The following is a 115,343-nucleotide window of genomic DNA, read 5'->3' as shown; positions in this document are numbered from 1 at the left end:
TAACGCCCTTCCTCCTGCTCATTTAAGGGCTGAGGAAAAGCATTATTATTGATATACGAGACTAGTAAAGTAACTCCCTTAAGAACGGAAAGTGCAATACTGACAAAAAAGAGTTCAGCGATCATCTTCTCCACCCCTTTCGCCTGGTATTTTAATACCTATGCTCAGAAGCAGAGAATTTTGCTTATCCATTAAGAAAATAATAAATCACACAACCAATACTAGGCCGCGACCGCTAATTGAGTTAATGTATGCAAATAGTTTGCTACTATATGGACTCTAATTAATTGCGTCAAGATTTAGGCGACCTTTACAATGCCCCTTTACTTCCTCCCAAGTCATGTAAATCCTAGTTATATCTTCTTCAATCAGCTGCCTTCCCGATTGAACTTCAATAAACTCTAAATCAGTGCTTGCCCATATTCCATGTCTGACTCCAATTGGAATACGGAACACATCTCCTGGCTTGACTCTAAAAATTGCATCATCAAGAGCCAATTCTCCTTCTCCATTTGTGATACTCCATATTTCACTTCGTTTGTAATGAACTTGATAACTTAGATTTTTACCCGCCGTTATTCCTATTCGTTTAGTCAAAACCTCTTGTCCATTTTCATATTTCACATAATCCAGCACCCGATACCAACCCCAGCGCCGTTCCTCAAACATTGGCCTCTGAATAGTTTCCTTAAGCAGATCCTTTACTTTTGGACTTGTTTCTTTATCCGATACCAAAATACCGTCCGGACTTGCAGCAACAATCGTATTCGACAAGCCAAGAACAATAATCGGAATACCCAACTCATTTATTAGATGGGTTCCCTCACAGTCTCCGCTTAAGACACCATTTCCGATAACTGGTGCCGAAATTTCATCTGATAAGGTCTTCCATGTACCTATGTCTTTCCATTCTCCTTCATAGCGCAGTGCAATTACCTTCCTGGCCTTTTCAACAACTTCATAATCAAAACTTATCTTAGGCAAGGCAGAATACTCGTCTTTCAGGCTTTTGTAATCCACAGGTAGATTATGCTTCTCGAGCTTTGAAATAACATAGCCTAATTTAAAGGCAAATACCCCACAATTCCACAGAGCTCCCTCCGCGATCAGTTTTAGCGCTTGTTCTCTCGTCGGCTTTTCTCTAAAAGAGCCAACCTTGACAAGCCTATGCTCTTGGTTTGATTCAGGAACAATATAGCCATGCCTTTCGGAAGGGTAAGTGGGCATAACACCTACAAGGGCAAGATTAGCTTCCGTTGCTGTAAGCGCATCTTCCAGTTCCTTGACCAGATCAAAAAAGCGGCTGTTCACATAGGAATCCACCGGAACTACAACAACCACTTCATTCAGGCCAACTTGTTTAACAGACGCTAAATATGCTGCAGCCAGAGCAATCGCCGGATAAGTATCCCTTCGTTCTGGTTCGACGATCATCTCAACGGATTCGCCCAGCTGACTTTGAATAATATTAACTTGAGATTTATTGGTAGAAATAATAGTAGACTTAGCTAAATCCCTAACTTTCAATTGACCCCACACTCGCTGAATCATAGATTCGCGTCCACCATGATCGTTTTTTAGGAGTTTCAAAAATTGTTTTGAACGAAAATTATTTGATAACGGCCATAGTCGTTTTCCTGAACCACCAGAGAGCAAAATCAGTTTCATTAATCAAACTCCTTATTTCCATTATCCAATGGCCTAACTATAGGTCGACGTTATTCTCGGTATCTCTAAAAGTCCACCTTCGATTCATCAAAAAGTTACTCACAGGAACCACTACTACTACCATACATTGACCAAATAGATAGTTCCATCTTAGAACATAAACATCTATGAACATGATAGCACTATTAAGACCGAGTCCAATAAGAGATACTATCGTGTAATAGAAGAATTGTCGCGAACCTCCATTTTTTATACGGAATGTCCATTTTTGGTTTAAATAATAAGAAATTAATAGAACCAATACAAATCCCGTGGCGGAACTTATAACCGGATCAAGATGAGTTAATTCGACTAATGCTATAACACTGGAAAAATGGATGAGTGTGCCTAATAATCCTACCAAACCATATCGAATGATCACAGAAATTTGAGTAGTTGACTCCTTTAAAGTGTCCATTCTTCTTCATTTCACATCCTTTTAATCTGGGCACTGGCGTCAATATTATCATTAGACCCGGAAAAAATGTTCTCAGTGACATTTTCTGCTAATCCATGAACTGTCTTTTCCCAGTAAAAAGGCTTGAAAATCAATTGCCACGCCGCCTTATAGGCTGCTACACTCATTAACATCCAGTATAGCGGGGTCAAGAGCGCGTACTTAATAATTCTAAAAGAAAGGGCATAATCACTTTTGGCGTGGAGTTCCCCGATAACCCTATAAACACCAGCGACATTGCTAAAAACAAACAGAAAATTACCTATAATCAGTTCAACTGCAGCAATATAATAAATTGGCCCAGGGAACATCATAGGAATCATGTGGTTATGGGTTAAATACCACAATAAGATTAACGTCCATAAGAAAGGATTGATTAGCGGAAGAAGCGGAGTTGCTAAAACGATTACTTGCAAACCAATCATTCCCCGGGTTCCAATTTGACGCCATAATCGAAATGGAAACCTCATATGAACGAACCAAGTCAACATATACCCCTTTATCCAACGTGATCTCTGTCTTATCCAGTTTCCAACGCGGCTATTCGCTTCCTCCCAAGTCCTCGAGTCAACAATGCCCGTTGTAAAACCTTCTCCGTATAACCGTATCCCGAGATCTGCATCCTCTGTGACATTATAAGGGTCCCAAGCATTCAGCTTTTTTAAAATCTCAGTTTTAAAATGATTTGAAGTGCCGCCAAGGGGGATGGGAATGTCCAATTGCATAAGCCCAGGCAACAATAGATCGAACCACATGCTGTATTCCTGGGTAAACCACCGAGTTAGCAGATTCTGTTCACTATTAAAATAATTCAGCTTGGCCTGAATACAACAACACGAATCAGGACTCCGATTAAATGCCAGGTGCACTTTCTTAAGCTGATCAGGTTCAGGCCTATCTTCAGCATCATAGATAACTACATATTTCCCTCTCGCATGAATTAATCCATAATTGCAAGCCTTCGGCTTTGTCTTCGGCTTAGAATGAGGTACAACAATACTCGTATAGTAGTATGGTAAGTCCATAGAGTTAAGGAGCTCCTGCGCCTCCACATCATCTTCCTCAATCAAAAGACGTATATCCAGCTTAACTTTGGGATAATCAAGCCGCTCAAGATTCTCTACTAATTTTCGAATTACACTGCTCTCTTTATACATAGGTACTAATATAGTATAGACCGGAAGATCACGTTCATCTATGGCAGCAAGCTCTTCATCCGAAAATCTTATTTGAGAGGTAGGACGGGTGCCACGAAAAATCATTAAGAACTTTAAGACCGATACGACGAAATAGGCAATTTGAATAATTATATTAATCGTTAAAAAAGTTTTAAATATATCTAAAAACATACCGATTATCACAACTATAACAATAATAACCAAACCAAGGGTTTGTCGTTTTGTGAGTACTGTCTGTGCTGATTGACCAGGGCTATCAATCGCTAATTTCTTAGTACTAATGTCCATCAGCTCACTCGAATATGCCTGTCTCCAAAGAGATTCCAGTTCCGTATGTGTTGCCAGTACTTGTTCTACATTATAGCCTAGCATTGATTCTAAAGAGTTGATTTGATCTTTGGTCAAAACTTTTTCTACGGCAACTACCACTTGATTAAGGCTTGTGTGCACAACAATTGCTTTATATTCACGTGCGATTTCTTCCGGGATTTTTGAGGAATAGATTGCAAACTGAGATCCAATCCGCCCAATACCCTGCTGAGATGCGATAACTCTGAACAACGTATGTGCTTCCACCAAACCTAATGAGAGAATAATATCACCTAGTAGACCGCCGCTTTTCCGTTGATACTCTAGGGCTAAACTCAGTTGTGCTTCAGTTAATATACCTTGATTAACCAGCATCTCGCCAAGCTTTAATTTCTGCGGAATTAGTTGAGATACTTCCTTAATTACACTCTCCTCTATCCAACCAAAATCAATCAAAATATTTCCCAGTCGGCCGCCATAAGTTTTTTGATGATTTAAGGCCTTTTTTAGCTTCTCTTCTGAGATTAAACCCTTTTGAACTAGTATATCTCCTAGACGAAGAGGGCTTTGACTGTTCATTTAACACCACCTAAATTTTAGAAAGTATAATTATTTTGTCCCAAAGAGGCATAAATGTTTGGGGTGGTATTCACTTTATTCGTCTCCTCACAATGCGCAAGGCCCTCATCAATGGACTGTGCCCATGTTCTTTGGCTAACTACATATCTCGGTCGGCCTTTGACCTCATCATAAATCGCCGCAATATACTCTCCCAGGATACCGATGCTCAGCATGATCATACTATTCATACATAGTAACAAAAGAATCACTGTTGTAAAGCCAGTTACCGCTATACCCACAAATTTCATATAGAGGGTTTGGATACCAAGCAAAACTGCACCTACAAAAGAAAGCATCCCTAATATTGTAACAAGGCGTAAAGGCCAGGATGTAAAGGCTACAACAGCATGGAGGGCTAAATTAACAAGAGTAATATGACTCCAACTTGTCTTGCCGTCGATTCGAGGAGCCACATCAAATTCTAGTTCAACTCGCGGGAAACCCAACCAGGCCGTCATACCGCGAAAAAACGTGATACGTTCCGGCATCTTAGCCCAAGCTTCAACAACAACTCGGTCCAAAAGCTTAAAATCGCTGGCTCCATGCAAGTCTTGCCTTGCTAACTTTTTAATAAGTCCATAAAATATCTTTGTACCAAGCCGATAACCTATAGATTCCTTACTACGTGACTTCTTTACGCATTCAATAATTTTTACGCCCTTTGTCCGCCATTGGTCAATCATTTGAGGAATAAGGTCCGGCGGATGTTGAAGATCCCCGTCCATAACGATAACAGCCAGTCCTCTCGCATGCTCCAAACCGGCGCATAAGGCCCGCTCCTTACCAAAATTCCTGCTTAAGCGGATACCTTCTAACTCTGGAATCTCGTCACGAGCAAGAGTAATTATTTTCCACGTATCATCAGTCGAACCGTCATCTACGACAATTAATTCAAAGCAACAATTAGCCTTTTGAATAAATGTAACGATGGTTTTAAGAGACTGACTCAAATGTTTAGCTTCATTCCAGACAGGGATAACTACAGATACTTCAACACCTGAAGGATTCATTCGACTTCGCCTCCTGTACTTTTGGTGACTTTATATAGTCTCCAGTTTCCTCCAAAGTCTTTGACAAGTTCCGCCCAGTCAACTCCGTGATAAAATAAGTTTGGATAAGTATTATTGATAGCGCTTATTACAGCCTCAGACCCGGGTTTTGGAATCAAGATATAATTTACTCCAAATTTTCTAGGGTCTGCGATAGCATCTTTAAAATAATAATCGCTAGTAATATAAAAACGCTTAGGAAAATGACTTTGCAGAATAATAAAAAATGCTGAAAATGAATCCGTTAGAATGATACTCTGAGGGTACTCTTTATCTAAATACTCAGCAACTTCAATATAATGTTTCCAATCATAGTAAGTCTGACTACGTTTTCCAAATGAGTTCTGCAGAAACGTATTTTCATCAGGAGCGATTGACGGCTGGGTAATAGCATATGAAAGAATACCGTAATTCACTATCATTGCAGCTAAGGGAATCATTATTTGCCATTTACGTTTAAGCTTACTCAGCTCATAAGGCAGCCAAGCAACCGAAACAGGCAACACATACATAAAATATCTCAGCCAGCCTAACGTCATACCTGCCATTAACATTACGATTTGCAACATCGGAATGGACATAAATAACCCAAGCAAAATCAGTGTGTCCCACTTAAAAAGTCTACGATTAAAAAGCCTAAGAATTAATATGGCTATTAATGGGGTGGAAAACACAGCAATTTTTTTAAGCGCGAAGTAACCTGCATTTATTGGATTATGAACCATAGATGCATACATGGGGCTGCTTAAATGTCCTTCAATCTGAGCTGTATTTGTGTATTCTCCGTTCAAAAAATTCAGAGGATTATCCATAATGATCCAGTTTAGCAAAACCCAAACGATCATTGAATAGCAAAGTGGTGGTGCTAATACCGACAGCATTCCTTCTGTTCTTGACCATTTATAGCGAAAAGGTCCTTCATCAGGAGGAGGCGGGTTTTTATGAAAAAACATCGTAGCAATCATACAAGCGAGAAACATACTAAATCCAAAAGGTACTGCTTCGTACCTGCACCAGAAAGAAAATGCCAGTGCAAAACTTGCTGTCACTAAGTCTCCCAGCCGATTATTATCAAGCCAATTTAAAAAACACACAATACTTGAGATTAGAAAGAATATAAAGGGTGCATCGCTCAAACCATTAAAGCCGAACAAAAAAATCATTGGGTTTAAAGAAAACAGCAAAGGAAAAACAACAGCACTCCAGCGCGGAAGACCTCGTTGGATAAAGGCATATGCTAAAACACTTGCAGTTAACGAAGCAAATATGGCGCTCATTAATAAACCTGAAATTCCCTTTGTAGCCATGGCTGGAATCCAAGGATAGAGCAATAAAAAAATCATATCCACCATACTTGGGAGAGGGTTCCACACAAATCCAATGGCTCCAAGATGAGGATCTCTACTATATAGTACATAGAAGGCATTTGCGACTCGACTAATTCCATCTCCATGATAATATCCAACATAAACGTTATAGTAATAACCTGCTAAGCATTCAAGCATAAACACAGTAATTCCTGTCAGCCATATTAGCTTTTTGTCTAAACGTTGGATTTCAATATCATGAAGATTTTTTTGCATGCCTTTTACCTCTATTGCAAGTTTCATTGGGATTCTCTGAGCAGTTTTTTGAATTACTGCTCAATTATTTTCTCATCCGTTAAACTTATAAGGTCTTGATGGCTTATCTTCTAGGACTCACTTATATTATCGATAACCTTATACAATCTCCATCTTGTTCCAAATTCCTTGGCAAGCTCTAACCAATCAGAGCCGTGATCATATAAATTAGGATACGCGTCATTGATAGCGCTAATAACGGATGAAGAACCAGGCTTAGGGACAAGAATATAGCTGACATTATATGCCTCGGGATCAGAAATGGCATTTTTAAAGTCATAATCACTAGTTATGAAAAAGCGCTTTGGATAGTTGCTATTCAATATAATCAAATATGCTGAAAATGAATCAACCAGAATATTACTAGAAGGATAGTTCTCATCTAAATAATTCGCGATCTCCATATCTTGTCTCTGGTCATAATAAGTCTGATTATGCCGCCCTAGAGAATTTTGTAAAAAAGTGTTCTCATCAGGGGCTATTGAAGGTTGTGTAATTGCGTAAGAGAGAATACAAAAATTTGCGATCATTGCAATTAGCGGGATCAAAACCTGCCATTTTTTCTTTAATTTACTTAATTCGTATGGCAACCAGGCAAATGATACTGGTAAAACATATAGAAAATACCTTAACCACCCTAACGAAGTACCCTTTATTAACATTATTACCTGCAGGATTGGAATAGAAATTATCGTTCCGATCAGAATTAGTGTATCCCACTGTAAGAAACGGCGATTAATTAATCTCAGAAGCACGATTGATAGAAATGGAGCCGAAAATACTAATACCTTTTGAATAGCAAAGACGCCAGCATTTATAGGATTATTAAGCATAGCCGCATATATCGGATTATTTAAATGACCTTCTATCTGGGCAGTATTGGTATATTCTCCATTTAAAAAGTTTAAAGGGTTATCCATAATAACTGCATTCAGCAAGACCCATAAACCTATTGAATAGAAAAGGGGTGTCACTATTACGGCAAGTGTTCCTTCCGTACGCGACCAGTTATAGTGAAAGCGTCCTTCATCAAGAGGTTTTGCACTTTTATATATCAGCATTGTAGCAATAACACTGCCTATTACTATACTGAATCCGAAGGGTACTGCTTCGTATCGGCACCAGAAAGCCGTAGCAAGTGCAAAGCTTGAGACAGCTATGTCCCCCAAATCATGTGAGTCAAGCCAATTTAAAAAAGATATTATACATAGGATCGTAAAAAATATAAATGGTGCATCACTAAGACCATTAAAGCCCGCTAAAAAGATCATGGGATTTAAGGCGAATAATAGAGTAAAAATTATGGCGCAGCCACATGAAAGCCCGCGTTGAATAAAAGCCTTGACTAAAATTCCCACTGTCAACGATGCGAACAAAGCACTCATCAGCAAACCAGCAATCCCTTTAGTCGCCATTTCCGGTATCCAGGGATAGAGCAGCAAAAATACCAAGTCTACCATACTGGGAAGAGGGTTCCATACAAACCCAATAGCGCCCAAGTGAGGGTCCCGGCTATATAATACATAGAACGCATTCGCAACTCGACTGATTCCGTCACTGTGGTAATAGCCAACATAAATATTGTAATAATATCCTGCTGCACACTCCAGCAAAAATACAATAATCCCGGTCAACCAAATTGCCATTTTATTTATACTTTGAGTTCGGTCATTTTCTTTAATTGGGAAAGCCATATTTGATACCTCAATTTGAGCTTTGAATTTGATTAATCCTTTTTAATATAAACTATTGTCCCATTTCCTTCCCTTTATTTTAAATTAAGCGATCCCTCGAAAGGCCTAGTTGAATAAGACTTTAGACCTATTGACTATGACCGTATATTGTATTTACAGTATCGTATAAATGAAGATATCAGTCAATAGGTAAAATCAAACTGTAGCTATGAAGTGCTAGTTATAGGAGTCACCTGACATCACCATTGACGAACATGATATTACTCTCTTTTCAGATTTTAGTAAAGAGGAATTAAATCATTTTTGAAGCTTTCATAGGTTTCAAGCATCTGGCATAATTATAGAAACATTTCTTCGCTTAGAGCTGTTCTTTAGTACTTAAGTTAAGTGGAGCAAATTTTTATGTCAAAATTAACAGAATAGTGGTATTGTTATATTAAATAAATTTGGCTTTAACAAGGAGGATATGGAAATGGCTGATCATGTATCCTATCAAGGAACTGACGATTACATAGTTTCGAATGATCTACGCAACAGTGTCAATATTTCCGTTGCCTTAAAACGACCTCTCTTGATCAAAGGGGAACCCGGAACCGGTAAAACCGTCTTAGCAGAAAGCATCGCCCGTTCTCTAGGTCTGCGCTTAATCATCTGGAATATCAAGTCAACCACCAAAGCCCAAGACGGCCTCTACGTCTATGACACGGTCCAGCGGCTTTACGACAGTCAATTCGGAGAACAGAATGTCTCTGATATCAAACGCTACATTAAATTAGGCAAACTCGGTGAGGCCTTCGAATCCACCGAACGAGTTGTTCTCCTGATCGATGAAATCGACAAAGCTGACTTAGAATTTCCCAATGATCTGCTCTGGGAATTAGATGTCATGAACTTCTACATCCCGGAAACCGGGGAAACCATTACTGCGCGGAATCGACCGATAGTGATCATCACCAGCAACGCGGAAAAAGAACTCCCTGATGCTTTCCTGCGGCGCTGCATTTTCCATTATATCGACTTCCCCGACCAAGCAATGATGGAAGAAATCGTTCAGGTTCATTTTCCTGATTTAAAAGACAAACTGCTTGCGGAAGCTTTAAAGTCGTTCTATTGGCTGCGCGGTGTCAACGGGCTGCAGAAAAAGCCCAGTACCAGCGAACTTTTGGATTGGGTACAAGCCTTAACCATCGGAGGGATCACGCCGGATAAAATCTCTAAGGAAATCCCTTTCTTAGGCGCGTTGTTAAAGAAAAATCAGGATTTTGATCTAGCCTTAAGACAGCTTCACATGCGCGGGACAGATAATTCATCACGCACCACGAGTCGTGGCTGGTAGGGCAGATTATGTATACAAACTTTTTTTATCAATTACGACGCGAAGGGGTTCCTGTTTCGATCACAGAATGGATGACCTTAATGGAGGCTCTTTCTGCAGGCTTGGCTGAATCAAGCCTTTCAGGGTTTTACTATCTTGCCAGAGCCGTCCTAGTCAAAAGTGAAAGTCACTTTGATCAATATGACCTGGCCTTTCAAAGGTATTTTCAGGGGATCGAGACTCCTGAACAATTATTAGATCAGGTGTCGAAATGGATGGAAAATCCGCTGCCTCCCAAAATGTTTTCTGAAGAAGAGCGCAACGAACTGCTGAAAAAATTAGGTTTACCTGATTGGGAGAGTTTAAAAGCCGCTTTGGAAGAACGTCTACGCAAACAAGACAGCCCTCATCACGGCGGGAACACATGGATCGGAACCGGGGGGACTTCCTCTTTTGGCCACTCCGGTTTCCACCCCGGGGGAATAAGAATCGGTGGACAGTCACACGGTCAATCCGCGGTAAAGGTGGCCGGCGAACGAAATTACCGGGAGTATCGCAAAGATAAAACCTTAGGCGTGCGCCAGTTTGAAGTTGCTTTACGCCGCTTGCGCCAATTTAGTACCCGAGTTGATGGAGCAAAGGATCAGCTTGACCTGGAAAATACCGTCGATGAAACTTGTAAAAATGCCGGACAGCTGAAGCTGGTTTGGACAAGGCCGCGCAAAAACACAGTAAAGCTGATTGTCCTGATGGATGCTGGCGGGTCCATGGCCCCTTATGCCAAAATCTGCAGTCAGCTCTTCTCTGCCGTGCACAAGTCAACTCATTTTAAGGATTTAAAATTTTATTACTTTCACAACTGCATCTATGATCTGCTCTATTTAGACGCCAGCTGCAGTCCCAGAAGGGCTGTCAAAACCACGGATACTATAAATTTGCTTGGTACAGATTATAAGGTCATTATCATAGGGGATGCTGCTATGGCACCCAGCGAACTTACCATGATCGATGGCAATATCTTTTGGGATGTAGGCAACGACGAACCCGGCATTACTTGGCTGCAGCGCTTAGCTAGGAAATTCCCGTATAATGTTTGGCTCAACCCCATACCTGAGAAGTACTGGGAACGGGTTCACGGGTATCAAACCCTAAGCTTGGTCCGCAGCGTCTTTCCCATGTATGAATTGACTTTAGAAGGGCTTGACCTGGCCATTAAAAAACTGATGGTACGGAAATAGGAGAGGAACCGCAAAGGGTTCCTCTCCTATTTCATACAAATTCAATTTCCAACGGCATTCTCTCAACGATTTCCTTTAACTCAGGCCAACAATGCCTTGTCGTTTGAATCATGACTTCACCCAATTCTTTGTTCGTGGTGGTCACAACTCCTAAATGCCCCAGACCCTCAACAAGCTTGCAGAGCAGTTGGATTTGTGATCGATCTATGCGCGCTTTAACGATGAGGTCAATATCCGAAAGCTGAGCGCTTGCTTGTTCTGAAAAATTCATCGGCTCGTCCCCTAATTCTTCGTATTTCTTAAATGAACTCTATCTCAAAAGGCATCTGCTCTATAGCCTTCTTTAAATCCGGCCAACAATATTTTGTCGATTGAATCATGACTTCTCCTAAGGCTTTGTTTGTTGTAGTGACGATGCCCAAATGCCCCAATCCCTCGACAAGTTTATCCAGCATTTGCATTTCTGCCCGTGCTAAACGCGCTTTAACGACAACATCAGAATCTGAAAACAGAAGGCCGGATTGCTCTGCAGGGTTATTGCTCATAGCTTGTCTCCTAATATTAATTCTACATAGAGATTTCCGAATAATGCTATTCATACTTACCTAAGCCAATTAACTATCTAACGGCAATACCTAAAATACACCTGACGGTATAACCATCCGGTTCGGCCTAATCATTCTGCCTGTATACGGGCATCCATATACCTACTTTTTCTCACGTTTCGCCCGTCTCAAAATACTATAGGGCAGAATTTTTTGGGGTACCGTCAATCTTATCTTCTGTTGTGCATGACGAGCCACGTCTAGTGGGTTTCCTTCTATGTCCCACATCTCCTTAATTTCAAAGGACCAACAGGCACCCTGGGGAGTCAGGACTTCTAAGACCTCTCCCTGCTTAAAATTGTTCCGCTGCTCGATCCAAGCCGTGTTTGGATCGTCGGAGTCTGGGAGAGGAGCTTCGATTTCAGTATCATCCAACCGAACTCCTACGAAATCATAGTCCCGAACATAATGAGAGGATACCAAATTATGTGATTTTGCGCCGGGTTTGCCGAAGAGAAAACCGGCTGAATAATCCCGGTGGCTGACTTTATCCATCTCTTCTAACCATTGGGGGAGCTTTGCCTGAAAGGCTTCCTCTCCTTGATCCCAAAGAGTGTCGATAGCCTCCCGGTAGACCTTGACTGTGCTGGCAACGTATTGAACACTTTTCATTCGCCCTTCAATCTTATAGCTATCAAGATTAAGCGGTTTTAACAAGGGAAGATGCGGCAAAAGGCATAAATCGTGGGAGTTAAAAACATAAGTCCCCCGCTCATCTTCCTCAATCGGAAAGACCTCCCCAGGTCGCTTTTCCTCCACAAGGGCGTATCCCCATCGACAGGGCTGAGAGCACTCCCCACGATTAGCATCCCGTCCGGTCAAATAGTTGCTTAGCAAGCAGCGGCCGGAATAAGACATGCACATCGCTCCATGGATAAAAATCTCCAGTCCCCCATCCACTTTAGCCCGTACAGCCTTTATCTCCTCCAGAGTCAGCTCCCGAGCGAGAACAACCCTCTCTATCCCTTGCTTCAGCCAAAAACGAACGGAAAAAGAATTTGTGTTATTAGCCTGGGTACTTAAATGAAGAGAGAGCCGGGGTGCCACTTCCCCTGCCAGCTCGATAACGCCCGGATCTGAGACAATCACCCCATCTACACCCAGTTTTTCTAATTGCTTAAGGTAAGCTGGAAGTTCCTCAAAATCCGGCTCATGGGCAAAGATATTCACTGTAACATAAAGCTTCTTTTCAAAACCATGGGTCCAATTTACGGCTCGCTCCATTTCTTCAAAACTGAAATTTCCGGCATAAGCCCGCAGGCCAAAGGCCTGACCACCCATATAAACCGCATCCGCTCCATAGGCCAGAGCATATTTTAGCTTTTCCCAATCTCCCGCAGGAGCTAATAGTTCAGGTTTATTCACGAAGATCTCCTAACTTTCAACATCTTTTTCATAACACCCCTTGACGAGGTGCCTTCTGACATATTACAATACAGAAAATCATCATGCAAGACAATGACGAGAATTAGTAAGTCTTTGAGGAATGTTTTAGCGAGTCAGAGACGGTGAGAGTCTGATACACTTCCCGTAAACCGAATGGATCTCAGAGTCGTAATCTGAACACGTTTATGCGTTAGTAGGTGACACCGGGGGTTTCCCGTTACAGAGACACGGATATCGAAAGGGCGACTCTCCGCATCTGCTTATTTTCTCATGAGGCGCATCCTGCTCCGTATCTAAGCTTGAAATTTGGGTATTTTACTATTGTAATTTCCCATAACAAAAGGTGGCATAATGGAAATCAACTTTCTGTCCTTTTCAGGATAGAAAGTTTTTTATTTTTTAATAAGAAATAGGAGGTTCATTTATCATGGAAAGAGGTTATTTTGGTGACTATGGCGGAAGTTTTGTCCCGCCCCAATTAGAAAACGCGCTGACTCAATTAGACGAGGCTTTTGAAAGGTATAAAGATGATCCCGACTTTAATAAGGAACTTGACTATTATCTGCGTCAGTATGTCGGACGCCCCAATCCCCTCTACTATGCAGAAAAGCTCTCTAAACAATTAGGTGGTGCTAAAGTCTACCTCAAACGTGAGGATCTTAACCACACCGGAGCCCACAAAATCAACAATGTCCTCGGACAAGCCCTGCTTGCTAAACGCATGGGAGCTAAACGTATCATTGCTGAAACCGGAGCCGGACAACACGGTGTAGCTACAGCAACTGCCTGTGCTCTCTTTGATATGGAATGCGTAATCTATATGGGCGAAGAAGACACAAAGCGTCAATCCCTGAATGTCTTCCGCATGGAACTTTTAGGGGCCAAAGTCGTCTCTGTTACATCAGGCACACGTACTCTGAAAGATGCCGTGGATGCAGCTTTAGAGGACTTCGCAACAAACTATGAAAATACGTTTTATATGTTAGGTTCTGCCGTGGGGCCGCATCCCTTCCCCTCCATCGTCAAACACTTCCAGGCCATTATCTCAAGGGAAGCACGTCAACAAATACTTGAAGCGGAAGGTAAACTTCCGGATGCCGTTATGGCCTGCGTCGGCGGCGGCAGTAATGCCATTGGCATGTTTGCCAACTTTATCAGCGATGCATCCGTTAAACTGATTGGGATCGAGCCGGCCGGTTTGGGCCTGGAAACAGGTAAACACGCCGCCCCTCTCTCCGCCGGAGCCCCTGGAATCGTACACGGCTTTAAATGTTACGTCATGGCCGACGAAAATGGCGAACCCCTTGCCACCCACTCCATTTCCGCAGGCCTCGACTATCCCGGTGTCGGACCCGAGCACAGCTACCTTAAAGACATCGGCCGTGCAGAATATGTCAGCATTACCGACGATGAAGCTCTCCAAGCCTTCCATCAGCTTTCCCGCACAGAAGGCATCATCCCGGCTCTGGAGAGTGCCCATGCTGTCGCTTATGCCTTAAAACTTGCTCCTACTATGAATCCCGACCAAATCCTGATCGTGAATATTTCAGGCCGCGGAGACAAAGACGTCGAGCAAATCTTCCAGCTAACTCAGAAGTCCCGATAACGAGGCACTGAATCAATAGAAACGACAAGAAGGATACCTCCCCCTAGCCTAAACCTGAGATGGATTTTGCAAAGCATCCCGTTAAACCATAGCGGGTGCAAGCGCAAAATCCATTTTGCTTTCATCACACTCACTGATACAATTCCACATTCTTTAAATGCTCGGCATAGGTTTCAGCAAAGGCATGATAACCATCATCCTTCGCTACATAATAGCGGTAATTTGTTTGGGCAGGGTTCAACACTGCCTGCAGAGAAGCATGTCCGGGATTAGCAATCGGCCCCGGCGGAAACCCTCTGTGGAGATAAGTATTATAGGGAGAAGGAATCTGAAGATCTTCATAGGTCAGCTTTGGTTTAGGAGTCTCAAGCAAGAACTGGATGGTGGCATCAATCTGCAGGGGCTGGTTAATCTTTAAGCGATTCATTAAGACCGAAGCAATTAAAGGACGGTCCTCTGCTTTCATCGCCTCTTTTTCAATCAGAGAACCTAAGGTAACCCATTGGGCAACGGTAAGCTTCATAGTATCGAGTTGCGTCTGCACGTCTGGAGTTAGTTCTTTCGCAAACTGCCGCAGCAGTAAATCAATAGCTTCATACGGAGTTGTATTAACATAGATATTATATGTATTAGGGAATAAATAACCCTCTAAACGATGAATTCCCTTTGGAGCATCCTTTAAAAAGGGGTATGGAAACTCCCCTTCCGTAACAAGTTTCGTGTACTCTTCTTTGGTACCAATTCCTTTCTGGACAAGAAGTTCGATAATTTGTTGTGTAGTATACCCTTCTGGAATAGTGATCCTATCGGTATCCGGGGAATCAGAACGACTGATTAAACGATTGATTATTTCGCTGGGAGGCATAGTAGGTGCCAATTGGTAATCACCAACATATAACTTGAAATCTTCCTGACGTTCGCGAGCTAAAAATCTAAACATCAAAGCGCTGCGTATAAGTTGACGCTCTTGTAACTCCTCGGCTAATTGCCCTGCGGTCGCTCCGGGAGAAATCGTGATTTTTACGCTATTGCCTGAAGTGGAGTAGGGTTTAATCGCCCAACTCCACCAGGCCAAAAATCCGAAGCCCCCGACAAAGCAAAGAAGTACAATCCACCTGACTAGGCCCATCTTCTTCTTTTTTCTGGCCATTGCTCACTCTCTCTTTCGACAATTTATCTGATCCTTAAGTCCCTACGCGTAAAATACGATTTGTTGGAGCATACCAATCACGACCCAGAAACTTCTTGGTCTCATTGCCATTTCCATCACGGACGATCTGCCAAGTATTGACCACCATTCCCTTGACACCTTTTTGCTCCTGAACAACTCGACCAATGGGCAGCTTGGGATCAAATCGTTTTTCTGTCTTATAGGCTAGTTCTTTCTCAACTTGTCGTTCAATCCGTACGGAATTCCCAGTCTTCTTACCCCAGATTTGAATCGTCAAAACCCCTTGCTTAACATCTGATCGCAAATAGACTAAGCTAGGGGTATTATTTTTAAACTTAAAATCAATGTTCGGATAATTCACCGTCGCATCCTGACCGGGCGGAATATAACCTACGACAACAGCATGAGGCATCCGTTCCGTTATTTCTAAATTACTCAGTAAAACGGCATTATACAGAGTCGAGGATACTTGACATACCCCTCCTCCGGTACCCTTAACATACTCCCCATTAATAATTACGTAGGCGTCTTTATACCCAGTTTCAGGCTCTCTGGGACCTACTGTCTCGTTAAAAGAGAGAGTTTCTCCCGGGCGCAGGACTTTGCCGTCCAAAGCTTTAGCCGCCGCAGTCAGATTAACCGAGCGATTTTTCTCTTTAACTGAAAAGTTCGTGGAAAACTCCCCAATGACAGTATCAAAGGCCAAGGCTTGAATAGACTCGGTTGTAACGGATGCCGGAACTTCCGCCACTGGAATATCGATTCGTGCCGGCACCTCACTCAGAGAAATGCTTTGAATCTGACTAACCAGCTGCTCAACATTAACCGTTAGTCCGCTCTGCGCCGGATCGATGACAACCTTATGGTTTTCGATTTTATAAGAAGCATCTTTGGCGGGTCTGGCGAACTTATTTAATTTCTCATGGAGCTCTTGACTTGCTAGTACAGAATCAACTTTTAATGCGCCGGGCAAACTTACTCCGGGATGCAGCCGAATCTCTTCTATGATCTTCGCAGTATCCATCCCAATTCCTATCTCGCTTAAGGCCACCGGAATCTCTGTATCATTGTACAACAGGACACGCTTTTCTTCCAGCTTGTCCTTTGCCCAGCTTTCTATTTTGTTAGATGCTTCGGAAACTGGAGTACCGCTTAAATCTAAATCGTCAACTTTGGTGCCCTCAGGAAGGACCGTATTATTAGTGACCTTTCGTTCAGCCTGCTCTGCAACAGACGTATCACCAGTCTCCGGAGTCAGGCTTGCAGGATTACAGCCTGCCGAAACGATCAGGCAAAGAAAAACTCCCGCAAGAAAACAATTTTTGAATCTTACTTTTCCTAAAGTTGTTATAATCCTACACCTCCTTTTCCTCAACTTTAGTATTTCCTTAGAGTATGTTGTTAATCTTAAAATCCTCTTTTTTAAGCTGCAGATCTATTAACAATTATTTCAAACACAAAAAATAAAAGAACCCGCACTTCTCAGCGAGTTCTTTGTATTCCCCACACACGAGTTATGGGGTATTCTTATTCATCATCTTCTGCTTCAACTAGGTTCTCCCAAGCATCAGCTACTTTTTCCCACTCTTCATCGTCTTCGATGTCAAGCAGCATTTCGCCCCCCTCAGCATCTTTGCCGAGTTTAAGGATAATAGCCTCATCCTCTTCAGATTCGTCCTCAGAGATAGGCATCAAGACAAAGTATGTAGAACCGTCTAGTTCCAAAGTGTCCAGATGAAGAAACTCATGGTCATTTCCCTCATCATCTGTGAGAATAACAGTGTCAAACTCTTCTACATCATGCTCATCATGGTTATGGGGATGGTCAGTCATATGATTCACCTCAATATCAAAGAATATTGTCATTGTACTATTGTGGGTAATGATTGTCAAATTTTACCCTCAAATATTTTTTGGCCTGCTATCCAAATAACCTTGAAGAATAAACACCGCTGCCATTTTGTCGATAACATTTTTGCGTTTGGCACGTGAGACATCCGCTTGAATAAGAGACCGTTGGGCCGCGACGGTACTTAAACGCTCATCCCATAATTTCACCTCAAGTCCGAACTCCGAACGAAGCACCTCCGCGAACTCTTCAGTCAAAGCACAACGAGGCCCCAGGGTTCCATTCATATTCTTAGGATAGCCAATAATAATCTCCATTACCTCATACTCGCGAATGAGTTCACGCAGTTCGTCAATTTCCTTCTTGGAACGTCTAATCGTCTTAACTCCCTGAGCCGTCCAAAATAGGGAATCACTCATCGCCACCCCAATCGTCTTCGACCCGAAATCCAAACCCATAATCCGCACATGATTTCCTCCCAACCGCCCGGTTTTGATATTTATGCCCCTTAGTTCCGGTTGTGCCAATATTCCTGCTGCAACCACCAATACTAAATAAGTTCAACCCGTAATTTTCCCTTAAATTCTCCTTAATCTTAATTTTTTATAACTTTTAACACTGAATAGACTAATAATAAGGAAAGACTAACCCCTAGGGAATAATCAAAATAATTCTTAAATAAGGCAATCTGCCAATTATCTTCTCCAATAATCCAATAAGCTAAAAAATTATGAATCCCTATTCCATCATTAAGGCTAGGAATCGCGGCAGCAACATAGTTCATGCCGAGACTAAGCGAAGTGATAATGCTAAATATAACTAACGATAACAATGAATCGGAAAATCTAAACTTATCCTGTAATCGTTTCTTCATAACAAACGCGTATATTCCCCAAATCAGAAGGATCATCATCGAAAAAACCATTCCAGATTCCTCCTTCCCTTTTGATCGATCAAGTCACGGGATTTTGAATGCCATGCTAGACGATTTTGAGACAAAAATGAGGACATACCCTCCCGCAATAGCCACATAGTACACAGGCTTCAGCATTAACCACTGAAACATTATCTTCAATGCTTAAAGCCCCCTGGGGACAAGCTTCCAAACAAAGACCACACCCCTGACACCAATCAGCAATGTAAAGTTTCCGTTTCCTATGCATAACCTTTTCCTGCAATTCCTGGGGAACGTCTTTTCCGGCCAGCAAAAGCAGATTATAATCGACTTCCTCCCGGCTGGACATTCCCAGAGCAATTCCCTGCACACCTGGAGTTCTCCGGACAAAGGCCAGAGCTTTTTCCGGATCATTTGCCAAGTGCCCTCCCCCAAAAACTTTCATAGCATATATCCCAATTCCCAAGCCGGAGGCAAAGGAAACCGCCTCCAACATCTCACTTAACGTGCCATCAATAATCCCAAGTCCTTGGTAATTTAAGATTGGATGAATCACATCCAGACCGGGTAACAACGCCCCGGCCCGCACTCCGGCAACAGCGTGGGTGGAGATCCCAATCCAACGCACGATACCCCTTTCCTTAGCCCGCAGAAGTTCTTCCCAAGCTCTGGCATGTCCTTGGAGAGTAAAAGCACTTTCCTGTTCATGGAGAAGAAAAAAATCCAGAGTATCCCGATCCAGAGCAATTCGTGCCTTGTCCAGGCTGAGACGCATTTCCTCAGCAGAAACGGAGTAGGATTTACTGACAATACGGACGTTTGGATACCCTTTCAGCGCCTGAGCGATTTGTCCATAGTTGTCGTAGATTTCCGCCGTATCAATCCAATCAACCCCTTGCTCAAGGGCGTAACGCAGAACGGAAACTCCTTCTGCTTCCGTTACCCGGCCTTGCAACGGGGAGATTGCCAAACTTCCGAAGCACACTTCGGAAACGTCCGGCCCCCATGAACCAAGTTTAACTTGACGCATTCCAATCCTCCTTTCGCGCCTCGCATTCCGCAAAGTTGAAACCCTCACCACATTGAGTGAGGGTTTCAACTTTAGGATCATTTCTCTTGCAAATAGGTTCTGACTAGCTCTTCGATCAGCTCAAAGCGTTCAAGTTTACGAATCATTGATCTCGCCTGATTGTGGCTGGTGATATATACAGGGTCGCCTGACATGAGATAACCCACCATTTGGTTAATTGGGTCATATCCTTTCTCCTGTAACGCGGCATACACCTTTTGCAAAATATCGCGGGCAGAAATGGCTTCTTCTCCCACCGCCTTAAACATCATGGTTTCTTCCATTCGATCCATATTTCCTGTCCCCCTTTCGCCTTTCATCCAACCGTCTTCTCCCTCTAAGATTAGATATTCTGACTGACTAATAGATTATCCTCTATTTTTTCAGAAAACCACGGAGAAGATTTGGAACCCGGTCAATGGCTTCTCCTAGTTTACTGGGATCTTTACCGCCGGCTTGGGCCATATCCGGCTTGCCGCCACCGCCCCCACCTGTTATTTTGGCTACTTCTTTTATAATCTGTCCGGCATGAAGCCCGCTTAAACCTTTTGGGCTTACAGTTGTTACAAAATTTACCTTTCCTTCACTGACTGCACCTAAAACGATAACTCCTGACTTCATCTTATCCCGGATAAGATCCGCCATTTGACGAAGGCTCTCCATGTCCGAAGCATGCACTTGGGCTGCTATGACCTGAATACCTTCCACCTCTCTGACCCGGCTCAATAAGCCTTCAACTTCATTTTTAGCAAGCTTCGCCTGAAGTTGTCCAATCTCTCGTTCAAGGTCTTTAACCTGAGTCATTAACCCACTTACGCGCTTCCCTATTTCTAAAGGCTGAGCTTTCAGAGTTTGCGCAACGTCCATTACTTGATCATCAAGGGAACGGAAATAGGCCAAAGCCTCTAAGCCGGCAACTGCCTCAATTCGGCGCAGACCAGCTCCGATCCCTCCTTCGCTAAGGATTTTTACGAGTCCAATTTCTCCGGTACTGCTGACATGGGTCCCGCCGCACAATTCCTGACTGAAGGTCCCCATATGGACAACCCGCACTGTCTCTCCATATTTTTCTCCAAAAAGCGCCGTCGCTCCGCTCTTTTTAGCTTCCTTTAACGACATTTCTGTCGCTTGGACAGGCATATTTTTTAATACGGCTTCATTAATAAGCCCCTCCACCGCCCTTAACCCGTCCGGAGTCATAGGGGAAAAATGGGTAAAGTCAAAACGCAAGCGTTCCGGAGTCACTAAGGATCCGGCCTGTTGTACATGCTCCCCTAAGACTGAACGCAATGCTGACTGAAGGAGGTGAGTCGCGCTGTGATGACGAGCCGTCGCCAGACGCTCAGAGTTACCGACTTCTACTTCCACAGATTCACCAATGTGGAATACCCCTGTCCTAACCTCTGCCCTATGATAAACAGTGCCCGTGACACCTTTTTTTACTTCCAGCACTCGTGCTTCCGCACGAGGGGTTCGAATGAATCCCACATCGGATACCTGACCTCCGCTTTCGGCATAGAAGGGAGTCTCCGCAAGGAAGATCGTGACTTCTTCCCCTTCACCGGCATCCTGCATTTCTTTGCCATCAACGAACAGCCCCTCTATCCGGGAGGTTGCCGAAACCTTTTCATACCCAATAAACGGTGTCATTCCTAATGATTTAGCCTTTTCCGCGAGTTCCGGGCTTTCTGCCACGGCCCGCATTTGCTGAGATTGTTCCTTAGCCTTGAGGCGATGCTCCTCTGCAGCAGCTTGGAAGGACACCATATCCACGGTCATCCCTTGTTCTGCCAGCATTTCTTCCGTCAATTCCACAGGGAACCCATAGGTTTCATATAAATAAAAGGCATCGGTTCCGGTTAAGACCGTCTCCCCTTGTTTCAGAAGCCCTTTAACCTTTTCCTGCAGCAGCTGAGTACCTTGCTCCAAGGTAGCCAAGAAGTTTTTCTCTTCTAAATTCAAGTGATTTAAAATGAAATTCTCGTTTTCCTTGAGCTCCGGATAGGCATGAGCGTAGTCCCGTTGGATAATTCGAAAGGCAGATTCCAGGAAAGGCTTGTCAATTCCCAAAAGTTTGGCGTACCGGACAGCACGACGTAAAATCCGGCGCAGAACATATCCCCGGCCTTCATTATTCGGCCGTATTCCGTCAGAAAGCATAAATGAAACTGCCCGGACGTGGTCAGATACAACTTTTAAAGCCAAGTCGCTTTTGGGATTATCCTTGTATTTAACCCCTGCCAGATTTGCCACGTGATCAATGATCGGACGAAATAAATCTGTATCAAAGTTCGTCTCCACACCTTGCATAACTGAAGCTATCCGCTCTAAGCCCATACCGGTATCAATGTTTTGCTTGGGAAGCGGGGTTAAGACACCCGCTTCATCACGATTATACTGCATGAAGACCAGATTCCATATTTCTAAGAAACGATCACAGTCACACCCAATAGCACAACCGGGTTTACCGCATCCCCTGGCAACGCCTAAGTCAACATAGATCTCTGAGCAAGGTCCGCAGGGCCCTGTCGGACCGGCGGCCCAGAAGTTCTCGGGATCTCCTACGATACGTTCAGAGCGGACACCCGCTTTTTCCCAGATCCCTTTCGCGTCATCATCTTCCGGGTAAATGGTTACCCAGAGTTTTTCCACCGGGAGCTTCAAGACTTCAGTGATATACTCCCAAGCCCAGGGAATAGCTTCCGTCTTAAAGTAATCCCCAAACGAAAAGTTTCCCAACATTTCAAAATATGTATGATGCCGAGCGGTTTTCCCTACTTCCTCAAGATCCGGGGTGCGGACACATTTTTGGGCAGTCGTAGCCCTTGGAAAAGGAGGTTCAACCCGACGTTGAAAATATGGTTTAAAAGGAACCATGCCCGCCACTGTTAACAACAAGGTCGGATCATCTTTCGGAATAAGCGAAGCACTAGGTAAAATCTTGTGCCCCTTAGCCTCAAAATACTTGAGAAACATGTCCCTTAATTCATTACCTGAATACAATCTGAACACCCCTTCAAAATTTCAAATAAAAAAATCTCCCCCTATGTCAATCAGGGACGAGATTTTGTGGGATCACCCTGCTATCTAACGGGCTGAAAGGAATTTTTTCTGACTTAATTCTCATTAGTTATATAAATTTCCCATTATCTTTAAAGTATATACAGAGAATGTCTTATTTGTCAACAAGCTTAGAATCTGTGTTGTTGATCTTGTCTTTTTTAAACTTTCGTTGAAACCAATCTAAAATAGACATGTTTTAGAATCACTCGTATCACAGCAGCTAATGGAACCGCTAAGAAGAGACCCCAGAATCCGGCAATTTCTCCGCAGGCTAAAAGTGCAAACACAACCCAAAGCGGATGAAGCCCCACACTTTCACCCATCAGCTTAGGAGAGATGACATTCCCTTCGAGTTGCTGCACGACAAAAATAATCAGGAGCACTTTCAAGGCCATCACCGGAGAATGGGTTAACGCCAATAGGACCGCCGGCACTGCTCCAAGTGCCGGTCCAAAATAGGGAATAAGATCGAAAACCCCGCAGATCAGGCCAATCAATAGCGCATAATCCATACCAACCAGTTTTACTCCTACACCAATAAGTATCCCTACAATTAAAGCGACAAACAGATCTCCACGCACATACTGCCGAACGATATGATTGATGTCCTGCCATAAGCGCCGCCATTCCATTCTCCAACGCTGGGGGATAATTCGAAAAAATCCTTCCCCTAAGTCTTTCCAATCAGCCAGAAAGTAGATGGCAATAACCGGGGACAGCATATAGAGAGTCACCGAGGACAATGCCTTCGGCAAATTATCAAGAAACCGGTTAAGCCGTTCGGCGATCATTATTTCACTCTCTGCCAGATGCTCATCTAAAACGAGTGCAACACGGCTTGGCAGTCCTGTTGCCTTAAACTGATTCCTGAATCCATCGATCATATCCGTCATTGACTGTATAGTCTGAGGTAAAATCACCACTAATTTACTTAATTCATTATAGATTATGGGGATGATAAGAAACGTAGTGGCAGCACAAAGGAGAATAATTAAGATGAAAACAATCCCAATTGCTTTCTTTCTGCCAATCTTATGCCGTTCCAAAGCAACAACCAGTGGGTTTAACAAATAAGCCAGCACAAACGCAAGAAAAAAGGGGCCTAATATCATCCTCACCTTGAAAAGAACGAGAATCGCCAGCAGCGAGCACGTTCCCACGAATATCCATTTCCAATTAGTAAATTTCATAAGCAGGAAAGTTCACTCCTTTCTAGGGGTATAAAGAAAACTTGGCTGGCACCCGAAGACACTGTCTTCGCACGAGTTAAACCTTTTTGCAGTATATAACGCAAGTTTATGCTTTCTGATAGTAAACTAAAAAGCGCGCGATGCGCGCTTTTATTTGCAATATTTTATTCTTTATCAACATCTGCTTACCCTTTGTCAAGAGATTCATTGCGTCGCATCAATATATTCTTCTTTCGACGTCTCTCTATACATAGTCATAGTCAGATCACTCTATAGCCGCACTGGAAACATCCGAGTTAAGGCCGGGATCATCCCAAGCTACCAAAGAGCCGTCTTCCGCCAAATCATAAACGACTACTTTATCCGTCTGGGTCGCAAATTCAACACAACAATCCCAACAATAGTACTGTTCAACGCCTACTTTGCCAATAGCCCGTCCATTGCAAACCGGACAATTCATGATCATAATCCCCCTTCATTTGTTTGATCCAAGGGGGATACCTGGTTATCGACAATCAAGATATCTTTTCCATCGATCATGACATGCGGCTTTAGGATTGTTCCCCGACCATGAAGAAGGTCGGCAAAAAGCCCGTCAGAGACCTCGAAACCTACCATTTTTTCTATGGCATCATCAAGAAAAACATCTTCAATTGTGCCTCTAGCGTCTCCACCTTGAGTATAGACTTCATTACCTACCTTGTCAGACCACCGTATCCCTTTAAGTTCTTCAACTGTTTTTTCGTGAACAGTCAGCGCATCCTTACCAACGGTTGCAATGGCCTTACGAGGAATACCTTTAGCTGAATGAAAGAAATGCCCGCCTTCCAGGAGAACCCCGACGACCTCGTCTTTGTCATTATCAAGAACCAGATCATGCACCCAACCAATTGAATTACCGCTTTTTAAATCCAGGACGGGCAGTCCGACAATCTCCCGAGTGCGTCGCATAGTTTCACCTCGCTAAAAAATCCTATCTATACTCTGCCCACCTTCTTCTGTCTTTATGCATTAAAGACCTCGAACCCGGCCACGCGGATCAGAAATAATCTTACCCCCGCCCACGACTAAACTTCCTTGATAAAAGACCACTGCCTGCCCTGGGGTAACCGCACGCTGGGGTTCATCAAAACGGACCATCACTTCATAACCTGAGCCGATTTGGGCAGGAAAAATCGTTGCCGGAGCCCCCTTAGAGTTATACCGGACTTTGGCCTCGACTTTCAGGGGGGCTGTCAAATACGGTATAGATATCCAATTGAGATCAACTGCCCAAAGCGTATCTGTATATACATCCCGGTCTTCTCCCAGAACTACCTGGTTTTGTTCCGGATTCAGCCCTACGACATACATTGGTTTACCAAAGGTAACTCCCAGACCTTTACGCTGTCCAACCGTAAAGTTAATAATCCCCTCATGCCGGCCTAACTTGTTTCCAGCCAGGTCCACAAAATCACCCGGCTTAATTGGAACTTCAATTCGTTCCCTGACAAAGGCCGCATAATCATCATCCGGTACAAAACAAATTTCCTGGCTTTCGGGCTTATCTCCGACACCTAACCCCCGCTCGCGGGCCATTTCCCGGATATGCTCTTTTTGGTAATCCGCCAAAGGAAAGAGGGTATGTTCAAGCTGTTCCTGGGTTAACATGTACAGTGCATAGGTTTGATCTTTACGCTGATCAGCGCTCTTACTTAAGAGAAACCGTTCACTTCCCGGATCCCGTAAAACCTGCGCGTAATGCCCGGTCGCAATAAACTCAGCTCCCAAGCCGCGGGCTTTACGGAGCAATTCCCCAAACTTTACATGCCTGTTGCAGGCAATACATGGATTAGGAGTTTCTCCATACAAATAAGACTGGGTGAAATAATCTACCACAGTCTCCTTAAAATACGAGCGGAAATTCATGACGTAATGGGGTATTCCCAGTATAAAAGCAACTCGCCGGGCATCATCAATCGCTGAGTTGGAGCAGCAGCCTCCTTCAGTTTCCGGACCCGCTGCTTCCCAGATCTGCATTGTAACCCCAATCACATCGTAGCCTTCTTCTTTGAGCAAAGCGGCGGCCATGGAACTATCCACACCGCCACTCATACCCACAACTACTTTAGGTTTTGTAGTCTGAGTCATTTTTCATCTATTCCTTTTTTTGCTGTTTATTATAATAATCTTTTATAGCCTCATGAAGTGCATCGGCAGCCAAATTTGAACAGTGCATTTTCGCCGGCGGAAGTCCCCCTAACGCCTCGGCGACAGCCGCATTGGAGATTTCCATAGCTTCTTCAATGGTTTTACCCTTGACCATTTCCGTAACCATGCTGCTGGTAGCAACTGCAGCACCGCAGCCAAAGGTTTTAAATTTGACATCTTTAATAATGTCTCCCTCAATATCCAAATATATACGCATGATATCTCCGCACTTGGCGTTTCCTACTTCACCCACACCATCCGGATTTTCCAATTCGCCGACATTGCGCGGATTTGTAAAATGATCCATTACTTTTTCTGTATACATTCTTCCTCACTCCTCTTATACTTGTTTTGAATGAATTACCTGATCATACAAGGGGGACATCATTCGTAAACGCTCCACAATCTTAGGCAATTGTTCAAGGACATAATCAATATCTTCTTCCGTATTCTGCCGTCCTAAAGAAAAACGCAGTGAACCGTGGGCAATTTCGTGAATTAATCCCATACCAAGTAATACATGGGAAGGATCTAAAGACCCTGAAGTACATGCCGAACCGCTCGAAGCAGCAATTCCAAGCATGTCAAGGGACAGCAATAAGGACTCTCCTTCAACATACCGAATGCTTACGTTCACGTTATTTGGTAAACGCTTCTCCCCTACAGGTCCATTGACTTTGACAAATTCAATGCGCTCTTGGATACCGTTTATCAGTTTGTCGCGCAGTTTTCTTTGCCGCTCCGCATCATCAGCCATCCGTTGTCCGGCCAGTTCACAAGCCTTACCAAAACCGATAATTCCGGGCGTATTCTCTGTTCCCGCGCGGCGCTTTTTTTCTTGCCCTCCGCCATGAGCTAAAGGCACAATCCGCACTCCTTTGCGAATATAGAGTGCTCCCACACCTTTAGGACCATAAATCTTATGACTGGAAACCGTCAATAAGTCGACATTCAGCTCTTCGACGTTGACAGGAATTTTTCCGAGGGACTGAACTGCGTCAACATGAAAAACGATACTATGTTCCTTGGCCAGTTTGCCAATCTCTGAAATTGGTTGAATCGATCCAACCTCATTGTTCGCATGCATAACCGTAATTAGAATTGTATCCGGCCGAATAGCCTTTCTCACAGCATCAACCGAAATAATTCCCTCTTCGTCTACAGGAATAACGGTTAAGTCAAATCCATTCTTCTCCAAGTATTCACAAGTTTCCAAAACCGCATGGTGCTCTATGCAAGAGGTAATAATATGTTTGCCTTTTTTCCGGAGTGCCTCAGCAGTACCCAAAATCGCCAGATTATCTGCCTCGGTTCCCCCACTGGTAAACGTAATCTCATTGGATGAAGCTCCAATCAGCTCTGCCACCTGATTCCGAGCTTGCTCTAAGGCTTGTTTAGCCTCTCTGCCAAAACCATGAACACTTGACGGGTTACCATACTTTTCTGTGTAATACGTCATCATTATGGCAGCCACTTCCGGGTCAACCGGAGTCGTTGCACTATGGTCTAAATAAACACGTCGCATTAAGGGTTCACTCCTTATATAAAACTTTGTAGCAAAAATGGGGTTAAATATAGTACATATACAGGCTCCGCTCGGATTCAATCTTTTTAGCATCCTCAAGCATCGTTTCCAGTGTGATCGAATCAAGAACTTCTGCGATGGAGTCCCTGACCTTCTCCCAAATCGTCCGAGTGACGCAATACTCAGCTTTGCAGCAAATTTCCGGATCCTCCTCGGAAACGCAATCAGCTGGAGCAATCGGTCCTTCTAAGACACGGATAATGTCTCCAACCCTTATCTTATCCGGCTCTTTTCCTAATAAGTAGCCGCCCTGCGCACCACGAACACTTTTTACTAAACCCGCTTTACGCAGTCCCGAAATGAGCTGCTCCAGATAGTGTTCAGATATACCCTGTCTCTCCGCAATGCTTTTCAAAGAAGTTGGACCTTCACCCATATGTTGAGCTAAATCAAACATAGCTCTTACCCCGTATCGACCTTTGGTCGAGAGTTTCAACACCCTCACCTCTTTTCCGCTAGATAAACCCATTTTTCTCTATTTTTTATGTTTATATCTTATTAAAACACTCGGGATTTGTCAAGTCTACCTCTAGACTGATGAACTCTTTTGTAGTTTACTACAAATATTTATCACCTTGCTGTGATCAAACTAACAATTTATCAGGAAACCTTTTCAAACCGCTACCCGTCCCACATGATATAATCATATCTGAAACGTCCGCTGGTGCCGGCTAAAAGCCCAGCAATAAGCCCTAGGTCAACTGCAGATACAAGCTACGAAAAAAATGCAAACCAGGACCCGCAGCCAAATTTGAACAAGAAATCTGTAGGGGCAATTATGAATCGCCCCTACATTGAAAGGAACATTAATAATGGATCTTTTTTCTGCTACCTTTAATCAGCATCAAGTCGCTCCTCTTGCCGAGCGTATGCGCCCAAGAACCATTGAGGAATATATCGGTCAGGATCAAATACTCGGTCCCGGGAAACTCCTGAGGCGAGCTATTGAAGCGGACCGTGTTTCCTCCTTAATCCTCTATGGACCGCCTGGAACAGGAAAAACCTCCCTTGCTCAAGTCATTGCCGCTAAAACAACCTCTCACTTTGTCCGCATAAATGCCGTCACCTCGGGAGTCAAAGAGATTCGCGAAATTATCACCCGGGCGGCAGATGAACTTCATCTTTACGGAAAACGCACCTTAGTGTTCTGTGATGAAGTTCACCGTTTTAATAAAGGACAGCAAGATGCACTCCTGCCTGCCGTCGAAAATGGAACGATTACCTTCATCGGAGCTACGACTGAAAATCCCTTCTTTGAACTCAACTCCGCGCTCCTTAGCCGTTCTACACTTTTCCGATTGGAGCTGCTTGGTCCTGCAGAAATCCGCCTTGGGCTTGAACAAGCTCTTAAAGATACGGAACGAGGCCTGGGGCAATATAATGTCGAAGTCACACCCGAAGCGTGGGAACACTGGATTAATTATGCCAACGGAGATTTAAGACGTGCCCTTAATGCCCTTGAGTTAGCCGTTCTCACTACCCCGCCGGAAAACGGGATTCGCCGCATTTCTCTTGAGATCGCAGAAGAATCAATCCAACAACGAGCTATCCGCTTCGATAAATCCGGAGACAATCATTACGACATCATTTCCGCTTTCATAAAAAGCATGCGCGGTTCGGATCCTGACGCCGCCCTCTATTGGTTAGCTGTTTTATTGGAGGCAGGAGAAGACCCACGTTTCATTGTCCGCCGGATTATCGTCCACGCCTCTGAAGATGTGGGACTGGCCGACCCATCGGCTATGCTTCAGGCCCACGCAGCAGCTAATGCGCTCGAATGGCTTGGCCTGCCCGAAGCAAGGATTCCTATAGCTCAGGCTGTTCTGGCCATCACGACTGCTCAAAAAAGCAACAGTGTTGTCACAAGCATTGATCGTGCTCTGAAGTATGTCAAAAACCATCCTACCGGAGAGGTTCCCGCCCATCTTAAAGATGGACATTACCCCGGCGCAGAAAAGCTGGGCAATGGGAAAGAGTATTTATACCCGCACAACTTCCCCAACCACTGGGTCGAACAAACCTATTTGCCGCCCGGTGTTCAAGGACAAACCTTCTACACATCCTCGGGCATGGGAAAAGAGCAGATAAACCCTCGAGGATCTGTCAAGGAGAACACTTTCTGATAGTAAAATTAAAGCAGCGATGCCCTCTTAATCCGGGCATCGCTTTCGCTTATCGTTTGATTAGATGTGTTTTTCGAGCATTTTAACAAGATCTGCTTTTCCACGGAAACCTACAATTTTCTCAACCACTTGGCCGCCTTTGAAAATAGCCAGGGTCGGTATGCTCATAACTCCATATTGACTGGAAATAGGACCATTCTCGTCTACGTTAACCTTACCAATTATGATTCGGCCGGTATACTCATCAGCAAGTTCATCAATAACAGGACCAACCATGCGACATGGACTACACCAAGGAGCCCAAAAATCGACTAACACTGCCTGCTCGGACTTCAGCACATCGGATTCAAAATTTGAAGTCGTAAAGGTTTTAACATTTGCACTGGCCATATTAAAATTCCTCCTAATCAACTAAGATTTACTTTATGAATTTAGCGAGCACCCCAATAAGCTCCTCAATCGCAGCTTCCTGGTCATTGTTCTCAACGGCATCGCGCATACATCCCCGTGAATGGTGTTCAAAGACAATCGTGCCGACTTTATTAAGTGCGGCTCGGACTGCAGCCACTTGAATCAGCACATCAACACAATATTTGTCATTCTCAACCATACGTTGAATCCCTTTTACCTGGCCTTCAATTTTCTTAAGCCTACGCATAATATCCTCTTTGGATTCTGAATAGGGGGTTGAATTCGTCATGCTATGCATCCTCCATACCCTAAGGGGGTAGCTACATTAAATATTATAGCTTTTGGCCCCTTCCCTGTCAACTCCTGTGCGACCTTAAAAACTAATGGCATATGCATATTTCTTTTATTATTACATTTACCTATTGCCTTGCTCGATGACAGTTTGAATATGCAATTCCTTTAATTGCTTATCCGCCACCGGCGAAGGCGCGTGGGCCATTAAGTCGGAGGCACTTTGAGTTTTCGGAAAAGCAATTACGTCTCGAATGTTATCTTTGCCAGTCAAAAGCATAATCATGCGGTCAAGACCGAAGGCAATTCCACCATGAGGCGGCGTCCCATATTCAAAGGCTTCCATGAGAAAACCGAATTGAGCGACCGCTTCTTCCTCTGAGAACCCTAATAACTTGAATAACCGCTCCTGAACTTCACGGCGGTGAATACGAATACTTCCGCCTCCGAGTTCCGTTCCGTTAAGAACCATATCATAAGCTTTAGCCCGAACCTTCAATGGTTCCGACTCAAGAAGATGTAAATCTTCATCCATCGGTGCGGTGAATGGATGGTGAATAGCAATATGACGTTTCTGCTCCTCATCATATTCCAGGAGCGGGAATTCCGTAACCCATAAGAATTGGAGCCTGTCCTCATCAATCAGACCTAAACGTTTGCCTAATTCTAAGCGCAGATGTCCAAGTGCATCGGAAACGACAGCATAGGTATCAGCCACAAAGAACAAGATATCCCCGGTCTCCGCACCTGTATATTTAAGCAAGGAAGCCATTTCCTCTTCCGTAAAGAACTTAGCAATGGGAGATTTTATCCCCTCTTCAGCTAAAACAATCCAGGCTAAACCTTTGGCACGATAGGTTGAAACAAATTTAGCCAGATCATCGATTTCCCGACGCGGCAAGCCGGAACATCCTTTAGCACAGATGCATTTTACGCTTCCGCCGTTCGCCACTACATTAGCGAATACTTTAAATCCTGTCTTACCCACGATTTCTCCCACATCAATGAGTTCCATGCCAAACCGCGTATCCGGTTTGTCTGATCCGTACCGGTCCATGGCTTCTTTATAGGTTAAACGCGGGAAGGGAAGGGCCACCGATTTCCCCATCGTCTCAGAGAAAATCTCGGCCATTAATTCTTCCATCATGGGCAGTATATCTTCCACTTCGACAAAGGACATCTCCACATCCAGCTGGGTGAATTCCGGCTGCCGATCTGCTCTTAAATCCTCATCCCGGAAACAGCGAGCAATTTGGAAGTACTTTTCCATACCGCCTACCATGAGGAGCTGCTTGTAAATTTGGGGAGACTGTGGCAATGCATAGAATTCGCCAGGGTGGACACGGCTGGGGACTAAGTAATCCCGTGCCCCTTCAGGGGTTGATTTGTTGAGCATGGGAGTTTCAATTTCATAAAAACCCTGGCTATCAAAGAAATTACGCATGATCTGGGTCACTCGATGTCGGATCTTAAATACAGCCTGCATTTCAGGACGGCGCAAATCCAGATAGCGGTATTTCAGACGTACAGTTTCATCAACCTCCACTTGATCGACAAGATAGTAAGGAGGGGTTTTAGCTCCATTTAATACTTCCAGAGAATGGGCCGCAATCTCAATTTTGCCTGTCGCCAGGTTGGGATTGATCATTCCCTCGGGACGGGCAATCACTTGCCCTTGAATAGAGACGACGTACTCGGAACGCAATCGTTCCGCCGTGGAAAATCCGTCTCCCATCGTCTCCGGGTCGAAAACAACCTGGACGATACCTGTACGATCGCGCAGATCGACGAAAATTAAGCCCCCGTGGTCACGACGGCGCTGAACCCATCCTAATAAACGAACGACCTCTCCTACTTTTGCTAACTCTAACTCGGCATTTTCAACACGTTCTGAAAATATTGTCATCTTACACACCTCTTTGATAGTTCTTGTTTATTTCTTCGACTGCGTCGGTTAGCGGAACTTCCCTTTGCTCCCCTAAGGATAAATCCTTGATCACGAGTACATTTCGAGCAAGTTCTTCTTCGCCGAGAATTAAGGCATAACGTGCCCCTTGGCGATCAGCGGATTTGAGTTGGTTTTTTAAGCTACGGCCAAGCAGGTCCATACCCGCCGGCAAACCCTGACTGCGTAAAGCATTCAGGAGAGCAAAACCCTCGGTTTGAGCTTTCTCACCTAAAGCAATCAGCATCGCAAACAGCTTGGGTTCCTTTTTAGGCAGTTTATCCTGCACTTGAAGAGCCGCTAAAACCCGCTCAATTCCCATCGCAAATCCAATACCTGCTGTAGGCGGTCCGCCGATCTCTTCAACCAGCTTATCATACCGTCCTCCCCCGCAGATGGCACTCTGGGCTCCGATTTCTTCAACCATGACTTCAAAGGCTGTCTTCGTGTAATAATCCAGCCCTCGCACCAAACGTGGATTAACTCGATAGACCACGCCCGCTCTGCCTAAAATGTCCAGAACCCTGGCAAAGTGTGTACTGCAGTCAGCGCAAAGGGTATCTTTCGTTGTCGGTGCCCCTGCGGTCACTGCTTGGCAGGAGGGGTTCTTGCAATCCAAGATGCGTAAGGGATTGCGTTCAAACCGTTCCTGGCAATCATTACAAAGCTCGGCTTTGCGTACAGCCAGAAATTCCTGGAGTTGTTCCCGGTGGCTTGCTCTGCAAGTCGGGCAGCCTACAGAATTTACATGAACTTCAAGCCCCACCAGTCCAAGCCGCCGGTATAAATTCCAGACTAAGCTGATCACTTCTGCATCCACGATCGCCTGATCTGCACCTAAGACTTCAACTCCAAATTGATGGAACTGGCGAAACCGTCCGCTTTGTGGACGTTCGTAACGAAACATCGGACCAATATAGTACAACTTCACAGGCTGAGGCTGACCGTAAAGCTTGTTCTCCACATAGGCGCGGCAAACCGAAGCCGTTAATTCCGGACGAAGGGTCATAGAACGATTCCCTTTGTCTAAGAAAGTATACATTTCTTTCTTAACAATATCTGTGGTTTGTCCAACACCCCTTTGAAAGAGTTCTGTTGCTTCAAACATCGGGGTTCTAATTTCTTCATACCCATATTCGCGGCAAACCGAGCGAATAGTGTCTTCGAGATATTGCCATTGTTCAATCGTACCTGGCAATAAATCCTGAGTCCCTTTTGGACGCTGAATCGTCATAGCAAATTCCTCCTTAAATCCGATGTCGTCGTAAGTTTAGTCTAGCATTATAAAGAAAACTTGGCAGCCTCAATTGCACTGCTTAGCCGAAGACACTGTCTTCGCACGAATTAGCTTTCTTGCAGGATGTGGGAGAAGCTGCCCGACCAGAGCGACCTACTTTCATTCATCAGTGGTGCGGCACAGCGAACATGGGAGTCTGATAGTATAAAAAGCTCTCGTTCCTTGCTTTATGCAAGGGACGAGAGCTTCTCGTGGTGCCACCCTAATTGACGGAATTCTTCCGCCCACTTTTGTAGTCGTTAACGAGACTATCCGATGCAAGCAACTCCCTTTTTGGGTGTCCTACCGTGTGTCTTTCAGGCTGGTTCCAGTCTTGCCGGCCCTCTCTGGAGAAAGATCAACGCGGGATTTTCCAAAAGGTTTGGTGAGTTTTTTACATTAGTGCATTGTTTCAATATCTAAGGCCTGTATCACTATATTTTAGCAAATAAGGTCAGCATTTGTCAAATATGAACAGGGCTAGGACAGGAACGGATTAAACTGTTTTTCTTCCCGGATACTGGTCTCTTCACCATGGCCGGGGAAAACCCGGGTATCATCAGGCAGAATTAAGAGCTTTTTCCTGACGCCATCCAAAAGTTGATTCATTGATCCGCCCGGGAAATCAGTTCTGCCGATTGATCCGGCAAAAAGTGTGTCCCCGCTGATTAAACCGTCAGAACACAAAAAACACACACTGCCCGGGGAGTGGCCCGGAGTTGCTATAACTTTAACTCGTTCTTTGCCAACCATAAGCTCTTGCCCGTCGCTAAGCAGAAGATCCGCCTTTTGAAATGCCAGTCCCTGTCCGAAGTAACTGGAGAGATTCTTTCGTCCATCGGTAAGCATTCCTGCATCAGCCGAGTGAATCCCTACCAGGACATCTCCCAGAAGTCCTTTAAGTTCATCCACAGCACCGATGTGATCCATGTGCCCGTGGGTAAGTAAAATATACTCCACCTTTAAGCCCTGCTCCAGAATCCAGCGATAAATTTTTTTTCCGTCACCTCCGGGATCGACGACCATTGCTTTCTTCGTTTCCGGACATGAGAACAGATAACAATTTGCTGCCAAGGCACCCACAGCTCGTCCTTCGATCATAAACACTACCTCCTTAAAACTTCTTTTTACTGTCCAAAAGTATCGTCACCGGCCCATCATTGACCAGCTCAACCTCCATCTCTGCTTGAAAGACTCCCGTCTCAACCTTTATTCCATAACTCCGGATTTTTTCCACGCTTTGATCGAATAGGGCCTTAGCCTGTTCTGGCGGTGCTGCTGTAGAAAAGCTGGGGCGCTTGCCTTTACGGCAATCCCCATAGAGGGTAAATTGAGAAACCACGAGCATTTCTCCCCCGACATCCAGGACTGAACGATTCATTTTTGCCTCTTGATCTTCAAAAATCCGTAAGCCCACAAGCTTATCGACCATCCAGTCTATATCGTCTGCTCCATCCTCTTGTCCGACAGCCAGCAGAACTAAAAGTCCGGCTGCAATAGTTCCTGCCGTTTCATTGTTCACGGTCACCGAGGCGCGTTTAACGCGCTGAACCACACTACGCATCTTCAGTTCCCCCCGAATGGATTCGCTTGACCTCAGTAATGTCTTTTACCTTGCGGATTTTTTGCATTACCATCTTTAGATGATCCACATTCCTGATTTCAATCCGCAGCTGAATATGGGCCACATCCCCTTTTCCTACTCGTGCATTAATCCCGAGGATGTGTGTGCGGGTATCTAAAACAGTGTTCATAACCTCCGTGACCAGACGTGGTTTGTCTCTTCCATAAATCTGAATATCTACGGGATAGGTGGAATCCACTTGTTCCGCCCACATGACCTCCACAATCCGGTCACTCTCTTCTTGAGAATGACTAAGCACATTGCTGCAGTCCCCCCTATGAATGGAAACCCCCCGGCCTCGGGTAATGTAACCCATAATCGAATCTCCGGGCAAAGGATTACAGCACTGGGCGAAACGGATCAGCACGTTATCCACACCTTTAACCCGAACCCCATGAGAAGCTTTACCGTACAAAGTATGAGAAGGTGGTTTTCCTTCTCCTTGCTGGAGTGCAGCAAGCTGCATTTTTTCCCGTTCTTCTTTCGTAAGATCCTCACGCAAGCGCATTAAAACCTTATTCGTGGTCAGTACGCCGTCTCCTATAGAAGCGTATAAATCGTCCAGACCCACAAAGTTATAGGATTTGCCAATCGCCATAAGACTTTCCGGTTTAAGAACCTCTGCCGGATCAAGCCCTAGCTTACGAACCTCCCGCTCTAAGCTTTCACGTCCGCGGACAATATTTTCCTCTCTCTGCTCTTTCTTGAACCATTGACGTATTCGATTCTTAGCTTGAGATGTCTTCACAAAGGATAACCAATCCCGGCTTGGTCCTCCCCCTTGCTTCGGCTTCGAGGTGAGTATTTCGAGGATATCCCCGTTATTTAATTTTGTTTCGAGGGGAACAATCCGGCCATTTATCTTGGCACCTATACAGCGGTGTCCTACATCAGTATGCACCCGATAGGCAAAATCGACCGGACAGGAATCCGCCGGAAGTTCTACCACATCCCCTTTGGGGGTAAATACAAAAACAGTGTCTGCAAACAAGTCAATTTTTAAGGTCTCCATGAATTCGCCGGCATCCCGGGAATCATGCTGCCATTCCAGCAGTTGGCGCAGCCAAGAGAGCTTCTGATCAAAATTCACACTGGCAGTTTTGTACCCGCAATCTTTGTTATTGCTTGACCTGCCGCACTCTTTGCTGCTCCCTTCCTTGTACTTCCAATGGGCAGCAATACCGTATTCGGAGGTTCGATGCATCTCACAAGTCCGAATCTGGATTTCAAAAGGTTCTCCATGGACTCCGATTAGGGTAGTATGGAGTGACTGATACATATTCGGTTTAGGCATGGCGATATAATCTTTAAAGCGGCCCGGTATCGGCTTCCACATTGTGTGAATGATTCCCAAGGCACCGTAGCAATCGTTAACAGAGTCCACTATGACACGAATGGCCATTAGGTCATATATTTCGTTAAGCTCTTTATTCTGGGTCTTCATCTTACGATAAATGCTGTAAAAATGTTTCGGGCGGCCGGCAATATCTGCATAGATCTCTACTTCATTCAGACGTTCTCGCATTTGCACGATAACTTCATTAATATAAGCTTCCCGTTCCCGGCGTTTGAGAGCAATTCCTTCGACAAGATCATAATATTCCTGAGGCCTTAGATAACGAAAGGAAAGGTCTTCCAACTCCCATTTAATCCGGAAAATCCCCAGACGGTTAGCCAAGGGAGCAAAGATCTCCAAGGTTTCCTGGGCAATTTCCTTTTGTTTTTCAACAGAATGATATCTCAAGGTGCGCATATTATGAAGGCGATCAGCTAGTTTAATGAGAATGACCCGGATGTCTTTGGCCATCGCTAAAAACATTTTCCGTAAATTTTCGACTTGCTGCTCAACTTTGCTTTTATAGGCAAGCCGGCCAAGTTTCGTCACACCATCCACAAGCAGGGCAATTTCCGGACCAAATTCCTTTTCTATGTCATGAATGGTAAATGCCGTATCTTCCACAACATCATGAAGCAGGGAGGCTGCTACGGTTGCTTCATCCATTTCAAGTTCAACTAAAATCTGGGCAACTTGCAGAGGATGCAGAATATAATCTTCCCCCGAATTGCGAAGTTGGTTCCTATGAGCCCTTTCTGCAAACTGATAGGCTTTGTCCACAATAGCCAGACGCGCTTGTGGAGATTTCTTTTTCATTTTTACCATTAATTCCGCAAAGGACATGGATAAACTCCTCTCATCTGCCAGTGAACTCGGTTAGCTAAAGTTGACCATGGATCTAATACTCTACCAATGAAAAAACCGGGTAATCTATCAGCTTCTCCCGTCCGTTTAAGAACGTTAGTTCAATCAGAAAACCCATTCCGACCACGTCTGCCCCTATCTTCTTCATTAAATTTGCGGTGGCGAGCATGGTTCCGCCGGTTGCCAGCAAGTCATCGACAAGAACGACTCGGGCGCCGGGTTGTATAGCATCGGCATGGACTTCCAATGTATCAAAACCGTATTCTAAAGCATAGGTCTCTTGAATCGTTCCGGCCGGAAGCTTACCCGGTTTGCGAACCGGAACAAAGCCAACTCCCAAGGCATAAGCCACTGGAGCACCGAACAGGAACCCACGTGCTTCAGGACCAACAATCACGTCAGGCTGCCAAGGTGATATTTTTTCTACCAACGCATCAATAGAGGCACGATATATTTCGCCGTTTTTCAGCAATGTCGTTATGTCCTTATACGAAATTCCTTCCTTAGGAAAATCAGAAATTACGCGAATATGATCCCTAAAATCCATGATTGTCTGCCGCCTTTCGTCTAATAAACTTCAATTTCTGTTTAAACGAGCCACTGAAGAGGCGCTGCTATTAATTTATGCTGAAACTTCAAAGCCTGATCTAACCGTTCTTTGGCAAAACGAAAGCGTAAAGAGGAGTTAAGATCTAATTTGCTCTGAGCTGGAATCCATTCCAGAACAATCTCATCCGTTCCGCCCAGGCATCGGATAAGACCTAACTCTTCCAATATTTTCAGGCCAATTTTCTCTTTGTTGGTTATTGTTAGATCTGCGCCCCAGTGAAACGGATTACTTGTTTTCGATTTAGCAAGCAGATCCCGATATAATAGGATAAGTTCTTCCCGGGATATATAAAAACAACGCTGATGAACCAATTCCTCAGGAGGGCTCTGAAATCCTGCCAGGGCAATACGAAATATTCCTAATTTCCGCAGTTTTCCGACCCCTTCCCTGAAATCTTCTTCTGTAAGCGGAAGTCCGAGAATCATACCGGGACTTTCACAGGCATTTCCCACCCTATCCTGATCCAAAAGCTGTGTCTTATTAGGTTCTTCTAAAGTATGTTCAGTACTAATCGAATCAAATCCAAATTTAAGAATTGGCTTACTTCCTGTGCTGTCCCAGATCCATAATGGTTCGTGCCCTGTAATCGGCCACTTGTCACGAGTCAAATTCCGCCAATCCAGCCACTCTATCTCAGGTTCCTCCCGGGCAGCGGCAACTTCCTGATAAGCATCTCCGCTTGGACAACTTATGGTTGACGGGTTCAGCCAATTCGCCTCAGCCTGGATATCCTTAATCATTAATTGAACATCTTCCCGCCCTCGAAAGGTATTCCAGTCTAAGGCAAACGCCGCATCAAGTTCCTGCAAACCCTTCAGCTCTGGCAAACGTTCCCCGATCCTAAACCCAATACCTTCTTGCTCTCCCTGAGAACCAAAACGGAATTTAAGATGACTTTGTTCTTTACCGACCGCATTGACGGAATGCAGACGGACTCCCTGGCAGGCTAAAACCGGCCCCGGATTGCCAAACCCAAAGGGAGCCATTTGCTCCAGTTGACGGAGCAGTTCCCCTGAAATGTCATCAATGGCAACTTTACAGTCGATTCTTAAGACTTCTTGAAACATAGATTCTTCGAATGCCAAAGCTTGTTTATTCAGACCTTCTCTAAGTTTTCCAATATCCTTTGTATGAAGAGAGAAACCCGCGGCTTGTCTATGCCCTCCAAACTTTGTTAAAACAGCCGCTTGAGTACTCAGCTGTTCCAACACCGGGTAACCTGCAATTCCGCGGGCAGACCCTTTAGCTTCTTCCCCATCTTCCGCAATCATAAACACCGGACGATAATACCGTTCCACTAAACGGGATGCCACAATCCCTATGACACCGTGATGCCAGTGGCCGGCCGAAAGTACAATGACTCTCGGCAGAGGTTCACCCTCCAATAAAGCAATCGCTTCTGCTAAGATTTGCTTTTCTGTTTCCTGGCGAACCTGATTCTCCCGGGTTAATTGCCGAGCCAGCTCATTAGCCCGCTCAGAGTCCTCCGTCAGCAGCAGTTCCAGACCTGCACGGGCACTATCCATTCGTCCTGCCGCGTTAATTCTCGGTGCGACCATAAAACCTATTTGACCTGCTTTAAGAGATTTGTCAGCCAATCCGCACTCTTCGAGAAGGGCCTCCAGCCCCGGGTGGCTCGTCACTTCCATTTGGCGAAGCCCATAGTGGACTAAAATCCGGTTTTCCCCCACCAAAGGGACTAAATCCGCAATCGTCCCTAACGCTACTAAATCCAAAAATTCGAGTTCAGATTGTATACCTACTTCCTGGTTCCCTAAGGTTTTTAAAAGAGCCTGAGCTAATTTAAATGCTACCCCTACTCCGGCCAAATCACGGAATGGATAACCCGAATTTTCAAGTTTAGGATTGATAATAGCAAAAGCCTCCGGCAAAGCTTCATGTGGTTCATGGTGATCCGTAATAATGACATCAATATTCAGTGTTTTAGCCAATTCCACCTCAGACACTGCAGTGACCCCACAGTCCACGGTAATCAGAACACGCACACCCATCTTCGCAGCACGTTCAATAGCCTCCGCGTGGAGACCATATCCTTCATCCTGGCGGTGGGGAATATAGGCTACAGCCTTTAATCCCAGATCAATAAGAACTTTATATAATAAAGTAGTGCTTGTCACCCCATCTACATCATAATCGCCATAGATAAGGACCTTTTCCTTACGTTCTAAAGCTAAGGACAATCGCTCAACGGTTTTTAACATATCACAAAAACAAAATGGTGAGATCAGGTTCAAGAGAGTTGGGCGCAAAAATTCAATAGCCTTTTCCGGCTGGTGCAAACCTCTTTGAACTAATATTTCTGAGACTACCGGAGAAATTCCTAATAAACGGCCTAGTGTCTCTGACATTCGTCCGGAAGAATGCTGTACCGACCATATGCGTTTCACAAATATCCTCCTCCAGACTTTTATTATAAAACAGAGCTAAAATTGCGGCAACTTTACCGATACTTTATCAATCTCTGATCTCCGGCCCCTGACCACTGACTTCCGGTTTGTTTCCGATAGCTGACTTCTGGTCCGTCTCCCCGGTCGTCTTTCGGCAACGCTGACAAAAGGATGCCAGCCCGTCCTCAACAGGACATGGTACGTCTCTGCCGCTGCAGGGTTCTGCATGAATTAATACATGGGTCAGCGACAATTTCACATTAATTTCGTATTCAATCCTGTCACATAGTTCATGAGCATCAATAAGCGGCGTGAACTTTGCCACAACTAAATGCAAATCGACGTGCCTTTCTGCTCCAGCCTTTCGGGTTCTAAGTTTATGGAATTCAACAAATTCATCCTCATAAAGCTGAAGGACTTCAGCAATAATCTTACGTTCTTCATCAGGCAAGCTGACATCAACGAGAGGTGCAAAAGCCTTCTTTGTCAAATCTATGGCAGCCTTTATAATCATTAACGCAACAGCGAAGGCAATGATGGGGTCGATTATGGCCCACCCTGTCAGCTTAATGATCAGTAAACCCAAAAAAACGCCTAAAGAAGTATACACATCGGTCCGTAAATGCAAGGCATCCGCTTCAAGGGCTACAGAATCAGTTTTCTTAGCAACCTTCATAAGCCTTGCGGATACAATCATGTTCATCAGAGCTGAAACACCCATAATAAGCAGGCCGAGTCTCAGGCCCAGATCTGTGACATGCCCTCCATTACCATAGATAATTTCTTGAACCTTCTGAATTGCCTCAATGATAATCATAAGCGCTGCAACAAATATCAGAGCCGCTTCTATTGTACCGGATACATTTTCGATTTTTCCGTGTCCATAAGCATGACATGAATCTGCAGGTTTGCCCGACTCTTTCACTGCAAAGAGTGCAATAAAGGCTGCCACCAGATCGATTCCGGAGTGTATTCCTTCAGATAAGATACTCACTGAACCACTGATTAGCCCAACTACGATTTTAGTCAAGGTTAATAAAATATTCGAAGCGACAGATAATGAGGCCACCTTTGTTTTCTCATCCACGACTCCACTCTCCTACTACCCATTTCCATCGGTAACTAACCTGGTACATAAAAATAGGACCCCTTATAAAAAGGTAGTCCCGCAGATTCCTCCGCTGCTTCAAAGCTCGAAGCCCAGCTATTTGCCTGACAATATAAGTTAATGTATAAGATATCAAATTATCAATATAATATCAAGATTTTTGTTGGGATCTTGTTTGGATATTCTTCTATTTATACTATGTTTTTGGGGATTAAATTGTTAAAAAATTTCCGTAAATAATCCACCCTATTCCCAAAACCATGCGCAAAATTGCAGGGGCAAAACCCCAGATCACCTGTTTTTTCTCGCTTTTAGGAATTATACCTGTACCAAAAACTAAGGCCCAAAGGGCAACCGCGATAATTGGGGTAACAAAGGCACCAAAGAAAACTAAACTAGTTAATCCTCCTACTAATCCACCCACTGCTTTGCTTTTATTGCCAATCCTCCCGACAATAAGCAGCAAAATAATTCCTGCGCTCCCTCCGACAAGCAAAGGGATTTCCCAGCGCCAAAACTGTGCCAGGTCATGAGTAAGATAGTTGATCCCACTTAAAGCGGCCATCGCCGCAACAGTTCCCCGAATCCCTCCAAAGAAAATCATTCCTGCGGAAAGAAGAAGTACTCCTTCTAGTAGTACCAGTTGAATGAATCCCAAGAAACCTCTCTCCCCCTACCACTATGTTCGTATTAGTATATCCCAGTAATAACCAATCTAATCTTTCGGAGGATTCAGGATTCCTGTACATCTATCGTATAGTAAATTAATGGATTAATTGGAACAGGACTACCAACACAATTCATATTCTGTAGTGTAGCAGTTAAGCAAAGCTGTCAGATAAATTCGAAACTGATGCTATGCTAATCGAAGTGACTGAAACAAGAATCTAAAGGAGGTTTTCTCTATGTGGTGGGGACGTTGGTTTTGGGGTTTCCCTGGCTGGTTTGGATTCGGTCCTTGGTGGGGTTTTCGCCGACGTTGGTGGTGGTAGGCATGATTTCTTATTAATAAGGACATTTCGATGACGCTGGATTTAATGCCGGCGTCTTTTTCTATTTTAGAATAGCCGCCTATGCAACTAAGGTGGCACCAGCAGAAGATGAAAAGGGGCCGCTTGGGTCGGGCAGCTTCGCCCACATCCGCTCACCTCAGCATTCCGAGGCTTGCCCCACTCGCCGGTGCGGGACTTCGCCAAACCTCCGGGTAATACCTGATGTGAACCCGTGGCTCCGTCTCCCCGCACCGTCTTGTGGGCTTTTACCGCCTCTCCATGCAATGGGTTCGCTTCTGTGGACGAAGCTGCCCTGTTTGCGGGTCTGGGGATTTTTCTGCATGTCTTTCGGGTCTTTAATTTTTCAGAGTAGTCCCTGTATTAACAACCACCAGGATTGGGCGACTGTGAAACACACTAAAAAGGGGACCCCCTTTTTGGCAGGGGTCCCCCTGGCAAATCCTATTTGGTGAAAGCTTAGAAAATGACTCCTAAAGCAATCAGAATCAAAATAGCAATAGCTATAATTCCCGCACCAGCAAATCCACCAGCACCACATCCGTACATGAAATCACCTCCAAATGAAATCTTAACTGACACCAATCGCCGCCATGACTCGAACCTTAAAATACAATTCCCATAGCGATAAGCAAAAGAATAATGACTACAACGATTGCAATTCCTGCACCTAACCCAGTCCCGCCTGATCTGAACATACTCATGACCTCCTTTAATATACTCAGACTTAATCGATTAGAATATAACGCCTAAAGCAATTAAAATCAGAATTGCGATAGCAATGATTCCTACACCAATACCAGTGCCCCCCGGGGCGGCTGGCGGAAAACAAGCTGCTGAAAAGCCGGCCCCACCTGCTCCAAATCCGAACATGTTATAACCCCCTTAATTTTAGTTTTTAAGATTAAACCTTGATTTATTAGAAAACTATACCCATAGCGATTAACAGAAGAATGATAACCGTGACTATAGCAATTCCAGGTAAATAATTAGGTCCGCATCCACCGTCAACACCCTCAACTGCACCTACACCAAATCCCATATTTAACAACCTCCTCATTCCAGTATTTTCTATTTTTTCGCTCACAGTAGACTATGTAATCAAATGCATAAATGTTAATATTTTACAATAACTTTATCTGTTCACCAATTAGAAAGGCCGCTCTCCAGTAATTTAGAGAGCGGCCTTGTTTACAAGGATTGGGGATTAGTATCTGATGTCTAGTATTTTGGATTTTGCAGTCGCCGGGAAAATTCCTTCAGCCCCATATTGGCAAAGCAATAAACCCGCTGTAAGTGCCATTCATCGAGGTTAAGGTTTGACCACCCTCGTTCTGTAGTAAAAGCCATTAAATACCCTGTATCTTTCACAGCCTGTACAATATTGGCATTGTAATCACCGTAGGGATAGGCAATATAATTCACGGTTTGACCAAGTTCCTTTTCTATGAGTTCCTTAGAACTTTTAAGTTCATTTAACACAGCCGCTTTATCCATTTTAGACAAATACGGATGATTAGCTGTATGCCCTTCTATCTCCCATCCATTTGCTGTTAATTCTTTAAGTTGGGACCAAGACAAGAATCCCTCTCCGTTAATATAACTTGAGACCATGAAAACTGCGGCTGTGAAACCATGTTTTTTCAGAATAGGAAAGGCAGTCGTGTAATTATCTTCATAACCGTCATCAAAGGTAATGACAAACGGTTTAGCCGGAAGGGCACCGCCTTTATAAAAGGCCTGGTATAACTGATCTAAAGTAACACTCTCATACCCTTGCTCCCGCATATAAGCCATTTGAGCCTCAAACTGATCGGGAGGCATTCTTACTTCATTGCCTTCCTCTAACATCACAGAATGATAATATAAAACAGGCACTTCTACAGGCTTTTGAAGGATTGGTGAACTTTCAGGGTTGGTTGATTCATTTAATGTCACACTTGGCACAATTGCTTCCGCTTGAGTTTCAGTTTCAGTTTGAGTTTCAATTTCAGCTTGAAAAGTCTGGCTTGATACCTTTTCTTTACCGCAACCATTAATTCCAAGCACTAGTACTGGGATCAAAAAAATCAAACATAGGGTTACAATGATTTTTTTCAGCATCTCTAGCTCCTTTATGCTTTGAATAAAATGTTTTTAGCATATTCGGAATAATTTTATCAGGGTGTCAAGGGGGCGTCAAGGGAATGGAGTTGTTGACACACGTGCACGTCAGTAACCCCGTCCCTTGACACCCCGACAACAAAGGGATCTCAAGAATCAAGTATGATTCTCGGGATCCCTTCTCATGCTGAGCCATCATTATGCTTAAGCGCGAACAGCTTTACCGCCTTTACGCGTTTTCTTAAAGTGCGTCCTGATTTCTACGAGTATTTGGCTGGCTATACAAATTGAAGAGTAAGCTCCACAAAATACCCCAATCAACATTGCCAAGGTGAACATCTTTGTGGATTCTCCACCTAAGATATACAATGCGAACAGCGCGATTAATACAGTTGCAACCGTATTAATCGAGCGACGCATGGTCTGCCAAATCGATTTATCCACCATATCCTCGTAACTGTCTCCCCGCTTCATCTTTGGTTCGTTCTCTCGAATCCGGTCGAAGATAATCACGGTATCGTTGATGGAGTAACCGACAATCGTTAAAATAGCGGCTACAAAGGTGGCATCAATTTCCCAGCGAAACAACGAAAAAACTCCGACAACTATCAAAACATCGTGTAATAACGCCAGAATCGCGGAGATAGCGAAGATGAACTGAAACCTAAAGGTAATATAGACGATCATCATGCCCATGGCGATAATCAATGCATAAATTGCATTACGGGTAAGTTCTTCTCCCATGGCCGGGCCGACTTTATCTTCTTTAATAGACTCTTTATTAAATTCTCCAACTTGAGTCCCTAAGGCGGTCAGTAATTCATTGCGCTTATCTTCTTCAAGAGCCTCAGTTCGAATCAAGGCAGTTGTGTCACTATCCGATAATTGGACATGCCCTTCCAGTCCAACCGACTTCATCGTATCCGAGATAGATGCCTGGGTTACTGTCTGATTGAAGGTTATGTCAAGCATGGTTCCGCCTTTATAATCAATTCCCAAATTCAGCCCCTGCATTATGAAGGAAATGATGCCCGGTATAATAATAAGAAGTGAGATAGCAAACCACCAATAACGTTTCTTGACAATATGGAAGTAAAGAGGATGTAGTTTCTGAACCTCTTCGTAAGTCGCTGAATGTCCAGTTTTAGTCATTATACATCCCTCCTGACGCCAAACCATGCTGTATTCATTTTGGGGCTGATTCCTACAACCCAGCGCAAGACTTGTCTGGTAAAGGTAATCGCCGTAAACAAGCTGACAAGAATTCCGATACCCAAAGTTAAGGCAAACCCTTTGACGGAACCGCTGCCCAGAACGTAAAGAGTCAGGGCCGCGATTAATGTCGTCACGTGAGCGTCGATGACCGTTATAAAGGCCCGGCTGAATCCGGACTCTACACCGGCCCGAATCGATTTTCCGGCACGAATTTCTTCTTTTACCCGTTCATAGATAATGATATTAAAGTCTACTGCCATTCCAATCGAAAGAATGAAACCGGCGATACCGGGAAGCGTCAGTACGACTCTGAACCCCCAAAAAGCCCAAAGGACAATAAGTGCGTAGACGATCAAGGAGAAATCGGCTACAAACCCAGGCAACCGATAGTAAATCAACATAAACAAGAAGATGAAAATTAATCCGTAGATTCCAGCCTGAATACTTTTATTTAAGGAGTCAACTCCTAAGGATGCTCCGACTTGACGCTTTTCAGCAATACTCAGACTCACAGGCAAGGAACCCGAACGCATGAGAACTGCATCCGCTGCCGCATCTTCCAAGGTGGCATACCCTGTAATGACAGCTTGACCGTTAAGAATGGGCGTGTTAACCGTTGGATTGGTCAAAAGTTCCTGATCAAGATAAACCCCTAATCTTTGTCCAATTAATTGGGTGGTTATTTCACCAAACTTTTTAGCACCTTCCGAGGAAAAGGTCAGACTTACAACATACCCTTGCCCCTGATCCTGCCCTCCCTTGGCATCTTTCAGGTCGTCCCCTTCGAGAACCACATTTCCCTGCGGATCTCTAAAGGTTAATTTAGCCGTTGTTTTAAGAATATCTACCGCTTTATCCGGATCAGTAACCCCGGCTAAGTCGACAATAATCCGTTTATTATTATAGTCAGCTTGAACTATTGGTTCAGATACCCCAAGATCATTGACCCGGTTCTCTATAATCGCTTTTGCCTTGTCGATATCATCTTTTGTAATTGCAGGGCCGTTTTCAGCCTGCTCTGCCTGAAGCACCAAATGCACTCCGCCGCGAAGATCAAGTCCCAACGGGATTCCTTTTTCGGGATCCACAAGGGGTTTAATCGATAGCCCGACAGCTACCGCTACAAGTAGCACGAGCGCTACCAATTTGATGATGTTTCCCCGTCTCATCTGCTTTCCTCCCTTTTATTATGAATGGGACTTGCCCATGCCAAACTTAATTATAGAACTATCAAGTTTATAATGTCAATCTGCCAATAATGGGAAACGACTATTTTAGAGTAATTTTACATCATTGATCTTTAATTCAAATTGAGTGAGCAGAAATTCAGCCGCTTTGCGGGACAATAGCATCCGGGCAAGAAAAATCTCAAAATATTCCATTACCGGGCATATCTCCGTATCAATCGTGAGTTCCAAAGCTATTCGCTCTTGAGGATAAACCCGCAGAAAAGAGCGTTTCACTGCATAATTAACACGATCATGAATATCAAATTTTGCCAGGTCCCGGTTTCTCACCCGGGAACGATGAACATCGGATTTGTCGGCTAGAATTAAGGCGGCAGAGGTAACATTAACAGGATTCCCATCCTGCTCATCATGGTTTCCAATGGCCCCAATGATAATCGCAATTTCTTCGGGCGGCATTTCATGACGTTCTAAAATTCCAGCCGCCAGAATAGCCCCTGAATGTGCATGGGCGACACGATTTACAGCATTCCCTATGTCGTGTAAATAACCCGCAATGGCGGCCAGTTCACACTCCCTTTCGGTATGTCCCATCTTTTCAAGAATATTTGAAGCGATATGAGAGACTAAACCCGCATGCCGCAGACCATGCTCCGTGAAACCTATGGCGGCTAAATGCCGGTTTCCCGCATCAATCAGTGCGCGCACATAAGGATCTGTTTTAATGTTTTGCAAAGTGACTATCGACATGAGCACCTCCCAAAATTCTCAGGCGATAGCAATTTATACCAACCGTTCCCAAATCATCTATCAGCCCGTAATTTGCCCAAGCTCCCACTATCGCACCCAGCCCGGGTATGAGCTGAAGGGTTTTTCTGAAATCAATGGCATCCCGGTACTCCCGCTGAAACTGTTCCCAATTAACTTGCTGTTGGGCCTCTTTCTCTGAAGGCCAGCTTCCTATGAAGTTATCCCAATTTAGAATCGTGTTATATAATTCAGGGCGTTTTTCCTGACTTGAAAAAGCCAATTGAAAAATATACAACAAAAAGAGCCTCTCTCGATAATCTTGGGTAGAAAACCCATAAATATGCGCTAACTCAAAGAGAAATTTCATTTTGATGACAATAAGGGCCGGGAAATCGGCAACAGCCAGGGTAAAACCTCCTGCACCAGCCCCAGCCCCTTCTGCGGCAGCGATTTTCCGATATTTGACCAGAAGCCTTTGAGCTCGTTGGTCGCGCTCTTGCAACCGGACTCCATAAAAAACAGGGCTGTTAGGAATATACTCAAGCCCAAAAACGACGGATTTTACTAACCCCTTAACCGTTGCCGTTATTATAGTATGCACCTTTTCAGGAATAACTTTATCATTGACTTTAGTTTGAATAGCCTTTGAGGTACGTTCCAACAATCCTGGTTTCTGTAACAATCTCCTGACCCAACAATTTAAGTCTGATCTCACATACTCTTCATAGGCCGGCTCATTATTTTGCAGATCCCTATATAAGGGCACGGTGTTCACCTCATCACATTTTAATCAATAACAATAAACTCCCCTGACTACTGCCCAATAAGTTAAAAGCAAGCGGCCAGGCCACTTGCTTTTAGTTTAATTAACAATCCGGGAACTTATTCATCCCCTTGTTTGACTCCCGCCTATTTACCCTTTTCAAGCTCTATTTCACGATTTTCTACACTTACAATTCCGGATTTAGCCATTTCGATTTCTACTTTATCTGCAATCTCCAGCATAACGGAATCTTCCTTCACTTTTGTGATCTTACCATAGATCCCACCTGCAGTGATTACTTGGTCTCTTGTGCGAAGACTACTCATTAGAGCGGCTCGTTTCTTAGCCTGTTTCTGCTGAGGCCTAATCATGAGAAAGTACATAATTCCAAAAAAGACCACAAAATATAGGACTAATGTTAATGTTGATTGATCCACTTAATATTCCCCCTTTATTTATCCTTGAACTATTCACCATATCATGGTGAAAATCCTTCCTGCTTGCTAAAAATTATGACCTTAGACCTTAGATCTCAGATCTAAAATCTCAGTCGTCATAACCATAATCTGAGAAACACTTTTCACGATATTCCGGCAGACGATCCTCTTTGATTGCTTCCCTTATTTCTTCCATTAGGATTTGGAGATAACGTAAATTATGAATCGTCATCAGGCGGAGACCCAGAATTTCTTCTGCCTTGAGCAGATGCCTTATATAAGCACGGGAATAATTACGACAGGTATAGCAATCGCAGGATGGATCAATCGGACCAAAATCCCGTGCTGATCCGGCATTGCGAACAATCACTTTGCCATAGCGGGTTAATGCTGTCCCGTTGCGGGCAATCCGAGTCGGGAGCACGCAATCAAACATGTCAATCCCCCGCATAACCCCTTCGATCAGAGCATCCGGGGAACCGACTCCCATCAGATAGCGCGGTTTTTCTCTTGGGAGCAAGGGAACCGTATAATCTAAAACCTCATACATCATTTCTTTCGGTTCTCCGACACTTAAGCCCCCGACAGCATACCCCGGCAAATCTAAGGCCGTGACCTCGGCAGCACTTTGACGACGCAGATCTTCAAACATGCCACCTTGAACAATTCCAAATAAGGATTGAGTTTCAGTGGTTGTCAAGGTTTCCTTACACCGTTTAAGCCAGCGGGTAGTCCTCTCCAAAGAGTCCTTGGCATATTCATGGGTACATGGATAAGGAGCACACTCATCAAAGGCCATCACTACATCAGAGCCTAAAGCCATCTGGACCTGCATGGAAATTTCCGGACTCAGGAATTGATGTGATCCATCGATATGTGACCTGAATTCTACGCCTTCTTCCCTAATAGTCCGCAGATCCCCTAAGCTGAATACTTGAAAACCGCCGCTGTCGGTCAGGATCGCACCATCCCAGTTCATAAAACGATGAAGTCCGCCCGCTTCCCGAATCAACTCATGTCCTGGTCGCAAGAATAAATGGTATGTATTGCTTAAGATCATCCCCGCTCCAATTTCCTTGATTTCCTCCGGGGTAATCGTTTTTACTGTCGCTTGAGTTCCAACCGGCATGAATACCGGTGTATCCATGATACCATGCGGTGTATGCAGCTTTCCTAAACGTGCTTTCGTCCGTGAATCTTCCTTAAGTATTTCCAAATATACGGAGGCCAAACCCTTCACTTCCTTCTTTTTTGATTGGTGCACGAGGCCGCTAAGTTCCATTTTCAGAGAACTTTGCTAACGGCCATAGCTGCACTGATACTTCATCTGCGCTTCGAACCGCATGTTCTCATAATATAAGCATGGCATCTCCAAAACTATAGAACCTGTATCTCTCTTGAACGGCGGTTTCATACGCCTTTAAAATTAGTTCCCGCCCTGCCAGAGCACTAACCAGCATAACCAGAGTTGACTTGGGAAAGTGAAAGTTGGTTAAGAGAACATCCACAACCTGGAATGAATAGCCCGGATAGATGAAGATATCCGTCCACCCTTCACCGGGTGCAACCTTTCCATTATGACCTGCCGATTCTAAGGTTCGTGCCGCAGTTGTCCCCACTGCAATAACACGGCGCCCTTCTTGTTTTGCCCGGTTAATTTGCTCTGCGGCTTCTATGCCAACACGATAATACTCGGAATGCATAGCATGTTCACGGATATCATCCACTTTGACCGGACGAAAGGTGCCTAAGCCGACATGGAGAAGAATCTCCACGATTTCTACACCATTCTTCCGGAGTTCGTCTAAAAGTTCCGGCGTAAAATGCAAGCCGGCCGTAGGAGCGGCCACCGATCCCCGCTCTTTGGCATAGACAGTCTGATAGCGATCCCGGTCTTCCAATTGAGCTGTGATATAAGGCGGAAGAGGCATTTCTCCAAGCTGGTCTAAAATGCTTTCGAAAACCCCGGAGTACATAAAACGGATTATCCTGTTTCCGTTTTCCATTATTTCCTGAAGCTCTCCGACTAATATTCCATGCCCAAAGCTGACTCTTTGCCCGACTTTAAGGCGTTTTCCAGGTTTAACCAGAGCCTCCCAGACATCCAGTTCAAGTCTCTTAAGCAGAAGGATCTCAATTTTAACCTCAGTTCCCTCTTTTTCTCCGATCAAACGCGCGGGAATAACCCGAGTGTTATTCAGCACAAGGACATCGCCCCCATTTAACAGCGACGTTAAATCTCTAAACCTATGGTGGGCTATCCCCCCATTTTCCCGATTAACAACCATTAACCGGGATGTATCCCGAGGCTCCACCGGATGTTGCGCAATTAAGTCCTCTGGTAATTCAAAATCAAACTCCGAGACATTCAAGCTATTCTTCTCCTTCAGTTGAAACTGTCATGTGTGATTCGTCCTATAGCAGCAAAAGTGCAGGCTCTGTCCATTGATTATACTCTGAAAAATTAAAGACATTCAGAAGAATCCCCAGGCCCGCAAGCAGGGCAGCTTCGTCCACAGAAGCGAACCCATTGCATGGAGAGGTGGTAAAAGCCCACAAGACGGTGCGGGGAAACGGAGCCACGGGTTCACATCAGGTATTACCCGGAGGTTTGGCGAAGTCCCGCACCGGCGAGTGGGCGAGCCTCGGAATGCTGCGGTGAACGGATGTGGGCGAAGCTGCCCGACCCGTGCGACCCGTGCGACCCCCATTTCACCCTCTGCCGACACCGCCTCAGCGGCATGGACGCCTGCTCTGTTCAAACTAACTTCACTACCCCTTAGCAATAGAAATATTGTTATAGTAATAGGCGATTATCTCATCATACTTATAACCCAATTGGGCCATATGATAAGCCCCCCACTGAGACATCCCCACTCCATGCCCCCAGCCCCGTCCTTCAAATATAAAGGCCCCAAAGGGTTGAGAGTCAGCACTGGTTCCTAATGATGAACTCATAATTTTAGATAACAATGGCCCTTGCTTTTGCTGATAAGACGCTGCTAATTCAGAAAATCCGGTATAGCCAAGAGCTCCGAAAGGCTCAGTTGAGTCGGGTTTGGTTTTCTGGACCTCAAATAAGCTTCCCAAAAATGCTTCCTTGCGAATTGGCTGACCAAAAGGATAAAACGCTTGGACAAAGGTTCTGCCTTTAACAATCTTATTTTGTCCAAACTCATCTTCCAGGCTTACACTTTTAACTCTGCCTGAGGGGAACTTATCCAAGATCACGTTCCGTACCGGTCCCAACCCAAAGGCTGAGCCAAGAACCGGAGCGGAAACAATAAAACGCCAACGATTAACGGGGCCGCCAACACCTTGCGAATAGGGATCAGGCTGGGAAACATTGTGAATATCAGCATTCCCCCATACATTTTTAGCGTCCTCAGTATATCCTCCGCTATGAGAAGAATAGAGTGCATCGATTGGCTGCTTAGTCACGGCGTCAACAATTATTTCCCCCCGTGTAGCTTCGATAGCTTTAGAAGCCGCTCCTTCTACACCCATTCCCGCGTATGCCTGATGAATATCCGGGGAATCCGAAATCATTTTTTTACCATCTTCACTCTGTTTGATCAGATAGGTTCGAGCCGCTACCGCTTGGGCTTTAAGCGCCTCTGCGCCTCCTTTAGCCCATTCATTACTCATCTCAATCGGCACAACCCCTTTTAGGTAGTCTTCACTATCCACCAAATTAATTAACCGCCAATGACCGTCCTGCCAATTGAGTTGCAATCCTCCGCGATAAACAGCATTTTTACCATCAGGGGTTTTAACACTAAGACTCCCTGAATTTAGTTCCTTGACTTCTAAAACAGAGCTGCTAAATACCTGAAACTCGTCATGGTTAACCCGCAAAACGGGAGTCCATCCTCCCCAGCCGACCTGAAGCGTCGAACCCGCCGGAAACTTGAGAGTTGTATTGTCTAAGATAAGTTGATAGTCGCCTTTGTTAATATCTATTTGGACCCACCCGGCCTGACTTAAATTCCAAACAAGCTCCACTGAAATCATTTTTGCATGGCATGGCGAGGCCTGAGCCAACACCAACATTAAGGTCACTATCCACAAAAAGTGCAACCGATACACAATCTGAAGCATGCTCTTCACACCCTTTTCAACATTAATCAAAAACCGTAATGGTGGAAGTTAATTATGCTCAGATTGCCCTTTTTTCCCGGCATCTATGCTCTAACAAATATTTGCCAGTTTACCTACATCCTTACTCCGGAAAAAGACCGGCTTCCATCCGACTCTGGGGAAGTGAAAATCCTAAATGCTGATAAGCCCTTGCAGTGGCCATTCGTCCCCGTGGAGTACGCTGCAAAAATCCCATTTGCAGCAGAAAGGGTTCGACCACATCCTCCAGGGTTACCGATTCTTCGCCGATCGTCGCGGCAAGTGTATCCAGACCAACCGGACCTCCGGCAAAGGTCATTATAATCGTCTTTAAAGCTTTCTGGTCAATCTGATCCAAGCCCTCGGGATCGACATCCAATCGATTGAGCGCCTCTCTGGCTATGGTTTGAGTAACCGCACCATCTTCCCAGACCAGGGCAAAATCCCTGACTCTTTTTAACAGACGATTGCCAACTCTTGGTGTACCCCGGGAACGCCGGGCAATTTCTTCCGCTCCGTCGCTGGTAATACTCAAGCGCAAGATGCTTGCTGCTCTCAGGATTATTTCTTTTAAATCCTCAACTTCATAGAATTCCAAGCGGCTGATCACTCCAAAGCGATCACGCAATGGAGAGGTTAATTGTCCCGCCCGGGTCGTTGCTCCTACTAACGTGAACGGAGGAAGCGACAAGCGGATGGAGCGGGCGCTGGGCCCTTTTCCGATCACAATATCCAAACACCCATCTTCCATGGCGGAATACAGGATTTCCTCCGTCGCACTGCTCAAGCGGTGTATTTCGTCGATAAAAAGCACATCGCGCGGCTCTAAAGCGGTCAGAATAGCGGCTAAATCCCCAGGGCGTTCAATGGCCGGGCCGGAAGTGGTGCGAACACTTACGCCCATTTCCGCAGCTATAATATTCGCGAGGGTTGTTTTCCCGAGGCCGGGCGGCCCATACAATAGGACGTGATCCAGTGCTTCTCCGCGAGTGGACGCGGCTTGAATAAAAACACTCAGATTTTCTTTGACCTTTCTCTGCCCTATGTAGTCACTCAAACGCTGAGGACGCAGTCCTTCTCCTTCACGATCCGCAGGTTGCTCTTGTGGCGCGACCAAACGCTCTGCCATATTCTAGCCCCCTCTCGTATATCGAAACTTAATATAATACAGGGCCGGGTTGTTTGCAAATATCCCCTGCCTTAGTTTATTGGTGCAAGTAACCGCAGTGCCTTCTTAACCTGTTCCTCTGTGGTTAATTCCCCACCGTCTGTTTGGACCTGATTAAGAGCCTGTTTTGCTTCGTCCAAACCAAAACCCAGAGCCAGTAAGGTTTCTACTACCTCAGAGTGAATCACTGCGGGCGGCTCGGAATAGGAGCTTCCTCCAACCGGAACCGAACCACGCCCTCTGAATCTTTCTTTAAGTTCCAAGATAAGCCGCTGGGCCGTTTTTTTGCCGATACCGGGAACCTTGGTCAATAAATTAAGGTTTTCACTAGCAATGGCGCTCTCAATCTGAACAGCGCCAAAGGTTGAAAGCAGGGATATGGCCGCTTTCGGACCAATACCTGAAACACCCAGCATTTGCAGAAAGAGCTGCTTTTCTTCAAAGGAAGAGAAGCCATACAGGGATAAATCGTCTTCACGCATGACCACATGAGTGTATACCACAAGTTCCTGCCCCGGATGTGCCTTGGCTAACAGCCCATAGGGAACCGTCAGCAAGTACCCTGTGCCCTGAACATCCATCACTAAACGCTCACCTTGGATTTCCCAAACCTTGCCCCGCAGCATTCCAATCATCTGAATTCCCCCATTTTCCGGTTCAAGGCAAAGCTATGGGCATGACAAATCGCCAGCGCCAATGCATCTGCCGTATCATCAGGCTTGGGAATGTCATTGAGTCTTAATAATCCTCTCACCATTTGCTGAACCTGATTTTTTTCGGCTTTTCCATACCCGACAACTGCCTGTTTAACCTGCAATGGAGTATATTCATAAATTGGGATGCCGTGTTGGGCACCTGTCAGTAGAACAACCCCCCGTGCATGCCCGACAGCTAAAGCAGTTGTAGTATTGCGATTAAAAAACAACTCTTCAACCGCAATATGATCGGGCTTATGCACCGTCAGATAAGGGTCAATATGCTCATATAACATTAACAACCGTTCCGCTAAAGGCGTGTGGGCAGGTGTACGCCAGCAAGCATAATCAAGGGCGCTCAAGACAGTCCCTTTTTGTTCGATTAATCCATAGCCCATAATCGCAGTCCCTGGGTCAATTCCTAAAATAATCATGCACGTCTTCCTTTCAATCCAGATAGATTTCGACAGAAGACCTGCGATTCCCTTTCTCTCTTGAGATTCTGTTTACTCAAGCCATAAAGATTCTGTTGCCGTGTCAATAAATGACTGAACTTCATCTAAAGAATAGAACTCAACTCTATGGGCCATTTCCATAATCTCCTTGGGCCAGGATTCTACACTCAGGCCGGAAATGACAACATCCCCATTTTCGCCGGGTTTTCCTTCAATGACTGAAAGCACTCCTTGTTCTAAGCCAAAATGATAGCTTTCTCTTCCGGCAGATTGACTTGATACTATCTGTTCCGAATCCGGAGTACTCAGGGCTGAATGAGCTTGATCTTTGCTGTCCCACCAAAAAGTTGCAGCCGGGACCAGGCAGCCAATTCCCAAGCTAATCAAAAGAACCAAACTTATGACTTTCCATCTGGACATAATAAAAAGACCCTCCTGACTATTAGCTAAATAGATATAGTCTTGCCAAGAGGGCTTACTTTAATAATTATCCATTACTAAATTAAGAAATGGCTTCATTCAATTAAACTTAGTTTAAGTAATCCCATTTAGTTATGATCAGAAACACAGGCTAACCTTAAACAAAGCTACTCAAGCCTATCACCAATTAAGGCCCTCAGCCAATTCGAAATTGGCATAAACCCCTTGGATATCATCATGGTCTTCCAGCTTATTCATCAAGTTGACAATCTTACGGGCTTGATCTGAATCCGTTATCTCAATGGTGTTTTGAGGTATAGGACTAAGCACGGACTCTTCAATAGGAATAGCTTGATCGATGAGAGCCTGACGAACCGCCTCCATATCCTGGGGAGCTGTTAACACTACAAATCCATCTTCATCAGATTCAAAATCCTCGGCACCTGCCTCCAGGGCCACCATCATTAAATCATCTTCCGTTAACTTTAGTCCTTCACGCAGGATTCTTAGCTGACCTTTGTCTTCAAACATCCAGCCGACACAGCCGGTCTCCCCCATATTCCCGCCATTCTTGGAAAATATATGCCGAACTTCACCGGCGGTTCGGTTACGGTTGTCTGTTAGGATATCGATCATAATGGCTACCCCGCCCGGACCGTATCCCTCATAACGCAGTTCCTCATAATTTGCGCCTTCAGTTCCGCCTGCCCCTTTTTGGATGGCCCGTTGAATATTTTCATTAGGAAGGTTTTGCGCTTTAGCATTTTCTATAGCAATCTTGAGGCGGAAGTCATTGACATCTCCTCCGCAAGCACGGGCAGCAATCAACAATTCACGGCCCAACTTAGTAAATATTTTTCCCTTTTGAGCATCGGCCTTACCTTTTTTATGTTTAATGTTTGACCACTTAGAATGTCCTGACATGTAGTAAATCCTCCTTATGCTAGTCTTAAATAGTTTAGCATAAGCTAATTTCTCTTGTAAAGGTAAATTGGCAAACAGGGGTAACCACAGTTGGACAAAATGCATATAAATATAGAGACAACCCCTCTCCGGCCAGCCCAAATCCAAAATAAGAGGTAATCTTCGGCAAACAGACTCCTGATCTTCAGCGGCCTAGTGACCGCTGAAGATCAGGACCTGGCTATGCCGCCGGGAATCTTATGAGAGCTTTTCCTTCAGGAAAAGCTTAGAAATAAAAAGAGGAGATCAGAGAGATGAGTAATGTCCTGACCGACAGAACGCCGCAGATCATCGCGGCCGAGATTAACAGCATCAAAGATCAGACCGGAAAAATGCTGCTTTACAGTGCCATCGAGATCGGCCGGCGCCTGACGGAGGCCAAGTCCGTGGTCAATCATGGCCAATGGCTGGAATGGCTGGAGAACTCGGTGAGTTATTCCAAGAGCACTGCCGAAAACCTGGTACGCATTTTTAAAGAGTACGGGGCCAAACTGCCCGGCGGCCAGGACGTCGGTTCAAATTCCCAAACGTTTGGGAATTTGAGCTACTCCCAGGCGGTGATCCTTCTGGGAATTCCGGAGAATGAGCGGGAGACATTCATCGACGAGAATGATGTGAGCAATATGTCTGCCCGGGATCTCAAGCAAGCCGTCAAGGAAAGGGATCAGGCTCTCAGCGAAAAAACGGATTTGCAAAAGGCTCTGGACGAGCGAACGGGCGCGGTCACGAAAATAGCTTCCGAGCGCGACGAGCTGAAGAAACAAACCTCAAGCCTCAAGTCGGTTGTTAATAGCAATCATGCCACTATCCGAACCTTGCAAAAACAACTGGACACGGCTAAGAAAGGCGACGTGTCCGCCGAGAAAATCGCCGCGCTGGAAAAGGAGCTCAAAGCCGCCCGGATCAGGCTGTCCGCCAATAAAGTGAGCTTTTACTGCAACAACCTCTCCAAACAAGCCAAAGAATTGCTGCAGGAAATGAATCGGCTGGCCCCGGCAGACCCGGAAGCCTATCAGAACTATAAAGCTGAGATCAGTAAGATCGCCGGGACATTAACGGAGGGGCTGTGAGCATCAGCCGCCGATGAAGATGAGTTGGACGGCATCTCCACCGGGGCTGGGACCCCGGTTCTTTTTACAGCCCGGCTTGCAAGTCAAAAGATTCTTTATGATTGTACGAGGTAAGGCAAGAAGGCTAAAAGGAAGTTCGCCTTCAGTACAGAAAAATAGCCTGCCCAAGCGCAAATGCCCGGCAGACCAATAGGTTCCTAATCCGTTATAACTGCAAAAATATCGGCAAGATCTATGCTTAAGCCGGGAAGAACATTTACAGAAAGCTGGTCATCAGCAGTATAGACATTAGGGCGTCCGTATTTTCCATCCGAACCCAGACTATAGACAACAATCGTTTTTCCTTCCGGATGGACAATCCAATATTCCTTAACACCTGCTGCTTCATAACGATGAAATTTTATTTTTAAATCGACTTGCATTGTAGAGGGTGAGGTAACTTCAATGACTAAGTCAGGACTGCCTTTGCAGCCATGTTGATCAATCAATTGCTTATTACAGATAAGGGATAGATCGGGTTGAACAACGGTCTTTACGTTTTGTTCATCCTCTTCTTGATCGGAGAGTCGCACATCAAAGGGCGCGGGGAAAATCTCGCAGTGTTTTCCTTTTAGGAAAACATTAAAGGCTGTGGCCAATTCCCTGATAATTCTCTGATGATTGGCCGATGGAGCAGTTGTCATATTGTAAGCAATACCGTCAATGATTTCCCATCGTTCATCAGAAGGCCAGCCTAAGTAGTCTTGATAAGTGAAAAGTGAACCATACGCCAAACTATCTTTCATAATCCACTACTCTCCATCATTTACCAAAATATGCCATGTATGATGATATCATACCTAATTCCGTCTGACAACATTTGAGTACAGCAGCGGTACTAAAACCATTATTATATCAACATACCAACCGAAACAAGGAGCCTGTCCCCCTGTTGCAAAATCCCCTCGTTCCAAATCGGACGAGGGGATTTGCCTATCGGTTGCTGAATAGTTCCGTGCTCAAATAACGTTCCCCGGTATCCGGGGCTAAGACAACAAGGTTTTTCCCTTCTCCCAAAGCTGAGGCGGCTTGGAGGGCCGCGCTGACAGCCGCTCCCGATGAAATGCCTACCAAGAGTCCTTCTTCCCGTGCCAGACGCCGGGCTGTATCCATGGCATTCTCATTACTCACTTGAACGACTTGATCCAAGATCGTCTTGTTTAAAATATCGGGGATAAATCCCGCACCAATGCCTTGAATTTTATGCGGACCTGGTTGTCCGCCTGAAATGACCGGAGAAGAAGCCGGTTCTACTCCGATGATCTTTATTTCGGGAAGACGGGCTTTTAATACCTCCCCAATCCCTGTGATCGTTCCTCCGGTACCTATTCCGGCGACAAACCCATGGATATCCTGCAACTGCTCCATAAGTTCTAAGGCGGTTGTCTTACGGTGAGCTTCCGGATTAGCCGGATTTTCAAATTGCTGAGGCATGAAGTAATCCGGGTTTTCCTTGAGCAAGCGTTTTGCTTCAGTAATTGCTCCATTCATACCTTCCGCTCCTGGGGTCAGGACAAATTCCGCACCATAGGCAGACATAAGCATCCGGCGCTCAACACTTAGGGAGTCCGGCATGACCACAAGCAGCCGATACCCACGGGCAGCTGCGATCATCGCTAAGCCAATTCCTGTATTCCCACTTGTTGGCTCAATAATAGTTCCTCCCGGGCGAAGTACCCCTCGTTCCTCAGCATCTTTGATCATTCCCCAGGCAATTCGGTCTTTGACGCTCCCGCCAGGATTAAAAAACTCCACTTTGACATAAATGTCAGCCATACCTGGCTTAACTAAACGCTGCAGACGAATTAAAGGAGTCTTTCCTATCAAATCAGTAATAGTGTCAACAACTCTCAATTAAATACCCCATTTCATATCAAGTTAGTATGTTTTAATAATAACGATCTATAGTCTTTTTGTCAAGTATACCCCTTTTAACCAAAACACTTGCACCTTTAGACAAGCGGAAAAGAGTAGATCCTCATGCCGCTAACGTAGCACAAGCAGAGGATGAAAATGGGGTCGCTCGGGTCGGGCAGCTTCTCCCACATCCGTTCACTCAGCACTCCGAGGCTCGCCCACTCACCGGCGCGGGACTACCTTCAGCGGATAAGTATTCTTTGGAGATAGCCGCTTCGGCGAAACTGTCCACCGGACACTTTCGTGCCAAACCTCCGGGTAGTACCTTGTGAACCCGTGGCGACCTTTCCCCGCACCAGCTTGTGGGCTTTTACCGCCTCTCCATGCAATGGGTTCACTTCTGTGGGAGAAGCTACCTCGCTTTGAGGTCTTTAAGCTTTTAGAATCTTTTTTCAGCGTAGACAAGGAAACGGGATTCAAACGTTTGCGACAGGCAACGAGCGTCCTCACATCTAAAAGATTGAAGACGCTCGTTTTTTCGTTGTCTTTTTCAGAAGCAAAAAGGAGGATGGGACAGCCGGCTCATTCTGTTAGTACACCCTTTTCCTTTTTAAATTGTTCATATTTTTCTATAATACATTCTTCACTTTTAAAAAATTCCAGCAAAGTATTCAGCTGAGAAACCGTTGCCGGACTTAAAGAATGCTCGATCAGTTCCGTTTCTTCCAAGGGCTGGGCACAGCCGATCAATTGCAGAAACTGTTCAACCGTATTGTGGCGGCCAAGAAGATAAGCCCCGGTTTCCCGGCCATTCTTGGTTAATAGGATGCTTTCATGATGATCGTATTCCAAATATCCCTGATCAACCAACCGGGAGATCATCTTAGAAGTGGACGAAGGCTTGACATGCAGTTCTTCGGAAATTATGCCTACACGTGTGTAGCTGTTCCGAAGGCAGAGTCTATATACCATTTCTAAATAATCTTCCATCGCCGGAGTAAGATGGCCTTCTTGCCGGCTAATGAGTTGATAACCCCTTACCGTACGGAATTCCAAGTCTGTGTTGTTGCCCATACCATCAGCTCCTCTTTTTTTAATGGAATTATTACAAGTATATTCGTAACACTTTTGATTTAGGCACCATATATTAGCCATGGGAAACCGATTTTCCCACCCCTATCTAAAAGGACTATTGGCTGGGGTGAATCCTAACCACATTCTCAGAGTCAGATTAATTATACGAGGAGGAGTGAATGATTTCTAAATAAAAACGGCTTATGCACAAAACTCTTGAGCATAAAGAGTTAAAATACATAAAGTCCGGGATATGAGCAATTTCAGAGACAGGAAACTTCCAGTCAGGCAAACGTTTCTTCCGCTATTATGCGAAAGACTGTCAGAGAGACCGTTTTTTCTGTGCCCTCCTATAGGGGATTGCCGGCAATGCCTAGACTCATTCAACTAAAGGTGACTATCGAAGCTTCAGGGGGAGACTCTGCTTCCCTGAAGTTTACAAAAGTTCGCCCTACTTAAAAGACAGGTTGATAAAGGTGAGGTCTTGACGGCTGGTTAAAAAAACTAAAACTAAAATAAGGAGAGATTCAAATGTTTTTCAAAAGCAAATTAATCCTGGGGATTTTAATCGCGGGACTATTTCTTCTGCCGGGATGCACTCAAGCCCCAAAACAGAATGCGGCAGATAATGCCGCCCCTGCCCCGGAAGATGGCTCAGTGTTAAATGTCGTGGCTACCACAACCATGCTGGCTGATTTAACCAAAGTCATCGGCGGCGAAGAGGTCAGTGTCCATGGCTTAATGGGACCGGGAATAGATCCTCACCTCTATCAGGCCAGTGCCGGTGATGTGAATTTAATGCAAAGCGCCGATGTTGTGGTTTATAACGGTCTGCACCTGGAAGGCAAAATGGGCGAAATTTTTGAATCCCTTAACACCCAGGGCAGACATGTCATCTGCATTGAAGATGGGCTTCAGAAAACCGAACTTTTACACCCGGAAGATAATCCCAAAGTTCACGATCCCCATATCTGGTTTGATGTGAAACTGTGGCAGGATGTAGCTGGGATGTTAGCCCAAAGCTTAACGGAAATTGATGGGGCCCATGCCGCAGATTACCGCTCTAACCTGGAACACTACTTAACTCAGTTAAATGAATTGGATGCTTACATTCAGCAGAGAGCAGCGGAAGTTCCGGAGGGACAGCGGGTGCTGGTCACCGCACATGACGCCTTCAATTACTTCGGCAAAGCCTACGGATTTGAAGTCAGGGGTCTGCAAGGCATCAGCACGGATTCCGAAGCCGGAACTTCCGATGTCAGCAGTCTGGCCGAATTTATTACTGCCAGACAGATCAAAGCCATTTTTGTAGAGTCTTCCGTCCCTCCCAAAACAATTGAGGCCTTGCAAGCGGCTGTGAAAGCCAAAGGTTTTGATGTAACTATCGGCGGCGAATTGTATTCCGACTCTCTAGGCGGAAAAAATTCAGGGGCAGAAACTTATATCCTTACTTGCAAAGCCAATATTGATACAATCGTCGATGCCTTGAAGTAAATAACGGGGAGGTAGCAAGATGGACAACAAGGCAACCTTGGATTATGTCGTTGAAGTTGAGGATTTAACCGTGGCCTACGACGCCAAACCCGTTTTGTGGGATGTTGACCTGAAGATCCCTAAAGGCCGGCTGATGGCCATCGTTGGTCCTAACGGAGCAGGAAAAACCACTCTGATTAAAGCCATGCTCAATCTGCTTACGTCCGTCTCCGGTGTCATCCGTTTCCTGCCAGGGGAAACGGGTGGCTCAGCAAAAAATAAAAACAGAATTGGGTATGTCCCCCAAAGCGGCAGTGTCGACTGGGATTTTCCCGCTACCGTACTGGATGTGGTTTTAATGGGACGCTATGGATTGCTGGGCTGGGTGAAACGTCCCGGCAAGAAAGATATGGAAATCGCTAAACAGACTTTACAGAAAGTAGGTATGGAAAGGTTTGCTTCCCGGCAGATCAGCCAGCTCTCCGGCGGTCAGCAGCAACGGGTCTTTCTGGCTAGGGCCCTTGTGCAGGAAGCAGAAATTTATTTCATGGATGAACCCTTTAAAGGGGTGGATGCGCAAACGGAAAAGGCCATTGTCCTATTGCTTAAAGAATTGAAAGATCAAGGCAAAACCGTGGTGGTGGTCCATCATGACCTGCAGACCGTAGCCGACTATTTTGACTGGGTGACCCTGATCAATCTGCGCGTGGTGGCCAGCGGACCGGTGGAGGAGGTCTTCCACGAGGAAAATTTAAAAGCAGTGTACCGCAGCAGCGGGGCATTGTTGAAAAGCAAGGTGTAAACAATGGATACATTCTGGATGTTGTTAAAGGACTATACCTTTCAAACCGTCGCTCTGGGCTCAGCCATCTTAGGAATCATCAGCGGTGTTTTAGGGAGTTTCGCCGTTCTCAGAAAGCAGAGTCTTTTAGGCGACGGTGTCTCCCACGCCGCACTGCCGGGAGTTGTGCTGGCCTTTCTGCTGACCGGCAGCAAAAACACGGAATTTCTTCTGCTTGGAGCTCTGTTGTCAGGGCTGCTGGCCACCCTGTTTATAGTACAGATCGTTAAACACTCCCGGATCAAATTTGACAGCGCACTGGCTTTAGTCTTGTCGGTATTTTTCGGGCTGGGTATGGTTCTGCTGACCTATATCCAGAAAATCCCCAATTCCAACCAGGCCGGCCTGAAACGATTTATCTTCGGGCAGGCCGCCACCCTCTTGCAGCGTGATGTTATTCTGATGCTGGTCTGCGGTGCTGTTCTCCTGGCTCTGATCATCGTTTTCTGGAAAGAGTTTAAGCTTTTTACCTTCGACAGGGATTTTGCCCAAAGTATCGGCTTCTCCCCCCGTAAACTCAACCTCCTGCTTTCCTTCATGGTTGTGCTGGCTATCATCATCGGTCTGCAGACCGTAGGTGTTATTCTAATGAGCGCTATGCTGATTGCTCCCGCTGTAGCAGCGCGCCAGTGGACGGATAAGCTTGCCGTGATGGTGCTGCTGTCCGCCATTTTCGGGGCATTATCCGGCATTGCCGGCACCACCCTCAGCTCCCTGATCCCCAAGCTGCCTACAGGTCCTTGTATTGTACTCTTTATCAGTCTGCTCGTTCTATTCAGTCTTATGTTTGCTCCGGGCCGGGGGATGGCCAGCCGTCTGTACAGACACAGGCAAACCAGGATCAAGCTGAAATCCAAGGGAGGTGGCGCGAATGTCTCCGCAATTTGAAATTCAACTGATCGCTGTAATTGTAGCCATCGCTTGTTCCCTGCCCGGTGTCTTCCTGGTTCTGCGCGGAATGTCCATGATGTCGGATTCCATTACCCACACCATTTTGCTGGGTATCGTCCTAGCCTTTTTCCTGACTCATGACCTTTCCTCCCCTTTTTTAATCATGGGGGCTACCCTGATGGGGGTCGTCACGGTCTGGCTGACGGAAACCCTTAACCGCACCAGGCTTCTGTCCGAGGATTCCGCCATCGGTATTGTCTTTCCTCTCTTATTCAGCATTGCCATAATCCTGATTACCCGTTACGCGGGGTCCGTTCATCTGGACACAGATGCGGTACTTTTAGGCGAACTGGCTTTCGCTCCTTTTGAGCGCCTGATTATCTCGGGTGTGGATCTTGGCGCTAAATCCATCTATAAAAGCTCCGTCATCTTAATGCTCAACCTGGCGGTGATTGTCCTTTTCTTCAAGGAATTGAAGCTGGTCACCTTTGATTCTATGCTGGCCGCCGCCCTGGGCTTCTCCCCTGTCCTGGTGCATTACTGCCTGATGACCCTGGTTTCCTTAACGGCAGTAAGTGCTTTTGAAGCCGTCGGCTCTGTCTTGGTCGTAGCCTTTATGATTGGCCCGCCGGTTACGGCTTATTTGCTGACTGACGATTTGAAACACATGCTGATTATTAGCGGGGCCATTGGAGCCGTCAATGGCATCCTGGGGTATCAGGCAGCAGCCTTCTTTGACGTTTCCATTGCCGGCAGCATGGCAGTGGTTACCGGAATGGTTTTTACTCTGGCTTTTGTCCTCGCTCCCCGTCGCGGATTAGTCAGTGCCCTGCGCCGGCGCAGGCTGCAAAAAACTCAATTTGCCCAAAAGACACTCCTCTTCCATCTTTATAACCGGGAAGCAGGTGATCACGGCTCACCGGAAATTGGGATCCGGCCGGAACAGCTTCATCTGAACTGGAGCGAGAGTTTTACTCAATCTATTGTCGCCAGCCTGCAGAAAAAGGGCTGTCTCCACTTTGACGGATGCTCCCTGAAGCTTACTGAAGAGGGAAGGCAAACCAGTATCCGCAATTATGAAGAACTCTATCTGCAATAGTTTACTATTCCCTCAAGATGATTTTACCTTGACTCCACTAATGCCCTTTTAACAATTGATGTTGCTTAGTAAAACAGAGGTGATCCTTTTTTGACAATAACGTGTCAAGAAGGATCGCTCCTGTTACCTTGATATATCTTTGTTACCTTTTCAGCCGTTCCTCTACTTCCATGACCAAAGCTTCGACCTGATGAGGCAGAGGGATGCGGTGTACACCAATGAGCTGAATATTTCCCCGTTGAATAGGGAGAAGCAATTTGTCCGCCTTACTGGCCGAAATTGCTGAAGCCATTCCCGCTGTTATCTCCCCTAAAAGCCCATAGACCATCATAATCGCTACCGAGCCCACAATAAGGTCTACCCGCTCCACATTATAACAAATGGCTGATTCTCCCGATGCGCCCTCTGTGGCTCCGGCGCGCAGCATAGCCCCGGTTGCCAGCGCGTTCGTACCCAGGGCAAGAATATTCAGCTCAGGGAGCCTTTTGCGCAACTGCTCGACAATGTGTTTGCCAATCCCCCCGCCCTGTCCGTCAATGACTGCTATCCGCATAATAATCCCTCATACTTTCTCAGCATATCCGAGGAAGGTGTTCACCCTCCAGCATGCCGAGGATACGTTTTCCTCCAAGGAAGGTTTCCAAAAGCACGAGCCCCGGCTTTCCTTCCTGCACCTGCCCGATACGAGCTGCCTTCCGGCCAAGAGGGTGAGCCCGCATGTTCAGGAGAACTTGATCCGCTGCGTCCGGCGCTGCAATGACTAATGCTTTTCCTTCATTGGCCAAATAAAGGGGATCAAGTCCTAACATCCCACAGGCACCTTCTACGCTGGGAGACAAAGGCAATTGCTCCTCATTCAAAAGCAAACTGACTCCCGCTTGTTGGGCTAATTCATTAAGAGTTGTAGCCACGCCGCCGCGGGTAGGATCTCTCATACATTTAACTCCCGGCAGATAAAAGGTATCAATCAGGTTATTTAAAGGAGCACAGTCACTCAGCACAGGAGTTTGAAATTCCAGCCCCTCCCGCTCAGACAAAATTGCGATTCCATGATCTCCAATCGTTCCTGTAATCAGAATCTCATCACCGGGCTGAATCCGGTCCGGCCCGACTGAACGATCTGTAATATACCCTATCCCGGTCGTGTTTATGAAAATTTTATCGGCACTCCCGCGTTCCACGACTTTTGTATCTCCGCCGGCAATTACTACACCGGCTTCAGCGGCCGTCTCAGCAACGCTTTTAATAATCCGCTCCAGCTCATCCATGGGAAAACCTTCTTCAATAATAAGGGCCAGGGTTAAAAATTTAGGAATTGCTCCGCTTACCGCTAAATCATTGACCGTACCGCACACTGCCAGTTTGCCGATATTTCCCCCCCGGAAAAACAAAGGTGAAACCACAAAAGAGTCCGTGGTCACAGCAATTTTTTCAAGGCCCGGCAGGAGGGCCGCATCGTTCATTTGATCCAAGTAAGAATTCCCCAGATATTTCTGGAAAAGGTTGCGAATTAGTTCATGGCTCAGCCGCCCACCGCTTCCGTGGGCTAACATAATGCGTTCCATTTAATCCGCTCCCTTCTGAGCATAACGGTGATAAGCCGCACAGGACCCTTCCGTCGAAACCATGCAAGGCCCCACCGGCTTCATTGGTGTACAGTGTTTGGCAAACAAAGGACATTGGGTGGGATAGATCAGCCCTCTCAAAACATCGCCGCAACGACAACCCGGTGTATCCGGCGAATTAAAAACGGGTAAGGAAAATTTTCGTGCCGCATCCCAAAGGCTATAGTCTTCCCGAATCCCTAAACCACTTTGGGGGATGAGTCCAATTCCTCGCCAGGACGCATCCACCGGTTCAAAAACCTGCTCAATAAACCGTTTGGCCTGAGGATTTCCCTCAGCCCTGACCACACGTTGATATTGAATTTCGATGTCTGAACGCTCCTCCGCACGTTGGCGCAGGAGCATAACAATCCCTTCTAAAATATCAAGAGCGTCAAATCCTGTCACTGCTCCCGGCAAACCATAGTCTCCGGCCATAAACTCAAGCGGTTTGATCCCGATGATTGAGCAAACATGTCCCGGATGAAGAAAAGCATCCACAGCCAATTGATCATCCACAGCCAACAATTTTAAAACCGGAGGGACGACTTTGTGCATGGACAGCACACTATAATTTTTGATTTCTTCCCGTTTAGCTATTTCTAAACTCACTGCGACCGTAGGGATTGTGGTTTCAAATCCAACTCCCAGAAATACAACCTCTTTATCCGGGTTACTGCGGGCTAATTCCAAGGCATCCTGAGTTGAATAAACAACCCGGACGTCCGCACCTTCCGCGCGCAGACCCTGCAGGCTTTTGTCTGTACCCGGCACACGAATCATATCTCCAAATGTAGCGGTAATAACCTTTGGCTGTGCCGCTAAATACAGATAACGGTCAATATCACTGCTGTCCGTCACACAGACCGGACAGCCCGGACCGGAAATTAAGCGCACCGTATCCGGCAGCAGCTCTCGAATAGCGTTTTTGGCAATGGCAACGGTATGGGTCCCGCAAACTTCCATTATTGTATAGGGACTCTGAGCCAGCGCCTTAATCTCGGCCAAGTAATCCTTCGCTTTAGCTTGTCGTTCCTTACTCCCCTTCTTCATAAGCCTTGGCTACCTCCAATAAAAGGTCTTCCGTCTCTTTGGCGCTCTCATCATCAATTATTCCGATGGCGAATCCTGCATGGACCAAGACATAGTCGCCGGGCTTAACCTCCGGGACTAAGTCCGTACTGACAACCCGTTCGTTTCCCATCATATCCACTTGGGCAAGGGATCCCTTCAGCGTAACTACTTTGGCAGGAATAGCTAAACACATCTTACAACACCTCATTTGCGATTAATAGTTGTCCGAAGGCCAGTCCGCCATCCCCTGGGGGGAGTGTTCGGGACCGCAAAACTCTAATCCCTTTTTCTTTGCAGTTGAACAGAACTGCTTCCGTCAATAGCTTGTTTTGGAATACCCCCCCGCTTAATACCAAAGGCCCGCTCTCCACACCTAAGCGCACGGCTAAATCAACAATAGCCCGGGCCACAGTTATATGGAAGCGGAAGGCAATTTCCTCCCGGCTTACGCCCTGAAGAAGGTCGTGGACTAATGCTTGGAAAAGCACTCCGACACCTAGAATGAGAACCCCGTTCTCTGCCCGAATTTCATAAGGGTAGGAGAATGATTCCTCAATAGGTTGCAGGCCTGAGTTCAAAAACCTGGCTGCTGTACTTTCAAGTTCTATGGCAGCTTGCCCTTCATAGGTGACCTTTGTACAAACACCCAGCAATCCGCTGACCGCATCAAAGAGCCTTCCCGCACTTGAAGTTTGAAAGACTTGAACTCCTGTCTCAAGCTGACGGTCTAAAATCTGACGTTCGTGAATTGGGAGAGCTGACCAAAGTGACATGGTCTTTTGCCACACTTCATCTGTTAAAAGAGTCTTAAGATAAGCATAGGCAATTCGCAAAGGGTGTTTCGCACCCGCATCTCCTCCCGGCAGCCCTAAGTACTCCAGATGAGCTTTGCGTTCATAACCTGAGGAATTGCCATACAGAAATTCAAACCCCCAGATGCAATCATCCTCTCCGAAACCGGTTCCGTCACAGATAACTCCGAGAGTCGCTTCCGGTCTGTCCCATTCCCCCAGCACGCTGACTAAATGGGCGTGATGATGCTGTACAGCCTGTTTCGGCATACTCTGTTCCAAGGCAAATCCGGTTAAGTGATAGTTGGGATGTTTATCATAAGCCATCGAACTGGGGGTGATATTAACCACTCTCTGAAAGGATTCCAGTTCCTGGCGGAAGCGCTGAAAATTTTCGTACCCTTCCATATCTCCTAAGTACTGACTGACAAAGGCCCTCTGACCCCTGGCCAGGCAAAAAGCATTCTTAAGATCTCCGCCTGCACCAAGCAGTGAGGTTTTAACCTGAAACGCTGACATTAAGATGGGTAAGGGGACATAGCCGCGGGCGCGCCGCAAAAAAACGGCTTCATCTCCGATCACTTGAAGGACCGAGTCATCACAGGGATGGAAAATATCCCTGTCATGGATAAGATAAAAATCCGCCACTCCCTGCAAAGATGCCAAAGCCTCATCATTTGTATAGATAAGTGGACGTCCGCTCAGATTGGCGCTTGTCATGACTAAAAAATCAAAGGGTCCTTCAAAGAGTAAATAGTGTAAGGGAGTATAGGGAAGCATCATCCCTAAAGTATGTAACCCGGGTGCAATCTCCTCCGGCAAAGAATCGCTGATTCCCGATCTTCGTTCTAAAACAACGATAGGGGCTGCCGGACTGTGTAACAATTCCTCTTCCTTGCCGCTGATCACGACTTCGCTGTGCGCCTTGGCCATCGACCGGGCCATCACTGCAAAGGGCTTTGCTCCCCGTTCCTTCCGCTCTCTCAAACGGCGGACGGCTTCCGGGTTTCGCGCATCACAGACGAGATGGAACCCCCCCAGACCTTTTACTGCGATGATCCCGCCTTGAGCAAGCTGATCTGCTCCCAGGCCCGCAAGCGGGCGGCCAAGGGCATCAAGAAGCTGAAGCTTTGGTCCGCAATTTGTACAGGCAACGGGTTGGGCATGAAACCTTCGATTGCTTGGATTTTTATAGTCCGCTTCACAAGATTGGCACATTGGAAAATCTGACATCGTAGTTAAGGTCCGATCATAGGGCACATCCCGGATAATGGTATAGCGAGGGCCGCAATTTGTGCAATTTGTGAAAGGAAATTGATAAAAGCGGTTCTTGGGGTCAGCCATGTCTTTGAGACAAGCCTGACAGGTTGCAACATCCGGCGAAATCAGAACATCTGTGTCTTCCACTGTTTCACTGTCTGTAATCTCAAATTTTTCATAATTGATAATTTCTATATCAACCGATCCCGCTGTCAAAATTTGAGCCAAAGGAGGAGCTTCTGTCCGCAAACGCTGATAGAACAAGTCAAGATTATTTCCTTCGGCATGAATGGTTACACCACGGCTTGAGTTATTCACCCATCCTTTAACATCCAGTTCCTCTGCAAGCTTAAAAACAAAAGGCCGAAAGCCTACTCCTTGAACAATACCATTAAAGTAAATAGCTTTTGCTTGTTTTTTCATTATTTCATCCAGCTTTCAAGCTTACTGTAATCATTCTTCATGATCATAATTTTGACACTCTTATTGTACACGCCAACTTCTGATTTCTTCAAGTCTATAATTATACAAATGATTTGACAATTTCTTGCCATTAGTATTAATGATTATCAAATTACAATCTTAAATTGTCAATTTTCAAAAAATTCTTTAAAAAAGAAGGAAACTTAAGTTTAAATTAAGAATATATGTTAGTATAAAAGTTTCAACTAATCTAAGCTACGTAGTCGACGGAATTATTCAATTCAGGAGGTGTTCTGCAAGAATGGGTATTTTTGATTTGCTCACAGTCAAAGGGGTTTCTCGGCGTGATTTTATGAAATTAATTGCAGCCACAACAGCAGCACTTGGGCTACCCGACTTTATAATCCCTCAGGCAGCCAGCGCCGCGGAACAGGCACTAAAGAAACCACCTGTTATCTGGTTGGAAGGAATGGATTGCACCGGGTGTACTGAATCAGCCATTTCTACCTTAAATCCTTCACCCGCCGAACTTATTTTAGACATGCTCTCCATACGCTATCACGAAACGATTATGGCCGGTTCCGGTTATACATCAGAAGAAGCCTACCACCAAGCACTTACAGAAAACTTCGTACTTGTGGTTGAGGGTTCCTGTCCCGCTGAAGAAGACCGTTTCTGTATGATTGGCGGAAGACCTTTCCGCAAAATTCTGATTGAATCAGCCCAAAAAGCTCAAGTAATTATCGCCATCGGAAGCTGCGCATCTGAGGGCGCCGGAATACCCGGAGCCTGTGCAACCGGGGCTGTCGGAGTAGCAGAACTCCTCAGAAAAGAGGGAATTAACAAAACCGTCATTAATCTTCCCTGTTGCCCGGTCAAACCCACAACCCTGATCGGCACCATCCTCTATTACTTGACCTATCAAAAAGCTCCGGAGCTTGACTCGCAAAACCGTCCCGTGGTCTTCTATGGAAGTTTGCTGCATGACAACTGTCCGCGGCGCGGTCACTTTGAGAATGGAAACTTCCTTACCGATTGGAACGACCCGCTTCAAAAAGAGTATTGCTTAATTCTGAAGGGCTGCAAAGGTCCCAAGACTTACACAGACTGTGCCCAGGTATGGTGGAACGACAATGCCAACTTTTGCATTAATGCTGGATCTCCCTGTTCCGGATGTTCAGAAAAAGAGTTTTATGATGGATTTAGTCCATTATACTCTAAACAAGAAATGTTTTCCCTTCCAGGCATCGGCCGGGTCAATGCAGATACCGTCGGGGCTGTTATCGGCGGAGCCGCAGCAGTAGGCCTGGGTGCCCATTTAATTGCTACTGCAGCAAGCGGAAGACTGAGCAATAAGGATCATAAGGAGGACATGTAGATGGCGAAAGTAGTTATCGATCCCTTAACACGTATTGAAGGACACTTAAGGGTTGAAGTAGAAGTCGAGAATGGCAAAGTTGTTGACGCCCATGTTATCGGGACCATGTACCGGGGGATTGAAGCCATGCTCCGCGGGCGTGATCCACGTGATGCTACTTATGTTACAGAACGTGTCTGCGGCGTTTGTGCCGGTTCCCATGGCTGGGCGTCCTCTTTAGCCCTGGACAAAGCCTTTGGGGCAAGTGTTCCGGCCGGCGGACGGCTTATCCGGAATCTGATTATCGGGGCTATGTACCTCCATGATCATCCCCTGCATTTTTATCACCTGAGCGCTCTTGATTATATAGATGTTATGGCTGTGGCCCAATATCAAGGGAAAGACCCCGGACTTCTTGCCGTAAAGGATAAAATAGTAAAACTGGTTACCGCCGGAGATACCGCTCCTCTAACCCCCCGCTACAAACCTGATGCTTTCAGCGTCAATGATCCGGAATTAGTGACCATGGCCGTTGCCCACTACTTAAAAGCCCTGGAGATGCAAGCGAAAGCTAAGAAAATGTCCGCCTTGTTCGCCGGAAAACAGCCCCATCAATCTTCGATCGTCGTCGGCGGCGTAACTATGCTGCCTAACATCACCGTTGTTGAGCAATTCCGTTCAATGTTATATGAGCAGCTTGATTTTATTGAGAAAACTTATTTACAGGATGTGTTAACCTTTGGAACAGGTCCGCTTCTGCCCTTGGCTCAGGCGGGTGTCGGCGGAGGAAGTCCTAACTATCTTTCTTATGGCGGATTTGCCCGCGATGATGCCGGTAAGGATTTATTCTTTAAAGCAGGCGTTATCACGGATGGGGATTTAAGTAATGTCAAACCGGTCGATGAAGCAAAAATTACGGAAGACGTTCAATATTCCTGGTATAAAGCCAGCCCTAACGGAAAAACACCCTATACCGAGGATACCGTACCTGATCTGGATAAGAAGGGTGCCTATACCTTTGTTAAAGCTCCCCGTTATGAAGGCAAACCGATGGAAGTCGGACCTCTGGCCCGAATGCTTGTTATGCAGCCTAAAGGACTTATGGATATTATCGCCAAGTACAGCATTAAGCCGGGTGCTGTAGCACGTCATGCGGCTCGTGCTTATGAAACTCTTCTCATGGCTAAAGATATGTTCAATTGGTTGGATGCCTTAGAAAAAGAAATGGGTTCCAAGGATTTTCGCATTCATGACACTGAACATTGGAATGCCCCCGCTACCGGGCAAGGTGCAGGCATGACCGAAGTACCGCGAGGCTCACTTGGTCACTTTATCAAAGTCGCTGATCACAAAACAGAAAATTATCAAATGGTTGTTCCAACAACCTGGAACTTCTCGCCCCGGGATGACAAGGATGTCCGCGGCCCGGTTGAGCAGGCTCTCATCGGAGTGCCCGTTCCTGACCTCGATAATCCTGTCAACATTGTCCGGGTTGTCCGCTCTTACGATCCCTGCCTTGCCTGTGCAATTCACCTTATTGATCCAGTAACCAACGATATTAAGAAATTCCAGATCGGCTGGTAATAAAGGAGGGAAGCACATGTCTAGCCAATTAGACTTAGACCACCCATTGTTTCAGCGTGTTAGCCACTGGGTCAATTTGATCAATTTCCTGGTATTAACGATCACAGGCTTTCTTATTCATTCCCCTTATCCCGGGATGCCCATGAACTTGGTTCGGAATTTACATTTCATCTTTATGTATCTTTTAATCATTAATGGGGTTCTCCGTTTTTATTACTCCTTTTTTGGAAAACATAAAGATTATGGCGATTTCTTCTTTAACAAGCAGGATGTCAAAACTACTTGGCCGCAAATTAAATACTATTTGTTTATTGGTAAACATCCTAAAACCGGGAAATATAACCCGCTCCAAAAATTGGCCTATATAGCCTTACCCATTATGACCATAGTTCAAGCTGTGACCGGCTTCATACTCTACAGACCGGAACAATTGTCGGGTGCCGCCAGTTATTTTGGCAGTTTAGCTGCTGTACGGGGATTTCATTACCTCTTAATGTGGTTATTTATCGCTGTCATTGCCGTTCATGTTTATCTTGTATTCACTACCGCCTATGAGCAGTTTTTATTCATGTTCTTCGGCAAAGGACGAAAGGAGAAAAGCGTATCATAATGCAATCACCTAAGATTATGGTGATGGGAGTCGGAAACATCCTCTTATCAGATGAGGGTTTAGGGGTTCGCTTTTTGGATGAATTAGCGAAGTTTGAATTCCCTGCCAATGTTGAGATACTTGAAGGAGGTACAGCGGGCCTGGAACTTGTTCATCTGATTCAAGATGTCGACTTTCTGATTATCGTCGATGCCTTCAACGGACACGCAGAGCCAGGGGCATTATTCCGCTTTCAGCCGGGAGATCTCCAAATAATCCCTGAACAATACGAAGTTTCTTTTCATCAAATCGGCATTATAGAAGTACTGTCCATGGCCAATCTCTTGGGGCAAGCTCCGCAAACCTTAATTTTCGGTATCCAGCCTAAATGTTTAGACTGGGGACTGGAAATAAGCCCTGAAATCTCGGTACTATTCCCCCGTCTCACGGAGTTAGTTCGCAAGGAAATCGACTCCATACAGCGAGAAGGAAAATTTACTTCAGCCTAAACTCCAAGGGCCATACACCGCTTGACTAAAGCAGGTGTATGGCCCTTTAAACATTATCCGTTATAGTCCTTATAATCCAAAACCTCTTGATTCAGCCAAGTGATCCATTCGTTGAGCCCATTCCCCTTACGACAAGATACTTCAAAAATACGTATCTCCGGATTTATGGTTAAAATGTCCTTTTTCATGGTCTCCATGTTCACGTCGGTCAACTTTTCCAGATCCATTTTATTGAGAACAACCGCTTTGGCATTGCGGAAAATCACAGGATACTTTGAGGGCTTGTCGTCTCCTTCAACAATACTTAAAACGATAACCTTAAACGCTTCCCCCAGATCAAAATCAGCCGGGCACACTAAGTTTCCGACATTTTCAATGATCATTAGATCCATAGCCTTCCAATCAAACTCCGGCAGAACCTTGCTGACCATTTTACTATCCAGGTGACAGCCACCGCCGGTATTAATCTGAATGACAGGTATTTCGTGTGTGGCAATCCGATCGGCATCTTTACTGGTGAAGATGTCTCCCTCAATAACTCCAACCTTGAGGTTCTTGCTTAAAAGGGGCAAGGTCTTTTCTAAAAGTGAGGTTTTTCCCGCTCCGGGCGAGCCAATCACATTAATGGCTAAACAATGATTCTTTCGAAAATGTGTACGGTTCAGGTCGGCCTGCATGTCATTTGAACCAAGTAAATTAGCCATTACTTCAATTTCACGACGGCTGGATTCCATAATTATTCTACCTCCAGGCTTTCAAGTAAAAGTTCCTCACCTTGAATTATTTCGACGCTCGTATTCTGACAGTTTGGACATAGAAAAAACATCCCCCGCACCGTAAACTCATGCCGGCAGTCCCGGCAGCGGGCACGAACGGACACACGTTCAACCGACAACTCCGCTCCTTCACAAATAGTATCCTTGCTATAAGCTTCGAAAGCCATTTGCAGGGCATCCGGTTCTGCATTTGTGAGTTCTCCGACCTTAAGTTTTACCTGGAGCACTCTCTTTATAGTATGCTGGGAGATTGTCTGTTCAATGACCTCAAAGACTCCTCCCATTAACGACATTTCGTGCACAACATCTCTCCTGTCCTTTCCCTGTATTCTTGTACTTATCCAAGTTTATCGCTCAATAGCTGGGTATCCTTAATCAACTTGCACTCATCTATTCTCATTAAATCCCCGCCTAATCACCGTGAGCTATGCTGAGCCATCCTATAAATACTTCGACTAAAAGGTGCCGATATCCTTTACCACAGGAGCTAAAATACAGAATCATCAGACTTAAATGCAATTCCTCCGGCTTTTAGTTATAAACTTAAACTAAACAATTATAACCGCTCCAGCTTTATGTATCTTCAGATTAAGTGTTTATGAATGGAATTAATTGTCTAATAAAAATGTGTATAGAGTCCTTTTTGATGGTTAGTATAATAATGTGCCAGAACAACTGAAAAGGAGGATGGTCATTATGAGTCGAAACACACCTGAAGTTCCGGAATCCGAAAAACAGTTGGATGAACTTAAGTGGGAAGTGGCAGAAGAACTTGATTTAGACGATGATATTCAGGAAAAAGGGTTTGCAAACATGACAACCCGGGAAGTCGGCCAAATCGGCGGAAATATGGTCAAGAAAATGATTAACTTTGCTGAAAAAGAAATGGCGGAACAAGGTACGGATATTATAGATTAGGTTTTTGATAGTAAAAACCTGCAAGGGACGACGTTTTAGAACGTAGTCCCTTGTTTCATTGAACCCTTTCTCAGCAGCTTACTCTTCCACATAGGGAATCGTAAGCGGGCCAAGGGGCAGCACCGCAATACTCATTTCCTCACCGTATTTACCTTTTAAGTCCTTTAATGTCTGTTCAATATCCCTCGTTGGGGTTAAATTCGCTATTTTGGTTGATTCTTCAGGCAAGGAAGAATACAAATAGACATCTGCCCACTCTTGAATCATCGCCAATCGTTGTGCCTCCCACTGATCAAACATTTGAAATGAGGGCTCATTGATCATTTCCAGCAGTTCTTGAGGTGAGTTGCGCATTTGAAGTATTTTAACAAAATTTCCATGCTCGGGCATACCTTCACTGCATTCCGCAGCACAGATAATCGTTCCACCTTGTTTAACAATCATCCGGGCGGCATCCATACCTTTAACAGCCTGATACAGATTCTGATCAAGAGGATAACCTGCATTGGTGGTAATTACAACGTCATAGCGTTTGTCACATTTGACCATGGCCTGCTGCTTGACATATTCACACCCGATAGCATGGGCCTCAGCCAGCTCACCTGCAAAGACATTGGTAATCTTTTTCTCCCCATTAAGAGCAACATTAAGGAGAAAATCCGGTTTACAGAAGCTATTGACTTCTCTTGCCATTTCCTGAAGGGGATTATTGTCTATTTTTCCCCAAGTTGCCATCTGGTGTCCGATCATTTTAGCGTTATGAAAGGTCAGAATTGTTTCAATGCCAGCTATACCAGGCATAATTCCTTTAGGCCCGCCTGAAAAACCCGCAAAGAAATGGGGCTCAATAAACCCGGTTACGATTCTGAAATCTGCCTCAACATAGTCTTTATTTAAATATACCTCACAGCCGAACCTGCTCGTTCCGACATGGGAGAGTTCAGATTTTTCGTGACAATGGTGATTCACAATCCGTACAGTATTTACAACCTTTTCTCCCAACATTTCAATAAACTCTTCCCTCGTTTGATCACGGTGCGTCCCTAAACCGTTCAGAATAGTGACATTTTCTATAGGCACATGAGGAAGTTCCTCAAGCAGCCATGGAACTAATTTATGGTTGGGTGTCGGCCTGGTAATATCACTGATTACGATAACTACCTTGTCAGTTGGTTTAACCATTTCCCTAAGCGGTTTTGTTCCTTTAGGATTTCGCAGAGCGTCAATGACAAGTGCATGATCGTCCTCAGGTAAGCTCAAGTGAGTGGGTTCAACAACTCTCGTAATTTCAGGGACCTTTAAATTTAATCCGCTCTTGCCATAGGCTAAAAAAACATTCATATGTAGTCTCCTTTATTCCGATATTCCAAGTTAATGGTCTAAGAAGTCAATTCTTTAGGAAAAGTTAGTGAAAAGAAAGCCTTATAAACTTAAAGCGATGGATTTTAACCCGCTGCTAACGTCTTGTAAACCCTCAATTAAGGCAGCAATTTGCTGATTAGCCTGTGCTTGTTCCTGCGTAATTGTACTGTTGCGCAACGAACTTGCTGTAATCTTTTGAATAACGGATTGAAACTCCAGTAAGAGCGCACTGATCTCATTAGCAGATCGGTTACTTTCATCTGCCAATTTACGAACTTCGCCCGCTACAACGGAAAAACCGCGGCCATGTTCTCCTGCCCGGGCAGCCTCAATTGCCGCATTTAACCCTAGAAGATTCGTCTGTTTCGCAACTCTGCGAATAAGCTCTAATATATCCGAGGTTGATAGAAGCTGATTTTCCCCATCCTGTGCTTCTGCGGCAATAGTTTGACTAATAGAGGCCACTTCCTGGGCTGATGCAGCGGTTTGCTGCACCGCACTTGCCGCCTGCTCTATTGCGCTGCTCAAGACCTGTACTTGATCGCGAATAATTTCTTTCAATTCTTCGTCTCTTAACAACATGACGACCATACCTGCAGCAATCTTGGCAACAGCGCTGACGATATCTATGGGCCCGGCTATGCCAAAGGTACCAATTTTAATTCCATCGACTTTAATTGCCTGATTATAACCTTCTTTAAGTTTCCCGTCTGAGACTTCAGCCTCCGCTGCCGTGATGGTTGTGGAATCAATATTTGTGGACATTATTTGTCGGCTTCCCTTATGCTGTAGACCTATTCTAGTCTGAGCAGAATCTGCCATAATTATCCCTTGCTCATTACAAACTATAACAGCAAACCCACTTTGTTCATAAATAAAATCCACAATTTTATTTGCGACAAATTCACTAAGCTTTACGGCCACACATTCATCCCCTTTAAACTAATCAACTGCTCCATCATATAGCATTGCCTGATGGTCCGACCAAATTATGTCTATGTATTTTGTTCCTTATTAAATAATATTACCACATAATTTGTTGGAAAGTTTGTTAAATTACTCACTTATATGATTGCTCTTCATCAATACATGGCTCCTCCCGAACCCGATAATCCGTATTCGTAAGGATGAGGTGGATTTTTTACTGTCTGCCAGCCTTATGAGCAGCTAAAACCTTATTTGCTAAGGGTTTTAACTGCTCATAAGGCTAATTTTCTATATTTAATTGAAAATTGTGAATGATTAGTGATACTGTATGAGTATAACCATCCCCAGGCGGTAATGAACTAAAGTATTTATCGCTTATACAGGGGAATGACGACAAGCACAGAACGATTGATTTGAGGAGGAGTTGCATTGGGAATATATGAATTTGAAGGAAACAGACCAACCATTGGAAAGGGGTGTTTTATTCACCCTGAGGCGACGATTATTGGCAATGTCACCCTGGGTGAGGGATGTTATGTGGGTGCGGGCGCCCGTATTAGGGGGGACTGGGGGAATATTATTATTGGTCCTGAATCGAATATTCAAGAGAACTGCGTCATTCACATCGGCATTGGAGCAACGGCACAACTTGGCCCACGAAGTCACATCGGGCATGGTGCCATTTTGCATTCAACTACTTTAGGTGAACACGTATATGTAGGAATGGGAGCAATCATCATGGATCGAAGCGAAATCGGCGATGGTTGTTGTATTGGGGCGGGGGCTGTAATTACAGAAAATAAAGTAATTCCGCCTCACAAACTAGTGGTTGGAGTGCCCTGCAAAATAATTGGGGATGTAACGGAGGAATTGAAGAAGAAACTGGAAGAAGCAACCGCCTGTTATATTGGGTTATCCCCTCGGTGCGAACAAGGGTTAAAGGAGATTAAGTAACCTGGGGCTGGTTTCTTATCTAAGCTCTCTGCGTGAAGAATCGGAATGGTTAAAAGATATTGTGGGAAGACGATTGGTAATTGAATGTAGAAGGACCCCATGCCGCTAATGGCACCATCAAAGAATGACAACGAGAGTGCTCCCGGGTCGGGCAGTTTCACCCACATCCGTTCACTCAGCACTCCGAGGCTCACCCACTCGCCGGCGCGGGACTCCGCCAAACCTCCGGGTAATACCTGATGTGAACCCGTGGCTCCGTTTCCCCGCACCGGCTTGTGGGCCTTACCGCCTCTCCATGCGATGAGTTCACTTCTGTGGACGAAGCTGCCCTGCTTGCGGGTCTGAGGATTCTTCTTCATGTCTTTAGGGTCTTTTTCGGAGTAGAGTAAAATATGTGTTGTAGTGACCGGTAATATGGGACATCAGATTGCTCTTTGCGCTGCTTTGGCGGGAAGGTCATACAGTATTATTAAACACAGAAAGACCATCTCGTTAGAGATGGCCTTTCGCTTGTTACCTGGCGATGACTTGCTTTCCCAGGAGCTATGCTCCAAGTATCATCGGCCCTGGAACGAAAGGCGGACGAGCCTTTCGCCACACTGCGACTCATAACGCACGCTCCTGCAGTGTGGATTCTTAACTTCCGTGTTCGGTATACGAAAAGCGGATGAGCTTTTCGCCACACTGCGTCTCCAAACGCATTCTCCTGCAGTGTGGATCGAACGGGTGGAACCCCGGACCTCGGTGCTTTCATTATGCAATATCACTATCACTGATACACGCTGATACACAGAAAGACCATCTCGTTAGAGATGGCCTTTCGCTTGTTACCTGGCGATGACCTGCTTTCCCAGGAGCTATGCTCCAAGTATCCTTGGCCCTGGAGGTCTTAACTTCCGTGTTCGGTATACGAAAAGCGGATGAGCTTTTCGCCACACTGCATCCCCAAACGCATTCTCCTGCAGTGTGGATCGAACGGGTGGAACCCCGAACCTCGGTGCTTTCATTATGCAATATCACTATCACTGATACACGCTGATACACAGAAAGACCATCTCGTTAGAGATGGCCTTTCGCTTGTTTACCTGGCGATGACCTGCTTTCCCAGGAGCTATGCTCCAAGTATCATCGGCCCTGGAGGTCTTAACTTCCGTGTTCGGTATGGGAACGGGTGGAACCCCTCCGGCATAATCACCAGATCTCTGAGATAGTCGCTTTCTTTCGAACGCTGTTCTCTCAAAACTGCACAGAGTCGTTTTCTAGTATCGTCTTAGAATTTGAGCCACTCACCCAGTTGTTCGCAATCTCAGAGTCCTCCATCGTTGCCATCGTCATTTCTGACCTCTGGCTTCCGGCTTCCGACCTCTGTGACTTTAGGTCAAGCCCTCGACCGATTAGTACCAGTCAGCTCCACACGTCACCGTGCTTCCACACCTGGCCTATCTACCTGATCTTCCTTCAGGGGTCTTACCAGCTTTTGCTGTGGGAAATCTCATCTTGAGGCCGGTTTCGCGCTTAGATGCTTTCAGCGCTTATCCGCTCCGAATATAGCTACCCAGCTGTGCCTCTGGCGAGACAACTGGTACACCAGGGATTCGTCCATCCCGGTCCTCTCGTACTAGGGACAGATCCTCTCAAATTTCCTGCGCCTGCGACGGATAGGGACCGAACTGTCTCACGACGTTCTGAACCCAGCTCACGTACCGCTTTAATGGGCGAACAGCCCAACCCTTGGGACCTACTACAGCCCCAGGATGCGATGAGCCGACATCGAGGTGCCAAACCTCCCCGTCGATATGGACTCTTGGGGGAGATAAGCCTGTTATCCCCAGGGTAGCTTTTATCCGTTGAGCGATGGCCCTTCCACTCGGTACCACCGGATCACTAAGCCCTACTTTCGTACCTGCCCGACTTGTTGGTCTCGCAGTCAAGCTCCCTTTTGCCTTTACACTCTTCGCGCGATTTCCAACCGCGCTGAGGGAACCTTTGGGCGCCTCCGTTACTCTTTAGGAGGCGACCGCCCCAGTCAAACTGCCCACCTGATACTGTCCCCAACCCCGCTTCAGGGGCCTAGGTTAGAACTTCAGTACAAAAAGAGTGGTATCCCACCGTTGACTCCACCAAGGCTGGCGCCCTAGCTTCTCCGTCTCCCACCTATCCTGTACATTTTATACCAAAATCCAATGTCAAGCTGCAGTAAAGCTCCATGGGGTCTTTCTGTCCTGTCGCAGGTAACCCGCATCTTCACGGGTATTACAATTTCGCCGAGTCCCTCGTTGAGACAGTGTCCAGATCGTTACACCTTTCGTGCGGGTCAGAACTTACCTGACAAGGAATTTCGCTACCTTAGGACCGTTATAGTTACGGCCGCCGTTTACTGGGGCTTCAATTCAAAGCTTCGGGTTGCCCCTAACCTCTCCTCTTAACCTTCCAGCACCGGGCAGGTGTCAGCCCCTATACTTCTCCTTTCGGATTTGCAGGGACCTGTGTTTTTGTTAAACAGTCGCCTGGACCATTTCTCTGCGGCTCACTCTTCAGTGAGCGCCCCTTCTCCCGAAGTTACGGGGCTATTTTGCCGAGTTCCTTAACGAGGGTTTTCTCGCGCGCCTTAGGATTCTCACCCCATCTACCTGTGTCGGTTTACGGTACGGGCACCTGGTCACTCACTAGAGGTTTTTCTTGACAGCCTGGAGTCGGTTACTTCGCTACTTATGTTCGCTCCCCATCACGTCTCAGAGTCTCGCAGGGCGGATTTGCCTACCCTACCTCCTACTCGCTTGGGCGTGCTCGACCAACGGCACGCTTAACCTATCCTTCTGTGTCACCCCATTGCTCAACCATTTCCAGGTGGTACTGGAATTTCAGCCAGTTGTCCATCACCTACGCCTTTCGGCCTCGGCTTAGGTCCCGACTTACCCTGGGCGGACGAGCCTTCCCCAGGAAACCTTAGATTTTCGGCGGGAAGGATTCTCACCTTCCTTTTCGCATACTCATACCGGCATTCTCACTTCTATCCACTCCACCAAACCTTACAGTTTGACTTCTCTGCTGATAGAACGCTCCCCTACCCCTGCGCATGAAGCGCAAGCCATAGCTTCGGTGATACACTTGAGCCCCGTTACATTTTCGGCGCAGAACCACTCGACCAGTGAGCTATTACGCACTCTTTAAATGGTGGCTGCTTCTGAGCCAACATCCTGGTTGTCTGTGCAATTCCACATCCTTTCCCACTTAGTGTATACTTGGGGACCTTAGCTGATGGTCTGGGCTGTTTCCCTTTCGACTATGAAGCTTATCCCCCACAGTCTGACTCCCAATCTAAATCCAATGGCATTCGGAGTTTGATAAGGTTCGGTAACCTGGTAAGGCCCCTAGCCTATTCAGTGCTCTACCGCCATCGCTCATCAATTGAGGCTAGCCCTAAAGCTATTTCGGGGAGAACCAGCTATCTCCGTGTTCGATTGGCATTTCACCCCTACCCACAGCTCATCCCCTGCCTTTTCAACGACAGTGAGTTCGGGCCTCCAGTGGGTTTTACCCCACCTTCACCCTGGCCATGGGTAGATCACACGGTTTCGGGTCTACAGCATGCAACTTTCGCCCTCTTCAGACTCGCTTTCGCTTCGGCTCCGGCTTCCCGCCTTAACCTCGCTGCATACCGTAACTCGCCGGTTCATTCTACAAAAGGCACGCCACTACACTAACGTGCTGTGACTGCTTGTAAGCGTACGGTTTCAGGTTCTTTTTCACTCCTCTTCCGAGGTGCTTTTCACCTTTCCCTCACGGTACTGGTTCGCTATCGGTCGCTAAGTAGTATTTAGCCTTGGGAGGTGGTCCTCCCTGCTTCCCACGGGGTTTCACGTGTCCCGCGGTACTCAGGATTCCCTCACAGTTTAGTTCTCTTTCGCTTACAGGGGTGTTACCTTCTTTGCCGAGACTTTCCAGTCTTCTTCAGCTAGAGATCTTCACTTAAAAGAGGGTCCTACAACCCCGAATCCCGAAGGATTCGGTTTGGGCTCTTCCCGTTTCGCTCGCCGCTACTCAGGGAATCGATGATTCTTTCTTTTCCTCCGGGTACTTAGATGTTTCAGTTCCCCGGGTTGTCTTCTTTAACCTATGGATTCAGCTAAAGATAACCGGACATGACTCCGGTTGGGTTGCCCCATTCGGGTATCCACGGATCAAGACCTGCTTACGATTCCCCGTGGCATTTCGCTGTTAACCGCGCCCTTCTTCGACTCTTAGCGCCTAGGCATCCACCGTACGCCCTTAGTAGCTTGACCTATTGATCGCTACATCTAGGTTTACTCAAAACTTGCGTTTTGATGTGAATTCTTTCGACTTTACTAGTTTTCTTCTCTATGCAGTTTTCAAAGAACAGTATAAAAATATAGGACTGTTAGTCAAGCATGTCTGCTTTTCCCTCAATCCTTTGTGAGTGAGGTTCCATGATGGATCAAATTCCTTTGATCTTCCTGGTCTCTCAAAACTAAACAACAGCTCTCTCCAATGAGTTGCCGATCCCTCGGCTTGAGTCTTGCGACTCGTATTGATCTCTCGTCAAACTCAGTTTCTCAACCTTGCTCTCCGAAAGAACCGACCAATAGGATGTTCGTTTAAAGCCTTAGCTCTAAACCGTTCTCCTTAGAAAGGAGGTGATCCAGCCGCACCTTCCGATACGGCTACCTTGTTACGACTTCACCCCAATCATCGGCCCCACCTTCGACGGCTAGCTCCCTTTCGGGTTACCTCACCGGCTTCGGGTGTTGCAGACTTTCGTGGTGTGACGGGCGGTGTGTACAAGGCCCGGGAACGTATTCACCGCAGTATGCTGACCTGCGATTACTAGCGATTCCGACTTCATGCAGGCGAGTTGCAGCCTGCAATCCGAACTGAGACCGGCTTTCTCGGATTGGCTTCACCTCGCGGCTTCGCTTCCGTCTGTACCGGCCATTGTAGCACGTGTGTAGCCCAAGACATAAGGGGCATGATGATTTGACGTCATCCCCACCTTCCTCCGGTTTATCACCGGCAGTCTATCTAGAGTGCTCGACCTTACTCGTTAGCAACTAAATACAGGGGTTGCGCTCGTTGCGGGACTTAACCCAACATCTCACGACACGAGCTGACGACAACCATGCACCACCTGTCTCTCTGCTCCCCGAAGGGCACCCCCATGTTTCCACAGGGTTCAGAGGATGTCAAGCCTTGGTAAGGTTCTTCGCGTTGCGTCGAATTAAACCACATGCTCCACCGCTTGTGCGGGCCCCCGTCAATTCCTTTGAGTTTCAACCTTGCGGCCGTACTCCCCAGGCGGAGTGCTTATTGTGTTAACTGCGGCACAGAAGGGGTCGATACCCTCTACACCTAGCACTCATCGTTTACGGCGTGGACTACCAGGGTATCTAATCCTGTTTGCTCCCCACGCTTTCGCGCCTCAGCGTCAGTTACAGTCCAGAAAGTCGCCTTCGCCACTGGTGTTCCTCCACATATCTACGCATTTCACCGCTACACGTGGAATTCCACTTTCCTCTCCTGTCCTCAAGATCTCCAGTTTCCGATGCACTCTCAGGGTTGAGCCCTGATCTTTCACACCAGACTTAAAAATCCGCCTACGCGCCCTTTACGCCCAATAATTCCGGACAACGCTTGCCCCCTACGTATTACCGCGGCTGCTGGCACGTAGTTAGCCGGGGCTTCCTCCTTGGGTACCGTCATGTGAAATCAATATTTTCAACCTCACCGTTCTTCCCCAAAGACAGTACTTTACAATCCGAAGACCTTCATCATACACGCGGCGTTGCTCCGTCAGACTTTCGTCCATTGCGGAAGATTCCCCACTGCTGCCTCCCGTAGGAGTCTGGGCCGTGTCTCAGTCCCAGTGTGGCCGTTCACCCTCTCAGGCCGGCTACTGATCGTCGCCTTGGTAGGCCTTTACCCCACCAACCAGCTAATCAGACGCGGGTCCATCCATAATCGATAGCATATACAGAGGCCATCTTTCCTTAAGTCGTGATGCCACATCTTAAGATTATCCGGTATTAGCCCTCGTTTCCAAGGGTTGTCCCGGCTTTATGGGTAGGTTACCCACGCGTTACTCACCCGTCCGCCACTAAGACTTTCTCTAAGTAAACTCTTCGAAAGTCTCCGTTCGACTTGCATGTGTTAGGCACGCCGCCAGCGTTCGTCCTGAGCCAGGATCAAACTCTCCAAAAAAAGTTATTTCACTTCTCACTTGAAGAAGATGATTGACTCATGTTTCTTTCGAAACTCTTGCGGAATTCTATAGAATTCCTCTCATTGGCTGTCCTTGTTGTTTAGTTTTCAAAGACCATGCTTATGTCCCCAAGAGACAGAATCATACGTTAGCATTTACAACTTACATTGTCAATAGCTAATTTCGATTTGATTCGATCCAAAAACTCAAGATAATATCTATTAGTTTTTTAATCGGCATGTATCTCGCGGCACTCAGTTATAATACCATTTCAGGACTTTACTGTCAACACTTATTTTCTTTCTTTCGAGATTTTTCTCGAAGATTTTGCCCCTAAGAGTGACGTCGGTTATAGTATCACATTTATATATTAAGGTCAATATTTATCGACGCTAATTTACGTTAATTGCTTTTATTTCAATGGCGCTAGGAAGTATTGCAAATCCTTCCCGCACAATTGTGTAAAGGAAGGATTCGATAATATCTTCATACGGCAACATTGCCTTATTAAATTCTTAGCCACAACTAAGTATTACCCTAAGCTTGATTTCCGATTATCTTGTGCTTTTCCAAAACAGCTCTGATGGTAAACCACTCCACCTCATCCGGCAGAAGATCTTTAATAGGTCGTAATTTTTCTCCTCCCACTTGCTGAATCGCTTCTAAAATATGCGCCTCTTGCTCGCTGGGAATAAAATCATCCCATGGAACTGCATGTCCGTCCATACTACAGCGTACAAAATGATTCTGTACCGTAATAGGGGTAACTTTCCTCATTTTCGCAATATCCTCCAGAGAATACCCTTCTCGGTACATCATAAACGTTTGCAGATGACTGGAAACTTTCTCAGAAGATGAAATCTCAGAACTAATGGTTTCCCGGCAAGCTTTACTTTCCAGCTCATGAGCGCTTGTCTCTAGGGGTTGATTACTTTTTACAGGAAGATTTTCCGAGCCGGGAAATGCAAACTTTCTGATCGCTTCCAAAAATTCATCTCCGTATTTTTCTAACTTCCGCTCTCCAACCCCGCTGATCCGAATCATTGCCCGGTGATTAATCGGACAGACTTGAGCCATCTCTCGTAAAGTGCTATCGGCAAAAATCATGTAGGGCGGAAGATTTTCGCGCAGGGCTATTTCTCTGCGCAAGGCACGCAGTTGATCAAATAAACTAACCTCTTCCGACTTTTCCCGAGCAGGCTTAGGTGATACTTTTCGAGTAACCTTCGCTTTTCCTTTCAGTACAGAAACTGCATTGGGCAGGAGTTTTACCACCGGGTATTCTCCATTCGTCAATTGCAAATAGCCCTCAGCCACCAAATAGTTAATAAGATCTTTGATTTCCTGCAGCGCAACCTCCTGCATAATTCCATGAGTTGAAAGTTCATCAAAGCGAAGCTCTCTGATCTTAGCTTTGCGCGATCCCTTTAATACCTCTGCTACCAAGGCTATGCCAAAACGTTCCCGCATCCGATAAATACAAGAAAATATCTTTTGAGCTTCTACCGTAATATCGACAGTTTCGCGCTCATCGTTGCAGCTGCTGCAGTTACCGCATTCCTCCACTACATCTTCTTCCCCAAAATACTCTAAAATCGTCTTGCGCAAGCACCTTGGGGTATGACAATAATCAACCATCCCTTGAAGTTTCTTTAGCTCATTCATTTTCCGTTCCGGCTGAAAAACGGTCTGTTCAATCAGGTATCTCTGCAACACAACATCCTGGGGAGAAAACAACAAAAGACACTCCCCCGGTTCTCCGTCACGACCGGCACGCCCCGCCTCCTGGTAGTAGGCTTCCATATTTTTCGGCATATTATAATGAATCACATAGCGTACGTTGGATTTATCGATACCCATGCCAAAGGCATTGGTAGCCACCATAACCGTGATTTCATCAAAGAGAAAATCATCCTGACTTCTTTTGCGGTCTTCATCACTCATACCGGCGTGATATTTTCCAGCCTTTAAGCCGCTTTTCGTTAAAAAGTTCTGGAGATTGTCCACTTCTTTACGGGTTCCGGCATAAATAATCCCCGGCTGATCTGCATGTGCTTTGGTATATTCAAGAACAAAATCCTTCTTGTTTTCTCCACGAAGCGTAGAAAACGTAAGATTCGGACGATCAAAACCCGTCACAAACACCTTTGGTTTCTTCAACTCCAACAGCCGGATGATATCGGATTGGACCTCTTCAGTTGCTGTTGCCGTGAATGCTCCGATCAGGGGTTTCCGGGGAAGGGATTTCAGGAAGGGCCCCAGGTGAAGGTAACTCGGTCGAAAATCATGCCCCCACTGAGAAACACAATGAGCTTCATCGATCGCCAAAAAGGAGACGTTCAGTGTCTCCAAAAGGCCGCGAAAACTGTCCGCTTCCAAGCGTTCAGGTGCAACATACAAAAGCTTATACTTTCCGGCTGCAGCGCGCCCAATCCGCGACCTGACTTCATTGAAGGTCAGTGAACTATTAATAAAGGTTGCCGGGACCCCATATTGCTCCAGAGCATCCACTTGATCTTTCATTAAGGAAATCAAAGGGGAAATGACGAGAGTTGTCCCCTCGGACAAAAGCGCCGGGATTTGATAAGCCAGTGATTTCCCTGCACCTGTCGGCATAATTGCCAAAGTATCCGAGCCTTGGAGTAAGCTTAAAATCACTTTTTGCTGGCCATCTCGAAATTGAGTATACCCGAAATACCTCTGCAATACCTCCAAGGCCTTTTCGATCATAATAACAAACATCTCCTTAAAGTAATGTACTTAATAAGCTGTCCTTATTATATCAAAAAAAGACCAGTAAAGGGGTTTAACTTAAGTTTCCATTTGGCCCACTCCAGCCCTTTGCCCCTATCAGGGGGACAAAACGTACCGTTCCTAAATCCTCTTGGATTAATTCGCCAGACATCATTCTTCTAACCCGCAGCAAATGCTGTTCTCCCTTATCCCCAACCGGAATTACAATTCGGCCCCCAAAAGCTAATTGACCTACTAAAGTGTCTGGTATCGCCGGTCCTCCCGCCGTGACCAGAATCCCATCGAAGGGCGCTCTTTCCGGCCATCCAAGTGTACCGTCGCCGACACATACCTCAATATTTCCATAACCCAGCTTCCTGAATCTCTCTTTGGCAAGATCTGCGAGCAGGGCATGCCGCTCAATTGTAAAGATGTTCGTAGCTATTCGAGAAAGTATTGCGGCGGAATAACCGGAACCGGTTCCAATTTCCAACACTTTATCACTTGCTTTTAACTCTAAGGCCTGCGCCATTAAGGCGACCATATACGGCTGACTGATGGTTTGCTCTGCCTCTATTTCCAAAGCTGTGTCGTAGTAGGCGTATTCTTGTCTATCTTCCCGGACAAATCTGTGCCGCGGAACCATAAGCATACTGTTAAGAACCGCTTCATCCCTAATGTCCCGGCTCATGATTTGTGTTTGAACCATCCACTCACACTCTGCCTGTCTATGATTTGAATGACCGTTCTCACTATAATCCATTGTCAAATTTCATCCACCTCGCTTAGTTTATCTAACCTTAGTTTTCCCCAAACTGGTCTATTTACTAAAAACAAGAGGCTGTCTCAAACTAAAATAGACCCTGTAAAATAGACAGTTAGAAAAAGAGGCTTATAGCCAAACTTAAACTAACTCTGTTTTACAAGGTCCTTTTTTCTTTGAGACAGCCCTTTGTTATGTTCATTATGTTTTAACAAAAACAAACCGGGAAAGTCCGCTTGGAACTCTCCCGTGGTCTTTAAACGTCCCTTACATAAGCTCTCTATGTTACTGGCTCTTCTCAAGCTTCGCTGCAACCTTAATAATCTCGATCAGCAGATTCGCTGTCCGGTATAAATCCTCTTCTTCAATCCATTCCTCTGTGGTATGGGGCTTTTGCATTCCGGTTCCCAAAACAGCGCAGGGTACACCATAGAGGTTATAGTAATTGGCATCACTGCCTCCGCCGGTTACCCCGGTCGTTACTTGCAGCCCGGCAGCCATTGCTGCCTGCTTGGCAACAGCTACCACTTGGGAGTCCTCAGATAAGGTAAATGGTTCATATAACCGGAGAACTTCGATTTCTGCCACAGCGCCCATTTCCTCGGCACAGCGCTGAAAAATTTCATACATCTGAGCCGTTTGACGTTCCAGCTTTGCCAAATCTCTGCTTCTTGATTCACATGCTATGTCAACTCTGTCGGCCACTATATTCGTGGCTATGCCGCCCTGAATCGTTCCGATATTTGCTGTCGTTTCCTCATCAATTCTGCCTACGGGCATACTTGAGATGGCCTTGGCAGCGACGACAATTGAGCTGATACCCTCTTCCGGAGCAAAACCGGCATGAGCCGCCCTGCCTTTGATCATCACATTAAGACGATCCTGCCCCGGGGCCGCAAGGATGATTTCCCCCGGTCCGCCAACACAATCCATGACAAATCCCAGGTCGGCTTTCAGCAGGGTTTCGTCCAGGTTCTTGGCGCCCTTGAGACCCCCTTCTTCTGCTACACTAAAAACAACCTGAATATCGCCATGGGGAATGGCTTGTTCCTTGATTGTTCTTAAGGCTTCCAAAATTGGGGCGATCCCTGATTTGTCATCCGCCCCTAAGATCGTCTGCCCAGCCGAAGTAATCACTCCTTCGTGAAGCACCGGCTCAATATTAAGGCAGGGATCTACCGTATCCATATGGGCCGAAAATAGAATGATCGGAGCCTTGGGCAGATTACCTTTTAAATAAGCAAAAACATTGCCGCAGTTACCGCCAATTGTTTGTCCCACATTATCTTCTGATACTATGAGACCTAAACTTTGCAAACGATTTTTAAGTACATCCGCCACTTCACGCTCATTTTTGGTCGGAGAATCAATTCGGATGAGTTCCAAAAACTCGGCCAGCAATCTTTCCCGGTTGATCATTCTAAGAATGCCACCTCACAGTTCCGGCGTCTCCCTTATAGCGAGGGATAACATGCATATGCCAGTGAAAAACCGTTTGTCCGGCGGCACTCCCTACATTAACTCCTACATTATAGCCATCAGGATGAAACCGTTCATCTAACAATGCTTTAACCTTAGTGAGAAGCTCACCGACACTAGCCATTTCTTCCGCAGTTGCCTCAAAGAAACTTGAAGCATGCTTTTTGGGAACAATAAGAACGTGTCCTTCGCTGACTGGATACTTGTCATAAAATGCCCGTACTAATTCGTTCTCAACGAGGTTAACCTCCTCCGGCAGTGTACAAAATACGCATTCGTTCATCCGTACCCCTCCTACTCGTTTAGCTATACTCATCAAATGGACGTTTAGATTAATCTTGCCTATTTTCTGCTCAAAGGTCAAGTCACCGGCAGCGTTCCAGTCAATTCTCAGGCTTTTTTTGTTCTGCCATATACTACCCAACCAAACAACATCGATACTACGATAATAAAGGCCGGGTGGATATTAGCCAGATAAAGCAGAGCCACCGTCACAACAGCAATTCCCCAAGTACTGCCGGATGGGAAAGCCTTCTTGCCCATGTCATAGGCAGTCTCCGCCACAAGAACTACAACCACAGGCCGAACTGCCTGCAGCATCGCTTTAAGTTCCGGAGAATCAGAATATTTTACTATCAAACTTCCTAATAAAACAACGACGATTACGGTCGGAGCGACTGTACCTAAGGTGGCTGCTAAAGCACCTAACCAACCTGCGACCTTATAACCGATATAGGCAGCCATCTTCGTGGCAATCGGCCCCGGCAAGGCGTTGCCAATCGCAAGCGCATCTGCAAACTCTTCGTTATCCATCCAATGATAGCGATCCACCGCTTCGGCTTTAACGAGAGGAATCAGTGAAGGACCTCCGCCAAATCCCAGATTTGAAGCCCGGGTAAAGGCAATAAACAGGTCCCATAGGTTTCTGAACACGAGGAGCACCTCCCTTTTCACATGGTTTATCTAATATCCTAAAACTTAGTCCGGAATAGTTTCATTTAAATCCAGTTGAATTCTAAAAACTTAGCGAAAAACCAACAATCCGAAACCCATTGAAACCAAGATAATGAGTGCGGGATGCAATTTTAACCAAAATACAGAAACCACAGTCGCCAAAGCAATTCCCCAAGTCGTCAGGTTAGGGAAGGAGCCGATCCCCATATCATAGGCAGTTTGAGCTATTAAGACAACAACTACAGGACGCACTCCCTTGAGCATTCCTTTCAAAACCGGAGAATTCGAGTACTTCATTAAAAACCGGGCCAGCAAAATGACGGCAAGCGAGGTCGGCAGAATAACCCCTATATTTGCCACCAGGGCTCCCAGCCATCCGGCTTCCTGATACCCTACATACCCTGCCAATTTTGTGGCGATCGGACCTGGCAAAGCATTTCCGACGGCAAGTGCGTTGGCAAATTCCGCGTTAGTCATCCATTGATACCTCTCTACGACTTCAATTTTAATGAGAGGAATGACTGCCGGACCTCCGCCAAAGCCTAAGTTGCTGGCCCTGGCGAAAGCAATTAAAAGATCCCAAAGCTGTGATAACATGATGCATTTCCATCTCCTTCCCTTAGGTATTTTCAAATCCTTTTGACCAAAGCATATCAAGAACGAAAAAACTATCTTTAGAGTTTCTAAGGTAAGTATATAACCTTAAACTCGTTAATTCAATAGATTTGGTATACCAAATCTATTATTTTTGTATACCAAAATATAATTGCCGGAACCTGAAACTACTTAAAGTTTTCACTCAAAAAAGCCATCTCTAAATACGCTCTGCTGGAATTTTCCGCGTGGTTTTTCGCAGCGGCTTCTGCTGCAGCGCTGTCATGTTGATGCAGGGCCTCAATGATCGCATTATGTTCCACCCATACTTCCTCAGGCCGGCCGGGTTTAGAATACGCCACTTCAGTAAACTTGGTTATATACTCGTGTAATGTATTAAGAAAATCATATACTCTCGGGCTTTCAGCGGTTTTATAAATTATCTCGTGAAACTTATCGTTTAATTGGTTGGATTTTTTAAAGTTTCCTTTCCCATGTTCAGCCGAAATCTGCTTGGCTAGTAACTCCAGACGCTTCAGTTCCCGGGGTTTGATTTTTTTAGCCGCAATACTGCAAATGAGCGCTTCCAAGGATGTCCTAATAACTAGAATCTCTATGATATCTGCCTTAGTGAATCCGGATACCACCACCCCTTTGCGTGGTATATGGGTTACTAATCGTTCTGATACCAGCTTGTTTATTGCTTCACGTACCGGTGTCCTGCTAATACCCATTTGTTCTGCGATGGTTCGTTCCACAAGCCTCTGTCCCGGTTCTAGTTTTTTGTCTAAAATTGCATTTCTCAAAATGGAAAATACCGAATCCCGAATATGGCCCTGATCATCGAACTTTATGGGTGAAAAATGATGCGCCACTTTCCTTCTCCCCTTCAGAATTATTTGAATATCTACGGTTTACGGTTAAGGTCATTATAAGTCCATCCGAACGATAAAGGCAAGATTCTGGTATACCGTATCCCAAAAACCATGATTTATCCTCAATTGTCCTATACCAAAACCAAACCATCTCTGAATCTTGTCAAATTAGTATTATCCCAATTTTAAGCGAATCAATTCCCTTAAGCCATCTAAATTAAGCTCTTTTTAAGCTCTTACTCTTCAGAGGCAGGTTCCAATTAATTTTATACTAAGTCACATATGAAAAATCAGATGTTAATTGGTATAAGAGCCGGCAGCGATTTATCACCTTGCTGCAAACATCTAATAAGTTATTGGCAATTTAGTATTAATCCCATCGAGATAACACTCATTAAAAAGAGACAAGACGTACTTAATAACCGTCTTGTCCCTACCCGAAGGCATCCTAACTTATTAATTTATCAAGTTTAAGCAAGCGGGGGCCAGATTAAAGCCTCTTATAATTCGCTGACGCGTTCAAAGTTTTTGTCGTTTGCTAATTTATTTTTGATTTGTGATTGAACGGCAGATTCAAAAATCAAGGGATATATCTTTTTCACTAAGTCGGGAGACAATTCTAATTCCGAGGCCAGACTCACTAAGCGCTGAAGAATCTCTTTTTCCCTGTTGGTATCTTTTACCCGGTCAAGGCGTTTTTGATTCCCTACTTTTCTAACGATTTTCATCCTGGCTGCTAAGCGTTCGATAATCACCTGATCAATGCCATCAATTTGCTTGCGTAATGATTTAAGAGTTTCTTCATTTTCCTTACAGCCCGAAACAAAGATTCTATTCACAGCTTCAGCCACAACATCCAATTCTCCTGCAAGCTGGATGAACTGTTCAGGATGCAATGATTGAGGGCCATCGCTGACCGCTTCAGCAGGATTAGGGTGCATCTCGATCAATAAACCATCTGCTCCGGAAGCAATGGCCGCCTTAGATAAAGAGGCAATCAAATCTCTCCTGCCGGCGGCATGACTCGGATCCACAATAACCGGCAGGTGGGAAAGCTCTTTGGCCACACCCACAGCACTGAGATCTAAGGTGTTTCTTGTACTGGGCTCGTAGGTGCGAATTCCCCTTTCGCAAAGGATAACCTGAGGATTGCCTGAGGATAAAATATATTCGGCCGCTAAGAGCCATTCTTCGATCGTAGCGGATAAACCTCTTTTAAGAATAATTGGTTTGTTAATTTTACCGGCCATCTTAAGAAGCTCAAAGTTTTGCATATTCCGGGCTCCAATTTGGATAATGTCAATCTGATCAACGACTAACTCAAGACTTGGAGCATCAATAACCTCTGTAACACAAAGCAAGTCCTGCTCTCTGGCTGCTTGCACCAAATAATTAAGCCCTTCCCGCCCCAAGCCCTGGAAGCTGTAGGGAGAAGTACGCGGTTTGAAAACTCCGCCCCGCAGAATTTTACCGCCTGCCTTTTTTACAGTCTCGGCTGATTGAATCATTTGGATGCTTGATTCTACCGCACAGGGTCCGCCGATCAGTATAATCTCCTTGCCGCCCAAGGTTACCCCGTTAATCTCAATAGTACTGCGCTCCGTTGTCAGCCCTGCCAATCTCAAATCTTTCATTTAGAATACCTCCCATAAATTTAATTAAAAAAGTCCACGGCCCATCCCATTTACAGGGACGAAAGCCGTGGACTTCCGCGTTACCACCCATTTTGGTCAAATTTGACCCACTCCTTTTAAGGTACAGGTATATCTAAAACTCGTATCTGCCGAATTCCAGTTGGATCAGCTAAAATAAAAAACTTCTCATCCCTTGCAGGGACGAGAAGTTATATCTCGCGTTACCACCCAACTTAAGCCAAAAAGGCCACTCGACAAAGGTACGGGAATTGATATCCGATACCCCCTTCCTTCTAACGGTGAAGAACCGTCCTAGCCTACTTGATTGCGTTCAGCCGGCAGCTCAGGAGGGAACTTCATCTACCACTACACATAGAAGAGTTTACAGTCGGGACTCTTCCTCCCTGAAAGGTAATAAATAGATTACTTTTCTCCGTCATAGCCTTTAGTAATTTAATTAAAATCCATTATAACACGACTGGCGATTTTGTCAACATTTTTTTAAAGTATCTTATCAGGCTGTCTGTTTGAGTCCCAAACTATATAATGTAACATAATAAAAATTTATTTTTGGAAAAACTTTTTTGATATCGCCAACGTCTATATAGTAATGACTAAAAGATACATCGAAGAGAAGGAGTTCTCCACTATATGAAAACTAACCATCTGGAGAAATTGTTTGCTGAAGAAACTATCCGCCAGCAAAAAAATTACTATCGGCTTGCTTATAGTTATACCAAAAACCCGGAGGACGCTCTGGATATCGTTCAGGAATCCATTTATAAAGCACTTTCCTCCCTTCATACTCTCAAGGACCCTCACAGCATGAAAACCTGGTTCTACCGTATTCTCGTAAATACATCCCTGGATTTTTTACGCAAGCAGAAAAATGTGGAGGTGATGGATGAAGAGTTTCTGGAAAGCCATCTTCCCGAAAAGGAGCCCGCTTACCCTGATCTTGATCTCCAAGAGGCCTTAGCTCAGGTCCCCCCCATGTATCGCAATATTATCGTACTTCGTTTTTTTGAGGATCTTACCATTGACGAGGTGGCCACGATCTTAGATGTCAATCCAAATACTATTAAAACCCGCTTATATACCGGTTTAAAGAAGCTGCGTCTGAAGATGCAGGCATAATCAGGTTCCCTAACAAAGGAGGGTCACATGGAAGACAAGCACCTAGACAAACACCTGGAAGAGATGAAAAATGACTATCTGGCTGTTCCGATCCCCAAAGAATTGGACTTTATCGTCAAAAGGGCTTTAAAAGAAGGAGGAAAAGACAAGTTGAAAAAAAAGAGAACGTTGCGTTGGATTGGTGTTATTGCTGCGTCTTTTGCCATATTTACGGTTACTCTCAATACAAGTCCGGCCTTTGCTCAGTCTCTTGCCGAGGTACCCGGACTGGGAAACGTCATCAAGGTGCTGACCTTCAAAGGGTACACTCTGGATGAAGGCAATTTCAAGGCAGATTTAAAAGTTCCCGTAATCGATGGTCTGGACGATAAAAACCTGGAAGCCACACTTAATTCCCAATATTTAGAGGAAAACAAAAAACTGTACGAAAGCTTTATGGCTGATATCTCAGATATAAAAGAACGTGACTCCGAAGCTCATATGGGAATTGATACAGGTTATGAAGTAAAAACGGATAATGACCAAATATTCTCGATCGGCCGATACGTTCTTAATATTGCAGGATCTTCAAGCACCACCTATAAATATGACACCATCGATAAGAAAAACCAAATATTGATCACCTTACCCTCCTTATTTAAAGATGAACAATACATTTCGGTAATAAGCGAATATATTCAACAACAAATGAGGGAACAAATGCAGTCTAACGAAGGGGTTATTTATTGGGTTAGCGGGGCCGAACTTGACTTTTCCTTTGATCCTTTTGAGAAAATAGACAAAAATCAAAGCTTTTATATCAATTCTAACGGCAAGCTGGTGATTTCGTTCAATAAATATGAGGTTGCTCCTGGCTATATGGGGGTTATCGAGTTTGTCATCCCGAGCGAAATTCTTTCTGAGCACTTAGTAAGCAATGATTATATCCACTAGAAAAGTCGAAAATAGAGCCCTTACCGGGCTCTATTTTACGTGTCAGAGGGACGATCCTTTTAACACAGGGTGTCCACAGGGTGTCATGGGACATCCCTTTAAGCACAAGAAGGGCGACCACCTGGCTGACAATATCAAAGGGGTTCCGAATAAGACAACTCACGCCTGCTTTGCCTGCCCTGGGTTGTCTTGATTTTCCGATAGTTCCTCTAGTTCTGATTTAAGGTTAGAGGGTTGTGTCCGTGCCGCTTTGACGATCAGGTAAATACCGCCCAGGATAAGCAAGAACGGAATAAAGCTTCCTCTGAGTAAGTTATAATAATCCCAGTTCCCGATCAAGCGTGGTAAAAAGGAATATCTGTCTACATGACGCAAAAGACCAAGAATACCAATGACTATGATAGTGTATCCGATTAAGCGGGGATTCTTCAACTGTGGAGTATAATCAAACATTTGATGGTTGAAGAGGTCCTGATCAACGATAGCCTGCCCTTTTTCAGCCTGTCTTCTTAAATGATGGCTTTCAAAGAAGCTGAAAAACCAGGCCGGCAGTATAATGAAAGGGATGAGAAAATCCAAGCCAATAAAATTGATCAGGGCAATTCCGCCAAAGGTGATGATCATCAACTGAAGACCGCGCCGGAAGAGTCCCAGATCCATATGCGCGGCACCGGGAATCAGACTGTAGCATAGAAACAGAAATTTCTCCGGAAAGGTTTTCCTGGGCAGGCTCGCAGGCAAAGCTGACACTGGATTGAAACTTAAGTTTTCTTCGAGGCACTGGCGGCAGGCTGTTTTATCGTTTAGCTTTATTGTGCATTCCGGACAGATTGGATTTTTACATTTGACACATATGGCTTGGGCCTCTTGATGGGGGTGATATTTACAATTCATAAGTAGTCCTCCCTTTTGTTATTAGATTACTCCACCTTTGGCTTTGACAATGACAGAGCTTCGATTTTTTCGAGAGTGTCGTTAGCCAGCTGACTTATTTTGTGGAAAGGAATCGTCATTTGCTTACTTAGTTTTGTCGGGAATTCGATCATCTTACCCCCTTCAAAACCGGGATTCAAGGCGGCTAGGTTCAGGGCGAAAAGGAGGATTCCTGCGGCTACCATGCTGAAGCCCCAGTTTCTCAACTCAAAAAGGCGGAAAGAATTGACGCTGACCAGGTTTTCCTTGTACCGATACGTATCGATAGCCTTCATAACGTTGATTTTAAGATCGGCAGGCGGACTGAGGATTACTTGGGTCTTAGCCAAGTTGTCTAAGGTCTTCTGAATACCTGCAACGACACTTCGACATTTAGGACAATGCTCCAGATGAGAAGCCATTTCGTCTAGTTCTGCCTTACTCAAACTGCGTTTAACGTAGCTGTGCCAGTTGTCCCGGCTTCGATAACATGTCATGACCTTCACCTCCAGAGGGCGTAGAATGGAGCTTTTCTTTTAACATTTTCCGACCCCGAAACAACCGGGTTTCCACTGTTCGTTTGGGCGTGTCAGTTATCTCCGCAATTTGTTGGGGACTGAAGTCTTCAAAATAGTATAGGATGAGGACCGTACTGTAGATTGCCGGCAGGCTGCCGACTGCCGCTTGTACTTCAGAGGCGATTTCCCGCTGCAAAAACAAGTCTTCGGGGCCATCTTCCTCAGTGCAAAAATTATCCAAGCAGCAGTCCTCTACATATTGAGGTTTTTTCTTCCGGCACCAATCAATACAATGATTGACAGCGATTCTGTAGAGCCAAGTGGAAAAGGCTGACCCCTGTCTGAATGCGGCGAGACTATTATAGGCTTTAATAAAAATATCTTGGGTAAGGTCCCGGGCGTCTTCAACATTCTGAGTATAATAATAGGCGGTACGGAATAATCCCGTCTGATAACGCTCCACGATATCGGCATACCGCTCGCCATTTCCTGTTAAGATCGCTTGAATTAATTCTTCATCCCCTTTGAGGATGTTTTGAGCTTCATTATCATGCAAATATCGTTCACCGCCCTTGCTATCCTTTAGACGTATCAATGCCGGTTTATACTTCAATGGACTATTAATTTTTGTACTGACCGCCAAAATAATAATATTTTATCATTTCATTAAAACTATTGTCATTTGTTCTGGAGTTTATGAGCCCACATCGAAAAACTACGCCCTTTAAGTTTACGTGGGCTGCAGCCGCCTGTACATAAAAACAGAGCCCCATCAGGGACTCTGTCAGATGACTTATTCACGTTCTACTTAGGATTTGGACCAAGCCAATATGGCTGTAGCGATTGTAATCAATGCCAAGGCGGTACTATAACTTGTCAATCAGTCTGAATTTGCCATGAACTTCATCTCAACAACTAGCATAACCTATCCATTTACGTTTTATACATAGCGCTTAACATTTTTAATCCTAACCAGAAAAAGACCCTAAAGACATGCAGAAGAACCCCCAGACCCACAAGCAGGGCAGCTTTGTCCACAGAAGCGAACCCATTGCATGGAGAGGCGGTAAAAGCCCACAAGACGGTGCGGAGATACTGAGCCACGGGTTCACATCAGGTATTACCCAGAGGTTTGGCACGAAAGTGTCCGGTGGACAGTTTCGCCGAAGCGGCTATCTCCAAAGAATACTTATCCGCTGAAGGTAGCTCCCGCACCGACGAGTGGGCGAGCCTCGGAGTGCTGCGGTACGAAGACACTGTCTTCGCACGAATTAACTAATCTTGCACGGATGTGGGCGAAGCTGCCCGACCCGGGAGCACTCTCTTTCATCCTCTGCAGTGCTGCGGCAACGGCATGGGAGTCTACCCTAACTCATGTATAAACAATCCGCTTCTCAATTTAGGTTCAAACCAAGTCGATTTTGGCGGCATCAACTGCCCTGCATCAGAAACTGCAAACAATTCATTAATTGAAGTCGGAAACATGGAGAAGGCCAGCCTCATATCACTGTTGGCTCTTTTTTCAAGTTCCTTGAGCCCCCGTATTCCTCCAACAAAGTCAATCCTTTTATCTGTTCTTATATCTTTAATGTTGAGAACCGGAGCTAACAGATAATTTTGAAGCAACGCCACATCAAGTCCCTCTACAGGATCCGTTGAACGGATTTCATCCTTGGCCGTGAGCTTATACCATACCCCTTCCAAGTACATCCCAAATGCAGCCTTTTCTGATGGTTTATAGGGTTCCGCTCCTATTTCTTCTACTAAAAAGGAATTAGCTATCTGTGTCAGAAACTCTTCTTTGCTATACCCATTTAAATCTTTTACTACCCGGTTATAGTCTAAAATCATCAATTGGTCATGAGGGAAAAGTACGGACAGAAAGAAGTTAAATTCCTCGTTTCCCGTATACCCCGGATTTTCCTCACGTCTTTTTAAGCCGACTTTTACTGCCGAAGCCGTTCTATGATGTCCATCTGCAATATAGACACTTTGGATCGATTGGAACCCCGTATAGATCGTTTCCAAATCACTTGTTCTATCTATTTTCCAAACGGTATGCCTGACTCCATCAGGGGCAATAAAATCATATAACGGAGCCTGCTTCTTTACCCCCTCTACCACTTCATTGATGGTTTCCTGAGAACGATAAGCTAAGAAAATCGGTCCGGTTTGAGCATTGCAAATATCCACATGCTTAATCCGGTCGATTTCTTTATCTTCCCGCGTTTTCTCATGCTTTTTAATAACATTGTTCAGATAATCGTCGATCGCCGCGCATCCAACTAAACCGGTCTGGGCACGGCCATCCATCGTCAGTTCATAGACGTAGTAACAGTCCTTACCTTCCTTTACCAACACCCCTTCTTCAATCATGTCCTGAAGAAGTTCTCTTGCTTTCTCATAGACTTTGGCATCATAAGGGTTGAAGTCTTCAGCAAATTGTGTTTCTGCTCTATCAATTTTCAAAAAAGATAAGGGTTCCTTTAACACTTCTTCTAAAGCTTCTTGGCGATTATATACATCATAAGGAAGCGCTGCCACTTTACTTGCGACATCTTCTCGCGGTCTTACAGCATTAAAAGGTCTTATAGTAGCCAATACTCTTCCTGGTTTCTAAAACACACTAAAAGTCATTAAAACTACGAAAAGTGTGTTTTTCACTTGTCCGACGAACAAGCTGCAACATCGCAGGATTCAGTTGCCAAGAAACCAGGCTTTTCACCTCCTTCATGTTTCATACCCCTGCGAAACAAGGGGGACAGGTCCCCTGTTTCAACTTCACTAGTCCGAAACAGGGAACCTGTCCCCCTGTTTTCCCTTTTTTTACTTAATCACCCTTACTTTTAGAACCCCGTCGATTGCTCTTAGGCTCTTGACTATTTCATCGGTCGATGGGGGTACAATATCCAGCAAAGAATAGGCCCATTGTCCTTTACTCTTATTTGTCATGTCCGTGATATTAATGTTTTCCCTGGCAAATGTTGCTGTGAATTGACTGATCATGTTAGGGATATTCTTATGGAAAATAGCGATCCGTCCGGCCTGAGTACAAATTCCCATATCACAGTTCGGGAAATTGACGGAATTTTTAATATTTCCATTTTCCATATAGTCCATTATCTGTCTTACTGCCATGACGGCGCAGTTATCTTCCGATTCGCTGGTTGAAGCTCCTAAATGGGGAATGGTTATGACTCCTTCCACTCCGCATACATTGGGATTGGGGAAATCTGTAACATAGCGATGGACCTTTCCGGACTTCAGGGCTTCAATCATATCTTCATCAATGACCAGAGTATCTCTTGAGAAGTTGAGTATTTTAACTCCATCTTTCATAATCGCAAAGGTATCTTTGTTGAACATTCCCTTTGTTGAATCAGAAAGCGGGATATGAACCGTAATAAAATCACAGTTTCTAAAGATCTCCTCCAAAGCCTTTGTGTGCTTAATAAATTTGGAAAGCTTCCAGGCTGCATCCACTGAAATGAACGGATCATATCCATAAACCTCCATTTCCAGCTTATTGGCCGCATTCGCAACTAAAACTCCCGTTGCTCCAAGCCCTATGACCCCTAGTTTCTTACCTTTAACTTCTGTCCCTGAGAACTTTGATTTATTTTTCTCAACAAGTTTGGCAACCTCGGGATCTGCTCCGCAAGAATTTACCCAGTTAACTCCCCCTACGATGTTGCGAGCCGCAATAATCAAGGCAGCAATGACCATTTCCTTTACACCATTTGCATTAGCACCCGGAGTATTAAAGACGACTATGCCCCGTTCAGCACATTTATCCAGCGGAATATTGTTAACTCCCGCTCCGGCTCTGGCAATGGCATCTAAGGAATGAGGCAGCTCTAAATCATGGATACTTGAGCTCCTTACGAGTACGGCATTTGCATCATTAAAATTATCCACCATTTGATAGTTATCCGTAAATAGGTCTAATCCCACATTAGCAATCTTATTTAAACAGTTTACTTTAAACACGACACATCCCACTCCTTAATTTTTAGTTATTCTCCGCTTCGAATTTCTTCATGAATTCGACTAAAGCCTGGACACCTTGGCGTGGCATGGCATTATAAATGCTTGCTCTCATACCGCCCACAGTTCTATGCCCCTTTAAATTCTCAAATCCGGCCGCTTTGGCTTCCTTGATAAATTTTGCATCCAATTCTTCGGAACCTGTGACAAATGGAACATTCATTAAGGAACGATCCTGCTTGACAACGGTTCCTCTGAACATCTTGCTGGAATCAAGGTAATCATATAAAATAGCAGCTTTCTCCACATTGCGTTTCTGCATTGCCTCGAGCCCGCCTTGATTCTGAACCCACTTAAACACCTTGCCGCAAATGTAGATTCCATAGGCCGGCGGGGTATTATAGAGGGATTTGTTATCGGCATGGGTTTTATATTTCAACATTGTTGGGGTTCCTGGTAAAACATCCTCTGTGATTAAATCTTCACGAATGATGACCACGACCACTCCTGCCGGGCCAATATTCTTTTGAGCCCCGGCAAAAATCAGGCCGTATTTTGTCACATCAACAGGTTCGGATAAAATATCTGAGGACATATCGGCAACCAGGACTTTGTCTCCCGTTTCAGGCAAATCATTATATTTGGTTCCGTAGATCGTATTGTTATGACAGATATAAACATAATCGGCATCCTCAGAAAAGGTTAGATTTTTCAGATCCGGTATATACGTAAACGTCTTATCCTCGGACGAAGCTAAAACGTTAATCTTGCCATACTGTTTACCTTCAGCAATCGCCTTTTTGGCCCATTGTCCGGTATTGATATGATCCGCTACTCTATTTTTCATTAAGTTCATGGGGATCATAGCAAACTGTTGGGATGCTCCTCCTTGCAGGAAGAGGACCTTGTAATTATCCGGAATATTCATTAAATCCCGCAATGTCTTTTCGGCATCCCCAATAATTTGTTCAAAGGCTTTCGAACGATGGCTCATCTCCATAACGGACATTCCTGTGCCGTTGTAGTCCAACATCTCCTCTGCTGCTTCTTTAAGGACCTCTTCCGGCAATACAGCCGGACCGGCAGCAAAATTGTATACTCTTGACATAAAAAATCCTCCCTTTTCCTCTATTCTTAAAATCAGATATTAATCGTTATCAAATCTCTTTAATAAGGGCCGATGACAATAATAAGTTTATTTCTATAAAATATTCCTCCCCTTAAAAATATACTAAAAAATGCATATAATTGGTAACCCACAAAAAAACAAAACCCGCCCCAGCATTGGGGCGGGAATTCCGCGGTGCCACCCAAGTTCTAACCGATTATGAGCACATGAAAGCAGAGGCTTAAAAATACATAAAACCCCTCATCCCAATCAGGGACGAGAGGTTATTCCCGCGTTGCCACCCATGTTGCCGAATCGGCCAACTTATGTCCGCGCTATCGGGCGGAACCCGTCACAATTCATCATTGGCCACTCCGGGATGGAATCCTTCAACTCGGCAGACTGACTTGCACCAACCGTCAGTTCTCTAAACTCTATGAGTTGGGGACTTCCCTTCATCGTGTTAATTAGTTTTTGATTGTTTACATTCTAATTGAATAGGGTCGCCCTGTCAAGTCTAACTTTTATTTAATTTTTGATTTATTTCAGGCCCCAAGTGTTCCTTTGAGCTATCCCTGCCACCGTTGAGCTTTATCATAGTCAATTCCGAATTGGTCCAATATCTTCATCACATGATGATTAATAATATCTTCAATAGTTCGGGGCTGATTATAAAAGGCGGGCATAGGCGGAACTATTCTCACCCCAAGCCTTGATAACTTAAGCATATTTTCCAGATGGATCGGACTTAGGGGAGTCTCCCTGGGACTTAAGACCAGTTTTCTTCCTTCTTTGAGCATAACGCCTGCTGTCCTTGAAATCAGGTTATCATCATAACCATTGGCAATTGAACTCAAGGTTTTCATGCTGCAAGGCACAATAACCATTCCGTCTGTAATAAATGATCCGCTCGAAGTTTTAGCCCCTAAATTCTTATTATCATAGAGTACCGAAGCCAGACTTCCTATATCATTCAAGGAATAGTCCGTTTCTATCTTGAGATTTTCCTTAGCCCAATCGCTCATAATGAGATGTGTATTCACCTTACCCGTATCTTTTAAAGCCTTCAATAAATTCAGGGCATAAACTGTTCCCGTCGCCCCGGTAACCCCAACGACAATTTCCATGTTTCATCTCTTCCCGCTTGAAATTTGCTTGTATTGTTTAGTTTCAAATGGTTCAATATCTTAAACCACTACAACTCAAGTTAATTTAAAATATCATTATTTACAAATTCTTTCAACCTCGACATAGCACTATCACTATCACGGTCCACGATCACGATCCCGATTCGCTCGTTCAGGAACATATAGTCAAAATAACGTTCAATAAGCAAGAGCCAATAACCCTGTCTCATTGAAACAGTCCCTACCTTGTAAATATAACAAGACTATGCCTCACTGTTCCGGGTAGGTTTCTTCAAGCCGGGCCGCTCCACTGATTGCCAGGACTGCCGGAATTGGCCCTCTGAGGAACGATGGTTAGCATATTGATGGTATCCATGAATACTTAATTCTTAACACTTATCTCTTGCATTATAGTTAGTTCTTACGATACTATTATAACAATAAACCGAATTAACCTCACACTTCAGCATTAATAAGCAAAGCAATGGCGCTTTGGAGCTACTCGGAAACAAACGAGCAGTTCTGAAGCGCCTTTCTTTATTTACACTATTAGGAAGTCCTTAGCCATTAATTACGAGGAGGTAATTTAAATGGAAAATTTCCAAATAGCGAGTACCGGCTTAGCTTCATTAGATGAGGTGATCCGACATCTGCGAATGGGAGACAATGTTGTTTTCCAGGTTAGGGATATTGATGTCTACAAGAGATTCGTCATGGCTTTTATTGAAAAAAATAAGGAGACTGCAAAGAAAATTATCTATATTCGTTTTACTCAACACGCCCCTCTCCTCATGGCTATGAATGGAGTTGAGGTTTTTCCGGTCAATGCCGATCACGGCTTTGAAGAGTTTTGTTCCCAAATCCATGAAAAGATCACAAGCGAAGGACGGGATGTTCTTTATATTTTCGACTGCTTATCTGAGCTTTTAGATCGTTGGGCTACAGACACCATGATCGGAAACTTCTTCAAAGTGACCTGCCCCTATCTTTATGAACTCAATACAATCGCTTATTTTGCAACCTTCAAGAATCATAACTCTTACCACAGCACGGCAGTGATTCGGGATACAACTCAGGTTCTGTTCGATGTTTTTGAAATCGACAGCATAACCTATGTACACCCGCTGAAAGTCTGGAATCGTTACTCGCCGACCCTATTCTTTCCTCATGTTATGCTTAACCATCACTTTATTCCTGTAACCAGCAGCGGAGATGTCGCCGCTCTCTATTCCCGGCTCGGAGAAGATGACGAAAACCCGGAAAGAAATCTCGATTATTGGGACCGGCTATTCTTAAAGGCCGGAGAACTTCTTTCTTCCTCAGATCCTGCATCAGCCAGAGTAAAGGAACGCATCAGCCAATTATCCAGAATATTTTTAACACGGGATAACAGAATCCTTGAATTGATCTATAAACACTTTTCCCTTCAGGATATCCTGTCCATTAAATCACGCCTGATTGGCTCAGGGTTTATCGGCGGTAAAACCGTGGGCATGCTTCTGGCCCGAAAAATTTTAACCCAATCATCCGAACTATGGCCACGCCTCCTTGAACCACATGATTCATTTTATATAGGGTCCGATGTCTATTACTCGTTTCTGGTTGACAATAATCTGTGGAAACTGAAAATGGAACACCGCCGGACAGCGGAAAACTATTTTGAAAAGGCCTCCTGCCTTCGGGAAAAAATTCTCCAGGGAAGTTTTAATGACACCATAAAAACTAAATTGCTGAGAATGCTGGAGTATTTTGGTCAGTCCCCCATCATTGTCCGTTCCAGCAGTCTTTTGGAAGATGGCTTTGGCAATGCCTTTCCCGGCAAATACGAAAGCATCTTCTGTATCAACCAGGGAACCCTTGAGGAGAGATACCATCACTTCACTGAAGCTGTCCGGAAGGTCTTTGCCAGTACATTAAGCGTAGAAGCACTAGCCTACCGGGAAAAGCATGGTCTGACCCAAATTGAAGAGCAAATGGCCCTTCTGGTCCAAAGGGTATCAGGGTCAAATAAGCAGGATTACTTTTTTCCGGATCTTGCCGGAGTCGGTTTTTCCTTCAACACCTATGTTTGGGATGCTCAGATGAATCCCAACGCCGGTATGATGCGGCTCGTTCTCGGACTGGGCACCAGGGCAGTCGACCGGCTTGAAGGAGATTACGCGAGGATTGCTGCACTGGACCGCCCGCAATCTATGCCCTATGATGGTCTGCGCAGTTTCAAAGCCTATTCCCAGCAAAAGATGGACGTGCTGAACATCCGGCACAACCGTCAGGAATGTCTATCCATTCAGAACCTGATGGATCAAGGCATAGACTTGCATCAAACGAAGCTTGCTGAACGGGACCTTGAAACGGAACAAAAGATCAGACAACTTGGCCTGGACCGGAAAGAATCCTGGGTTTTTAGCTTTAACCCCTTGTTTTCAGACAGCGATTTTGCCTCAACCTTCTCCAACCTTCTTCAAACTTTAGAAACCGCCTATAGCCATCCTGTTGATATCGAATTTACCGTAAACTTTAAGAGCAATGGCACCTATCTGATTAACCTCCTGCAATGCAGGCCGCTGCAAGTCCGGGGCTTTAAAGACCACAGGGAGTTACCTCAGGAAATCCTGCCTGACCGAATCCTTTTTAAAAGTCAAGGACACTTCATGGGGGGGAATATATCGACCAGCATTCATAAGGTCATCCTCGTGGAGCCACACGCCTATAACCAGCTCAGCCAATCTGAGAAATATGAGATTGCCAGAATCATTGGCAGACTGAATAAACAAATCCATAAAGAAACCACCACAGTCCTGTTGCTCGGTCCGGGCAGATGGGGATCGAAGATCCCTTCTTTAGGAGTCCCGGCTGCCTTCGCCGAAATTAATCGCTGTTCTATTTTAGGGGAGATCGGATACCATCAGACAGGATTCCTGCCTGATGTGTCCTTCGGAACTCATTTCTTTCAGGATATGATCGAAAGCGAGATATTCTATCTGGCTCTTTTTCCCGAAAAGGAAGAAACAGTCTATCAGTTGGATTTACTCGATAATTTCGCTCAATTACTTGATATAGTCCCTGAAAAATCTAAACTTAGTGAGTCTCTGAAAGTCTATGACCTTGTACCCGGACAACTAAATTTAAAATTGATTTCTGATATCACCAGGCAGGAGATTCAATGCTTTTTCTGCTGATCTGATGAAAACCCGGCTGGCCAAAGACAAGGGGAGAGGCTTGCCAAATCCGATGATATAGGCCCGTTTGCATCCCCTTGCAAACGGGCCTCCTGCGGCGTATTGCACAGGGAGGTTAAGAACCTCTCCCGCAGCAGTTGTACCTCCGGCCCAGATTAAACGCCAAGAGCTATCCGGCTTCATGCCCGATAGCTCTTGGCGTTTAATGATTATATCACTCTTTCGCAAATTAGATTTTACCCCAATCGCGAGACTCCCGCTTCTTCAAGCGGGAGTGGTATCCCATACGTTCCTTCACCTTCCACAAACTAATATGCTTACTCATACTCCTTGATAATCTCTTCCGCGACCAATGCCTGAGGGAGACGCATGTCCATAGCTCTTTTCTGGATAAGACGAAAGGCTTGCGGCTCGCTTAGGTTCAGCTTTTCCACAAGGGTCCATTTAGCTTGTTCAAGAATCTTGCGCTCATCCATCCGTTTCTTTAATCTGTCCCGCTCATTGATTAATTCCGTCATCGAATTCCGCACGGATAGTGCAAAGCGAGCCGTTTGAAGCAAGGTCAAACGGTTAATTGGCTTCGGAAGAATCAGGGCGCCTATTTTCTCAAGACTGCATTGCATATCCATTAATTGCTCCGGCCTGGAGATCACGATAATGCCGGCAGAGGTTTTTTCACGGGTATCAAAAACTAAATCCGTTCCTTGTTCATCAGGTAGTGGAGTGCTTATAATGACTAAATCCAATGACATATTAAAAAGGGCTCTCCGCGCTTCATTGGCCGAATGAGCGCAACTGACCGGATAAAACCCTTCCTTTAGAAGCATTGCCTGCATGCTGCTTGCAGTTTCAGCTTTCCCACAAACAATTAAAACACTCCCTGCGCTCATTCAATCACCCCTTTGTGCAGGGTAAAGCAAACCGTTAATAGGATTTCAGATACTTTTCGACTTCCCATGCATGGATTGAGTTATCGTAGGCTTCCCATTCCAAAGCCTTGGCCGCCAGGTATTTATTAAAGGTATGAACACCCAGTGTGGAGCGGATTAAGGGATCTTTCTTCATCTCTTCAAGAGCAAACAAAAGATTTGAGGGCAACCGTTCCAGCCCAAGCTCTTTCTCCTGTTCCGCCGTCAATGTATAAATATTGGTATTAACGGGGTCAGCCAAGGGCAGCCGCTTGTGTAACCCGTCAAGCCCCGCCTCCAATACCAACGCCAGGGTCAGATAAGGATTACAGGCAGGATCAGGACTTCTGAGTTCAAGCCTTGTTCCCTCTCCCCGGGGTGCCGGAACCCGCAGCAAGGGACTGCGGTTCATATGCGACCAGGCGATATGCACAGGTGCTTCAAAGCCTGGTTTTAAACGTTTATAAGAGTTCACCAGGGGATTGGCTATCCCAGTGATTCCTTTAATATGCTTCAACAAGCCGGCGGCAAAATGCTTGGCAGTTTCAGATATATCGTTAGAACCCTTCTCCCCCTTAAAGAGATTGACCCCATTTTGGGTTAGAGACATATTAATGTGCATTCCCGAACCATTGACGTTGGGGAGCGGTTTGGGCATAAAGGTGGCATGGAGCCCATTTCGCTGAGCAATGATCTTAACCACCATTTTAAAGGTCATGATATTGTCCGCCGCAGTGAGAGCATCCGTATATTTAAAATCGATTTCATGCTGCCCCGCCGCGCTCTCATGATGGGACGCTTCAATATCGAATCCCAATTCCTCCAAGACCATGCACATCTCACGGCGGGTATTTTCCCCCTGATCGATCGGCGCCAGATCACAATAACTGGCTGAGTCATGGGTAATTGTCGTTGGCTGGCCTTCATCATCATTATAAAACATAAAAAACTCGCATTCCGGACCGACTTGGAAGGTATAGCCTAAGTCTTTGGTTTTCTTCAAGGTTCGTTTAAGAATATAGCGGGGGTCTCCTTCAAACTGAGAACCGTCGTGGTTTTTAACATCGCAAATGATTCTTGCGACCTTGCCTTGCTGGGGCCGCCAAGGAATAAGCGAGAAAGTCGCCGGATCCGGAAAAAGAAACATATCAGAGGATTCAATTCCGGAGAATCCTGCCACAGCCGAGCCGTCAAACATGACCCCCTTTTCAAAAGCGCTGTCCAGCTGTTTATCCATGACGGCGATATTCTTCATATTACCTGTAATATCCGTGAACTGCAGACGAATAAAGCGAACATCATTTTCTTTTACAAATTTAAGACAATCTTCTTTAGTAAAACTCAATTGAGATGCTCTCCTTTCTCAAAGTAAAGAATAAAAGAATTGTATCAGACTTATTATATCCCAAAAAGTCCGGTCCGCACCTTTAGCTCGCCAATATCCTTGATTCAGATGGATTGTTATTGCTATCCATAGCTGTCGGAATAGGTTACTGTCCTGGAACTTAGTGCGCTTTCTCTAATCCTTTACCGGTTATAATAAAGATTGCCATAGGGTCGTTTGTTATACAGAATCAGTTTTCATCAAGCTCACCACGGTATAGTTCCGCCCTGCATCTCCGAGTCTTCCTGCCTCCTTTGTTGGTTTGAGAAAAAGAAAAAGACGCTCCTAAGAAACAGTACTTTTACCAAGTACAAACTTCTTGTGAGCGTCTTTGCTCTATTCAATCATTTTATACATTTAAATTAACATAGAGAGTGGCTTACATTCAACCGTTTCAAGCAAAGTATACAATATTAAATTTCCCAAGACAACTTAATAGACAATTCATAATACTCTCCAAAAACTCAAAAGCTTATTCGGTTTTATCGTGTATTCTCAAGGACTCATCAATAATATCCAAGCAAACCTTATAGTCTTTCTGACAGTTTTTGGACAATGGCTGAAAAAGCCACTGGAAGAGGAATAACATTCAGATCATCCATGGAAACCCAGCCTTCTTTGTCAAACTGATTTATTTCCCCGGAAGCTGCCGCTCCAGCCTCCCCTTTCGATTCTCTTATAGTCCAAGCACTCATCACTTCCGGCGGATTGAGCTGATTCGAAGAATCGTACTGCTCGGGCAAATCAATGATTGCCCAAATAATTTTCCAGCGCCGATGGCTGAAGGTATACCAAACCGGGCCCTGCCATGATAATCCCCGCCGGAATTGGTCCTTTACCCGATCGTCAAAAAGTACTCCTTCCGCAACCGCTTGTTGGTAAAACTCATAGGATTCATTCCCGGAAATAACAGGAAGATCATCGTTTAAGCTATGGATAGTTCCATCACTTAATTCTACACCCGGAAACTCCCAAAGATCCGCCAATAACCCCTTGGAAGAACGTTTTTGCAAATAAACCCGGTTCCCTTTACGCAGAACAAAGGTTAAGCGGGTCAAAACCTGGCGCTGTGCCTTGGGCTTTTTCACGGGGTAACGCAGAAAATCTCCCTGCAAGCAGCCCTTGCAAGCTTCAGCCACCGGGCAAGCCGGGCAATCCGGTTTCGTAGGTGTACAAACCATGGCCCCTAGTTCCATCAAAGCTTGATTAAAGTCCCCCGCTTGAAGTGCGGGCTGCCAAACCATCAAGCGCTCTCTGAAGTGACGATAACTGCGAACCGTTTCGACAGGCTCCGGCCAGGCCAAAAGGCGGGAAACAACCCGCTTTACATTTCCATCGATAGCCGGCACCTTCTGCCCAAATCCAATGCTGGCGATGGCTCCGGCAGTATAATCTCCTATTCCCGGAATCTGTAAAAGGGCATCATAATCCCCGGGGAATTTACCCTTAAGGTGCTGAAGAATGTAATTAGCTCCTTCCCACATGCGGCGGGCCCGGGAGTAATACCCTAACCCGCTCCAGATGGTTAAAACATCTTCAAGGTTTGCCTTTGCCAGTTGTTCCACATTGGGAAAACGTTGTAAAAATCGTTCATAATAGGGAATCACGGTCTTGACCTGGGTTTGTTGCAACATGACTTCGGATACCCAAATGGCGTAAGGATCTCCAGTCTGCCGCCAGGGCAAATCTCTTTTTTCCGCTGAATACCATCTTAATAAACGGGCAGACAGGCTCTGCTCCTCTGCTATATCCTTTAAGCTTTCGCTTGATAAATCCATCGTATGTCTCCCCTGCTGCTGCAATAGTACGTTAATGAACCAAGAGTTTTACTTGTTTATTAATACCAATCCCACCAAACAAAAAGCCGCTCCAATAATCTGGTTAACCGAAAAGCCCTCTTTGTAAAAGAGGATGCCCACGGGAATAAGCAGAATAGCAAGAATAATATTAGCGACCAAAGAACCTACACTGATATTCCATCCCACCCTGTAGGCAAGCAGATAACCCAATTCAAGGCCCACTATCGCTGCACCTAAAGCAAAGCTGGTCCAATTTAAGTCGTTAAAGGATTGAAAAAACCCCTTATCCGTTTTATAAAAAGGAAAGGCCAGAAGGGTCAGAAGGGCTGCCGTTAAATAAGTAATTAACAAAGCCGAAAAAGGGTTGGCACCTTGAGGCGTAGACTTCTGACATATATTGTAGACAACGTTTGACGCTACTACCAGTGCAATCGGAAAAAAATACATAAACATTTTGATTACCTCATCAATTTTTATTTGTCCATCTACAATTAAACCACAGAAACCGGCAAAAAGCCCAGCACTATTTTTGTTCTTTGCCGGGAATCGTTTAGCCGGCATTGTTGATAATCAGTTGAATTGATTCCAGAAACTCTTTATGGTTGTTATGATACTATCTGCAGTTCTTCCGTAATGCACTTTTGTCCATTCTTTAGGAAATAACCTTCGATAAGAGGTTTTCGTAAACCGCTCATCAATCAACAGTACAACCCCTTGGTCATTTTCTGTTCGAATAACCCGCCCAACCGCCTGTAAGACTTTGTTCATTCCAGGATACAGATAAGCGAACTCGAAACCCAGACCCGTTATTGTTTCAAAGTATGAACGAATAATCTCCCGCTCCATACAAACCTGTGGCAGCCCAACGCCTACCACAACCGCTCCGGAGAGCCTGTCTCCCATAAGATCAATGCCCTCGCCAAAGATTCCGCCCATTAGTACAAACCCCACCAAGGTTTGTTGGGGATCATGGGCGAACCTTTCTAAAAAATCTTCCCGTTCCTCCTCCGTCATACTTGAACTTTGACATATCACCTCTGCCGCTGGATTCTGCTCCCTGAATCTTGAATAGACTTCGTTCATATAGTGATAGGATGGAAAATAGACTAAATAGTTGCCCTTTTTGTATAGAATAGCCGCCTTGATTGCTTCGGCGACTTGGTCATAAGTTGCGGCTCTCTGCTTAAACTTAGTAGATATTCGATCATTGACAAGCAGACAAAGGTTCTCCGAGGGAAAAGGCGAGGCCAGACTGAGTTTATAAGATGTTTCCTCACCGCCCAGAATATTCATGAAGTATTCCATCGGACTCAAGGTTGCTGAAAATAGAACAGCAGACCGCCCTCTTCCCAAAGCCTCCTTCAGACGCATAGAGGGGTCCAGACAGAACAGCTTTATTTTGAAATCCTCTCTTGTTAAATATTGATAAGTCACGTATCGTTCATTGTAACTCTCTGCTGTTCTGGTAAAACTTAAGGCCTGAAAATAATGTTCAACCAGCTGCTCACGCCAAGGGAAAGGCTGATCATTGATTTTGAGAAAATGCTCGGTTTCTTTAATAAACTGTTTCAACGCCTGGATCAGTTTACCGGGCAGCTCCTTTTCCACACGCTCACCACTGCTTCCGGCTTCTGTGCAGCTCTTTTTCTCTTTAACCAAGGCAGTATTTACTTTATTCAAACATTTGGTCAGCCTCCCATTGTCTTCCTTGGTCAATTTCTTCAATCTCAGCCAGGATTCTTTCCCTAGCTCGGCTGAAAACATCTCTCTTGCCCGATCGACTAAATTATGCGCTTCGTCCACCAAAAAAGTGTACTCTCCCCCTTCGAGGAAAAAGCGCTTTAAATAAACCCGCGGATCAAATACATAATTATAATCACAGATAACCACGTCCGCCCAGTTGGCCATTTCCAGGGAAAATTCAAAGGGACAAATAGCATGCTTGCGGGCGTATTGCTCAATCACTTGCCGCGTCCAGGCCCTCTCCATAAATGCATCCTCTACAGCCCCTCGTACCCGGTCGTAATACCCGCGTGCAAAAGGGCAATCCTCCGGCAAGCAAGCTTCTTCAGGAAGAAAGCATAGTTTGCTTTTGGCCGTTAAGGTCAGACGTTTAATTTCTAACCCATGACTTTGTAAATCCGCCAGGGCCTTTTCGGCAACCGTTCGGGTAATGGTTTTAGCAGTAAGATAAAAAATCTGGACTGTGAAGCCTTCCGCCATAGCCTTCAAAGCAGGAAACAGCGTACCCAGGGTCTTGCCAATCCCTGTAGGGGCTTGGGCAAACAGTTTCTGGCTCTGTTTGATGGTCTGATAAACGGCTACCGCCAATTCTCTCTGACCCCGTCTATAAGTTTCGAAAGGGAAGGGGGTTTTACGGATACTCTGGTTTCTCCGAACCACCCATTCCTGCAGCTGACAGGCCCAGCTAAAATAACGCTGAGCTAAACCCATAAAAAACTCCGTCAATTCAGACAGAGAGAACCTCTTCTTGAAAATCTTGGTCTGAGCAGTATCGAGCTGAAAATAGGTAAGCTGTGTCTCCATAGTTTCTAAGCCCTCTTGCATGGCGTACATGAAAGCATAACACTGAGCTTGCGCCCAGTGTAAATCATTAAACGACTCATCAATAAGTTCTAAATCAAGAGTAGTCGTTTTTATTTCATCAATACAAGCCAATGATTCTTTCCTTATTACACCATCGGCCCGTCCTCTAATTTCCAGCAGAAGATGATCACTTAATCTCCGGTTTTCACTGGAACCAGGAGCTGGAGAATAACTATAACTTAATGTTACCTCCGCTAAATAGTCGGCTCCGCTTGTTTTCTGAATGTATTGATGGGCTTTAATCCCATCTTGGAGACGTGAAGGGCTAATTGAACCCGTCTGCAAATCTCCCTTCCTAAGAACAAATTCGACCAGATCACGTACAGATAGTTTAATGGTTGTCACTGCTCATTAGATCCTTCCCATAGAGAGTTATTACCCATTATAACACGCCTTCAGCTATATCTGGCCGTCAGTAAATTGCTTCATTCCCGCTCAACAGAAAACTTCTTTTCTGCCCAATACTCTTTCAACAAATATCCTTGAAATTTCAGGATCGAACTGTATCCCTGCGTTCCGAACAATTTCGTCAATGACGGCTTCTTCCTCTAAGGATTTGCGATAGGGGCGTTCATTGGTCATGGCATCGTAACTATCGGCAATCGCAATAATCCTGGCAATTTTGGGAATGGCTTCACCCTTTAAACCTTTAGGGTATCCTGTCCCATTCCATCGTTCATGGTGCGACAGAATATATTCCGCTAATTCAAGGGTTTCATGAGAGGAGCTTAAAATTCTGTATCCTATTTCGGGATGCCGCTTAATTTCAAGCCATTCCTGCTCTGTAAGCTTTTCTATCTTATTAAGGATAGATTCTTCTATCGCGATTTTTCCTATATCATGAAGAAGGCCGCCAACTTTAAGTTTTCTGATTTCAATATCGGTCAGCCCTATTTCTTTGCCAATTTCCTGGCATAGTTCACTAACCCGTTTTGAATGCATT

The 115,343-nt window shown here is 45.3% G+C and carries 108 protein-coding genes, 3 rRNA genes and 1 other annotated feature (2 of these 112 only partly in view); of the genes, 19 read left to right on the top strand and 92 right to left on the bottom strand.

The window, feature by feature from the left end; translation table 11 throughout:
* From sigK to DESYODRAFT_RS04325, 7 genes are all read right to left on the bottom strand, one after another.
* On the bottom strand, window positions 1–125 hold the 5' end (the start) of the coding sequence (gene sigK, locus DESYODRAFT_RS04355; protein WP_007779889.1) for an RNA polymerase sporulation sigma factor SigK. Its footprint begins 619 nt before the window's first position; the window shows 125 of its 744 coding nt (coding positions 1–125); the start codon lies at window positions 123–125; the stop codon falls past the left edge of the window.
* Between the two features lie 154 nt (window positions 126–279).
* Window positions 280–1,668, bottom strand: coding sequence for a sugar phosphate nucleotidyltransferase (locus DESYODRAFT_RS04350; protein ID WP_007779887.1), 1,389 nt, complete (start codon window positions 1,666–1,668; stop codon window positions 280–282).
* Window positions 1,669–1,705: 37 nt separating this feature from the next.
* Complete coding sequence (locus DESYODRAFT_RS04345; protein ID WP_007779884.1) at window positions 1,706–2,125, bottom strand: GtrA family protein; 420 nt, start codon at window positions 2,123–2,125, stop codon at window positions 1,706–1,708.
* Window positions 2,126–2,136: 11 nt separating this feature from the next.
* Window positions 2,137–4,230 (bottom strand): cyclic di-GMP-binding domain-containing protein, MshE-related, encoded by a 2,094-nt coding sequence (locus tag DESYODRAFT_RS04340; protein ID WP_007779880.1) that lies wholly within the window; start codon window positions 4,228–4,230, stop codon window positions 2,137–2,139.
* Between the two features lie 17 nt (window positions 4,231–4,247).
* Window positions 4,248–5,282, bottom strand: coding sequence for a glycosyltransferase family 2 protein (locus DESYODRAFT_RS04335; RefSeq protein WP_007779878.1), 1,035 nt, complete (start codon window positions 5,280–5,282; stop codon window positions 4,248–4,250).
* A complete protein-coding gene (locus DESYODRAFT_RS04330; protein WP_007779876.1) occupies window positions 5,279–6,931 on the bottom strand; it encodes an ArnT family glycosyltransferase in 1,653 nt (550 codons plus the stop codon). The genes DESYODRAFT_RS04335 and DESYODRAFT_RS04330 overlap by 4 nt, the downstream gene beginning before the upstream one ends.
* A gap of 83 nt (window positions 6,932–7,014) precedes the next feature.
* A complete protein-coding gene (locus DESYODRAFT_RS04325) occupies window positions 7,015–8,637 on the bottom strand; it encodes an ArnT family glycosyltransferase (RefSeq protein WP_007779873.1) in 1,623 nt (540 codons plus the stop codon).
* A 472-nt stretch (window positions 8,638–9,109) separates the two neighbouring features.
* Here DESYODRAFT_RS04325 and DESYODRAFT_RS04320 point away from each other — a divergent pair, with 472 nt between their 5' ends.
* A complete protein-coding gene (locus DESYODRAFT_RS04320) occupies window positions 9,110–9,973 on the top strand; it encodes an AAA family ATPase (RefSeq protein ID WP_007779870.1) in 864 nt (287 codons plus the stop codon).
* A gap of 8 nt (window positions 9,974–9,981) precedes the next feature.
* Window positions 9,982–11,190 carry a vWA domain-containing protein gene (locus tag DESYODRAFT_RS04315; protein ID WP_007779868.1) on the top strand — a complete coding sequence of 403 codons (1,209 nt, stop codon included), beginning with the start codon at window positions 9,982–9,984 and terminating at the stop codon, window positions 11,188–11,190.
* 31 nt (window positions 11,191–11,221) lie between these two features.
* Here the strand turns inward: DESYODRAFT_RS04315 and DESYODRAFT_RS04310 are convergent, their stop codons facing one another.
* From DESYODRAFT_RS04310 to DESYODRAFT_RS04300, 3 genes are all read right to left on the bottom strand, one after another.
* Window positions 11,222–11,461 carry a DUF4911 domain-containing protein gene (locus tag DESYODRAFT_RS04310; RefSeq protein WP_007779865.1) on the bottom strand — a complete coding sequence of 80 codons (240 nt, stop codon included), beginning with the start codon at window positions 11,459–11,461 and terminating at the stop codon, window positions 11,222–11,224.
* A 28-nt stretch (window positions 11,462–11,489) separates the two neighbouring features.
* On the bottom strand, window positions 11,490–11,735 hold the full coding sequence (locus DESYODRAFT_RS04305) for a DUF4911 domain-containing protein (protein WP_007779862.1): 246 nt from the start codon (window positions 11,733–11,735) through the stop codon (window positions 11,490–11,492).
* 162 nt (window positions 11,736–11,897) lie between these two features.
* Window positions 11,898–13,160 carry a peptidase U32 family protein gene (locus DESYODRAFT_RS04300; RefSeq protein ID WP_007779859.1) on the bottom strand — a complete coding sequence of 421 codons (1,263 nt, stop codon included), beginning with the start codon at window positions 13,158–13,160 and terminating at the stop codon, window positions 11,898–11,900.
* A 448-nt stretch (window positions 13,161–13,608) separates the two neighbouring features.
* Here DESYODRAFT_RS04300 and trpB point away from each other — a divergent pair, with 448 nt between their 5' ends.
* Window positions 13,609–14,787, top strand: coding sequence for a tryptophan synthase subunit beta (trpB, locus tag DESYODRAFT_RS04295; protein WP_007779856.1), 1,179 nt, complete (start codon window positions 13,609–13,611; stop codon window positions 14,785–14,787).
* 130 nt (window positions 14,788–14,917) lie between these two features.
* Here the strand turns inward: trpB and mltG are convergent, their stop codons facing one another.
* From mltG to DESYODRAFT_RS04220, 15 genes are all read right to left on the bottom strand, one after another.
* Window positions 14,918–15,937: an endolytic transglycosylase MltG gene (gene mltG / locus DESYODRAFT_RS04290; protein ID WP_007779854.1), complete on the bottom strand. Its 1,020-nt coding sequence runs from the start codon at window positions 15,935–15,937 to the stop codon at window positions 14,918–14,920.
* Window positions 15,938–15,971: 34 nt separating this feature from the next.
* On the bottom strand, window positions 15,972–17,333 hold the full coding sequence (locus tag DESYODRAFT_RS04285) for a VanW family protein (protein ID WP_007779852.1): 1,362 nt from the start codon (window positions 17,331–17,333) through the stop codon (window positions 15,972–15,974).
* Between the two features lie 152 nt (window positions 17,334–17,485).
* Window positions 17,486–17,791, bottom strand: coding sequence for a DUF1292 domain-containing protein (locus tag DESYODRAFT_RS04280; protein WP_042338208.1), 306 nt, complete (start codon window positions 17,789–17,791; stop codon window positions 17,486–17,488).
* A gap of 69 nt (window positions 17,792–17,860) precedes the next feature.
* Window positions 17,861–18,274: a Holliday junction resolvase RuvX gene (gene ruvX / locus DESYODRAFT_RS04275; protein WP_007779846.1), complete on the bottom strand. Its 414-nt coding sequence runs from the start codon at window positions 18,272–18,274 to the stop codon at window positions 17,861–17,863.
* A 128-nt stretch (window positions 18,275–18,402) separates the two neighbouring features.
* On the bottom strand, window positions 18,403–18,732 hold the full coding sequence (locus DESYODRAFT_RS04270; protein WP_007779844.1) for a hypothetical protein: 330 nt from the start codon (window positions 18,730–18,732) through the stop codon (window positions 18,403–18,405).
* A 55-nt stretch (window positions 18,733–18,787) separates the two neighbouring features.
* Window positions 18,788–19,732, bottom strand: coding sequence for an aldo/keto reductase (locus DESYODRAFT_RS04265; RefSeq protein ID WP_007779842.1), 945 nt, complete (start codon window positions 19,730–19,732; stop codon window positions 18,788–18,790).
* A 77-nt stretch (window positions 19,733–19,809) separates the two neighbouring features.
* Window positions 19,810–20,064 (bottom strand): IreB family regulatory phosphoprotein, encoded by a 255-nt coding sequence (locus DESYODRAFT_RS04260; protein ID WP_007779838.1) that lies wholly within the window; start codon window positions 20,062–20,064, stop codon window positions 19,810–19,812.
* 82 nt (window positions 20,065–20,146) lie between these two features.
* On the bottom strand, window positions 20,147–22,774 hold the full coding sequence (alaS, locus tag DESYODRAFT_RS04255; protein ID WP_007779835.1) for an alanine--tRNA ligase: 2,628 nt from the start codon (window positions 22,772–22,774) through the stop codon (window positions 20,147–20,149).
* Between the two features lie 218 nt (window positions 22,775–22,992).
* Window positions 22,993–24,024, bottom strand: coding sequence for an AI-2E family transporter (locus DESYODRAFT_RS04250; RefSeq protein ID WP_007779833.1), 1,032 nt, complete (start codon window positions 24,022–24,024; stop codon window positions 22,993–22,995).
* A 265-nt stretch (window positions 24,025–24,289) separates the two neighbouring features.
* On the bottom strand, window positions 24,290–24,484 hold the full coding sequence (locus DESYODRAFT_RS04245; RefSeq protein ID WP_007779831.1) for a hypothetical protein: 195 nt from the start codon (window positions 24,482–24,484) through the stop codon (window positions 24,290–24,292).
* Window positions 24,485–24,486: 2 nt separating this feature from the next.
* Window positions 24,487–24,975: a PRC-barrel domain-containing protein gene (locus DESYODRAFT_RS04240; protein ID WP_007779829.1), complete on the bottom strand. Its 489-nt coding sequence runs from the start codon at window positions 24,973–24,975 to the stop codon at window positions 24,487–24,489.
* Window positions 24,976–25,035: 60 nt separating this feature from the next.
* Entirely contained in the window at window positions 25,036–26,154 is a 1,119-nt protein-coding gene (gene mnmA, locus DESYODRAFT_RS04235; RefSeq protein ID WP_007779827.1) for a tRNA 2-thiouridine(34) synthase MnmA, read from the bottom strand.
* 7 nt (window positions 26,155–26,161) lie between these two features.
* Window positions 26,162–26,539 carry a Fe-S cluster assembly scaffold protein NifU gene (nifU, locus tag DESYODRAFT_RS04230; RefSeq protein WP_007779825.1) on the bottom strand — a complete coding sequence of 126 codons (378 nt, stop codon included), beginning with the start codon at window positions 26,537–26,539 and terminating at the stop codon, window positions 26,162–26,164.
* A gap of 15 nt (window positions 26,540–26,554) precedes the next feature.
* The gene (nifS, locus tag DESYODRAFT_RS04225; RefSeq protein WP_007779822.1) at window positions 26,555–27,739 is read right to left on the bottom strand and encodes a cysteine desulfurase NifS; all 1,185 of its coding nucleotides are present in this window, start codon (window positions 27,737–27,739) and stop codon (window positions 26,555–26,557) included.
* Window positions 27,740–27,782: 43 nt separating this feature from the next.
* Entirely contained in the window at window positions 27,783–28,235 is a 453-nt protein-coding gene (locus DESYODRAFT_RS04220) for an RrF2 family transcriptional regulator (protein ID WP_042338204.1), read from the bottom strand.
* A 376-nt stretch (window positions 28,236–28,611) separates the two neighbouring features.
* Here DESYODRAFT_RS04220 and DESYODRAFT_RS04215 point away from each other — a divergent pair, with 376 nt between their 5' ends.
* Complete coding sequence (locus tag DESYODRAFT_RS04215; protein ID WP_007779816.1) at window positions 28,612–29,922, top strand: replication-associated recombination protein A; 1,311 nt, start codon at window positions 28,612–28,614, stop codon at window positions 29,920–29,922.
* A 60-nt stretch (window positions 29,923–29,982) separates the two neighbouring features.
* On the opposite strand, the gene trxA is transcribed toward DESYODRAFT_RS04215, so the two are convergent.
* From trxA to queA, 22 genes are all read right to left on the bottom strand, one after another.
* Window positions 29,983–30,312, bottom strand: coding sequence for a thioredoxin (gene trxA, locus DESYODRAFT_RS04210; RefSeq protein WP_007779812.1), 330 nt, complete (start codon window positions 30,310–30,312; stop codon window positions 29,983–29,985).
* A 28-nt stretch (window positions 30,313–30,340) separates the two neighbouring features.
* Window positions 30,341–30,622, bottom strand: a complete 282-nt coding sequence (locus DESYODRAFT_RS04205; protein WP_007779809.1) for a metal-sensitive transcriptional regulator — start codon at window positions 30,620–30,622, stop codon at window positions 30,341–30,343.
* Between the two features lie 126 nt (window positions 30,623–30,748).
* Complete coding sequence (aspS, locus tag DESYODRAFT_RS04200) at window positions 30,749–32,530, bottom strand: aspartate--tRNA ligase (RefSeq protein ID WP_007779806.1); 1,782 nt, start codon at window positions 32,528–32,530, stop codon at window positions 30,749–30,751.
* Between the two features lies 1 nt (window position 32,531).
* Window positions 32,532–33,803 carry a histidine--tRNA ligase gene (hisS, locus tag DESYODRAFT_RS04195; RefSeq protein WP_007779803.1) on the bottom strand — a complete coding sequence of 424 codons (1,272 nt, stop codon included), beginning with the start codon at window positions 33,801–33,803 and terminating at the stop codon, window positions 32,532–32,534.
* Window positions 33,804–34,325: 522 nt separating this feature from the next.
* Window positions 34,326–34,946 (bottom strand): MBL fold metallo-hydrolase, encoded by a 621-nt coding sequence (locus DESYODRAFT_RS04190; protein ID WP_007779800.1) that lies wholly within the window; start codon window positions 34,944–34,946, stop codon window positions 34,326–34,328.
* 13 nt (window positions 34,947–34,959) lie between these two features.
* On the bottom strand, window positions 34,960–35,409 hold the full coding sequence (gene dtd / locus DESYODRAFT_RS04185; protein WP_007779798.1) for a D-aminoacyl-tRNA deacylase: 450 nt from the start codon (window positions 35,407–35,409) through the stop codon (window positions 34,960–34,962).
* A complete protein-coding gene (locus DESYODRAFT_RS04180; RefSeq protein ID WP_007779795.1) occupies window positions 35,402–37,648 on the bottom strand; it encodes a RelA/SpoT family protein in 2,247 nt (748 codons plus the stop codon). Before DESYODRAFT_RS04180 ends, dtd begins: the two co-directional genes overlap by 8 nt.
* Before the next feature lie 55 nt (window positions 37,649–37,703).
* Window positions 37,704–38,216: an adenine phosphoribosyltransferase gene (locus tag DESYODRAFT_RS04175; protein WP_007779791.1), complete on the bottom strand. Its 513-nt coding sequence runs from the start codon at window positions 38,214–38,216 to the stop codon at window positions 37,704–37,706.
* Window positions 38,217–38,257: 41 nt separating this feature from the next.
* A complete protein-coding gene (gene recJ, locus DESYODRAFT_RS04170; protein ID WP_007779790.1) occupies window positions 38,258–40,687 on the bottom strand; it encodes a single-stranded-DNA-specific exonuclease RecJ in 2,430 nt (809 codons plus the stop codon).
* Window positions 40,688–40,754: 67 nt separating this feature from the next.
* Window positions 40,755–41,774: a cation diffusion facilitator family transporter gene (locus tag DESYODRAFT_RS04165; RefSeq protein WP_007779787.1), complete on the bottom strand. Its 1,020-nt coding sequence runs from the start codon at window positions 41,772–41,774 to the stop codon at window positions 40,755–40,757.
* A gap of 232 nt (window positions 41,775–42,006) precedes the next feature.
* On the bottom strand, window positions 42,007–42,453 hold the full coding sequence (locus DESYODRAFT_RS04160) for a hypothetical protein (RefSeq protein WP_007779785.1): 447 nt from the start codon (window positions 42,451–42,453) through the stop codon (window positions 42,007–42,009).
* A 421-nt stretch (window positions 42,454–42,874) separates the two neighbouring features.
* Complete coding sequence (locus DESYODRAFT_RS04155; RefSeq protein WP_042338199.1) at window positions 42,875–43,072, bottom strand: hypothetical protein; 198 nt, start codon at window positions 43,070–43,072, stop codon at window positions 42,875–42,877.
* Between the two features lie 468 nt (window positions 43,073–43,540).
* Entirely contained in the window at window positions 43,541–43,678 is a 138-nt protein-coding gene (locus DESYODRAFT_RS28585) for a hypothetical protein (RefSeq protein WP_007779779.1), read from the bottom strand.
* A 46-nt stretch (window positions 43,679–43,724) separates the two neighbouring features.
* On the bottom strand, window positions 43,725–43,847 hold the full coding sequence (locus DESYODRAFT_RS29485; protein WP_007779777.1) for a hypothetical protein: 123 nt from the start codon (window positions 43,845–43,847) through the stop codon (window positions 43,725–43,727).
* A 179-nt stretch (window positions 43,848–44,026) separates the two neighbouring features.
* Window positions 44,027–44,908 (bottom strand): polysaccharide deacetylase family protein, encoded by an 882-nt coding sequence (locus tag DESYODRAFT_RS04145; RefSeq protein ID WP_007779774.1) that lies wholly within the window; start codon window positions 44,906–44,908, stop codon window positions 44,027–44,029.
* Window positions 44,909–45,112: 204 nt separating this feature from the next.
* On the bottom strand, window positions 45,113–46,060 hold the full coding sequence (gene secF, locus DESYODRAFT_RS04140) for a protein translocase subunit SecF (protein ID WP_007779772.1): 948 nt from the start codon (window positions 46,058–46,060) through the stop codon (window positions 45,113–45,115).
* On the bottom strand, window positions 46,060–47,292 hold the full coding sequence (gene secD / locus DESYODRAFT_RS04135; RefSeq protein WP_007779771.1) for a protein translocase subunit SecD: 1,233 nt from the start codon (window positions 47,290–47,292) through the stop codon (window positions 46,060–46,062). The genes secF and secD overlap by 1 nt, the downstream gene beginning before the upstream one ends.
* Before the next feature lie 105 nt (window positions 47,293–47,397).
* Complete coding sequence (locus tag DESYODRAFT_RS04130) at window positions 47,398–48,060, bottom strand: HD domain-containing protein (RefSeq protein ID WP_007779769.1); 663 nt, start codon at window positions 48,058–48,060, stop codon at window positions 47,398–47,400.
* Entirely contained in the window at window positions 48,032–48,826 is a 795-nt protein-coding gene (locus DESYODRAFT_RS04125) for an EcsC family protein (RefSeq protein WP_007779766.1), read from the bottom strand. The genes DESYODRAFT_RS04130 and DESYODRAFT_RS04125 overlap by 29 nt, the downstream gene beginning before the upstream one ends.
* 143 nt (window positions 48,827–48,969) lie before the next feature.
* Entirely contained in the window at window positions 48,970–49,260 is a 291-nt protein-coding gene (gene yajC, locus DESYODRAFT_RS04120) for a preprotein translocase subunit YajC (protein WP_007779763.1), read from the bottom strand.
* 109 nt (window positions 49,261–49,369) lie between these two features.
* Window positions 49,370–50,491, bottom strand: a complete 1,122-nt coding sequence (gene tgt / locus DESYODRAFT_RS04115) for a tRNA guanosine(34) transglycosylase Tgt (protein ID WP_007779760.1) — start codon at window positions 50,489–50,491, stop codon at window positions 49,370–49,372.
* 118 nt (window positions 50,492–50,609) lie between these two features.
* On the bottom strand, window positions 50,610–51,632 hold the full coding sequence (gene queA / locus DESYODRAFT_RS04110; protein WP_007779757.1) for a tRNA preQ1(34) S-adenosylmethionine ribosyltransferase-isomerase QueA: 1,023 nt from the start codon (window positions 51,630–51,632) through the stop codon (window positions 50,610–50,612).
* 158 nt (window positions 51,633–51,790) lie between these two features.
* On the opposite strand from queA, the gene DESYODRAFT_RS29480 reads away from it, so the two are divergent.
* Entirely contained in the window at window positions 51,791–51,922 is a 132-nt protein-coding gene (locus DESYODRAFT_RS29480) for a hypothetical protein (RefSeq protein WP_282433048.1), read from the top strand.
* A 110-nt stretch (window positions 51,923–52,032) separates the two neighbouring features.
* Here DESYODRAFT_RS29480 and DESYODRAFT_RS04105 read toward each other — a convergent pair whose 3' ends face one another.
* The 6 genes from DESYODRAFT_RS04105 to DESYODRAFT_RS04080 all read right to left on the bottom strand — a co-directional run bounded on the left by DESYODRAFT_RS04105 (window position 52,033) and on the right by DESYODRAFT_RS04080 (window position 57,041).
* Window positions 52,033–53,361 (bottom strand): SpoIID/LytB domain-containing protein, encoded by a 1,329-nt coding sequence (locus tag DESYODRAFT_RS04105; protein WP_007779756.1) that lies wholly within the window; start codon window positions 53,359–53,361, stop codon window positions 52,033–52,035.
* Window positions 53,362–53,482: 121 nt separating this feature from the next.
* Window positions 53,483–54,508, bottom strand: a complete 1,026-nt coding sequence (gene ruvB / locus DESYODRAFT_RS04100) for a Holliday junction branch migration DNA helicase RuvB (RefSeq protein ID WP_007779754.1) — start codon at window positions 54,506–54,508, stop codon at window positions 53,483–53,485.
* A gap of 71 nt (window positions 54,509–54,579) precedes the next feature.
* A complete protein-coding gene (gene ruvA, locus DESYODRAFT_RS04095; protein WP_007779752.1) occupies window positions 54,580–55,182 on the bottom strand; it encodes a Holliday junction branch migration protein RuvA in 603 nt (200 codons plus the stop codon).
* A complete protein-coding gene (ruvC, locus tag DESYODRAFT_RS04090; protein WP_007779749.1) occupies window positions 55,179–55,676 on the bottom strand; it encodes a crossover junction endodeoxyribonuclease RuvC in 498 nt (165 codons plus the stop codon). The genes ruvA and ruvC overlap by 4 nt, the downstream gene beginning before the upstream one ends.
* Before the next feature lie 72 nt (window positions 55,677–55,748).
* Window positions 55,749–56,117, bottom strand: coding sequence for a hypothetical protein (locus tag DESYODRAFT_RS04085; RefSeq protein ID WP_007779746.1), 369 nt, complete (start codon window positions 56,115–56,117; stop codon window positions 55,749–55,751).
* Window positions 56,118–56,297: 180 nt separating this feature from the next.
* Window positions 56,298–57,041, bottom strand: coding sequence for a YebC/PmpR family DNA-binding transcriptional regulator (locus tag DESYODRAFT_RS04080; protein WP_007779744.1), 744 nt, complete (start codon window positions 57,039–57,041; stop codon window positions 56,298–56,300).
* 293 nt (window positions 57,042–57,334) lie between these two features.
* Here DESYODRAFT_RS04080 and DESYODRAFT_RS04075 point away from each other — a divergent pair, with 293 nt between their 5' ends.
* Window positions 57,335–58,150, top strand: coding sequence for a DUF3102 domain-containing protein (locus DESYODRAFT_RS04075; protein ID WP_007779742.1), 816 nt, complete (start codon window positions 57,335–57,337; stop codon window positions 58,148–58,150).
* A 197-nt stretch (window positions 58,151–58,347) separates the two neighbouring features.
* Here the strand turns inward: DESYODRAFT_RS04075 and DESYODRAFT_RS04070 are convergent, their stop codons facing one another.
* The 4 genes from DESYODRAFT_RS04070 to DESYODRAFT_RS04060 all read right to left on the bottom strand — a co-directional run bounded on the left by DESYODRAFT_RS04070 (window position 58,348) and on the right by DESYODRAFT_RS04060 (window position 61,120).
* On the bottom strand, window positions 58,348–58,935 hold the full coding sequence (locus DESYODRAFT_RS04070) for a Uma2 family endonuclease (protein ID WP_007779737.1): 588 nt from the start codon (window positions 58,933–58,935) through the stop codon (window positions 58,348–58,350).
* A 187-nt stretch (window positions 58,936–59,122) separates the two neighbouring features.
* Window positions 59,123–60,043 (bottom strand): cysteine synthase A, encoded by a 921-nt coding sequence (cysK, locus tag DESYODRAFT_RS04065; RefSeq protein ID WP_007779734.1) that lies wholly within the window; start codon window positions 60,041–60,043, stop codon window positions 59,123–59,125.
* A 245-nt stretch (window positions 60,044–60,288) separates the two neighbouring features.
* Window positions 60,289–60,435 carry a hypothetical protein gene (locus DESYODRAFT_RS27910; RefSeq protein WP_157137109.1) on the bottom strand — a complete coding sequence of 49 codons (147 nt, stop codon included), beginning with the start codon at window positions 60,433–60,435 and terminating at the stop codon, window positions 60,289–60,291.
* 193 nt (window positions 60,436–60,628) lie between these two features.
* Window positions 60,629–61,120 carry a metal-dependent transcriptional regulator gene (locus DESYODRAFT_RS04060; protein WP_007779731.1) on the bottom strand — a complete coding sequence of 164 codons (492 nt, stop codon included), beginning with the start codon at window positions 61,118–61,120 and terminating at the stop codon, window positions 60,629–60,631.
* A gap of 531 nt (window positions 61,121–61,651) precedes the next feature.
* Between DESYODRAFT_RS04060 and DESYODRAFT_RS04055 the strand changes: the two genes are divergently transcribed.
* From DESYODRAFT_RS04055 to DESYODRAFT_RS04040, 4 genes are read left to right on the top strand one after another with little or no spacing between them, the layout of a single operon-like run.
* Window positions 61,652–62,614: a metal ABC transporter solute-binding protein, Zn/Mn family gene (locus tag DESYODRAFT_RS04055; RefSeq protein WP_007779729.1), complete on the top strand. Its 963-nt coding sequence runs from the start codon at window positions 61,652–61,654 to the stop codon at window positions 62,612–62,614.
* A gap of 19 nt (window positions 62,615–62,633) precedes the next feature.
* The gene (locus DESYODRAFT_RS04050) at window positions 62,634–63,395 is read left to right on the top strand and encodes a metal ABC transporter ATP-binding protein (protein ID WP_007779727.1); all 762 of its coding nucleotides are present in this window, start codon (window positions 62,634–62,636) and stop codon (window positions 63,393–63,395) included.
* Between the two features lie 3 nt (window positions 63,396–63,398).
* Window positions 63,399–64,322: a metal ABC transporter permease gene (locus DESYODRAFT_RS04045; protein WP_007779725.1), complete on the top strand. Its 924-nt coding sequence runs from the start codon at window positions 63,399–63,401 to the stop codon at window positions 64,320–64,322.
* Entirely contained in the window at window positions 64,306–65,424 is a 1,119-nt protein-coding gene (locus DESYODRAFT_RS04040) for a metal ABC transporter permease (RefSeq protein WP_007779723.1), read from the top strand. Before DESYODRAFT_RS04045 ends, DESYODRAFT_RS04040 begins: the two co-directional genes overlap by 17 nt.
* Before the next feature lie 142 nt (window positions 65,425–65,566).
* On the opposite strand, the gene DESYODRAFT_RS04035 is transcribed toward DESYODRAFT_RS04040, so the two are convergent.
* Genes DESYODRAFT_RS04035 through hypF form a run of 5 tightly spaced genes read right to left on the bottom strand, consistent with a single transcriptional unit; the run spans window position 65,567 to window position 70,576 of the window.
* Window positions 65,567–65,977, bottom strand: coding sequence for a DUF3842 family protein (locus DESYODRAFT_RS04035; protein ID WP_007779721.1), 411 nt, complete (start codon window positions 65,975–65,977; stop codon window positions 65,567–65,569).
* Window positions 65,978–65,996: 19 nt separating this feature from the next.
* Window positions 65,997–66,989, bottom strand: coding sequence for a hydrogenase expression/formation protein HypE (hypE, locus tag DESYODRAFT_RS04030; protein ID WP_007779719.1), 993 nt, complete (start codon window positions 66,987–66,989; stop codon window positions 65,997–65,999).
* Window positions 66,990–68,081, bottom strand: coding sequence for a hydrogenase formation protein HypD (hypD, locus tag DESYODRAFT_RS04025; protein ID WP_007779718.1), 1,092 nt, complete (start codon window positions 68,079–68,081; stop codon window positions 66,990–66,992). It abuts the gene before it with no gap.
* On the bottom strand, window positions 68,065–68,295 hold the full coding sequence (locus DESYODRAFT_RS04020; RefSeq protein ID WP_007779715.1) for a HypC/HybG/HupF family hydrogenase formation chaperone: 231 nt from the start codon (window positions 68,293–68,295) through the stop codon (window positions 68,065–68,067). The genes hypD and DESYODRAFT_RS04020 overlap by 17 nt, the downstream gene beginning before the upstream one ends.
* 1 nt (window position 68,296) lies before the next feature.
* Complete coding sequence (gene hypF / locus DESYODRAFT_RS04015; protein ID WP_007779713.1) at window positions 68,297–70,576, bottom strand: carbamoyltransferase HypF; 2,280 nt, start codon at window positions 70,574–70,576, stop codon at window positions 68,297–68,299.
* Window positions 70,577–70,877: 301 nt separating this feature from the next.
* Between hypF and DESYODRAFT_RS04010 the strand changes: the two genes are divergently transcribed.
* From DESYODRAFT_RS04010 to DESYODRAFT_RS03995, 4 genes are read left to right on the top strand one after another with little or no spacing between them, the layout of a single operon-like run.
* Window positions 70,878–71,954: a hydrogenase small subunit gene (locus DESYODRAFT_RS04010; protein WP_007779709.1), complete on the top strand. Its 1,077-nt coding sequence runs from the start codon at window positions 70,878–70,880 to the stop codon at window positions 71,952–71,954.
* The gene (locus DESYODRAFT_RS04005; RefSeq protein ID WP_007779707.1) at window positions 71,955–73,517 is read left to right on the top strand and encodes a nickel-dependent hydrogenase large subunit; all 1,563 of its coding nucleotides are present in this window, start codon (window positions 71,955–71,957) and stop codon (window positions 73,515–73,517) included.
* Between the two features lie 16 nt (window positions 73,518–73,533).
* A complete protein-coding gene (cybH, locus tag DESYODRAFT_RS04000) occupies window positions 73,534–74,127 on the top strand; it encodes a Ni/Fe-hydrogenase, b-type cytochrome subunit (protein WP_007779705.1) in 594 nt (197 codons plus the stop codon).
* Window positions 74,127–74,615, top strand: a complete 489-nt coding sequence (locus tag DESYODRAFT_RS03995; protein ID WP_007779702.1) for a HyaD/HybD family hydrogenase maturation endopeptidase — start codon at window positions 74,127–74,129, stop codon at window positions 74,613–74,615. The genes cybH and DESYODRAFT_RS03995 overlap by 1 nt, the downstream gene beginning before the upstream one ends.
* Window positions 74,616–74,668: 53 nt before the next feature.
* Here the strand turns inward: DESYODRAFT_RS03995 and hypB are convergent, their stop codons facing one another.
* Window positions 74,669–75,349, bottom strand: coding sequence for a hydrogenase nickel incorporation protein HypB (gene hypB / locus DESYODRAFT_RS03990; protein ID WP_007779700.1), 681 nt, complete (start codon window positions 75,347–75,349; stop codon window positions 74,669–74,671).
* A gap of 2 nt (window positions 75,350–75,351) precedes the next feature.
* Window positions 75,352–75,693, bottom strand: coding sequence for a hydrogenase maturation nickel metallochaperone HypA (gene hypA / locus DESYODRAFT_RS03985; RefSeq protein ID WP_007779698.1), 342 nt, complete (start codon window positions 75,691–75,693; stop codon window positions 75,352–75,354).
* Window positions 75,694–76,087: 394 nt separating this feature from the next.
* Between hypA and DESYODRAFT_RS03980 the strand changes: the two genes are divergently transcribed.
* Complete coding sequence (locus DESYODRAFT_RS03980; protein ID WP_007779696.1) at window positions 76,088–76,309, top strand: alpha/beta-type small acid-soluble spore protein; 222 nt, start codon at window positions 76,088–76,090, stop codon at window positions 76,307–76,309.
* Window positions 76,310–76,387: 78 nt separating this feature from the next.
* On the opposite strand, the gene larA is transcribed toward DESYODRAFT_RS03980, so the two are convergent.
* Window positions 76,388–77,650 carry a nickel-dependent lactate racemase gene (gene larA / locus DESYODRAFT_RS03975; RefSeq protein WP_007779695.1) on the bottom strand — a complete coding sequence of 421 codons (1,263 nt, stop codon included), beginning with the start codon at window positions 77,648–77,650 and terminating at the stop codon, window positions 76,388–76,390.
* Window positions 77,651–77,731: 81 nt separating this feature from the next.
* Window positions 77,732–78,595, bottom strand: coding sequence for a methyl-accepting chemotaxis protein (locus DESYODRAFT_RS03970; RefSeq protein ID WP_007779693.1), 864 nt, complete (start codon window positions 78,593–78,595; stop codon window positions 77,732–77,734).
* 432 nt (window positions 78,596–79,027) lie between these two features.
* Here DESYODRAFT_RS03970 and DESYODRAFT_RS03965 point away from each other — a divergent pair, with 432 nt between their 5' ends.
* The gene (locus DESYODRAFT_RS03965) at window positions 79,028–79,552 is read left to right on the top strand and encodes a gamma carbonic anhydrase family protein (RefSeq protein ID WP_007779691.1); all 525 of its coding nucleotides are present in this window, start codon (window positions 79,028–79,030) and stop codon (window positions 79,550–79,552) included.
* Here the strand turns inward: DESYODRAFT_RS03965 and DESYODRAFT_RS27785 are convergent.
* The 12 genes from DESYODRAFT_RS27785 to DESYODRAFT_RS03905 all read right to left on the bottom strand — a co-directional run bounded on the left by DESYODRAFT_RS27785 (window position 79,501) and on the right by DESYODRAFT_RS03905 (window position 94,801).
* On the bottom strand, window positions 79,501–79,911 hold the full coding sequence (locus tag DESYODRAFT_RS27785) for a hypothetical protein (RefSeq protein ID WP_085938770.1): 411 nt from the start codon (window positions 79,909–79,911) through the stop codon (window positions 79,501–79,503). The genes DESYODRAFT_RS03965 and DESYODRAFT_RS27785 overlap by 52 nt on opposite strands.
* A 724-nt stretch (window positions 79,912–80,635) precedes the next feature.
* Window positions 80,636–80,751: ribosomal RNA gene (gene rrf, locus DESYODRAFT_RS03955) — 5S ribosomal RNA — on the bottom strand.
* A gap of 175 nt (window positions 80,752–80,926) precedes the next feature.
* Window positions 80,927–83,835: ribosomal RNA gene (locus tag DESYODRAFT_RS03950) — 23S ribosomal RNA — on the bottom strand.
* A gap of 365 nt (window positions 83,836–84,200) precedes the next feature.
* Window positions 84,201–85,768: ribosomal RNA gene (locus DESYODRAFT_RS03945) — 16S ribosomal RNA — on the bottom strand.
* The 16S, 23S and 5S rRNA genes sit together here, the layout of an rRNA operon.
* A gap of 538 nt (window positions 85,769–86,306) precedes the next feature.
* Complete coding sequence (gene recQ / locus DESYODRAFT_RS03940; protein ID WP_007779689.1) at window positions 86,307–88,499, bottom strand: DNA helicase RecQ; 2,193 nt, start codon at window positions 88,497–88,499, stop codon at window positions 86,307–86,309.
* Between the two features lie 76 nt (window positions 88,500–88,575).
* Window positions 88,576–89,265, bottom strand: coding sequence for a protein-L-isoaspartate(D-aspartate) O-methyltransferase (locus tag DESYODRAFT_RS03935; RefSeq protein WP_042339313.1), 690 nt, complete (start codon window positions 89,263–89,265; stop codon window positions 88,576–88,578).
* Between the two features lie 285 nt (window positions 89,266–89,550).
* A complete protein-coding gene (locus DESYODRAFT_RS03930) occupies window positions 89,551–90,684 on the bottom strand; it encodes a M20/M25/M40 family metallo-hydrolase (RefSeq protein ID WP_007779686.1) in 1,134 nt (377 codons plus the stop codon).
* Between the two features lies 1 nt (window position 90,685).
* Window positions 90,686–91,027: an HIT family protein gene (locus DESYODRAFT_RS03925; protein WP_007779685.1), complete on the bottom strand. Its 342-nt coding sequence runs from the start codon at window positions 91,025–91,027 to the stop codon at window positions 90,686–90,688.
* Between the two features lie 107 nt (window positions 91,028–91,134).
* Window positions 91,135–91,677, bottom strand: coding sequence for a chromate transporter (locus DESYODRAFT_RS03920; RefSeq protein ID WP_007779682.1), 543 nt, complete (start codon window positions 91,675–91,677; stop codon window positions 91,135–91,137).
* Window positions 91,678–91,767: 90 nt separating this feature from the next.
* Window positions 91,768–92,295 (bottom strand): chromate transporter, encoded by a 528-nt coding sequence (locus DESYODRAFT_RS03915; RefSeq protein WP_007779679.1) that lies wholly within the window; start codon window positions 92,293–92,295, stop codon window positions 91,768–91,770.
* 185 nt (window positions 92,296–92,480) lie between these two features.
* A complete protein-coding gene (locus DESYODRAFT_RS03910) occupies window positions 92,481–93,167 on the bottom strand; it encodes a GntR family transcriptional regulator (protein WP_007779677.1) in 687 nt (228 codons plus the stop codon).
* A gap of 500 nt (window positions 93,168–93,667) precedes the next feature.
* Window positions 93,668–94,801 (bottom strand): bifunctional 3-deoxy-7-phosphoheptulonate synthase/chorismate mutase, encoded by a 1,134-nt coding sequence (locus DESYODRAFT_RS03905; protein WP_007779675.1) that lies wholly within the window; start codon window positions 94,799–94,801, stop codon window positions 93,668–93,670.
* 194 nt (window positions 94,802–94,995) lie between these two features.
* Window positions 94,996–95,250, bottom strand: a binding site (T-box leader).
* Window positions 95,251–95,452: 202 nt separating this feature from the next.
* On the opposite strand from DESYODRAFT_RS03905, the gene sigV reads away from it, so the two are divergent.
* Together sigV and rsiV are read left to right on the top strand one after the other, a co-directional pair.
* Entirely contained in the window at window positions 95,453–95,938 is a 486-nt protein-coding gene (gene sigV / locus DESYODRAFT_RS03900; RefSeq protein WP_007779669.1) for an RNA polymerase sigma factor SigV, read from the top strand.
* A gap of 27 nt (window positions 95,939–95,965) precedes the next feature.
* Entirely contained in the window at window positions 95,966–96,871 is a 906-nt protein-coding gene (rsiV, locus tag DESYODRAFT_RS03895; protein WP_007779665.1) for an anti-sigma-V factor RsiV, read from the top strand.
* A 159-nt stretch (window positions 96,872–97,030) separates the two neighbouring features.
* On the opposite strand, the gene DESYODRAFT_RS03890 is transcribed toward rsiV, so the two are convergent.
* The 8 genes from DESYODRAFT_RS03890 to DESYODRAFT_RS27900 form a co-directional block, all read right to left on the bottom strand.
* Window positions 97,031–97,765: a B-box zinc finger protein gene (locus tag DESYODRAFT_RS03890; RefSeq protein ID WP_007779661.1), complete on the bottom strand. Its 735-nt coding sequence runs from the start codon at window positions 97,763–97,765 to the stop codon at window positions 97,031–97,033.
* Window positions 97,766–97,791: 26 nt separating this feature from the next.
* Window positions 97,792–98,280 (bottom strand): anti-sigma factor family protein, encoded by a 489-nt coding sequence (locus DESYODRAFT_RS03885; protein WP_007779658.1) that lies wholly within the window; start codon window positions 98,278–98,280, stop codon window positions 97,792–97,794.
* Entirely contained in the window at window positions 98,237–98,857 is a 621-nt protein-coding gene (locus tag DESYODRAFT_RS03880) for an RNA polymerase sigma factor (RefSeq protein WP_007779656.1), read from the bottom strand. The genes DESYODRAFT_RS03885 and DESYODRAFT_RS03880 overlap by 44 nt, the downstream gene beginning before the upstream one ends.
* A gap of 806 nt (window positions 98,858–99,663) precedes the next feature.
* A complete protein-coding gene (locus DESYODRAFT_RS03875) occupies window positions 99,664–100,902 on the bottom strand; it encodes a DUF1015 domain-containing protein (RefSeq protein ID WP_007779655.1) in 1,239 nt (412 codons plus the stop codon).
* A 225-nt stretch (window positions 100,903–101,127) separates the two neighbouring features.
* Window positions 101,128–102,291 carry a phosphoglycerate dehydrogenase gene (locus DESYODRAFT_RS03870; protein WP_007779653.1) on the bottom strand — a complete coding sequence of 388 codons (1,164 nt, stop codon included), beginning with the start codon at window positions 102,289–102,291 and terminating at the stop codon, window positions 101,128–101,130.
* A 22-nt stretch (window positions 102,292–102,313) separates the two neighbouring features.
* Window positions 102,314–103,396 (bottom strand): 3-phosphoserine/phosphohydroxythreonine transaminase, encoded by a 1,083-nt coding sequence (serC, locus tag DESYODRAFT_RS03865; RefSeq protein ID WP_007779651.1) that lies wholly within the window; start codon window positions 103,394–103,396, stop codon window positions 102,314–102,316.
* A 569-nt stretch (window positions 103,397–103,965) separates the two neighbouring features.
* Window positions 103,966–104,523 (bottom strand): UbiX family flavin prenyltransferase, encoded by a 558-nt coding sequence (locus DESYODRAFT_RS03860; RefSeq protein ID WP_007779648.1) that lies wholly within the window; start codon window positions 104,521–104,523, stop codon window positions 103,966–103,968.
* An 80-nt stretch (window positions 104,524–104,603) separates the two neighbouring features.
* On the bottom strand, window positions 104,604–104,753 hold the full coding sequence (locus DESYODRAFT_RS27900) for a hypothetical protein (protein ID WP_007779646.1): 150 nt from the start codon (window positions 104,751–104,753) through the stop codon (window positions 104,604–104,606).
* Window positions 104,754–105,113: 360 nt separating this feature from the next.
* Here DESYODRAFT_RS27900 and DESYODRAFT_RS03855 point away from each other — a divergent pair, with 360 nt between their 5' ends.
* Window positions 105,114–107,702 (top strand): PEP/pyruvate-binding domain-containing protein, encoded by a 2,589-nt coding sequence (locus DESYODRAFT_RS03855; protein ID WP_007779643.1) that lies wholly within the window; start codon window positions 105,114–105,116, stop codon window positions 107,700–107,702.
* A 317-nt stretch (window positions 107,703–108,019) separates the two neighbouring features.
* On the opposite strand, the gene DESYODRAFT_RS03845 is transcribed toward DESYODRAFT_RS03855, so the two are convergent.
* The 6 genes from DESYODRAFT_RS03845 to DESYODRAFT_RS03820 form a co-directional block, all read right to left on the bottom strand.
* Window positions 108,020–108,592, bottom strand: coding sequence for an ANTAR domain-containing response regulator (locus DESYODRAFT_RS03845; RefSeq protein ID WP_007779640.1), 573 nt, complete (start codon window positions 108,590–108,592; stop codon window positions 108,020–108,022).
* A gap of 34 nt (window positions 108,593–108,626) precedes the next feature.
* Window positions 108,627–109,955, bottom strand: coding sequence for a type I glutamate--ammonia ligase (gene glnA / locus DESYODRAFT_RS03840; RefSeq protein WP_007779639.1), 1,329 nt, complete (start codon window positions 109,953–109,955; stop codon window positions 108,627–108,629).
* 566 nt (window positions 109,956–110,521) lie between these two features.
* On the bottom strand, window positions 110,522–111,772 hold the full coding sequence (mutY, locus tag DESYODRAFT_RS03835; protein WP_007779638.1) for an A/G-specific adenine glycosylase: 1,251 nt from the start codon (window positions 111,770–111,772) through the stop codon (window positions 110,522–110,524).
* A gap of 48 nt (window positions 111,773–111,820) precedes the next feature.
* Window positions 111,821–112,246: an EamA family transporter gene (locus DESYODRAFT_RS03830; RefSeq protein ID WP_007779636.1), complete on the bottom strand. Its 426-nt coding sequence runs from the start codon at window positions 112,244–112,246 to the stop codon at window positions 111,821–111,823.
* 117 nt (window positions 112,247–112,363) lie between these two features.
* Window positions 112,364–114,745 carry an ATP-dependent DNA helicase gene (locus DESYODRAFT_RS03825; protein WP_007779634.1) on the bottom strand — a complete coding sequence of 794 codons (2,382 nt, stop codon included), beginning with the start codon at window positions 114,743–114,745 and terminating at the stop codon, window positions 112,364–112,366.
* A 90-nt stretch (window positions 114,746–114,835) separates the two neighbouring features.
* On the bottom strand, window positions 114,836–115,343 hold the end of the coding sequence (locus DESYODRAFT_RS03820; RefSeq protein WP_007779631.1) for a GGDEF/HDGYP domain-containing response regulator. The gene runs 929 nt beyond the window's last position; the window shows 508 of its 1,437 coding nt (coding positions 930–1,437); its start codon lies off the right edge, out of view — the gene reads right to left on this strand; it ends in the stop codon at window positions 114,836–114,838.

Source organism: Desulfosporosinus youngiae DSM 17734 (genome assembly GCF_000244895.1).
In the GTDB taxonomy this organism is placed as follows: domain Bacteria; phylum Bacillota; class Desulfitobacteriia; order Desulfitobacteriales; family Desulfitobacteriaceae; genus Desulfosporosinus; species Desulfosporosinus youngiae.
The sequence above is the reverse complement of the archived record's forward strand: the minus strand, read 5'-3'. Positions and strand labels throughout refer to the sequence as shown.

Bases quoted from the DNA above. Each gene is read 5' to 3' on its own strand.
- recQ (WP_007779689.1), bottom strand. From the start codon at position 88,499: ATGATCGAAAAGGCCTTGGAGGTATTGCAGAGGTATTTCGGGTATACT.
- DESYODRAFT_RS04265 (WP_007779842.1), bottom strand. From the start codon at position 19,732: ATGCGTCAAGTTAAACTTGGTTCATGGGGGCCGGACGTTTCCGAAGTG.
- DESYODRAFT_RS27900 (WP_007779646.1), bottom strand. From the start codon at position 104,753: ATGAGACAGGGTTATTGGCTCTTGCTTATTGAACGTTATTTTGACTAT.
- DESYODRAFT_RS04205 (WP_007779809.1), bottom strand. From the start codon at position 30,622: ATGACGAATTCAACCCCCTATTCAGAATCCAAAGAGGATATTATGCGT.
- DESYODRAFT_RS03855 (WP_007779643.1), top strand. From the start codon at position 105,114: ATGGAAAATTTCCAAATAGCGAGTACCGGCTTAGCTTCATTAGATGAG.
- DESYODRAFT_RS03845 (WP_007779640.1), bottom strand. From the start codon at position 108,592: ATGAGCGCAGGGAGTGTTTTAATTGTTTGTGGGAAAGCTGAAACTGCA.
- DESYODRAFT_RS04310 (WP_007779865.1), bottom strand. From the start codon at position 11,461: ATGAATTTTTCAGAACAAGCAAGCGCTCAGCTTTCGGATATTGACCTC.
- aspS (WP_007779806.1), bottom strand. From the start codon at position 32,530: ATGACAATATTTTCAGAACGTGTTGAAAATGCCGAGTTAGAGTTAGCA.
- DESYODRAFT_RS04240 (WP_007779829.1), bottom strand. From the start codon at position 24,975: ATGCGACGCACTCGGGAGATTGTCGGACTGCCCGTCCTGGATTTAAAA.
- ruvA (WP_007779752.1), bottom strand. From the start codon at position 55,182: ATGATTGGAATGCTGCGGGGCAAGGTTTGGGAAATCCAAGGTGAGCGT.
- dtd (WP_007779798.1), bottom strand. From the start codon at position 35,409: ATGCGTAGTGTGGTTCAGCGCGTTAAACGCGCCTCGGTGACCGTGAAC.
- DESYODRAFT_RS03905 (WP_007779675.1), bottom strand. From the start codon at position 94,801: ATGAAAGATTTGAGATTGGCAGGGCTGACAACGGAGCGCAGTACTATT.
- DESYODRAFT_RS04270 (WP_007779844.1), bottom strand. From the start codon at position 18,732: ATGGTTTTTTCGATGATGATCCTTCTGATTTGGGGAATATACGCGTTT.
- DESYODRAFT_RS04305 (WP_007779862.1), bottom strand. From the start codon at position 11,735: ATGAGCAATAACCCTGCAGAGCAATCCGGCCTTCTGTTTTCAGATTCT.
- rsiV (WP_007779665.1), top strand. From the start codon at position 95,966: ATGGAAGACAAGCACCTAGACAAACACCTGGAAGAGATGAAAAATGAC.
- DESYODRAFT_RS04180 (WP_007779795.1), bottom strand. From the start codon at position 37,648: ATGTCCTTTGCGGAATTAATGGTAAAAATGAAAAAGAAATCTCCACAA.
- hisS (WP_007779803.1), bottom strand. From the start codon at position 33,803: ATGACGATTCAGCGTCCAAAAGGGACTCAGGATTTATTGCCAGGTACG.
- DESYODRAFT_RS04250 (WP_007779833.1), bottom strand. From the start codon at position 24,024: ATGAAATTTACTAATTGGAAATGGATATTCGTGGGAACGTGCTCGCTG.
- DESYODRAFT_RS04260 (WP_007779838.1), bottom strand. From the start codon at position 20,064: ATGGATCGAATGGAAGAAACCATGATGTTTAAGGCGGTGGGAGAAGAA.
- DESYODRAFT_RS04035 (WP_007779721.1), bottom strand. From the start codon at position 65,977: ATGCGGATAGCAGTCATTGACGGACAGGGCGGGGGGATTGGCAAACAC.
- DESYODRAFT_RS04215 (WP_007779816.1), top strand. From the start codon at position 28,612: ATGGATCTTTTTTCTGCTACCTTTAATCAGCATCAAGTCGCTCCTCTT.
- DESYODRAFT_RS04070 (WP_007779737.1), bottom strand. From the start codon at position 58,935: ATGAAAGATAGTTTGGCGTATGGTTCACTTTTCACTTATCAAGACTAC.
- mnmA (WP_007779827.1), bottom strand. From the start codon at position 26,154: ATGACTCAGACTACAAAACCTAAAGTAGTTGTGGGTATGAGTGGCGGT.
- DESYODRAFT_RS03860 (WP_007779648.1), bottom strand. From the start codon at position 104,523: ATGGAAATTGTCGTTGGGGTTACCGGGGCGACGGGAACAGTTTATGCC.
- DESYODRAFT_RS03935 (WP_042339313.1), bottom strand. From the start codon at position 89,265: ATGGATTATAGTGAGAACGGTCATTCAAATCATAGACAGGCAGAGTGT.
- DESYODRAFT_RS29485 (WP_007779777.1), bottom strand. From the start codon at position 43,847: ATGGGATTTGGTGTAGGTGCAGTTGAGGGTGTTGACGGTGGATGCGGA.
- DESYODRAFT_RS04045 (WP_007779725.1), top strand. From the start codon at position 63,399: ATGGATACATTCTGGATGTTGTTAAAGGACTATACCTTTCAAACCGTC.
- DESYODRAFT_RS03890 (WP_007779661.1), bottom strand. From the start codon at position 97,765: ATGAATTGTAAATATCACCCCCATCAAGAGGCCCAAGCCATATGTGTC.
- sigV (WP_007779669.1), top strand. From the start codon at position 95,453: ATGAAAACTAACCATCTGGAGAAATTGTTTGCTGAAGAAACTATCCGC.
- ruvC (WP_007779749.1), bottom strand. From the start codon at position 55,676: ATGATTATTTTAGGAATTGACCCAGGGACTGCGATTATGGGCTATGGA.
- serC (WP_007779651.1), bottom strand. From the start codon at position 103,396: ATGTCAAGAGTATACAATTTTGCTGCCGGTCCGGCTGTATTGCCGGAA.
- larA (WP_007779695.1), bottom strand. From the start codon at position 77,650: ATGAATGTTTTTTTAGCCTATGGCAAGAGCGGATTAAATTTAAAGGTC.
- hypF (WP_007779713.1), bottom strand. From the start codon at position 70,576: ATGAAAAAACAAGCAAAAGCTATTTACTTTAATGGTATTGTTCAAGGA.
- DESYODRAFT_RS04020 (WP_007779715.1), bottom strand. From the start codon at position 68,295: ATGTGTTTAGCTATTCCTGCCAAAGTAGTTACGCTGAAGGGATCCCTT.
- DESYODRAFT_RS04325 (WP_007779873.1), bottom strand. From the start codon at position 8,637: ATGGCTTTCCCAATTAAAGAAAATGACCGAACTCAAAGTATAAATAAA.
- DESYODRAFT_RS04145 (WP_007779774.1), bottom strand. From the start codon at position 44,908: ATGCTGAAAAAAATCATTGTAACCCTATGTTTGATTTTTTTGATCCCA.
- DESYODRAFT_RS04075 (WP_007779742.1), top strand. From the start codon at position 57,335: ATGAGTAATGTCCTGACCGACAGAACGCCGCAGATCATCGCGGCCGAG.
- secF (WP_007779772.1), bottom strand. From the start codon at position 46,060: ATGACTAAAACTGGACATTCAGCGACTTACGAAGAGGTTCAGAAACTA.
- ruvB (WP_007779754.1), bottom strand. From the start codon at position 54,508: ATGGCAGAGCGTTTGGTCGCGCCACAAGAGCAACCTGCGGATCGTGAA.
- DESYODRAFT_RS04335 (WP_007779878.1), bottom strand. From the start codon at position 5,282: ATGAATCCTTCAGGTGTTGAAGTATCTGTAGTTATCCCTGTCTGGAAT.
- DESYODRAFT_RS04130 (WP_007779769.1), bottom strand. From the start codon at position 48,060: ATGTCGATAGTCACTTTGCAAAACATTAAAACAGATCCTTATGTGCGC.
- hypE (WP_007779719.1), bottom strand. From the start codon at position 66,989: ATGGAACGCATTATGTTAGCCCACGGAAGCGGTGGGCGGCTGAGCCAT.
- mutY (WP_007779638.1), bottom strand. From the start codon at position 111,772: ATGGATTTATCAAGCGAAAGCTTAAAGGATATAGCAGAGGAGCAGAGC.
- mltG (WP_007779854.1), bottom strand. From the start codon at position 15,937: ATGGCCAGAAAAAAGAAGAAGATGGGCCTAGTCAGGTGGATTGTACTT.
- DESYODRAFT_RS04350 (WP_007779887.1), bottom strand. From the start codon at position 1,668: ATGAAACTGATTTTGCTCTCTGGTGGTTCAGGAAAACGACTATGGCCG.
- DESYODRAFT_RS04040 (WP_007779723.1), top strand. From the start codon at position 64,306: ATGTCTCCGCAATTTGAAATTCAACTGATCGCTGTAATTGTAGCCATC.
- DESYODRAFT_RS03915 (WP_007779679.1), bottom strand. From the start codon at position 92,295: ATGTTATCACAGCTTTGGGATCTTTTAATTGCTTTCGCCAGGGCCAGC.
- hypB (WP_007779700.1), bottom strand. From the start codon at position 75,349: ATGGAATCCAGCCGTCGTGAAATTGAAGTAATGGCTAATTTACTTGGT.
- DESYODRAFT_RS04280 (WP_042338208.1), bottom strand. From the start codon at position 17,791: ATGACTGACCATCCCCATAACCATGATGAGCATGATGTAGAAGAGTTT.
- nifU (WP_007779825.1), bottom strand. From the start codon at position 26,539: ATGTATACAGAAAAAGTAATGGATCATTTTACAAATCCGCGCAATGTC.
- DESYODRAFT_RS03980 (WP_007779696.1), top strand. From the start codon at position 76,088: ATGAGTCGAAACACACCTGAAGTTCCGGAATCCGAAAAACAGTTGGAT.
- DESYODRAFT_RS04345 (WP_007779884.1), bottom strand. From the start codon at position 2,125: ATGGACACTTTAAAGGAGTCAACTACTCAAATTTCTGTGATCATTCGA.
- DESYODRAFT_RS04010 (WP_007779709.1), top strand. From the start codon at position 70,878: ATGGGTATTTTTGATTTGCTCACAGTCAAAGGGGTTTCTCGGCGTGAT.
- DESYODRAFT_RS28585 (WP_007779779.1), bottom strand. From the start codon at position 43,678: ATGTTCGGATTTGGAGCAGGTGGGGCCGGCTTTTCAGCAGCTTGTTTT.
- DESYODRAFT_RS04175 (WP_007779791.1), bottom strand. From the start codon at position 38,216: ATGGATTTTAGGGATCATATTCGCGTAATTTCTGATTTTCCTAAGGAA.
- DESYODRAFT_RS04050 (WP_007779727.1), top strand. From the start codon at position 62,634: ATGGACAACAAGGCAACCTTGGATTATGTCGTTGAAGTTGAGGATTTA.
- DESYODRAFT_RS04330 (WP_007779876.1), bottom strand. From the start codon at position 6,931: ATGAAACTTGCAATAGAGGTAAAAGGCATGCAAAAAAATCTTCATGAT.
- secD (WP_007779771.1), bottom strand. From the start codon at position 47,292: ATGAGACGGGGAAACATCATCAAATTGGTAGCGCTCGTGCTACTTGTA.
- DESYODRAFT_RS04105 (WP_007779756.1), bottom strand. From the start codon at position 53,361: ATGCTTCAGATTGTGTATCGGTTGCACTTTTTGTGGATAGTGACCTTA.
- DESYODRAFT_RS04055 (WP_007779729.1), top strand. From the start codon at position 61,652: ATGTTTTTCAAAAGCAAATTAATCCTGGGGATTTTAATCGCGGGACTA.
- DESYODRAFT_RS04315 (WP_007779868.1), top strand. From the start codon at position 9,982: ATGTATACAAACTTTTTTTATCAATTACGACGCGAAGGGGTTCCTGTT.
- DESYODRAFT_RS03930 (WP_007779686.1), bottom strand. From the start codon at position 90,684: ATGATCAACCGGGAAAGATTGCTGGCCGAGTTTTTGGAACTCATCCGA.
- DESYODRAFT_RS04060 (WP_007779731.1), bottom strand. From the start codon at position 61,120: ATGGGCAACAACACAGACTTGGAATTCCGTACGGTAAGGGGTTATCAA.
- DESYODRAFT_RS04340 (WP_007779880.1), bottom strand. From the start codon at position 4,230: ATGAACAGTCAAAGCCCTCTTCGTCTAGGAGATATACTAGTTCAAAAG.
- trpB (WP_007779856.1), top strand. From the start codon at position 13,609: ATGGAAAGAGGTTATTTTGGTGACTATGGCGGAAGTTTTGTCCCGCCC.
- nifS (WP_007779822.1), bottom strand. From the start codon at position 27,739: ATGCGACGTGTTTATTTAGACCATAGTGCAACGACTCCGGTTGACCCG.
- trxA (WP_007779812.1), bottom strand. From the start codon at position 30,312: ATGGCCAGTGCAAATGTTAAAACCTTTACGACTTCAAATTTTGAATCC.
- DESYODRAFT_RS03995 (WP_007779702.1), top strand. From the start codon at position 74,127: ATGCAATCACCTAAGATTATGGTGATGGGAGTCGGAAACATCCTCTTA.
- DESYODRAFT_RS03885 (WP_007779658.1), bottom strand. From the start codon at position 98,280: ATGACATGTTATCGAAGCCGGGACAACTGGCACAGCTACGTTAAACGC.
- DESYODRAFT_RS04245 (WP_007779831.1), bottom strand. From the start codon at position 24,484: ATGAATTGTCCGGTTTGCAATGGACGGGCTATTGGCAAAGTAGGCGTT.
- cybH (WP_007779705.1), top strand. From the start codon at position 73,534: ATGTCTAGCCAATTAGACTTAGACCACCCATTGTTTCAGCGTGTTAGC.
- DESYODRAFT_RS04320 (WP_007779870.1), top strand. From the start codon at position 9,110: ATGGCTGATCATGTATCCTATCAAGGAACTGACGATTACATAGTTTCG.
- DESYODRAFT_RS04085 (WP_007779746.1), bottom strand. From the start codon at position 56,117: ATGTCCAGATGGAAAGTCATAAGTTTGGTTCTTTTGATTAGCTTGGGA.
- DESYODRAFT_RS03830 (WP_007779636.1), bottom strand. From the start codon at position 112,246: ATGTTTATGTATTTTTTTCCGATTGCACTGGTAGTAGCGTCAAACGTT.
- DESYODRAFT_RS04080 (WP_007779744.1), bottom strand. From the start codon at position 57,041: ATGTCAGGACATTCTAAGTGGTCAAACATTAAACATAAAAAAGGTAAG.
- DESYODRAFT_RS03925 (WP_007779685.1), bottom strand. From the start codon at position 91,027: ATGAACGAATGCGTATTTTGTACACTGCCGGAGGAGGTTAACCTCGTT.
- DESYODRAFT_RS27785 (WP_085938770.1), bottom strand. From the start codon at position 79,911: ATGAAGAAGAATCCTCAGACCCGCAAGCAGGGCAGCTTCGTCCACAGA.
- hypD (WP_007779718.1), bottom strand. From the start codon at position 68,081: ATGAAGAAGGGGAGTAAGGAACGACAAGCTAAAGCGAAGGATTACTTG.
- DESYODRAFT_RS04005 (WP_007779707.1), top strand. From the start codon at position 71,955: ATGGCGAAAGTAGTTATCGATCCCTTAACACGTATTGAAGGACACTTA.
- DESYODRAFT_RS04190 (WP_007779800.1), bottom strand. From the start codon at position 34,946: ATGATCGAAGGACGAGCTGTGGGTGCCTTGGCAGCAAATTGTTATCTG.